Origin of the sequence: Burkholderia sp. Ax-1720, assembly GCF_011753035.1 — a bacterium.
Classification (GTDB): domain Bacteria; phylum Pseudomonadota; class Gammaproteobacteria; order Burkholderiales; family Burkholderiaceae; genus Burkholderia; species Burkholderia gladioli.
This window is the reverse complement of the sequence record NZ_VWWK01000001.1, coordinates 54,610-155,867: the sequence shown is the minus strand read 5'-3', so window position 1 is coordinate 155,867 and position 101,258 is coordinate 54,610. Positions and strand designations below refer to the sequence as shown.

At 67.7% G+C, this 101,258-nt stretch carries 78 protein-coding genes and 1 pseudogene (1 of these 79 running past the window's edge); 47 read left to right on the top strand and 32 right to left on the bottom strand.

What is annotated here, in order from left to right:
* The 3 genes and pseudogenes from F3J18_RS00665 to F3J18_RS00655 all read left to right on the top strand — a co-directional run.
* Positions 1-254 (top strand): annotated as a pseudogene (locus F3J18_RS00665) (hypothetical protein); the annotation flags it as partial.
* Positions 255-470: 216 nt separating this feature from the next.
* A complete protein-coding gene (locus tag F3J18_RS00660; protein WP_166910698.1) occupies positions 471-2,231 on the top strand; it encodes a hypothetical protein in 1,761 nt (586 codons plus the stop codon).
* Positions 2,232-2,346: 115 nt separating this feature from the next.
* On the top strand, positions 2,347-2,934 hold the full coding sequence (locus F3J18_RS00655; protein WP_166910697.1) for a pyridoxamine 5'-phosphate oxidase family protein: 588 nt from the start codon (positions 2,347-2,349) through the stop codon (positions 2,932-2,934).
* A gap of 25 nt (positions 2,935-2,959) precedes the next feature.
* On the opposite strand, the gene F3J18_RS00650 is transcribed toward F3J18_RS00655, so the two are convergent.
* Positions 2,960-3,889 carry a LysR substrate-binding domain-containing protein gene (locus F3J18_RS00650; protein ID WP_036054860.1) on the bottom strand — a complete coding sequence of 310 codons (930 nt, stop codon included), beginning with the start codon at positions 3,887-3,889 and terminating at the stop codon, positions 2,960-2,962.
* 443 nt (positions 3,890-4,332) lie between these two features.
* Between F3J18_RS00650 and F3J18_RS00645 the strand changes: the two genes are divergently transcribed.
* The 4 genes from F3J18_RS00645 to F3J18_RS00630 all read left to right on the top strand — a co-directional run bounded on the left by F3J18_RS00645 (position 4,333) and on the right by F3J18_RS00630 (position 7,935).
* Entirely contained in the window at positions 4,333-5,481 is a 1,149-nt protein-coding gene (locus tag F3J18_RS00645; RefSeq protein ID WP_166910696.1) for a diguanylate cyclase, read from the top strand.
* Between the two features lie 119 nt (positions 5,482-5,600).
* A complete protein-coding gene (locus tag F3J18_RS00640) occupies positions 5,601-6,089 on the top strand; it encodes a low affinity iron permease family protein (protein ID WP_166910695.1) in 489 nt (162 codons plus the stop codon).
* Between the two features lie 136 nt (positions 6,090-6,225).
* Positions 6,226-7,026, top strand: coding sequence for an SDR family oxidoreductase (locus F3J18_RS00635; protein WP_166910694.1), 801 nt, complete (start codon positions 6,226-6,228; stop codon positions 7,024-7,026).
* A gap of 315 nt (positions 7,027-7,341) precedes the next feature.
* The gene (locus tag F3J18_RS00630; RefSeq protein ID WP_025097461.1) at positions 7,342-7,935 is read left to right on the top strand and encodes a TetR/AcrR family transcriptional regulator; all 594 of its coding nucleotides are present in this window, start codon (positions 7,342-7,344) and stop codon (positions 7,933-7,935) included.
* 93 nt (positions 7,936-8,028) lie between these two features.
* On the opposite strand, the gene F3J18_RS00625 is transcribed toward F3J18_RS00630, so the two are convergent.
* Entirely contained in the window at positions 8,029-9,150 is a 1,122-nt protein-coding gene (locus tag F3J18_RS00625; RefSeq protein WP_166910693.1) for an iron-containing redox enzyme family protein, read from the bottom strand.
* Positions 9,151-9,364: 214 nt separating this feature from the next.
* Between F3J18_RS00625 and F3J18_RS00620 the strand changes: the two genes are divergently transcribed.
* The 4 genes from F3J18_RS00620 to F3J18_RS00605 all read left to right on the top strand — a co-directional run bounded on the left by F3J18_RS00620 (position 9,365) and on the right by F3J18_RS00605 (position 12,305).
* A complete protein-coding gene (locus F3J18_RS00620) occupies positions 9,365-9,838 on the top strand; it encodes a hypothetical protein (protein ID WP_166910692.1) in 474 nt (157 codons plus the stop codon).
* 321 nt (positions 9,839-10,159) lie between these two features.
* On the top strand, positions 10,160-10,342 hold the full coding sequence (locus F3J18_RS00615) for a hypothetical protein (RefSeq protein WP_025097459.1): 183 nt from the start codon (positions 10,160-10,162) through the stop codon (positions 10,340-10,342).
* Between the two features lie 13 nt (positions 10,343-10,355).
* Complete coding sequence (gene dbpA, locus F3J18_RS00610) at positions 10,356-11,753, top strand: ATP-dependent RNA helicase DbpA (protein WP_025097458.1); 1,398 nt, start codon at positions 10,356-10,358, stop codon at positions 11,751-11,753.
* A 222-nt stretch (positions 11,754-11,975) separates the two neighbouring features.
* The gene (locus tag F3J18_RS00605) at positions 11,976-12,305 is read left to right on the top strand and encodes a hypothetical protein (RefSeq protein WP_166910691.1); all 330 of its coding nucleotides are present in this window, start codon (positions 11,976-11,978) and stop codon (positions 12,303-12,305) included.
* A 109-nt stretch (positions 12,306-12,414) separates the two neighbouring features.
* On the opposite strand, the gene F3J18_RS00600 is transcribed toward F3J18_RS00605, so the two are convergent.
* The 3 genes from F3J18_RS00600 to F3J18_RS00590 form a co-directional block, all read right to left on the bottom strand.
* Positions 12,415-13,107, bottom strand: coding sequence for an SDR family NAD(P)-dependent oxidoreductase (locus F3J18_RS00600; RefSeq protein ID WP_166910690.1), 693 nt, complete (start codon positions 13,105-13,107; stop codon positions 12,415-12,417).
* 314 nt (positions 13,108-13,421) lie between these two features.
* The gene (locus tag F3J18_RS00595) at positions 13,422-14,627 is read right to left on the bottom strand and encodes a porin (protein WP_025097456.1); all 1,206 of its coding nucleotides are present in this window, start codon (positions 14,625-14,627) and stop codon (positions 13,422-13,424) included.
* Positions 14,628-15,202: 575 nt separating this feature from the next.
* On the bottom strand, positions 15,203-16,111 hold the full coding sequence (locus F3J18_RS00590) for a LysR family transcriptional regulator (protein WP_025097455.1): 909 nt from the start codon (positions 16,109-16,111) through the stop codon (positions 15,203-15,205).
* A 215-nt stretch (positions 16,112-16,326) separates the two neighbouring features.
* On the opposite strand from F3J18_RS00590, the gene F3J18_RS00585 reads away from it, so the two are divergent.
* Both F3J18_RS00585 and F3J18_RS00580 read left to right on the top strand, forming a co-directional pair.
* Entirely contained in the window at positions 16,327-18,699 is a 2,373-nt protein-coding gene (locus F3J18_RS00585; RefSeq protein ID WP_025097454.1) for a DNA polymerase II, read from the top strand.
* 204 nt (positions 18,700-18,903) lie between these two features.
* Positions 18,904-19,599, top strand: a complete 696-nt coding sequence (locus F3J18_RS00580; RefSeq protein WP_166910688.1) for a gamma-glutamylcyclotransferase — start codon at positions 18,904-18,906, stop codon at positions 19,597-19,599.
* 404 nt (positions 19,600-20,003) lie between these two features.
* Here the strand turns inward: F3J18_RS00580 and F3J18_RS00575 are convergent, their stop codons facing one another.
* Positions 20,004-21,173, bottom strand: coding sequence for an aldose epimerase family protein (locus tag F3J18_RS00575; protein ID WP_166910686.1), 1,170 nt, complete (start codon positions 21,171-21,173; stop codon positions 20,004-20,006).
* A gap of 306 nt (positions 21,174-21,479) precedes the next feature.
* Here F3J18_RS00575 and F3J18_RS00570 point away from each other — a divergent pair, with 306 nt between their 5' ends.
* The gene (locus F3J18_RS00570) at positions 21,480-22,301 is read left to right on the top strand and encodes an isocitrate lyase/phosphoenolpyruvate mutase family protein (protein WP_166910684.1); all 822 of its coding nucleotides are present in this window, start codon (positions 21,480-21,482) and stop codon (positions 22,299-22,301) included.
* A gap of 16 nt (positions 22,302-22,317) precedes the next feature.
* On the opposite strand, the gene F3J18_RS00565 is transcribed toward F3J18_RS00570, so the two are convergent.
* Positions 22,318-23,091: an IclR family transcriptional regulator C-terminal domain-containing protein gene (locus F3J18_RS00565; protein ID WP_025097450.1), complete on the bottom strand. Its 774-nt coding sequence runs from the start codon at positions 23,089-23,091 to the stop codon at positions 22,318-22,320.
* A gap of 159 nt (positions 23,092-23,250) precedes the next feature.
* Here F3J18_RS00565 and F3J18_RS00560 point away from each other — a divergent pair, with 159 nt between their 5' ends.
* Positions 23,251-24,060 carry a shikimate dehydrogenase gene (locus F3J18_RS00560; protein ID WP_166910682.1) on the top strand — a complete coding sequence of 270 codons (810 nt, stop codon included), beginning with the start codon at positions 23,251-23,253 and terminating at the stop codon, positions 24,058-24,060.
* Between the two features lie 93 nt (positions 24,061-24,153).
* A complete protein-coding gene (locus tag F3J18_RS00555; protein ID WP_166910680.1) occupies positions 24,154-25,551 on the top strand; it encodes an MFS transporter in 1,398 nt (465 codons plus the stop codon).
* A 120-nt stretch (positions 25,552-25,671) separates the two neighbouring features.
* Here the strand turns inward: F3J18_RS00555 and F3J18_RS00550 are convergent, their stop codons facing one another.
* A complete protein-coding gene (locus F3J18_RS00550; RefSeq protein ID WP_166910678.1) occupies positions 25,672-26,661 on the bottom strand; it encodes an SDR family NAD(P)-dependent oxidoreductase in 990 nt (329 codons plus the stop codon).
* Between the two features lie 85 nt (positions 26,662-26,746).
* On the opposite strand from F3J18_RS00550, the gene F3J18_RS00545 reads away from it, so the two are divergent.
* Positions 26,747-27,718 (top strand): AraC family transcriptional regulator, encoded by a 972-nt coding sequence (locus F3J18_RS00545; protein WP_166910676.1) that lies wholly within the window; start codon positions 26,747-26,749, stop codon positions 27,716-27,718.
* A gap of 98 nt (positions 27,719-27,816) precedes the next feature.
* Here the strand turns inward: F3J18_RS00545 and F3J18_RS00540 are convergent, their stop codons facing one another.
* A complete protein-coding gene (locus F3J18_RS00540) occupies positions 27,817-28,233 on the bottom strand; it encodes a cupin domain-containing protein (RefSeq protein ID WP_166910674.1) in 417 nt (138 codons plus the stop codon).
* 90 nt (positions 28,234-28,323) lie between these two features.
* The gene (locus tag F3J18_RS00535; RefSeq protein WP_025097445.1) at positions 28,324-29,745 is read right to left on the bottom strand and encodes a PLP-dependent aminotransferase family protein; all 1,422 of its coding nucleotides are present in this window, start codon (positions 29,743-29,745) and stop codon (positions 28,324-28,326) included.
* Between the two features lie 249 nt (positions 29,746-29,994).
* Between F3J18_RS00535 and F3J18_RS00530 the strand changes: the two genes are divergently transcribed.
* From F3J18_RS00530 to F3J18_RS00510, 5 genes are all read left to right on the top strand, one after another.
* Complete coding sequence (locus tag F3J18_RS00530) at positions 29,995-30,630, top strand: nitroreductase family protein (protein ID WP_166910673.1); 636 nt, start codon at positions 29,995-29,997, stop codon at positions 30,628-30,630.
* A gap of 65 nt (positions 30,631-30,695) precedes the next feature.
* Positions 30,696-31,361 (top strand): NAD(P)H-dependent oxidoreductase, encoded by a 666-nt coding sequence (locus F3J18_RS00525; RefSeq protein ID WP_025097442.1) that lies wholly within the window; start codon positions 30,696-30,698, stop codon positions 31,359-31,361.
* Between the two features lies 1 nt (position 31,362).
* Positions 31,363-31,908: a carboxymuconolactone decarboxylase family protein gene (locus F3J18_RS00520; RefSeq protein WP_025097441.1), complete on the top strand. Its 546-nt coding sequence runs from the start codon at positions 31,363-31,365 to the stop codon at positions 31,906-31,908.
* 72 nt (positions 31,909-31,980) lie between these two features.
* Positions 31,981-32,691: an SDR family oxidoreductase gene (locus tag F3J18_RS00515; protein WP_025097440.1), complete on the top strand. Its 711-nt coding sequence runs from the start codon at positions 31,981-31,983 to the stop codon at positions 32,689-32,691.
* Between the two features lie 9 nt (positions 32,692-32,700).
* Positions 32,701-33,153 carry a DUF3788 domain-containing protein gene (locus F3J18_RS00510; RefSeq protein WP_166910671.1) on the top strand — a complete coding sequence of 151 codons (453 nt, stop codon included), beginning with the start codon at positions 32,701-32,703 and terminating at the stop codon, positions 33,151-33,153.
* A gap of 1 nt (position 33,154) precedes the next feature.
* Here F3J18_RS00510 and F3J18_RS00505 read toward each other — a convergent pair whose 3' ends face one another.
* The 6 genes from F3J18_RS00505 to F3J18_RS00480 form a co-directional block, all read right to left on the bottom strand.
* Entirely contained in the window at positions 33,155-34,294 is a 1,140-nt protein-coding gene (locus tag F3J18_RS00505; protein WP_240154665.1) for a porin, read from the bottom strand.
* A gap of 98 nt (positions 34,295-34,392) precedes the next feature.
* Entirely contained in the window at positions 34,393-35,772 is a 1,380-nt protein-coding gene (locus tag F3J18_RS00500) for an MFS transporter (RefSeq protein ID WP_345891733.1), read from the bottom strand.
* A gap of 53 nt (positions 35,773-35,825) precedes the next feature.
* Positions 35,826-36,821 carry a 2Fe-2S iron-sulfur cluster-binding protein gene (locus F3J18_RS00495; protein ID WP_166910669.1) on the bottom strand — a complete coding sequence of 332 codons (996 nt, stop codon included), beginning with the start codon at positions 36,819-36,821 and terminating at the stop codon, positions 35,826-35,828.
* Between the two features lie 27 nt (positions 36,822-36,848).
* Complete coding sequence (locus F3J18_RS00490; protein WP_166910667.1) at positions 36,849-37,841, bottom strand: 4-hydroxythreonine-4-phosphate dehydrogenase PdxA; 993 nt, start codon at positions 37,839-37,841, stop codon at positions 36,849-36,851.
* The gene (locus F3J18_RS00485) at positions 37,838-38,311 is read right to left on the bottom strand and encodes an aromatic-ring-hydroxylating dioxygenase subunit beta (RefSeq protein ID WP_029949502.1); all 474 of its coding nucleotides are present in this window, start codon (positions 38,309-38,311) and stop codon (positions 37,838-37,840) included. Before F3J18_RS00485 ends, F3J18_RS00490 begins: the two co-directional genes overlap by 4 nt.
* A gap of 2 nt (positions 38,312-38,313) precedes the next feature.
* Positions 38,314-39,585, bottom strand: a complete 1,272-nt coding sequence (locus F3J18_RS00480; protein WP_345891734.1) for an aromatic ring-hydroxylating dioxygenase subunit alpha — start codon at positions 39,583-39,585, stop codon at positions 38,314-38,316.
* Between the two features lie 147 nt (positions 39,586-39,732).
* On the opposite strand from F3J18_RS00480, the gene F3J18_RS00475 reads away from it, so the two are divergent.
* The 4 genes from F3J18_RS00475 to F3J18_RS00460 all read left to right on the top strand — a co-directional run bounded on the left by F3J18_RS00475 (position 39,733) and on the right by F3J18_RS00460 (position 46,440).
* Positions 39,733-40,563 (top strand): IclR family transcriptional regulator C-terminal domain-containing protein, encoded by an 831-nt coding sequence (locus F3J18_RS00475; protein ID WP_025097432.1) that lies wholly within the window; start codon positions 39,733-39,735, stop codon positions 40,561-40,563.
* Positions 40,564-40,835: 272 nt separating this feature from the next.
* Positions 40,836-42,131, top strand: coding sequence for an MFS transporter (locus F3J18_RS00470; protein WP_166910663.1), 1,296 nt, complete (start codon positions 40,836-40,838; stop codon positions 42,129-42,131).
* A 276-nt stretch (positions 42,132-42,407) separates the two neighbouring features.
* Positions 42,408-45,164 carry a DUF4157 domain-containing protein gene (locus tag F3J18_RS00465; protein WP_240154794.1) on the top strand — a complete coding sequence of 919 codons (2,757 nt, stop codon included), beginning with the start codon at positions 42,408-42,410 and terminating at the stop codon, positions 45,162-45,164.
* Positions 45,165-45,231: 67 nt separating this feature from the next.
* Positions 45,232-46,440 (top strand): LysR family transcriptional regulator, encoded by a 1,209-nt coding sequence (locus F3J18_RS00460; RefSeq protein ID WP_166910661.1) that lies wholly within the window; start codon positions 45,232-45,234, stop codon positions 46,438-46,440.
* A 19-nt stretch (positions 46,441-46,459) separates the two neighbouring features.
* Here F3J18_RS00460 and F3J18_RS00455 read toward each other — a convergent pair whose 3' ends face one another.
* From F3J18_RS00455 to F3J18_RS00440, 4 genes are all read right to left on the bottom strand, one after another.
* Complete coding sequence (locus tag F3J18_RS00455; RefSeq protein ID WP_166910659.1) at positions 46,460-47,155, bottom strand: substrate-binding domain-containing protein; 696 nt, start codon at positions 47,153-47,155, stop codon at positions 46,460-46,462.
* Positions 47,145-47,828: a 4-carboxy-4-hydroxy-2-oxoadipate aldolase/oxaloacetate decarboxylase gene (gene ligK / locus F3J18_RS00450; RefSeq protein ID WP_025097427.1), complete on the bottom strand. Its 684-nt coding sequence runs from the start codon at positions 47,826-47,828 to the stop codon at positions 47,145-47,147. Before ligK ends, F3J18_RS00455 begins: the two co-directional genes overlap by 11 nt.
* A gap of 2 nt (positions 47,829-47,830) precedes the next feature.
* Complete coding sequence (locus tag F3J18_RS00445; protein ID WP_025097426.1) at positions 47,831-48,856, bottom strand: amidohydrolase family protein; 1,026 nt, start codon at positions 48,854-48,856, stop codon at positions 47,831-47,833.
* A 75-nt stretch (positions 48,857-48,931) separates the two neighbouring features.
* A complete protein-coding gene (locus F3J18_RS00440) occupies positions 48,932-50,272 on the bottom strand; it encodes a gallate dioxygenase (RefSeq protein WP_166910657.1) in 1,341 nt (446 codons plus the stop codon).
* A 588-nt stretch (positions 50,273-50,860) separates the two neighbouring features.
* On the opposite strand from F3J18_RS00440, the gene F3J18_RS00430 reads away from it, so the two are divergent.
* The 3 genes from F3J18_RS00430 (at position 50,861) to F3J18_RS00420 (ending at position 52,790) form a co-directional block, all read left to right on the top strand.
* Positions 50,861-51,187: a thioredoxin family protein gene (locus tag F3J18_RS00430; RefSeq protein WP_013688977.1), complete on the top strand. Its 327-nt coding sequence runs from the start codon at positions 50,861-50,863 to the stop codon at positions 51,185-51,187.
* Between the two features lie 23 nt (positions 51,188-51,210).
* The gene (locus F3J18_RS00425; RefSeq protein ID WP_025097424.1) at positions 51,211-51,630 is read left to right on the top strand and encodes a secondary thiamine-phosphate synthase enzyme YjbQ; all 420 of its coding nucleotides are present in this window, start codon (positions 51,211-51,213) and stop codon (positions 51,628-51,630) included.
* Between the two features lie 209 nt (positions 51,631-51,839).
* Positions 51,840-52,790 carry a DUF3800 domain-containing protein gene (locus F3J18_RS00420; protein WP_166910655.1) on the top strand — a complete coding sequence of 317 codons (951 nt, stop codon included), beginning with the start codon at positions 51,840-51,842 and terminating at the stop codon, positions 52,788-52,790.
* A 13-nt stretch (positions 52,791-52,803) separates the two neighbouring features.
* Here the strand turns inward: F3J18_RS00420 and F3J18_RS00415 are convergent, their stop codons facing one another.
* The 3 genes from F3J18_RS00415 to F3J18_RS00405 are packed head-to-tail and all read right to left on the bottom strand — an operon-like array spanning position 52,804 to position 55,876.
* Positions 52,804-53,835 (bottom strand): Zn-dependent oxidoreductase, encoded by a 1,032-nt coding sequence (locus tag F3J18_RS00415; RefSeq protein ID WP_166910653.1) that lies wholly within the window; start codon positions 53,833-53,835, stop codon positions 52,804-52,806.
* 58 nt (positions 53,836-53,893) lie between these two features.
* The gene (manD, locus tag F3J18_RS00410) at positions 53,894-55,102 is read right to left on the bottom strand and encodes a D-mannonate dehydratase ManD (RefSeq protein ID WP_025097421.1); all 1,209 of its coding nucleotides are present in this window, start codon (positions 55,100-55,102) and stop codon (positions 53,894-53,896) included.
* Between the two features lie 42 nt (positions 55,103-55,144).
* Entirely contained in the window at positions 55,145-55,876 is a 732-nt protein-coding gene (locus F3J18_RS00405; protein ID WP_025097420.1) for a GntR family transcriptional regulator, read from the bottom strand.
* A 143-nt stretch (positions 55,877-56,019) separates the two neighbouring features.
* Between F3J18_RS00405 and F3J18_RS00400 the strand changes: the two genes are divergently transcribed.
* Entirely contained in the window at positions 56,020-57,492 is a 1,473-nt protein-coding gene (locus F3J18_RS00400; RefSeq protein ID WP_166910651.1) for a mannitol dehydrogenase family protein, read from the top strand.
* A gap of 56 nt (positions 57,493-57,548) precedes the next feature.
* Positions 57,549-58,856 carry an MFS transporter gene (locus F3J18_RS00395; RefSeq protein WP_166910649.1) on the top strand — a complete coding sequence of 436 codons (1,308 nt, stop codon included), beginning with the start codon at positions 57,549-57,551 and terminating at the stop codon, positions 58,854-58,856.
* A 103-nt stretch (positions 58,857-58,959) separates the two neighbouring features.
* Here F3J18_RS00395 and F3J18_RS00390 read toward each other — a convergent pair whose 3' ends face one another.
* Positions 58,960-59,202 (bottom strand): hypothetical protein, encoded by a 243-nt coding sequence (locus tag F3J18_RS00390; protein WP_166910647.1) that lies wholly within the window; start codon positions 59,200-59,202, stop codon positions 58,960-58,962.
* A gap of 253 nt (positions 59,203-59,455) precedes the next feature.
* On the opposite strand from F3J18_RS00390, the gene F3J18_RS00385 reads away from it, so the two are divergent.
* Both F3J18_RS00385 and F3J18_RS00380 read left to right on the top strand, forming a co-directional pair.
* On the top strand, positions 59,456-60,994 hold the full coding sequence (locus F3J18_RS00385) for a S8 family peptidase (RefSeq protein ID WP_025097417.1): 1,539 nt from the start codon (positions 59,456-59,458) through the stop codon (positions 60,992-60,994).
* A 118-nt stretch (positions 60,995-61,112) separates the two neighbouring features.
* Positions 61,113-63,062 carry a Xaa-Pro dipeptidyl-peptidase gene (locus F3J18_RS00380; protein WP_166910645.1) on the top strand — a complete coding sequence of 650 codons (1,950 nt, stop codon included), beginning with the start codon at positions 61,113-61,115 and terminating at the stop codon, positions 63,060-63,062.
* Positions 63,063-63,138: 76 nt separating this feature from the next.
* Here the strand turns inward: F3J18_RS00380 and F3J18_RS00375 are convergent, their stop codons facing one another.
* Together F3J18_RS00375 and F3J18_RS00370 are read right to left on the bottom strand one after the other, a co-directional pair.
* Entirely contained in the window at positions 63,139-78,168 is a 15,030-nt protein-coding gene (locus F3J18_RS00375; protein WP_166910643.1) for a non-ribosomal peptide synthetase, read from the bottom strand.
* Positions 78,169-78,475: 307 nt separating this feature from the next.
* Entirely contained in the window at positions 78,476-78,664 is a 189-nt protein-coding gene (locus F3J18_RS00370) for a hypothetical protein (protein WP_166910641.1), read from the bottom strand.
* A 141-nt stretch (positions 78,665-78,805) separates the two neighbouring features.
* On the opposite strand from F3J18_RS00370, the gene F3J18_RS00365 reads away from it, so the two are divergent.
* Positions 78,806-79,957 (top strand): GGDEF domain-containing protein, encoded by a 1,152-nt coding sequence (locus F3J18_RS00365; protein WP_166910639.1) that lies wholly within the window; start codon positions 78,806-78,808, stop codon positions 79,955-79,957.
* Positions 79,958-79,993: 36 nt separating this feature from the next.
* Here the strand turns inward: F3J18_RS00365 and F3J18_RS00360 are convergent, their stop codons facing one another.
* The gene (locus F3J18_RS00360; RefSeq protein WP_205195231.1) at positions 79,994-80,713 is read right to left on the bottom strand and encodes a helix-turn-helix domain-containing protein; all 720 of its coding nucleotides are present in this window, start codon (positions 80,711-80,713) and stop codon (positions 79,994-79,996) included.
* A gap of 162 nt (positions 80,714-80,875) precedes the next feature.
* On the opposite strand from F3J18_RS00360, the gene F3J18_RS00355 reads away from it, so the two are divergent.
* Complete coding sequence (locus tag F3J18_RS00355) at positions 80,876-81,631, top strand: SDR family oxidoreductase (RefSeq protein ID WP_025101879.1); 756 nt, start codon at positions 80,876-80,878, stop codon at positions 81,629-81,631.
* On the opposite strand, the gene F3J18_RS00350 is transcribed toward F3J18_RS00355, so the two are convergent.
* Positions 81,622-82,548, bottom strand: a complete 927-nt coding sequence (locus F3J18_RS00350) for a LysR family transcriptional regulator (protein ID WP_166910637.1) — start codon at positions 82,546-82,548, stop codon at positions 81,622-81,624. The genes F3J18_RS00355 and F3J18_RS00350 overlap by 10 nt on opposite strands.
* 104 nt (positions 82,549-82,652) lie before the next feature.
* Here F3J18_RS00350 and F3J18_RS00345 point away from each other — a divergent pair, with 104 nt between their 5' ends.
* The 9 genes from F3J18_RS00345 to F3J18_RS00305 all read left to right on the top strand — a co-directional run bounded on the left by F3J18_RS00345 (position 82,653) and on the right by F3J18_RS00305 (position 91,974).
* Positions 82,653-83,216 carry a heme-binding protein gene (locus F3J18_RS00345; RefSeq protein WP_166910635.1) on the top strand — a complete coding sequence of 188 codons (564 nt, stop codon included), beginning with the start codon at positions 82,653-82,655 and terminating at the stop codon, positions 83,214-83,216.
* 174 nt (positions 83,217-83,390) lie between these two features.
* Complete coding sequence (locus F3J18_RS00340) at positions 83,391-83,795, top strand: Fur family transcriptional regulator (RefSeq protein WP_013688971.1); 405 nt, start codon at positions 83,391-83,393, stop codon at positions 83,793-83,795.
* 47 nt (positions 83,796-83,842) lie between these two features.
* Entirely contained in the window at positions 83,843-85,060 is a 1,218-nt protein-coding gene (zigA, locus tag F3J18_RS00335; protein WP_166910633.1) for a zinc metallochaperone GTPase ZigA, read from the top strand.
* 59 nt (positions 85,061-85,119) lie between these two features.
* Positions 85,120-86,037: a GTP cyclohydrolase FolE2 gene (gene folE2, locus F3J18_RS00330; RefSeq protein ID WP_166910631.1), complete on the top strand. Its 918-nt coding sequence runs from the start codon at positions 85,120-85,122 to the stop codon at positions 86,035-86,037.
* Complete coding sequence (gene cysS / locus F3J18_RS00325) at positions 86,034-87,464, top strand: cysteine--tRNA ligase (RefSeq protein WP_166910629.1); 1,431 nt, start codon at positions 86,034-86,036, stop codon at positions 87,462-87,464. Before folE2 ends, cysS begins: the two co-directional genes overlap by 4 nt.
* Before the next feature lie 29 nt (positions 87,465-87,493).
* Positions 87,494-89,509 carry a threonine--tRNA ligase gene (thrS, locus tag F3J18_RS00320; protein WP_205195234.1) on the top strand — a complete coding sequence of 672 codons (2,016 nt, stop codon included), beginning with the start codon at positions 87,494-87,496 and terminating at the stop codon, positions 89,507-89,509.
* On the top strand, positions 89,506-90,012 hold the full coding sequence (gene hisI / locus F3J18_RS00315; protein ID WP_166910625.1) for a phosphoribosyl-AMP cyclohydrolase: 507 nt from the start codon (positions 89,506-89,508) through the stop codon (positions 90,010-90,012). Before thrS ends, hisI begins: the two co-directional genes overlap by 4 nt.
* 25 nt (positions 90,013-90,037) lie before the next feature.
* A complete protein-coding gene (locus F3J18_RS00310; RefSeq protein WP_160294510.1) occupies positions 90,038-91,099 on the top strand; it encodes a homocysteine S-methyltransferase family protein in 1,062 nt (353 codons plus the stop codon).
* Positions 91,096-91,974 (top strand): PIG-L family deacetylase, encoded by an 879-nt coding sequence (locus tag F3J18_RS00305; RefSeq protein ID WP_166910623.1) that lies wholly within the window; start codon positions 91,096-91,098, stop codon positions 91,972-91,974. The genes F3J18_RS00310 and F3J18_RS00305 overlap by 4 nt, the downstream gene beginning before the upstream one ends.
* A 22-nt stretch (positions 91,975-91,996) precedes the next feature.
* On the opposite strand, the gene F3J18_RS00300 is transcribed toward F3J18_RS00305, so the two are convergent.
* Positions 91,997-92,995 (bottom strand): helix-turn-helix domain-containing protein, encoded by a 999-nt coding sequence (locus tag F3J18_RS00300; protein ID WP_166910622.1) that lies wholly within the window; start codon positions 92,993-92,995, stop codon positions 91,997-91,999.
* A 173-nt stretch (positions 92,996-93,168) separates the two neighbouring features.
* Between F3J18_RS00300 and F3J18_RS00295 the strand changes: the two genes are divergently transcribed.
* Entirely contained in the window at positions 93,169-94,689 is a 1,521-nt protein-coding gene (locus tag F3J18_RS00295) for an aldehyde dehydrogenase family protein (protein ID WP_166910620.1), read from the top strand.
* A 66-nt stretch (positions 94,690-94,755) separates the two neighbouring features.
* Here the strand turns inward: F3J18_RS00295 and F3J18_RS00290 are convergent, their stop codons facing one another.
* Positions 94,756-96,258 carry an MFS transporter gene (locus F3J18_RS00290; RefSeq protein ID WP_166910618.1) on the bottom strand — a complete coding sequence of 501 codons (1,503 nt, stop codon included), beginning with the start codon at positions 96,256-96,258 and terminating at the stop codon, positions 94,756-94,758.
* 139 nt (positions 96,259-96,397) lie between these two features.
* Complete coding sequence (locus F3J18_RS00285) at positions 96,398-97,144, bottom strand: helix-turn-helix transcriptional regulator (protein ID WP_166910616.1); 747 nt, start codon at positions 97,142-97,144, stop codon at positions 96,398-96,400.
* Positions 97,145-97,261: 117 nt separating this feature from the next.
* Here F3J18_RS00285 and F3J18_RS00280 point away from each other — a divergent pair, with 117 nt between their 5' ends.
* A complete protein-coding gene (locus F3J18_RS00280; protein ID WP_166910614.1) occupies positions 97,262-99,460 on the top strand; it encodes an FAD-binding protein in 2,199 nt (732 codons plus the stop codon).
* Positions 99,457-100,536 carry a hypothetical protein gene (locus F3J18_RS00275; RefSeq protein ID WP_240154603.1) on the top strand — a complete coding sequence of 360 codons (1,080 nt, stop codon included), beginning with the start codon at positions 99,457-99,459 and terminating at the stop codon, positions 100,534-100,536. Before F3J18_RS00280 ends, F3J18_RS00275 begins: the two co-directional genes overlap by 4 nt.
* 13 nt (positions 100,537-100,549) lie before the next feature.
* Here F3J18_RS00275 and F3J18_RS00270 read toward each other — a convergent pair whose 3' ends face one another.
* On the bottom strand, positions 100,550-101,258 hold the 3' portion of the coding sequence (locus tag F3J18_RS00270; protein WP_226285292.1) for a cellulase family glycosylhydrolase. 467 nt of this gene lie beyond the right edge of the window; only the last 709 of its 1,176 coding nucleotides appear in the window; the start codon falls outside the window, past its right edge — the gene reads right to left on this strand; the stop codon is at positions 100,550-100,552.

Sequence of the window (101,258 nt, the reverse complement as noted above, 5' to 3'; positions counted from 1 at the left end):
CGCCCGCGCGCCCTCCCGCGCCGCCGCCTCGCGAAACGGCGCTCGATCCGATCCCGGCGGCGGACACGCGCGTGGCGTTCCAGTCATTCGGCGCGCTGGCCGAGGCCGCCCCCCCGACGCCGACGCGCGACACGGCCGCGCCGGTGCCGGCCCCCCAGACCGAAACGCCCTATATCGACGAGGACGGCGACGAATTCTTCGACGCGCGCGATACCTTCGAGGAACAGGCCCCGCCCGCCACCGGGCGCGCCTGACGCCGGCATCGGCCATCTTGCCGGCGTGTGACAACGGCCGGTGCGCGGCGTCATGGCTTCGCCGCGCGCAACTCGGTTTCGCATTTGATTTCCTGCTCGGCTCGCGCACTCGCTACCGTTGGCTGAAACAAGGCCGGTGGCTGCGCAGGAGCGCGTCGAACGGCCCATCGCAACGAGAGGGCCAACATGCCGCCAGGAATCAAATCGAACAGCCCGGTGCTCGCACCAACGACCACCGCGACCACCGAAACGCCCAACCCGGCATCGACTTCGCATGTACCGCCGCCGCCCTCCCCGACCCGGCAAGCCTCGAACCAGGCGCTGAAGGGGCTGCAGGGCCAGGAGGACACGCGCGGCTCGGAAGGCGAGGGTTCGCGCCAGACGCCCAGGTTCAGCACCTCCACCCGTTCCGCCACCTCGCACCCGCCGCCGGTCGCGCCCAAGCCGGTGGCCTCGAGCTCGCGGCTCGCGCCGCCATCGTCGAAAATGCAGGCGCGCCGCCTGCCGGCGCAGCGCGCGCCGCAGCACCTGCATCGCGAGGCCGCGCAGACGCTGGCCTCGAGCAGCCAGCACGAGCCGAGCACGGCCACGCTGGCGATGCAGCAGATGATGCCGAGCATTCCCGAGGACGCCGAGCTGGGCCCGCTGACGCCGGCCGAGCAGGACCTGCTGACCCGCATGCGCGAGGTAGCCTCGGGCAACGAAAGCACCGAGATCGGCGGCGCCGACATGGCGCTGGCGATGCGGCACATGATGCCGCGCGTGCCGCCCGATGCGGTCCTGCACGGGCAGCACGGCGCGATGAGCCCGGCGGAGCGGCAACTGGTGGGCCGCATGCGCGAGATGGCACGGATGGTCGACCAGATGGAGATCGAACCGCTCAGCGAGGCGCAGCTCGACCGCCTCGAGGCGGGCCTGATGAACACGCCGGTCAAGCAGCCGACCACCGAGGGCGAGAAGCAAATCCACCAGGCGGTGACCCAGTTCATCACGGACGTCGCCGAGAACAATTTCGACAATCGCGCCGGCCGCCTGGCCACCTCCTTCGCGCACTCCCTGCTCGCGCGCATCCCGTCCGTGGCGGTCACCACGCTGTTCCGCCAGATGGCCGGGCAGGGTTTCGGCAAGGAAATGGAGCACCTGCCCGAGGGCGTCAAGACCATGATCTCTGTGCTGCTCACGGCGGTGCCGCTGGCCATGATCTTCGCGGGCAAGATGCGCGACGACAAGAAGGGGATCGCGACCGACCGCAGCAACTATTCACGTCTCGCGCTGATTGCGATCGGCGGCACGCTCGGCCTGGCCGCGCTGGCCACCCAGAGCATGGGCAAGTCGGCCCCGGCGCTCGCGCAGTTCGTGCTGTATTGCCTGCTGCGCGACGGCGTGCAGCGGTTCGTCTCGGTCGGACCGAAGGACAAGGAGCAGCCCGCGCCGTCGCCCGTGCGCTCGTTCGGCGCCGGCGCGGTCTACGCGGGCGACCAGATGGCGGCCGGCACCGGCATGAGCGAGCTGGCCCCGCACTCCGGCGCGGGCGCGGCCGACCTGCCGCCGCAATGGGCCAACTCGGCCACGCGTGCCGGCCTCAACCTGGGCGGGGAAGTGGTCGACGACCTGGTCTCGAACGGCATCGCGAGCGGCGACATACCGCGCCTGGTGGCCGAGCTGAAGAAACCGACCATGGAGGACGTCAAGGACACCGCGGTGGGCGCCTTCCCGGCACGCACCACTTTGTTCACCAGCAGCGCGCTGCTCTCGCAGATCCTCTCGGACACGGTGCTGGCCGGCAAGAGCGATTCGGTGGCCAACAACTGGGGCAATGCCGCGGTCGGCCTGCTGCTCGGCCTGGTGATGTACATGCCGTTCGCGCAGATGGGCGCCACCAAGAAGCCCGACGAGCCGAGCACGGCGAGCATCGAGGAGCTGCCCGATACGCCCGAACCCGAGCTGCCGCGTCCGCCGCAAGCCCACCTGGCCTGAGCCTGGGCACCACCCGGGCAGGGTCGGCGCGCCGGCCGCGCCCGGTTGACCGCCACGGCGCGGCTCGCTATCGTGCTCGGCACCTCGCCAGCCGGCGCGCCGCCCGCCTCCCGCCATGACCGACCTGCTCCCCCGTATCTGGACCCTGCTCGCCGAAGGCGCGAACGCGGGCCGCGAGCGCTCGCCGTTCACCATGCTGCAACTGGCCACGCTCGGGCTCGACGGCGCGCCCAGGGTGCGCACGGTGGTGCTGCGCGGCGTCGATACCGGGCAGGGTTCGCTGCTGTTCCATACCGATGCCCGCTCGGCCAAGCTGGCCGAACTGCGGCATGACGGCCGCGCCGCGCTGGTCGGCTGCGATCTCGCCGGCGGGCTGCAGATTCGCGTCGAAGGCACGGCGAGCGTGCTGGCCGACCAGGCCCGGCGCTTGGCGATCTGGCAGGCGAGCCGGCCGCGCACGCTGATCCTCTATCGCGCGCCGCTGCCGCCGGGCACGCCCGTCGCCGCGCCGGCCGATGCGCATCCTGCTTCCGCCGCTTCCGCCGACGCAGCCGACGACGCGCTCGACGGCTTCGCGAACTTCGCCGTGATCGAGCTGCGCGCCGAGACGATCGACTGGCTCGACCTGGCCGCCGACGGCCATCGCCGCGCGCGCTTCGTGCGCGAGCCGGCAGGCTGGCAAGGCAACTGGATCGCGCCCTGAGGCCGAGGCCGACGCCCCGGGCACGTCAGATCCGCAGCGCGTCGCTGCCCTGGCTGGCGCGCTCGTGGTCGCGCTGCGAGAACAGCCAGTCGCGCAGGTCCCGCAGCGGCCCGCTGTCGGCCGCGCCCTGCGGATGCACGACATAAAAACCGAGCGACAGGGGAAACGAGAAATCGAGCACGCGCCGCAAGCGGCCGGCGGCGATGTCGCGCTCGACCAGCGGCTCGCTGGTCAGCGCGATGCCCTGGCCGTCGATCGCCGCGTCGATGGCGAGCGAGGACTGGTTGAAGCGCGGCCCCTTGGCCGGATCGACGGCCGGCCCGGCGCGCAGCGCCTCCAGGAACTCGGGCCACAGATCGTGCGCGTCGTGCAGCAGCACCTGGCCGGCCAGCTCGTCGACGCGGCGCACGGGCCGCGCCGCCAGCAGCGAGGGCGCGGCCACCGCGAACACCTCGAGCGGAAACAGCAGCTCGGCCGCCAGCCCCTTGCCGAACGGCGGCTTGCCGAGCCGGATCGCGATGTCGACGCCGTCGCCGCGAAAGCTCGCCAGCTTCTCGTCGGCGATCACGCGCACCTCCAGCGCCGGCTGCGATTCACGCAACTGGGCGAGCCGCGGGATCAGCCATTTCGAGGCGAACGAGGGCGCGGTGCTGATGCTCAGCGTGGACGGGCGCCGGCTCAGCGTATCGGTTGCGTCCGCAACGATCGCGAAGGCGCGCTGGACCGCCGGGAAATAGGCGCGGCCGTCGGCCGTCAAGGCCAGCCCGCGCGGCAGCCGGTCGAACAGCGGGCGCTGCAGCACATCCTCGAGGTGCCGCACCTGCTGCGCGACCGCGCCCTGCGTCACGCCGATCTCCTCGGCGGCGAGCCGGAAATTGAGGTGGCGCGCGGCCGCCTCGAAGGCGCGCAGGGCGTTGAGCGGCGGCAGGCGGCGATGTTTCGGGATGCGGGTCATACGGGAAGCGCCGGGCCCGGCGGGCGGCGGCGATCTGCGGGACGAAGCGGGCATTCTAGCGCCGCGTGCGCGATCGGCGCCGACGCCTCGCGGCGGGCACGCCGCTGCGATCGCACCGCCGGGCCGCCGCGCTCACGCGCTTCGCCGTCCTGAGCGTCGGCGCGGACACGCTTTCGCCACGATCGCGCGCTAAAACAGGCGCTTTTCGTCTGCCCAGGGCTGGTAGACTTGCAGGCGGCGCCCAGTGCGCCACCACGCAGGCTTGGCGCGTCGCGCCGGCGCGCGCGTCGGAACCGTCCAGCACCCGCGGACGGCGGGGCCCGACGGCATGACCGCACGCGAAGCGTTCGGCCGGTCACGCAGTTCGCCGCAGTCGCCTGCCCGATCCCAATAGCGCCGCCCGCCGTCCACAAGCTGGCCGCGACTCGACGAAGGACCGTCACGTGCAGAGCAGGACCGAAGTTTACTCGTTGCCCCGCGGCCGGCTGGCAACTTGGCTGGCCGAGCCTGGCCGGGACACGCCGCACGAGATCCGCGTCGCGCTGGTCGGCACCCTGTTCGGCACGCTGCCGATCTTCTTCGGCGGCGTCTTCAACACCATCGCCGTGGCCTGGGCCCTGGAGGCCCGTCATCCCACCACGCTGTTCCGCATCTGGCTGTTCGGCGAGATCCTGATCTGCGCGATCCGCTTCGTGGTGCTGATCGTCTCGCGCCGGCGCGCGCTGCAGCACCGCCCGACGCCCACCGATTTCTACCTGAGCCTGGCACCGCTATGGGGCGCCTCGGTGGGCTATGGCGCCTTCATCAGCGCGATCAGCGGCGACTGGGTGGCGGCCACGCTGTCCTTCCTGTCGGCCGCCGCGATGGTGGGCGGCATCTGCTTTCGCAACTTCGCGGCGCCGCGCCTGGTGGCGGTGATGATCGTGCTCTCGCTCGGCCCCTGCGCGCTGGGCGCGCTGATCTCGGGCGAGAAGGTGCTGCTGCTCACCCTGGTGCAGATCCCCTTCTACCTGTTCGCGATGAGCGGGGCCGCGCGCCGCCTCAACGCGCTGCTGATCTCGACCATGAAGGCCGAGCGCGAGAACAGCCATCGCGCGCGCCACGACATGCTGACCGGCCTGCTCAACCGGGCCGGCCTGTTCAATGCCGCCAACGGCAACGCGCGGGCCCGGATCCACGCCGGCATGACCCTGCTCTATCTCGACCTGGACGGCTTCAAGCCGGTCAACGACGCGCACGGCCACGAGACCGGCGACACCCTGCTGGTGCAGGTGGCCGAGCGGCTGATGCGGCTGGCCGGCCCGGAGGCGCTGGTGGCGCGCATCGGCGGCGACGAGTTCGTGATCGTCGACACCTGCCGCGACTACGACACGCCGCGCGACTTCGCCCACGCCATCGCCCGCGAGATCGCCCGGCCCTTCGAGTTGGCGCCCGGCATCACGGCCAGCGTCGGCGCGAGCGTGGGGATCGCCTCCGTGTCGGGCGAGGGCACCGATATCGATTCGCTGCTGCGCATCGCCGACGCGGCGATGTACGACGCCAAGCGCAACAAGAAGGGCGACGCGCCCGAGGGCGTCCAGGCGAACGGCTGAGCGCCGCGCCACCGGCGATTTGCCCGGCCGTTGCGCCGCGAACCCGCCGCGGGCCGGCGGCCAGGCGATCGGCCGCGCTGTGCCATCATCGACACTCCCGATCCGGAACGGAGGCGACGATGCGCACGCAATGGTTCTCGCGGTTCTCCAGCTTTCTCTCCACCACCACCGGCCGCCCGGCCACCTTCATCCTGGCGGTCGCGCTGGTGCTGATCTGGGCCGTCTCCGGCCCGCTGTTCCACTTCAGCGACACCTGGCAGCTGGTGATCAACACCTCCACCACCATCGTCACCTTCCTGATGGTGTTCCTGATCCAGAACACCCAGAACCGCGATACCGCGGCCATGCAGATCAAGCTCGACGAGCTGATACGCGCGTTCGACGGCGCCCACAACGCCCTGCTCGACCTGGAGGAACTCGACGAGCACGACCTCGACCGCTTCCGCCGGCACTACGAGCGGCTGGCCGAGCAGGCACGCAAGGCGCTACGCGAGGGCCGGCCGGACACGGATTCGCCCTTCGTCGAGACCGACCGGAACGACAAGGACAACAAGGACGACAGCGACAAGAACGACAAAAACGATCGGGACGGCCCGCGACGAAGCTGAGGAAAAGCCGCGCCGGGGCATGGCACGAATCATGTCCATCTACGTCATTTGAGACAAAACGGAAGCTTGCCAGAATGCGTACACCGGTTCGACGACGAACCTCCCCCGAAACGCAGCAAGCTCCTGGAGAATGACCATGACCTCATCCCGCCCCGGCACCGCCCTCGTCACCGGCGCCTCGTCCGGCATCGGCGCCCTCTACGCGGAACGCCTCGCGCGCCGCGGCTACGACCTGGTGCTGGTGGCCCGCCAGCGCGACCGGCTCGACGCGCTGGCCAAGCGCCTGGGCAACGAGACGCAGGTCGGCGTCGAAGTGATGGCGGCCGATCTCAACGACCGCGCCGAACTCGCGCGGGTCGAGGCGCGGCTGCGCGAGGATGCCGGCCTGAGCCTGCTGGTCAACAACGCCGGCGTCGGCACCCACACGCCGCTGCTCGACAGCGACGTCGAGCGCATGACGAGCATGATCGAGCTGAACGTGACGGCGCTCACGCGCCTGACCTACGCTGCCGTGCCCGGCTTCGTGGCGCGCGGCGGCGGCGCCGTGATCAATATCGCCTCGATCGTCGGGATCGCGCCGGAAGTGCTGAACGGCGTGTATGGCGGCACCAAGGCCTTCGTGCTCGCCTTCAGCCAGTCGCTGCATCACGAGCTGGCCGCCAAGGGCGTGCGCGTGCAGGCCGTGCTGCCCGGCGCGACCGCCACCGATTTCTGGGCTACTGGCGGCTTGCCGATCGAGCATCTGGACCCGGGCATCGTGATGCCGGCCGCCGAGATGGTGGACGCGGCCCTGGTCGGCTTCGATCGCGGCGAGCTGGTGACGATTCCGCCGCTGCATGACGAGGGTGCCTGGCTGGCCTACGAAAGCGCGCGCCGCACGATGTCGGGCCAGTTGTCGACGAACTCGGCCGCGCCGCGTTACCGGAACGCTGCCTGAAAACAAACGGGGCGCGATCTGTCGAAGGATCGTGCCCCGTCGTCATGCCCGAACCGGCGGTCCAATCTCGCACCCTGGCGGTGCATCCGCGGCCGCCCGGCACGAAACATACGCTCGCAACGCGAAACAACACGCCGTAACGCGCGACGCGGCGTCGCGAACGCGCCACGGCAAGCGAAACCTGGCCGGTTCAAGGTAATCTATGCGTCACACCCGATTCCCCGTTCCGGCCCCGCCGAGCGGTGCGACGGCGGCATGCGGCTCCCGATTTCCGGGAGGGTCCGCCACTCCGGGTGGCCTAAGGAAGTCGGACGCATGAGCACCAAGAAGCAGAGCATCGTCGATACCGCTACCCGCCTGTTCGCCGAAAACGGCTATCACGCGGTGGGGATCGATCGCATCATCAAGGAATCGGGCGTCGCCAAAATGACCCTGTTCCGCCATTTCGCCACCAAGAACGACCTCATCTCCGAGGTGCTGTCGCAGCGGGCCCGCTCGGCCCTGCAGTCGATGGCCGACTCGATCGCCACGCGGCAGTCGTCCGAGGAGCAGTTGCACGAGCTGTTCGACTGGCACCACCGCTGGTTCACCTCGCACGACTTCTCGGGCTGCATGTTCGTGGGCGCGCTGTCGGAGTTCCACGAGGATTCGGGCGACATCGTGCGCATCTCGGTCTCGCAGAAACAGGGCCTGCGCAGCTTCGTGCAGGGGCTGCTGCAGGACCTGGTGCCGTCGGCGCTGGTCGAGCCGCTGGCGCGGCAGATCGTGATGATCCTCGATGGCGCGATCATCGCCGCCACCAGCGGCGATCGCGATCACGCCGCCGGCGAAGCCTGGGAAGCGGCCGAGCGGCTGATCGCCGCCTACCGGCTGACGCCCCAGCACCGGGAAACCGCCACGCTCAACTGAGCAAGGTCGCGCCGCCGCGCGCCGGGCCAGGCCGACGCGCGGGCGCGGTTCTCTCAGGCTCCATTTATTCTGCTTGCCGCCCACAGGCCTGCCTCAGGCGAGCGCGGCGGGTTCGAGCGCGGCCAGCCTGGCATGCAGCGCGTCGTAATAGGCCTCGCAGCTCGCCAGGCGCAGCGCGGCGCCAAAGACGATGTCGTCGCCGACCGCCGGCGTCTGCTCGACCACCGGCACGATCACGTCCGCCAGCCAGCCTTCCGCGTGGACGATGTCGATCGTCACATGTTCCTCGTAATACCCCAGCTCCCCGGCGCCGCCGAAACCGACGCGCCGGCAGCCGCGCACCAGCTTTTCGTAGTGGGACGGATCGAGCAGCTCGGTCATCGCCATCACGCCGAGCAGCTTGAAGTAATGGGCGCGGTTCAGGCTGGTCAGCATGAACAGGTTGTAGCCGGCATGGCCCTCCACCTGGAGCTGGCTGGCATGGTTGTCCTCGGCCTGGCCGACGCCGACCACGTCGAGCAACTGGCGGAACAGGCTGACATGGCTCAGCGTGGGGTTGCCGCGGCCCGATTCGTCCCACAGGTTCTGCACCAGCTCCTTGCGCACCTCGACACGCGAACCGATCAGCGAATACAGCAGCAGGTCGAAGAAGCGGATGTTCAGCGCGCTGTCGCTGCGGAAGAAGGCGACGATCTGCTCGCGGCTCGCTTCGGTCTCGAGGAAATCGAACAGCGGATGCGCGGCCGCGCGATGGCCGGACCACAGGGCCTTCAGGGCGCTGACCACCTCGGCGCTCGCGGTGGGCGCCGTGCCCAGGCCGAGCCGCTCGCGCTCGCTGCGCAGCCAGGCCCGCTCGATCAGGGCCCGCGCCTGCGTCAGCAGCGGATTGAACTGGTGACGCGCGCGCGGATCGGTGCCGTCGGCCACGTGCAGGTCGTAGAGCTGGAACAGCGCCTGGTGCGCCTCGGCGAGCGCCTCGGGGTCGCGCGCGCCGAAGGCTCGCGACAGCGTGGCGCGCACCGCGGCGAGAAAGCGCTCGCCGCTCTCGGGGGTGGCGTCGGGCCAGTCGTCGAACGCATCCGAGTCGCACAGCAGCGCCACGGCGGCGGGCAGGCTCAGCATCGACGCTTCGTCCAGCACCGCGTCAATCCGCGTTGAGTCGGCCGTCTCGCGCTCGAACGCGCGGAACGGGAGGTCCTGAGCCGTCGCTGCCATTTCGTGTCGCATGCTGTCCTGATGATTCGTTGTGCCTTATGTCCCTCGACGCCTGTCGTCGAAAAAGTAAACATACGCGCGAGCATTCTACATAAACGAAATGACAGTGAGTGATACACACGGGTTTATCCCGTGAGATTAAGAAATCCGCTTGCGATCGAGCCCGCTTTCCAGTACGCCAGGGCCGCCGGACAACGATACCGCCGGTATCATCATGAGATTCGAATCAATCGCGGCACTGCCGCTCGCGATGGAAAAACGATACCGTCGGTATCATTTTTTATTCAATGACGCTCAATGGCGCGATTGCCGGGATTCAGGAAAATCGGAATACCTCGCGGCATTGGACGATGGAAAAAAGAAAAGCCGCAATTGCGGCTTTGATGAAAAGCGCGAGCGCGTGTCCACGATCGCTTTGCCTTTGCTCGGTGGTATGCGCGCCGCAGCGCGCCGGCCGGGCCACCTGCCGAGCCGGGATCCGCCGCGTTCGTCGTCCGTCGCGGCGAGAATCCGGCTCTTGCCCCAGCGCCGTTTCTTTCTCTCAGGTTCTCTCGTTGTTCTGCCAGCCCCCTGGCGCCATGCGCCTGGAGTTCGGGTCCTGCATCCTGCTCGCTTTCGATTGCCTGCCGAAAGATTCGATATGCCGACGGCGGGAATCGATTCCATATCAGTTGAAGCCACCGATTAAGCAAGACAGGTCGGTATCGGCGCAGAGAATACCTTGAGAATGTTCGCCATACAAGAGGGTGGCCGGTATCACCCCGGGCCGGCAAAAACGGCTTGACCAGCGCGAGGCTTTCGGAATCGAAAGCCTCGCGGCCGCGCATCCGTTAAAATCGCGGCACGCGCGATCCGCCGATCGCCCTCAATCTCACCCGCGCATCGACGCCCCGTCCTCGCCACGGCCGCCCGCATCCGCGCCGTCGCCCGGATGCCGCAGGCCGCCGTCGCGCGGCGCCCGGCCGGCCCCGCTGGTCCGGAGCGCCATCGCATCCCGTTGGAGAAGACCTTGTTCACTTGCAGAAACCAGAGCTGCGGCACGCCGTGGGAGCTCGCCGACGTCGTCATCAAGGACGAAGGACAGGGCGACCTGTTCCGCTGCCCGCTGTGCGGCGCGCGCAATTACCTCTATCGCTACGAGGACGAGAACGGCAATCCCGTCTACGAGCAGATCGAAGGCCGTCCCTTCTGAACCCGGAGCCACGATGACCCAAGCCACGCCCAACCGGCCGTTCAGCGAGCTCGCGCTCTCGCCGGCGATGCTCGCCAATCTCGAGCAGCTCGGCTACACCGAGATGACGCCGATCCAGGCCGCCAGCCTGCCGCTGGCGCTGGCCGGCCAGGACCTGATCGCGCAGGCCAAGACCGGCAGCGGCAAGACCGCCGCCTTCTCGCTGGCGCTGCTCTCGCGCCTGGACACGCGCCGCTTCGACGTGCAGGCGATGATCCTGTGCCCGACGCGCGAGCTGGCCGACCAGGTCGCGCAGGAAATCCGCCGCCTCGCGCGCGCCGAGGAGAACATCAAGGTGCTGACGCTGTGCGGCGGTACGCCGATGCGTCCTCAGGCCGCCAGCCTGGAGCACGGCGCGCATATCGTGGTCGGCACGCCGGGCCGCATCATGGACCACCTCGAACGCGGCACGCTCGCGCTCGGCGCGCTGAACACGCTGGTGCTCGACGAAGCGGATCGCATGCTCGACATGGGCTTCTTCGACGATATCGCGACCGTCGCGCGGCAATGCCCGACCGAGCGGCTCACCCTGCTGTTCTCGGCCACCTATCCCGAAGGCATCACCAAGCTGAGCCGGCAGTTTCTTCGCAATCCGAAGGAGATCAAGCTGGCCGAGCAGCACGACGCGCGCAAGATCCGCCAGCGCTTCTACGAGGTGACCGAGGACGAGCGCCTGCACGCGGTGGGCCAGTTGCTGAATCATTACCGGCCGGCCAGCACCATCGCGTTCTGCAATACCAAGCAGCAGTGCCGCGACCTGCTCGACGTGCTGAGCGCGCAGGGCTTTCATGCGCTCGCGCTGCATGGCGAGCTGGAACAGCGAGAGCGCGACCAGGTGCTGATCCAGTTCGCGAACCGCAGCTGCTCGGTGCTGGTCGCCACCGACGTGGCCGCGCGCGGGCTCGACATCGCCCAGCTCGAGGCGGTGATCAACGTGGACGTGACGCCCGACCCCGAGGTGCACGTGCACCGGATCGGCCGCACCGGCCGCGCCGACCAGGAAGGCTGGGCGCTGAGCCTGGCCAGCATGAACGAGATGGGGCGCGTGGGCGGCATCGAGCAGGCCCAGGGGCGCGAGGTGGAATGGCAGCCGCTGGCCTCGCTCACGCCTGCCAGCAACGAGCCGCTGCTGCCGCCGATGGAGACGCTGCAGATCCTCGGCGGGCGCAAGGAGAAGATCCGGCCCGGCGACGTGCTCGGCGCGCTGACCGGCGATGCGGGCTTCCAAGGCTCGCAGATCGGCAAGATCAACGTGACCGAGTTCTCGACCTACGTGGCGGTGGAGCGCAGCGTGGCGCACGAGGCGCTGCGCAAGCTCAATGGCGGCAAGATCAAGGGGAAGAAGGTCAAGGTGCGGTTGATGGACGAGTGAGGCAGTAATGGGGTGCCGCGGTGGAAGCTGCGGCATCTGGCTATTAGCGACGAAGGTCAAGCCCGTGGCAGGAGCGATGAGATAGACGCGTCGCATTGCCTCCTATCTCACCGATTCATCACGTAATCAACCAGGCCTTGATAAATATCCAGATAAGTTAAGACTGCGAACGACATACTCCGATCTCGCCGGCGCGAAGCAAATCCTGTTTTGGGAAATCAAGTGAAACGACTTACGGTGTCACTGGGTGGTTTGCTGTTCGGGCTGCTCGTCACATGGGCTTTCTTCTACGCATTCAGCCGTCTCCACTGGCATGGCGAATCCAGGCACGTCGCGACCGGCTGCAGCGAATTGGGAAAGTGCCCTATTCCGTGGTGGAGCGTGCCGCTGGTGATTGGCTACCTCTGCGGCCCGGCAATCGCGTTTTGCCTGCTCAACGCGGTCGCCTGGCGACGTTGGTCAGCCCGGAAATGGGTTGGTGGAGGAGCGGTCATTCTCGCCTTCACGGCAGCTTTGTACGTCACCGACAGCTTAATGAAGCAATCCACCTGAATCGTGCATCCGCTCGAGTTCGCTGCGCGGCGAGCAAGGAACGACAAAGTAATCCAGCGCTCGCCCCGAGCCTCGCCGCAACGATCGGAGCGTTCACTCCACACTCACCTCACCAAGGCAGCGTCTCTCCAAACCGATCGACGAAACGCAAGCCCGCCTTGCCGCGATTGCGCTCGACCATCTCCACCACCTTCGGGATGCTCTCCTCGATCGACAGGCTCGCCTCCTCCCCGCCCATCTCCGTGCGCACCCAGCCCGGCGCCACCAGCAGCACCGCGCGCCGATTGCCGGGACGATGCGCGAGATGGCACTTGACCAGCATGTTCAGCGCCGCCTTGCTCGCGCTGTAGAGATCCCAGCCGCCCGGATTGTTGGCGATGCTGGCGAGTTCGGAGGACATGATCGCGATCGTGCCGTCGGGCTCGACGCCATCCTCCAACCCCTCGATCAGCCGCACCGGGCTGAACGCATTGACACGCATCATCTCCAGGAAATCGGCCTCGGGCGCATTGCCCGGCGTCAGCCCGATCGAGCGCGCGATCCCCGCATTGACGAACAGGATGTCGAGCCGGCGCGTGCCCAGCCGTTCGCGCAGCAGGCGCGCGCTGTCGGCATCGGCGATATCGATGCCGGTCTCGATCGCGAGCGTATCGGGATGACGCGCGCGCAGCGCGTCGAGCGCCGGCGACGGGCCGCGCACGGTCGCGATCACGCGCGCGCCGCTCCGGCAGTATTCCTCGGCCAGCGCGAGCCCGAGCCCGCGCGATGCGCCGACGATCAGGACGGTGGATGCCTTGCTCATGTGATGTCCTCCCAGGCGGAACGACGGTTGCGGGCGCAACCGTCCCGGCATGGCCGGAATCACGATTGTGCGACGGCACGCGCGGGCCGGCCATGCCGCGCAAGTCATCGCCGTCATGACGGATCGTCAGGCAAGGCGCCGCGCCTCACGCACGACACACGCAGGAAGCAAAAACCAGGCACCAAGAAAAATGCCGTCGCCACGCACGAGGCGCGACGACGGCCGAAGGACGGCCCGCTTGGACGGGCCATCGAGGATGTGAAGCTCGGAGAACTGCGCGGGGCGGCAGCTCACGCCGCCCCGTGATACATCGCTCAGAAGCGCGTGATGATGCCCGCGCCGACGGCGACCTGGCTGCGCGACGAGGACGGCGCGCTGTTCTGGCCGTCGCCGATGTCGGCGGTCGCGTTGATGATGCTGCCGCCCAGGGCCAGCGTCTGGCCGCCTGCGCGCTGATACGCTTCCAGCAGGTAGAGGCCGGTGCGCTTGGACAGGTTGTAGTACTGCGACAGGTTGAACTGGTGGTAGTACGCTGCGTGCTGCACGCCGTTGGCGAGCGTGGCGCGCGTGTAGCTATAACCCGCCGCGAGGTCGAGTGCCGGGGTCGGCTTGAAGTGCAGCACCGCGCCGGCCGTGTTGAAGATCGCCGTGTTCGCGAACTTCGAGCCCGAGCCCGGGATGTATTGCACGTTCGAGTACGAAGCCGTCACGTCCCACTGCGAGTTGAAGGTCCAGCCACCGGTCACGGCCAGGCGCTGCTGCGCGGCAGCCAGCTGGTAGCCGTTGTTGATGCCCGAGACGCTCGGCTCGGCGCCGCCGTTCGATGCCGTCGAGTTCGCACCCCAGGCGCCGCCGTTCACCGTCGAGTTGTTCAGGCGCATGAAGCCGACCGCGATGCCTGCGGGGCCGACCGCGTAACGCGCGCCCACGCTCCAGGTCGAGCCGTTGTTGACGCTGCCCGGCGTGCCGCCGAACGCGTACGAACCGCCGAACGTGAAGCCGTAGTACGTCGGCGACATGTAGACCAGCGAATTGTTGACGCGGTAGGTCGTATCCAGGGAGTCGATATCACCCGGGTGCGCGCCGTATGCGCCCGTCAGCCAGGTGGTCGGGCTGTACGGCGAGAGCAGCGTGTAGTACGCGGTGTACTGGCGGCCGGCCGTGAACGCGCCCAGGCGTGCGTCCTGCAGACCGACATAAGCCTGGCGGTTGAACATCAGGCCCGAGACCGATTGCGCGCCGGTGGCGCTGTTGAAGCCTTCTTCCAACTGGAAGATCGCCTTCAGGCCGCCGCCCAGGTCCTCGGAACCCTTCAGGCCGAAACGGCTGCCGGCCCAGATGCCGTTGACCATCTTGACGACCGACTTGCCGCCTGCCGTCGCGCCCAGCGCGGCCTGGCTGCTCTGCCAGCCGATGCCCGTGTCGACGATACCGTACAGCGTCACGCTGCTTTGCGCGTGCGCGACGCCCGCGGTCAGGCCGGTGAGCGTAGCTGCCGCCACCATGATGCGTTTGTTCATTGCGTCCCCTCTGTTTCCAAAGCCTGCACCCCGCAGGCAGATACGATCGCTTGTCAGTCGCGCCGCGAGTCGACGGCGACTGGTCTCCAAATGAAGAGCCTTGTCCGCGTACTTGTGGAGCCCCTCATCTAGTCAGACATCCTATAACGATCGCAATAAATTCAACAATGCAGAATTTCAAATTCCTAGGGAAATCTCTGTGTCATTTATGTTGAAACCTGCACTTGACAGTGTGGACTCATTTACCAACTCATTGATTATTATGAGTATTTTATTTCTTTCACTTTGACTTCAATAGCTTTCCGGAATATTCCGCGTAATGTTGCCGTGCTCGGACGACTCGCGCCATTTTTTGGGGTTAGGCAGACGAAAGGTGAGATGTATGACCAGTTAAGCACCAGCCCCGCCGGTCGGGGCCGGGCGGCGCGATCCTGCCCTCACGGACCAGACGATATCGGGCGCCGGCCGTGCATCATTTCGTTCTCGATTCGACAGCTTTCGATTATTACGAAAGGAATTTGCAATCCGCCGGAGAAAGGAACCGGTTCCTTCCCGAGCCGACGGAATCGCCGCGATCAGCGTTGGTCGGCCGTCTCGGCCATCAGCATCTCGAGGAAGGCGGCCGGCGCGGGATCGAGCCCTTCGGTGACGTCGCCCGCCGCGGCCGCCGCGTGCGTGACCACCAGTTCCCAGCACAGCTCGGCGCGTTCGAGCCGCACGCAGGCCAGCATCTCGGGGCGGCGCACCACGATGTCCTCGGGCAGCAGGGCGATGCCCAGGCCCTGGCAGACCAGGTCGAGCAGCGTGTCCAGGTCGCCGATCTCGAAGGCCACGCGCCGCTGCAGCCCGGCTTCGGCGAAGCCGCGATCGACCAGCCGGCGCGTGCCCTGCCCCGGCACGAAATCGACGAAGGCCTCGCGCGTCAGCCGCGCGAGCGGCACCGAGCCGGCCGAGGCGAGCGGGTGGTCGCGCCCGCAGGCCAGCACCATGTCGTCGCAGGCGATGATGTGCGATTCGAGCCGTTCGTTGCGCTCCTCGATCGGCAGGATCGCCAGGTCGAGCTCGCGCGCGCCCACCTTCTCGTTCAACTCCAGCGCGCCGCCCTGCACCAGCCGCACCTCCACGCCCGGATGCGCCTGGTAGAAGCGCGACAGCAGGCCCGGCAGCTCGAGGAACTGCGGCAGGCTCTGCACCGTGCCGATCGAGAGCTTGCCGCGCCGCACCGAGGTGATGTCGGCCACTTCCAGGCCGGCCCGATCGAGGATGTCGAGCGCGCGGCGCGCGCTGTCGAGGAACACCGCGCCGGCCGCCGACAGGCTCACGCGGCGCGTGGTGCGCACCAGCAGCTTGGCGCCCAGTTCCTCTTCCAGCAGACGAATCGAGGTCGACAGCGCCGACTGGACGATATGGCAGCGTTCGGCGGCGCGCGTGAAGTTCGCCTCCTCGGCGACGGCTACGAAATGGCGAAGTTGTCTCAGTTCCACGGCGTTCCTTGGTGTTCCGGCACGGGCCGCGCGGCGAGCGGCCCGTCATGCATCGATCGACGTGAATTATGGCAAACATTCGGGCCGGCGATCGGCCCTGCCGCCGGCCGGGACGTCGAGGCCAGACCGTTAGTTGCCCTGCACGCCAGGCTAAGCGCCCCCAGCGCGCAGGCGCTACAATCCCGCGCCTGAGCACTCCAAGACGAGCCCCGGTTTTGACTGACTTCGAGCAGGGTTTCATCCTGACCCGTCACTGGCGGGACACGGCCGCCGGCGTCGAGATCGAATTCTGGCTCGCCACCGGCCAGGGTCCGCGCCGGGTGCGCCTGCGTCCGCAGGAATCGGTCGCGTTCCTGCCCGTCGAGCAACGCGAGGCGGCCGAGCGCCTGCTGGCCGGCGAGAGCGGCGTGGAATTGCGCCCGCTCGCGCTGCACGACTTCCGCCGGCGCCCGGTGCTGGGCCTCTACTGCAAGCGCCACCGGCATCTCGGCGCCCTGCAGAAACGGCTCGCGCGCGAAGGCGTCGATCTCTACGAAGCCGACATCACGCCGCCCGATCGTTACGCGATGGAGCGCTTCATCACCGCGCCGGTCCGCTTTCGCGGCACGCCGGCGGGCGAGGCGCTGCTGGTCGACGCCGAGCTGAAGAGCGAGAGCGACTACCGCCCGGCGCTGCGCTGCGTCTCGCTCGACATCGAGACCAGCGCGCGCGGCGAACTCTATTCGATCGCGCTGGAAGGCTGCGGGCAGCGCGACGTGTTCATGCTCGGCCCGGCCAACGGCGACGCGGCCGGACTGGCGCTGAACCTGGTCTATTGCGAAACGCGCCCCGCGCTGCTCGAACGGCTCAACGCCTGGTTCGCCGAACACGATCCCGATGCGATCATCGGCTGGAACCTGATCCAGTTCGACCTGCGCGTGCTGCACGCGCACTCGCAGGAATTCGGCGTGCCGCTGCGCCTGGGCCGCGACGGCAGCGTGCTCGACTGGCGCGCCCACGGCCAGCAGCCCGACCACTTCTTCGCGGGCGCGGCCGGGCGGCTGATCATCGACGGCATCGACGCGCTGAAGTCGGCCACCTGGACCTTCCCCTCGTTCAGCCTCGAATACGTCTCGCGCACGCTGCTCGGCGAGGGCAAGGCGGTCGACAACCCCTATGCACGCATGGACGAGATCCAGCGCCGCTTCGACGAGGACAAGCCCGCGCTCGCGCACTACAACCTCAAGGACTGCGAACTCGTCACGCGCATCTTCGCCAAGGCCGACCTGCTGTCCTTCATGCTGGAGCGCGCCACCGTCACGGGGCTCGCGGCCGATCGCACCGGCGGCTCGGTGGCGGCCTTCACGCACCTGTACCTGCCGCGCATGCACCGGCTCGGCTACGTGGCACCGAACCTCGGCGACGTGACCGGCCAGAACAGCCCCGGCGGCTTCGTGATGGATTCGCGGCCCGGCCTCTACGATTCGGTGCTGGTGCTCGACTACAAGAGCCTCTATCCCTCGATCATCCGCACCTTCCTGATCGACCCGGTCGGGCTGGTGGAAGGCCTGGCCCAGCCCGACGACGCGCATTCGGTGCCCGGCTTCCTGGGCGCGCGCTTCTCGCGCAGCCGGCACTGCCTGCCCGACATCGTGCGGCGCGTCTCGGAAGGCCGCGACCTGGCCAAGCGCCAGCGCAACGCGCCGCTCTCGCAGGCGCTCAAGATCATCATGAACGCCTTCTACGGCGTGCTCGGCTCCTGGGGCTGCCGCTTCTTCGACCCGCGCCTGGCCTCCTCGATCACCATGCGCGGCCACGAGATCATGCATCGCACGCGCGAGCTGATCGAGGCGCAAGGCTACGAGGTGATCTACGGCGACACCGATTCCACCTTCGTGTGGCTGCGCGAGGCGCACCAGGACGGCGAGGCCGAGCGCAAGGGCCGCGCGATCGTCGCGCACGTGAACGACTGGTGGCGCACGCACCTGCGCGAGCGCTTCGGACTCGAGAGCGCGCTGGAGCTGCAATACGAGCGCCACTACCTGCGCTTCCTGATGCCCACCGTGCGCGGCGCCGAGGAAGGCAGCAAGAAGCGCTACGCGGGCCTCGCGCTCGGCGCCGACGGCGGCGAGGACGTGGTGTTCAAGGGCCTGGAGACGGTGCGCACCGACTGGACGCCGCTCGCGCAGCAGTTCCAGCGCGAGCTCTACACGCTGGTGTTCCGCCGCGAGCCCTACCAGGACTTCATCCGCGAAACAGTGCGCCGCGTGCTGGCCGGCGAGCTCGATGCCGAGCTGGTCTATCGCAAGCGCGTGCGCCGGCCGCTGGCCGAGTATCAGCGCAACGTGCCGCCCCACGTGCGCGCCGCGCGCACCGCCGACGAGTACAACCGCGAGCTGGGCCGGCCGCTGCAGTACCAGCGCGGCGGCTGGATCAGCTACGTGATGACCACCGCCGGCCCGGAGCCGCTGGAGACCATGCGCTCGCCGATCGACTACGCGTTCTACCTGAGCCGGCAACTGCAGCCCGTCGCCGACGGGATCCTGCCGTTCCTGAAGGACGACTTCGAAACGGTGATCTCGGGGCAGGGGCAGCTCTTTTCGTTCTGAGGACGGCGGGCCGCGCCCGTCGATGTCCGTCGATAGCGACATTGCCGGATTGTCGCCACCGGCAGGCCAATCTGTTTCCCCCGCAACGGTTTATCCGCGCTGCCGCAATCGCGATACTGTCGAACATCCGCCGTGCCGCGACGGCGCGCGCCATCGACCGCGCCAACCGTCCCGCCCCGGCCTTCCCTCACGACAGGTCATGCCATGCTGACGAGACACGCGATCGAAACCGGCGCCTACCGCCAACAGTTCGAGGCGATACCGGGGCTCTGGACGCCCGAGCGCATCGACGCTTCATTGGATGCCACGCTGCGCGAGCGGCCGGCCGGCGCCGACGAAGTCTGGGTGTTCGGCTATGGATCGCTGATCTGGAATCCCGCCATCGAGTTCGCCGCGCATCGCGTGGCCCGGCTGGAAGGCTGGCATCGCAGCTTCTGCCTGCGGATGCTGGCCGGCCGCGCCGGTTGCGAGCGCCCGGGGCGCATGCTCGCGCTGGAGCCCGGCGGAGAAACCACCGGCATCGCGCTGCGCCTGCATGCCGAGCGCCTGGTCGACGAGCTGCGGCTGGTGTGGATCCGCGAGATGGTGCTCGGTTCGTATCGGCCGACCTGGGCCAGAGTCCGGCTCGACGACGGCAGCGACGCGCATGCGATCGCCTTCGTCGCCGACCCGAGCCGCGAGCAATACGAGCGCGACGCCTCGGTGGCCACGGCCGCGCCGCTGATCGCGCAGGCAGCCGGGCCGATCGGCAGCAATGCCGATTACCTGTTCCGCCTGCAGGCGGCGCTACGCGAGCACGGCATCGGCGATGCCTATGTCGATGCGCTGGCCGAGGCGGTGGCGCGCGCGCAGCGCGGCGCCGGGCAGCGCGACGCGATGAGCGTGCCGGGCGGGCGTTGATATCCGACCGTCATGCCATCGCGCCGATACGAAGCCGCGGATCGATACACGAAATTCCGCGTCTCAATGCTCTGCACCGCTAATCGATTCGCCATCGTTTTTATCCGGGTAATACATCACGAGAAAATCGCAATCGCGTGGAGCATTGATGAGCTTGCGCACGCAACCGTTGAATCGGCCGCGCAATAAGCTCCGGGTGATATCGCAAGGAAACGCGCCAGGAACCGACGCTGCGAAAAAGAGTCGGGACGCCGCCACGACGTGGCTGGCATCCCTGGCCCCCTGGGTGACATCGGGAGGAGATGATGAGGGTTAGCCACACATTACCGGCTCGCGCCTGGCCTGAACAGCAGCCCGTCACGAAATCTCAATTCGGCTGCGGCGAACAACGCGCCACCACCACCCTATCGCTTCCGCCCCGCCACCGAGAAACGCAGCACGGTTTCCTCGTGCAGCGTCTGCCCCGGCTTCAGCTCCGTGGTCGGGAACGCCGGATGATTCGGCGAATCGGGGAAATGCTCGGCCTCGAGCGCGAACGCATCGGTCTGCCGGTAGGCATGGCCCGAGGCGCCCACCGCGCTGCCGTCCAGCGAATTCGCCGAGTAGAACTGCAGCCCCGGCTGCGTGGTATCCACGCTCAGCACGCGGCCGCTGCGCGGATCGCGCACGCTGGCGGCAAAGGCCGGCGTGCTCGGGCCGCCCGCGTCGAGCACCCAGTTGTGGTCGTAGCCGCGCGCATACACCATCTGCTCGAAATCGGAACGCAGGTACTTGCCGATCGGCGTGGGCTTGCGCAGGTCCAGCGGCGTGCCTTCCACCGAGGCCAGTTCGCCGGTGGGGATCGAGGTCCGATCGGTCGGCGTGTAGCGCGAGGCCGCGATGCGGATCTCCTGGTCCTCCACGCTGCCGCTGCCCTCGCCGGCCAGGTTGAAGTAGGTGTGGTTGGTCAGGTTGACCACCGTGTCCTTGTCGGTGCTCGCCTCGTAGACGATATGCAGCGCGTTGTCGTCGGTGAGCCGGTAGGTGACGTGAACCGTCAGCGTGCCGGGAAAGCCGTTCTCGCCGTCGGGGCTCACGTAGCTCAGCTCGACGCCCGCGCCATCCTTGCCGCCGTCGAGCGGCTTCGCGCTCCAGACCTTCGAATCGAAACTGTCGGGCCCGCCGTGCAGCGTGTTGGGCGCGTTGTTGATCGGCAGCTTGTAGGTCTGGCCGTCGAGCTGGAACTGGCCGCCGGCGATGCGGTTCGCGTAGCGGCCGATCAGGGCGCCGAAATGGATGTTGCCGTTATAGGCCTCGTAATCCTTCAGCGAGGCGAAGCCGAGCACGATATTGGCGGACTTGCCATGCCGGTCCGGCACCTCGATCGCGGTGATCACGCCGCCGTAGTTGATCAGCTTGACGGTGGTGCCGCGCGCGTTCTTCAGCGTGTACTCGGTGACGGGCTTGCCGTCCTTGGTGGTGCCGTAAGGCGCCTGGCTCAGCGTGGCGGCCGGCGCGAGCGAGGCGGCCAGCAGGCCTGCCGCGAACAGCGCGCAGGCTGCCAGGCGCGGCGGATGCAGGGGAGACGATCTCATCGGGGTACCTGTTCCTCTCGGATAGGGTGGGAAGGATCGTCGGCCGGCGCGGCATGCAACATGGCTTGCCGCGGGTGCTTCACAGGCCGACGCGATGGCGCTACGTTCTGCATGCGGCTCGGGAGTGTCGACGATTGTAATCGTATGAGGGTTGCAGCGACAATCGAGGCGCGTCGTGCCGGCCGCCTCCGCGAGCGCTGATCCGCGCGACGCGCCAGGACGCAATTCCGATGCCCGACCCGCCGCGCGCGCCGCCTTGCGTGCGCGGCCCACCACGCGGCCCCGCGCCGCAAAGGACAGCGAGCCATGCCCCGCACCATCGCCGAAAAACGCGCCGCGTTCCGCCAACTCCACGAAAACGGCTGTTTCCTGCTGCCCAATCCCTGGGACGCCGGCACCGCGCGCTACCTGGAGGCCGCCGGCTTCCAGGCGCTGGCCACCACCAGCTCCGGTTTCGCCTGGTCGCAAGCGCATGCCGACAACACGCTGTCGCGCGAGGCCGTGCTCGCCCACCTGCGCGCGATCGTGCAGGCCACCGACTTGCCGGTGAATGCCGACTTCGAGAACGGCTTCGGCGCCACGCCCGAGGAGGTCGCGCAAAGCGTCGGGCTGGCGGTGGAGACCGGCGTGGCGGGCCTGTCGATCGAGGATTCGACGGGCGACGCGAGCGGCTCGCTGTTTCCGATCGAGGTGGCGGTGGAGCGCGTGGCCGCCGCGCGGCGCGCGATCGATGCCAGGGGCGGAGATACGCTGCTGGTGGCGCGCGCCGAGAACTTCTTCGCCGGCCCGCCCGACCTGGACGACGCGATCGCGCGGCTGCGCGCCTATTCGGCGGCCGGCGCCGATTGCCTCTACGCGCCCGGCATTCGCACGCGCGGGCAGATCGAGGCGGTGGTGATGGCGGTGGCGCCCAAACCCGTCAACGTGCTGGTCGGCACGCCGCTCGAATTCACGCTGGCCGACCTGGCCGCGCTCGGCGTGCGGCGCGTGAGCGTCGGCGGGGCGCTGGCGCGCGCGGCCTGGGGCGGCTTCATGGCCGCCACGCAGGCGCTGGTGGAGGGACGCTTCGATGGTTTCGCGGGGATTCCGGCGGGCGGGAAGCTCAATGAGGTGTTCGAGCGGAAGTAAGCCCGGCCCCCCCGCTTCAGGTATCCATGATCGGCCGCAGCAGCGCCTGCCCTTCATAGAGAAATCGCAGGTAACGCTCGCGGATCTCCGCGAGCGACAGCGAGGACACCTGCGTGGTGATGGTCAGGCTCGCGCGCATCTGTCCATGGCGGTCCGTCAGCGGCACGCCGAGGATGCGCATGCCGACCTCGTATTCCTGGTCCAGCTCCGCGTAACCCTGCTCGCGGATCGCCGCGATCACGGCCTTGATCTCGGCGATACCGGTGCGCGTGTAGGGCGTCAACGCCTGCCGCTCGACGCGCGCCAGGTAGGCATCCACCTCCTCGTCGCTCAGCGAGGCCAGCCACAGCCGGCCGCTGCCGGTGCAGTACATCGGCAGCCGCCAACCCTGCCGCATCGACAGCGAGGACACGTTCATCACGCGGCTGCGCACGATATGCACCACCTCGTCGCCGTCGCGCACGGCCACCGATACATGCTCGCGCGTCTCCGCCGCCACCTTCTCGACGATCGGCCGCATCATGCGCGGCAGCCGCGCCGATTCCACATAGGCCTGGCCGATCCGCAGGTTCTTGGCGGTCAGCCAGTAGTAGCGGCCATCGGTTTCCGCGTAGCCGTCATGCACCAGGGTCAGCAGGAAGCGCCGCGCCGCGCTGGTGCTCAGGCCGGCGCGGGCGGCCGCCTCGGGCACCGTCAGCCGCGGTGTCTGGTCGTTGAACAGCAGGATCAGGGCGAGCCCTTTCTGCAATCCCGCGATCAGGTCGCGTTCATGGATGAGGGGTTGTTTCATCAGAGGATTATTCCGGCCAGGCATGAAGTCGCTACGACAATGCGATTATCGCAATGCCGATTCGCTTATCGCAATATTTTCGATTCTTCGCCGTTGCTGCCGCCAGGGCGCCGGTCGCACCATAAGCGCCATGTTCCTCATGGATTCCGGTGCGCCTCAATGATTCGCGGTACGACCGAACTGGTGGCCATCGTCGGCTCCCCCATCGCCCAGGTGAAATCGCCGCAGAACTTCAACCGCTGGTTCGAGCGGCACGGCAAGGATGCCTCGATGATCCCGATCGACCTCGACGGCGGCTCGCTCGATCACTTCATCGACGCGATGCGCGCCTGGCGCAACCTGCGCGGCTGCGTGGTCACGGTGCCCTACAAGCAGCAGGTGGCGCCGCGCCTGGACGCGCTGAGCCTGCGCGCCGAGGCGCTGGCCTGTGTCAACGTGATCCGTCGCGAGGCGGACGGCAGGCTGGTGGGCGACAACGTCGACGGCGACGGCTTCCTCAACGCCGCGCGCGGCCACGGCTTCGAGCCGGCCGGCGCGCGGGCGCTGGTGATCGGCGCGGGCGGGGTGGGCAGCGCGATCGCCTGGGCGCTCTGCGAGCAGGGCGCGGCATCGGTGACGGTGGTCGACATCGACGCGCCGCGCGCGCGCCGCCTGCGCGAGCTGCTGGCCCGGCATCATCCCGGCACCGAGATCGAGCCGCACTTCGATACGCTGGCGCCGTTCGAGCTGGTGGCGAACGCCTCGCCGGCCGGCATGGAAGGTTACGCGCCGCTGCCGCTGGAAGCGATCACGCTCGCCACGCTGCGCCCCGCCACGCTGGTGGCCGACGTGGTCACCGCGCCCGAGGTCACGCCCTTTCTCGAACTGGCGCGCCGCGCCGGCTGCCCGATCCAGACCGGCGCCGAGATGGCGCTGGCGCAGTTCGGCAACCTGGGCGCGTTCATGAACGTCACGCCGCTGGAGGTCTGAGCGGCACAGGCTGCGAACCCGGCCGCCCAAGGCGAGCCGGGACGCTTTCATCCACCAGGATGACATTCCAATATTAATCAGGAGACCGGATCGATGAACGACCGACACATCACATCCACACCCAGCGCCGGGCAGACCCGGCGCGCCACGGCGAGCGGCTGGATCGGCTCGGCGCTGGAATACTACGACTTCTTCATCTACGCGCAGGCCGCGGCGATGGTGTTCCCGCAACTGTTCTTCCCGCACGGCAACCCCAAGCTGGCGATCGTCGCCTCGCTGGCCACCTACGGCGTGGGCTACGTGGCGCGTCCGATCGGCGGCTTCCTGCTGGGCAGGCGCGGCGACACGCACGGCCGCAAGCACCTGCTGCTGCTCTGCATGTTCTTGATGGGCGCCTCGACCTTCGCGGTGGGCCTGCTGCCCACCTACGGGCAGATCGGCATCGCCGCGCCGATCCTGCTGGTGCTGCTGCGCCTGGTGCAGGGTTTCGCGGTGGCCGGCGAAATCTCGGGCGCGAGCTCGATGATCCTGGAGCAGGCGCCGTTCGGCAAACGCGGTTATTACGCGAGCTTCGCGCTGCAGGGCACCCAGGCGGGCCAGATCTTCGCGGCCGCGATCTTCATGCCGCTGGCTTATTGGATGTCGCACGACACCTTCGTCGCCTGGGGCTGGCGCATTCCCTTCCTGCTCAGCGCGCTGGTGCTGGCGGCCGGTTTCGTGATCCGCCGCAACGTGTCGGAGTCGCCCGCCTTCGTCAACGAGGACAACCAAGGCGGCATCCCGGCCTCGCCGATCGCGGTGGCGTTCCGCGAAAGCTGGCGCGACATGATCCGCATCGCGGTGATGGCCACCGCGGCCGTGATCGCGATGGTCGCTACCATCTTCGGCGCGGCCTACGCGGTGCAGCCCGCCTACGGCATCGGCTTCGCGCCCGACATCTATCTCGCGATCCCGTTGATCGGCAACATCGTCGCCGTGATCGTGATTCCCTATGTCGGCAGGCTGTCGGACCGGATCGGCCGGCGCATTCCGGTGGTGGTCGGCTCGCTCGGCGCGGGGCTGCTGTCCTATGTCTATCTCTACGCGATCAGCGCGCACAACGCGCCGCTGGCGATCGTCACCTCGGTGCTGATGTGGGGCGTGATCTACCAGGGCTTCAATGCCGTGTTCCCGAGCTTCATGCCGGAGCTGTTCCCGACCCGCACGCGCGTCTCGGCGATGTCGATCGGCCAGAACATCGGCATGGCGCTGACCGCGCTGCTGCCCTCGCTGTTCGCCGCGATCGCGCCGCCGGGCACGCAGAACATCCCCATGCTGATCGGCACCACCACGCTGGTGATCACGGCGCTGGCCGCGCTGGCAGCCTGGACCGCGCGCGAGACCTATCGCACGCCGCTCAACGAGCTGGGCGGCAAGCCGGCCATGGCGACCGCGCGAAGCCGCGCCGGCGCGGGCGATTCGGCCGCGGCCGCCGGCGCGCGATCGAGCTGAGCGCGCTTCAAAGGCAAGCCGCGCCGCCGGGTTGCGGCGACGCGGCTTGCCATAGCCCGGGTGGCTCGGCCTCGACGATCATCGACATGCCGCCCCGGCTCCTCACCTCCCTTCCCTGTTTCAGCGCGCCAGCAACTGCTCGCTGAGCGTCCACAGCGCCCCGGCCTGCACCGGGTCGACCGCGTAAGGCGAGACGCCCCGGATCCGCATCGCGTCGGCCATCTCGATCTCGCGCGGTGACTCGTCGCGCAGCGGCGCGACATCGACGTTCTCGCAATAGAGCCCGCCCAGGCCGTCGAGCTTCGGGCTGGTCGCGCACCAGACCTGGGTGGCCGCGCCCTGCCCGACCGTCTTCAACTGTCGCGACGGATCGCGGATCGGCTGCCCCTGTGCATCGAGCACGCCGGCCTCGATCAGTTGCTCGCGCGTGACGTGCTTGCCCAGCCCCGTCTCGACGATGCTGCCCGGATGCAGCGAGAAGGCGCGCACGCCATGCTCGCGCTCGCGCCGGTCGAGCTCGACCGCGAACAGGATATTGGCCGTCTTCGACTGTCCATAGGCCGAGAACGGGTGATAGTCGCGCCGCTCGAAGTTCGGATCGTCGAGCGAGACATCGGCGTAGCGATGGCCGAGCGAGGACACCGAAACCACGCGCGCGCCGCCCGCCGCGCGCAGCAGCGGCAACAGCGCGGTGGTCAGCTGGAAATGACCGAGATGGTTGGTGGCGAACTGGATCTCGTAGCCGCGCGCGTCGCGCCGCAACTCGGGCACGGCCATGATGCCGGCGCTGTTGACGAGGATCCGCAGCGCGGGCGTGTCGGCCGCCACCGAGGCGGCGAAGGCCGCGATCGAAGCGGGATCGAGCAGGTCCATCGCGCGCACCTGCGCGTCGATGCCGGCCAGCGCCGAGCGCGCGCGTTCGACGTCGCGCGCCGGCACGATCACCCGGGCGCCGGCCTCGCGCAGCACGCGCACGGTCTCGAGGCCGAGCCCCGAATAACCGCCGGTCACCACCGCGGTGGCGCCCGACAGGTCGATGCCGGCGATCACCTCGTCGGCCGTGGAAGCGGCTCCGAATCCGGAGCCGATGGGCTGTTGCTGGTTCGACATGGCAAAACCTCATGAAGGACAGGTGGGCCCAGTGTAGGCGGCAAATCCTGTACGATGAATAGCCGAAAGTTCAGGAAACCATCGCATGCGTTCAGGAATCACCGAGGATCTGCTGTCGGACATGCTGCGCCTGGTCAGCGCGAACCCGGTGGTGGCGGGCGGTTTCTCGGCCGGCGGCCGCTGGGCGATCCGCTTCCCGAAACCGGACAAGATCAAGTTCTTCGCGCTGGTGAAGGGCGGCTGCTGGCTGCTGATCGACGGCTGGGCCGAGCCGCTGCGCGTCGAATCCGGCGACATCTTCCTGCTCTCGGGCCAACATGGCTTCGTGCTCGCGAGCGAGCCCGCCGCGCCGCCGGTGGACGCGCTGCAACTGTTCCCCGGCAGCGCCGCGACGCGCTCGGCCACCATCGGCGACGGGCTCGACTGCCGGCAGATCGGCGGCCACGTGCGGCTCGATCCCGTCAACGGCTCGCTGCTGCTGGAGGTGCTGCCGCCGCTGATCCACATCGACGGCCGCTCCGAGCAGGCGGCCGTGCTGCAGTGGCTGCTGGCGCGCCTGGTGCGCGAGCTGGAGGCCGGCGCGCCGGGCAGCAGCCTGGCCTGCACCCATCTCTCGCAGATGATGTTCATCGAGATCCTGCGCGCCCACCTGGCGCGCGACACCGAGCTCTCGCCCGGCTGGCTGCGCGCGATCGGCGACGCGCGGCTGGCGCCGGCGCTGCGGCTGATGCACGGCGAGCCGGCGCGGGCCTGGCGCCTCGAGGAGCTGGCCGCGGCCGCCGCCATGTCGCGCACCGCGTTCGCGGTTCACTTTCGCGAGGTGGCCGGCATCCCGCCGCTGGCCTGGCTCACGCAATGGCGCATGCGCCTGGCCAAGCGCGCGCTGGCCGACGAGCAGGCGAGCGTGGCGGTGCTCGCCGAGCGGCTCGGTTATGCCTCGGAAAGTGCCTTCAGCAGCGCGTTCAAGCGCGTGACCGGCGTGGCGCCCAGCGCCTACCGGCGCGAAGCCGGCAAGCAGGGCGAAGATGTGAGATCGGAATCGGTCGAACTCGCGTAGCGCGATGCGAGGTCGCGCAAACGAAAGGAAGAATCAGCGTGCCGCGAAAGCGGATCGACGCTGTCGGCTGCGCCCGCAGCCAGGAAGCGCCCGGCCGATCACTTGACCACGGTGGTCAACGGCTTGTCGTCGGTATCCACCACGATCACCGCCAGCAGCCGGGCCGGCTTCGCCGCGCTGGCATTGCGACTGACGCGGTGAATCGAACCGGGATCCTCGGCAAAGCTTTCCCCGGCCTGATAGACCCGCTTCGGGCCGTCGTCCACCTGTGATTCGATCTCACCCGACACGACATAGGCATAGATGAAGGCCGACTTCGCATGCGCGTACGCCGGCGATGCCCCGCCGGGCGCATAGTCGATGGTCACGGCGATCAGGGACTTGCCGGGCATGTTCGGGATGACGCGATCGAAGTTCGGCTTGATGGTTTCGCCGCCTCCTTGCGCCGTGGCCGGCAGCGCCACGGCGACGGCAAGCGCGGCCAAGGCCACGCCGATGATGGATCGATTCTTCACGAGCCTGTCCCTCCCTTAGGTCTGCAAAGCGTAGTTTTCCACCGAACCGAAGAAAAGGACCAAGAACGCACAGCTTCGGTGTACCAAGATTCACCGACAGCCCTGGCAGTATCGATCGATGACGTCGAACAAGCGACGGCACGATTGCGCGACGTGCTGCTCGGGCGCGGTCGCGACCCCGAGCAACAGCCCGGGCAAGGCCCAGGATGGATTCCCGAACCACACGGACAGCGGCGACGGCGCCATGCCCAAAGTCTTCGCTTCCCTGACGATCTGCGTATCGGGCGCGCCTTCGGGCAGCCTGAGCAGCACGGCCAGGCCGGCGTTGACCCACTCGGCACGGCGCAGCCGCAATTGCTCGCACAGCGCATCGCGTTGCGCCGAATACAGGCGCTTGAGGCGACGCACGCGCCGCACGTAATGGCCATCGTGCATGAACTGCGCCATGGCGAGCTGGATCACCGGCGACGGCGCGGGGGCGAGCGTCGCGGCCACCTCCGAGAAGGCATTGGCCAGCTCGAGCGGCGCCACCACGAAGCCGAGCCGCAGCGCCGGGCTGACGGTCTTGCTGAAGGAGCCGATATGGATCACCCGCTTGCCCTCGTCCAGCGAAGCCAGCGCGGGTGCCGACCTGCCCTCCAGCTGCAGTTCGCCGAGGTAGTCGTCCTCGACGATCCAGGCCTGCCGCGAGACCGCCCAATCGAGCAGTTGAAGGCGACGCCGCAAGGACAGGGTCGAGCCCAGCGGGGCCTGCTGGCCCGGCGTCACCACCGCCAGGGCCGCATCCGCGGCGTGCTCCACGCCATAAGCCACGTTGATGCCTTCCGAATCCACCGGCACCGGCACGACGTTCATGCGAGCCAATTCCAGGCCTTTCCGGGTGACCATGAAGCCGGGCTCCTCCATCCAGACCTGCCTGCCGTCCAGGCCCAGCACCCTCAATGCCAGGCCCAGGCCCGATATGTATCCCGAGGTGACGAACACCTGCTCGGGATAGCAGTGGACGTTTCTCGCGATGGAGAGGTGGCCCGCGATCTCCACGCGCAGCTCGTACTCCCCTTTCGGATCGGGATAGAGCAGCGAGGACAGGCCGCCCGTCTTCAGCAGGTTGGAGGAACGCGCGCGCGAGAACAGTTTTTCCGGCAGGCCTTCGAAGGCGGGAATGCCGAGCTGGAAGATCGCCGGGCCCGCGTTCATCTCCTCATAGGCCCGCATGAAGCTGCCGAGCCGAGGCGCTTCGGGACGCGCCACCGCGGCACGAGGCCGGGGCGCCACGCGGGTGCCGCCGGCGCGGAATGTTTCGATCATCTGAGCATCGGACAGCCGTTCATAGGCGGCCTGGACGGTGCCCCTGGCCACGCCGAGCTGCGCGGCGAGATCCTGCCACGAGGGCAGCCGGGTGCCGGGCGCGAGCCGACCCGACTCGATGGCCTCGCTGATGCTGGTTCGAATCTGCTCCGACAGCGACAGCTTCGCTGTGCGATCGAGGCGAATCCGCAGGTCTGAATTCATATCTTGGTACACACGAAAGAGAGGAGTCTTGGTACTTCAGTTCGTACCATCGGCGGTACAGAATTCGGGCGTCCATCCGGAATAGAAGTCTGACCTCGACCCTGGCGACATCGTGCAACGGAAGTTTGAACAAACGATTCGGAATCTTCCAGAAAAATCGTTCGTCCCGGTCGAGATCGGGCATCCGCCACCTCGGTCGGGCAGGCACGCGCTCCGCCCACGACTCGCCCTTCATTCACAGGAATCGCCATGCCCAACGGAACCACCGGGACCAATCCCGTCATCGACTGCATCCTGAGCCGCAGCGCGGCCAAGTATTACGACCCTTCGGCCAGCCTCAGCGACGAGCAGATCTACGAGCTGGTGCGAATCGGCACCAGCGCGCCCACCTCGTTCCATCTGCAGAATTGGCGCTTCATTGCGGTTCGTTCTCCTGAAGCCAAGGCGCGACTGAGCCCGATCGCCTGGAACCAGCCCGCGGTCAGCGATGCGGCCGTCACCTTCATCGTCTGCGGCCAGTTGGTCGATACCAGCGTGATCCCGGCCCGGCTGGCGCCGCTGGTGGAAGCCGGCATCATGCCGGCGAAGATGGTGCCGGAATGGGAAAACCCGGCGCGCGATCTCTACATGGCGTATCCGCAGCGACGGCGCGACGAGGCCGTGCGCACCGCCACCTTCGGCGCGGCGGCGATGATCTACGCGGCGCGCTCGCTCGGCCTCGGTTCGACGCCGATGATCGGCTTCGATGCCGATGCGGTGCATCGCGAGTTCGGGCTGACCGAGGACGAGGTGCCCGTGCTGCTGCTGGCGATCGGCACGGAGCGTTCCGGCAACTGGGCGCAGAAGCCGCGCCTGCCCGTGTCCGACGTGCTCGATTTCGTTTGACGCCCCACGCCACCGACGCGTCGCGAAGCCCTGGCCGGCTTCGCGGAGCCGCCCAACACACTCGCATGCAGATCCTTCATATCGATTGCAGCCCGCGGCCGGAGTCGCACAGCCGGCTGCTGTCGGCGGCGATCGTCGACAAGCTGCTCACGATGGCGCCCGACGCGGACATCCGTCGTCGCGACCTCGGCTACGCGCCGCTGCCCCATGCCCGGCCCGACTACGCCACCGTCCTCGCCACGCCCGCCTCGCTGCAGGCGGCGGGACGATCCAGCGACGCGCTGCAACTGTCGGAGCAGCTCATCGGCGAAGTCGAGGATGCGGATGTCATCGTCATCGGCACTCCGATGAACAACCTCACCATCCCGTCCGTGCTGAAGGCGTGGCTCGACCAGATCCTGCGCGTCGACCGCACGATGCAATCGACGCCGGACGGCAAGGTCGGGATGCTGCGGGACCGCCCTGTATTCGTGGCGATCGCGTCGGGCGGCGTGTTCGCCGGCGATCGCGCCAGGCAGCCGGATTTCCTCACGCCCTACCTGTCCGCAGCACTGGCATGCATCGGCATCCATACCGTGCTCTACCTGCCCTTGCAGGCCACCGCCTTTCTCGACGAGGCCGGCGCCGCGCAAGCGCGACGCTGGCTCGTCGAGACCATCGAGCCGGCCATGCTCAGGCTCGCGCAAGGCGCCCATCCACGCATCGTCAAACCCGCCACTCACGGAGATTGAAATGGCACGCACCGCAATCCTGAAGCCGGAACAGGTACCGGCCGAATCCAGGCCGACGCTCGACACCTTCACCAGGAACATCGGCTTCACCCCCAACATGATGGCGGCCTTCGCGCAAAGCCCGATCGCCTTCAACGCCTGGGCCAACCTGCTCGGTTCCCTCAGCAAGGCGCTCGACGTGAAGACGCGCGACGGCATCGGCCTCGCGGTGTCCGAAGTGAACGCCTGCAACTACTGCCTGACGGTCCACAGCTTCACCGCCGAGCACATGGCCAAGCTGCCGGCCGACGACATCCTGCTCGCGCGCAAGGGCCACGCCACGGATCCGAAACGCGATGCCGCCCTGCAGTTCGCGCGCAAGGTCATCGAAACCCGCGGCCGGGTCGGCGATGCCGATCTGAAAGCGGTTCGCGACGCGGGTTACACCGAGGCGAACCTCATCGAGATCGTCACCCTGGTGGCGATGTATTCGATGACGAACTTCTTCAACAACGTGTTCGATCCCGAGAAGGATTTCCCGGCGGTGGCGCCGGCCGGCTCGATCTGAGCATCCCCTCTCGCATCCCTCCCCGCGAGGGATGCCGGATTGCATGACCTGCTGCTGTCCTGGAGATGGAAAGTGAACAAGTCAAGGAAGGTGGTCGTCGTCACCGGCGCGTCGCAAGGCATCGGCGCGGCGGTCGTGGCGGCGTTTCGGAAGCTCGGCCATTGCGTGGTCGCCACGTCTCGATCGATCCAGCCCTGCGATGACGAGCAGGTCCTGAGCATCGCGGGCGACATCGGCGATCGCGACACCGCGCGACGCGTCATCTCGGCGGGCGTCGCCCGATTCGGCCGGATCGATACGCTGGTGAACAACGCCGGCATCTATATCGGCAAGCCCTTCACCGAACACACGGCCGACGACTACGCCGCCGTGATGAACGTGAACATGGCGGGCTTCTATCACATCACCCAGCTGGCCATCGCCGAAATGGAAAAGCAAGCGAGCGGCCACGTGGTGAGCGTCACGGCCAGCATCGACCAGGTCGCGATCGGCGGGGTCCACACGGTCCTCGCCGCCTTGACGAAGGGCGGCATCAATGCCGCCACGAAATCGCTGGCGATCGAGTACGCGAGGAAGGGCATTCGCGTCAACGCCGTCGCGCCGGGCAACATCGATACGCCCATGCACGCGCCGGCAATCCACGAGCTGCTGGGCTCCTTCAATCCGATCGGGCGCCTGGGCAAGACCGGCGATATCGCCGATGCCATCCTGTTTCTCGACTCCGCGCCGTTCATCACCGGCGAGATCCTCCACGTCGACGGCGGACAGAGCGCCGGCCACTGAGCTCGACATATGGACACGCTACCTCGAATCGGCGACCGGATCGCCGACAAGTCCGCGCCGCCCGACGACGACATGCTTCGCCACTGGCTCGGGTCGCGAGCGCACGAGCATTGGGTGGCCGTGCGCGAGTGGATCGACGCCGCCTATCCCGGCGTATTCGAGCCGGAATGGCTCCATGGCGGCAGGAAGCGGGGATGGGCGCTGCGCTACCGGAAAACCCGCGCGCTCTGCGCCTTGCTGCCGGCTTATGGCCGACTCGAGGCCGAGGTGGTGCTCGGCAGGGCGGAGCGCGCGATGTTCGAGGAGCGCCGTTATACCTGGCGCCCACAATTGGTCGAGCGCTACGACGAGGCGCCGAGCTATCCCGACGGCAAGTGGCTGACGGTTCCTGTCTCGTCGGCGGACGAACGACAGGACCTGATCGACCTGCTCGCCATGAAGCGCCCGCCGCGGGCGCCATGACTCAGAAGCGGTGCCTCAGGGACAGGCGCACGGCCACCTGGGTCGGTGTCGACGACTGCCCCAGCGTGCTGATCGCCGCCACCGCGCGATGCCCCGTCGAGTCGATTCCCGATGCGTGCTGCCAGACCCCGACCAGGTTGATGTCGGTGCGCTTGGACAGCGCGTAGTCCGGGCCGAAGTCGAATTGCAGGTAGTGGGCGTCGCGCCCCTTGGTGTAGTCGGCCGATGCGCCGACCATCCATGCCGGCGTGATCTGGTAGCTCGCGTTCGCTTCGTAGCTGTTGAAGGCGGCCGTGCCCACGTTCGGCGTCGATGCCGTGCGCCGGATGTCCTGGAAGCGCGCATTGGTATAGACGAAGGCGAGCTGGGCCGCGCCGATCCGATACGACAGCGCCGCGCCGAAGATCTGCCAGACATTGGCCGACGCGTAGCCGCTGTACACCGGGCTCTTCGCCGGCGTGACGAAGCCGGTTTGCCCGGCCGCCACCGCGCTGTCGAGCACCGAGACGGCCGGGTTGTTGATGTTGTCGTAGCCGAGCGCGGCCGACAGCGGGCCATTGGCATACGACAGGCCGAGCGTATAGACGCGGCCGGAAGCGAAATCGCCCGCCACGCCGCCGGGCGCGAACATGCCGCTGGCCTGCAGGCCCCCGATGCGCGGCGTGGTGAACTTCACGCCGTTGTTGACGCGAAACGAGGAGTTCAAATCGTCGATATCGCCCGGATGCGTGCCCAGCCAGGCCCACATCCGCGTCGCCGCGATCTGGCCGATCAGCTCGGTCATCGGATCGTATTGCCGCCCCAGCGTGAGCGCGCCCCAACGCGCGTCCTGCAGGCCGACGAAGGCCTGCCGGCCGAATTCGCGTCCCCCTTGCAGGAGCTTGCCGTTCGAGGAATCGAAGCCGTTCTCGAGCGTGAACACGGCCTGCAGGCCGCCGCCGAGATCCTCCTTGCCGCGTACGCCCCAGCGGCTGCCGTTGGTCTGTCCGGTGATCGACTCGAGGTTCGAGTGACCGGACTGGTTGTTCAGGTAGACGAAGCCCGAATCGATGAAACCATACAGCGTCACGGAACTCTGGGCATGGGCGGCACCGGCGGCGGCCAGCAGGCCGGCGCAGGCAATCAGTTTTCTGGTCATCATGAAATTTCCGGCAAGACGAAGCCCCGCGGTTCCGTCCGGGACGGCGCCGCATCGGGCTGCATCGTATTGATCGAGGTGGGAAGGCTTGCGTGAGGGATTCAGGCCGCGTTGCCGCGTCGCTCGGATGCGTCGCGGCGCACGCCGGCCGGTGTTCGCCCGAGGCGGTCGAGGCGCCCCATCGCGAACACGCCGGCCGCGGCGACCAGCACCGGCAAGGCCGCGAAACGGAAGATCTCCGCGGGGCTCCAGTGCGCCGAATAGAGCATGCCGGCAAGCAGCGGCCCGGAGATGCCGCCCAGGCGACCGATGCCCAGCGCCCAGCCCACGCCGGTGGAGCGCAGCTCGAGCGGGTAGTAGACGGCGGCCAGCGCGATCACGCTCTTCTGGCCGCCGCTGATGCAGAAGCCCGCGCAGAACACGCTGACCATCAACCACGCGACGCTGCCGGAAAACGCGCCGCCGACCAGCCAGAGAAACACGCTGCCGGCCAGGTACATGACGGTTAACGTCGCGTAGGCGCCGATCCGGTCCATCGCGAGGCCGAGCGGCACGGCCGACAGCACGCCGGCGATGGTCGGCAGCGCGGTGATCCACACCACCGTGGCCGGCGCATGGTGCAGGCCGGTCAGCATGGTCGGCAACCAGCTCTGGATGAAATAGAACTCCGCGAGATTCAGGAAGAAGATCAGCCAGAGCAGCACGGTGCCGATCGAGGTCCGGCCGCGCACCAGCGCCGCGACGCCCGCCCTCGATTCCGCCGGCGCCTCGAAGCGGAAGCGCGCGTCGGCGGGCACCGCCAGGCGCGGAAACAGCCGCACGAACACTTTGCGCATCCTCGCGTCCGCATCGGCGCGGCGCTGCAGGAACACCGGCGATTCGGGCAGCAGCCAGGCGAGCAGCACGCTCAGCACGAGCGGCGCGATGGCGCCGACCTCCATCATCGATTGCCAGCCGAACACCGGCATCAGCACGCCGGCGGCCAGGCCCGCGACCACGAAACCGAGCGAGAAGCCGCAATAGACCAGCAGTACGAAGGTCGAACGCAGGCGCTTCGGCGCGAACTCGCAGGTCAGCGCAACCGCGCTGGGCGCTGCCGCGCCCAGGCCGATGCCGGTCAGGAAGCGCAGGCCGATCAGCTCGCTCACGCTGGTCGCGAACACGGTCAGCATGGTGAAGGCGGCGAACATCAGCGTGCTCGCGATCATCATCCGCTTGTGCCCGAAGCGCGACGACAGCGGCGCGACGGCCAGGTAGCCGACCATCAGGCCGACCAGCGCCGCCGAGAAGATGGAGCCGAGGATCTCCCTCGGCAGATGCCAGTCATGCGAGAGGGCGGGAACGATATAGCTGATCGCCTGGGTATCGAATCCGTCGAGGAACATCAGCAGTGCGCACAGCAATACCACCATGCACTGTCCACTGCCGACCTTCTGACGTTCGATGATGTCGGCGACATCGATCGGGGGGGCCGTTGTCACGGTTGTTGTCTCCTTGGGGTTTGTTATGGTGATGAGTCGAATGCGTCGTATCGCTAATCGATTGGCGCGGTCTGGACGAAGGCGTCGCTGAAGAAATCCGCCTCGTCGAGCCCGGCCTTGGTAAAGGCTTCCTGCGCGGCTTGCACCATGGCGGGGTTTCCGCAGGCGTAAGCTTCATGGCCGCCGAGCGAGCCGAAATCCTCGAGCACGGCCTGGTGCACCAGGCCGCGCCGCCCGGCCCAGCCTTCGTGCGGCGCGGACAGCACCGGCACGAAGCGCAGCCGGCCGCTGTCGTGCCACTTACGCGCGAGCGAGGCCAGGTACAGGTCGGCTTCGGTGCGAGCGCCCCAGTAGAGCGTCATCGGCCGATCGATCCTGCGTCGCAGCGCATCCTCGACGATCGATTTCACCGGCGCGAAACCGGTACCGGTCGCGATCAGGATCGCGGGCTTGCCGGCATCCTCGCGCAGTGTGAATTCGCCGAACGGCAGCTCGATCCGCAGCTTGTCGCCTTTCTCCAGCCTGCCCAGCACCTCGCCGGAGAAGCGGCCGCCGGGGACATGGCGCACGTGCAGTTGCACGGCATCGCTCTCGTGAGGCGGATTGGCCATCGAATAATTGCGGCGCGTGCCGTCGTCGAGCTCGACCTGCAGGTACTGGCCGGCGGCGAACTTCGCGCGCACGCCGGTCGGCAGGCGCAACTGCAGGATGCTGACGTCGTCGGCCGCCCGCGTGATGCGATAGACCGATACGTCGAGCGTCTTGCGTGCCACCGGATCACGCTTGTCGATACGACGCGGCGCGATCCTCAGGTCCGAAGCCGGGCGCAGGCAGCAGAGCAGCACACGCTCGGCAGGCCCCGACACGGCGCCCTGCACCTGCGAGCGCCCGCTGCCGGCGGCCAGCCCGCCCTCGCAGGTCGAACACACGCCCTTGCGGCACGAATACGGCACCGCATAGCCGGCGCGTTCGGCGGCATCGAGCACGGTCTCGCCCTCGGCGCACGGAAAGGCAATATCGCTGCCTTCGATTGAAATACAGTAGTCCAAAACAAGTCCTCGAAAATTTTTCCCGCCTCAGGCCTCGGGCGACGCGACCATGCCCGTCGTGACCAGCCGGATCGCGCCCGCCAGCGGCGCCGGATCGGCGCGCAGACGCCCGGCGATGTCGAAGCCGCTGCCGTGCCCGACGCTCGAAAACACCACGCCGGCGCCCAGCGAGAGCGCGGCGCAATGGCGGCCGGCGCGCAGCTTGACCGGAATGTGCCCCTGGTCGTGATACATCGCCACGAATACATCGACGCGCGCATCGCCGAGCAGCAGGTCGGCGCCCTGCGGGCCGACCACCTCGATGCCGTCCTCGCGCAGGGCGAGCGCCACCGGCTCGGTGATCTCGATGTCCTCGCGCCCGAACAGCCCGCCCTCGCCCGCATGCGGATTGATGCCCATCAGCCCGACCACCGGACGCGCGACGCCCATCCGCTGCAGCGCGGCCACCGCCGCGCGGGCGGCCCGCTCGACGTGGTGGCGGCTGAGCCGGGCCAGCGCCGGCACGATGCCTTCATGCAGCGTGGCATGGACGATGCGCAGCCCGCCGCCGACCAGCATCAGGTAGACGTCGTCGGCCGGCAGGCCGGCCCGCCCGGCCAGGAAGCCGGGATATCCCGCGAACTTCACGCCGGACGCATGGATCGCCGTCTCCGAATGCGGGCAGGCGATCACCGCGTCGGCATGCGCGTCGCGGGCGGCGTCGATCGCGGCCGCGGCATAGGCGAGCGTCGCCGTGCCGGCTTGTGCGGCGATCGTGCCCGGCGAAAACGCGTCGCGCGGCAAGGACGGCACGTCGACGACGTCGATCACACCAGGCTTGGCCGGCGGCAAGGCGTCGATCGCGACCATGCGCACCTGCGCCTGCGGATCGCAGGCTCGCGCATACCAGTCGATCACATGACGATCGCCGAACAGCGCGAGCCGGGCCGGGCTCGGCGCAAGCGCGGCACGCACCGCGATTTCCGGGCCGATGCCGTTCGGGTCGCCGATCGCGAGCGCGACGGTGGAGACGCGCGTCATAGCGGCAGCGCCAGCAAGGTATCGATGCGGGAGCTGTCGCAAACGACGATCCGTTCGCGCAGCTTCACGCCCGAGTCGGTGACGGCGTAGATATCGCAATAACGCCCCGTCGCGAACAGGTCCGTGCTGCCGTCGCGCATCACGCGCGCCACCATGAACGAGGTTTCGCTGCGCGCCTCGCCGCCGTCGGCCGAGACGACATAGGGCTGGCCGAGCAGATGCCGATAAGCGTGGCGCTCGTAGATATTGGCGTCGCGCAGGGACGCGACGCGATCGGCCAGCATGCCGCGCGAGGCCGCGTAGATCATCGCGCCCGGCATGCCGCGCCGATGATTGTCGGCGGTGGTGACCTTGTAGGTGCACTCGGCGGTGAAGAAGTCGGGCCATTGCGCGAGATCGCCGTCGTCGATGCAGCGCACGTATTCGGCCTGTGCCCGGGCGATGGCCTGATGGATGTCCAGTGCTGCCATGCTCAATATCCCATTGCGTTGCGATAGGCTTTCCAGAAGCCCCGGATCGATGCCTCGGTAACGCGGCTCGAGCTGCTTTCGGCATCGTCGCCGCCCATTTCGAGCACCGAGCGGCTCTCGCTGGCACCCTCGATGCCGCGCTGCACGAAGCCGCCGACGCAGCCGTCCTCCATCGAGACATAACCGGCCGGCCCCACGAGGTTCGACTGGCGCAGCCGCATTTCCCGCAGCTCGGGCGTGTCGTCCTCGAAGCCGAGGTAGGTCCAGTTCAGCTCGGTCTGGCGCGTGCCGCGCGGCAGGATCTGGCGCACCGCGATCGCGTTCTGGATCTGCTGCAGCACGAAACCGGGGAATACCGAGAGAATCTGCAGGGTCACGCCGTCGCCGAATTCGTCGACGCCCTGGAGCACCGAGGTGTCCTCCAGCCGATGCTCGCTTTCCGAGCGGATGTTTTGTTCGGCGTAGTCGTTGCCTGCCGGCTGCGCTTGCGCGGCCTCGGCGGCCGCGGCGTGGTCGACGGCCGAATAGCTGACGTGATGGCCACCGCTCGGGTCGACGATGATGCCGCCGCGCTGCGACAAGCGGTTCAACTGGAACGTGGTGAAGAACAGATGCAGGATGCTGGCATGGTAGGAATCCTTAACGTTCTCGAAATAAAGCTTCCAGTTGTTCGGCAGCATCTGCGTGAAGCGGCCGAGCACCACCGGCGAGCGATTGTCCAGCACGCGCGCGATCCGTTCGACGATCTCCTCGCCGAGATACTCGTCGAGCGGCGCCACGTCGTCGGAAAAGCTGCCGAACACCAGCCCGTGCAGGGTCGCCACGCGCAGCTTGCGCAGGCCGTGGTCGCCGGTGCAGAAGTCCGGCTTCATGCCGCCCTTGCCGTCGATGCCGTCCTTGAAGGCGACGCCCACCAGGTCGCCTTGCAGGTTGTAGGTCCAGGCGTGATAGACGCAGCTGAAATCCCTGGCGTTGCCCTGGTACTCCAGGCAGACCAGCGCCCCGCGGTGCGCGCAGCGGTTCTCGAATGCATAGAGTTCGCCGTCGGTATCGCGCGTCACCACCACCGGCGCGTCGCCGACGAAGGTGCTGCGGAAGTCGCCCGGGTTCGGCACCTCGGTCTCGAGGCAGAGAAAGCTCCAGTTCGGGCCGCGGAAAATCGCTTCCTGCTCGTCCGCGTAAACGGCTTCGTCCTGGAACACCTGGTAAGGCACGCGGGTGAGGCCCTCCTCGGGCCACGCGACGCTGGCGCGGCGCGCCAGCTTGATGGGGATGACGTTCAAGTGCTTCGCTCCATGTATTGCGGGAACTGCCGGCGGGGTTCGACGGACGTCGACACCTCGCATGGCGCCGATCGATTCCGTTGACAGCTCCGATTCGATGTGTTCGAATACCGTACGTTGTTCGATATTTGATTCAATATGACATCCACCACAGAAGCTGTCAACGGTCGGGAAGGGGCCTTGTCGTCCTCGGAGGACGACAACGCGAACGGCGGCGCCCGCGCCAAGGAGGGGATGGGCGGGCTCGCGAAGGGCCTCGCGATCATCGAGGCCTTCAACGCGTCCACCACGCGCATGACGGTTTCGGACGCGGCGCATCTCGCGGAATTGAGCCGGCCGGCCGCGCGACGCTGCCTGCTGACGCTGGTCGATCTCGGCTATCTCGCGCACGACGGCAAGTTCTTCACGCCCTTGCCGCGCATGCTGCGGCTCGGCGGCGCCTACCTGAGCACCTCCTCGCTGCCGCAGATCGCCCAGCCGCTGCTCGCCGACGCGCGCGACAGCCTGCAGGAGTCGATCTCGCTGGCGGTGCTCGACGAGGGCTATTCGGTGTTCGTGGCGCGTGCCGAGGCAGTGCGCATCGTCTCGACGGGCGTGAAGCTCGGCGGGCGGCTGCCCGCCTATTGCTCGGCCACCGGGCGCGTGCTGCTCTCGGGCATGTCGGACGAGGCGATCCGCGCCTCGCTCGACAGCGTGCCGATGAAGCGCCTCACCAGCCGCACGCTCGTCAGTCCCGAGGCGGTGCTGAAGGCGATCCACCGCGCCGCCGAACAGGGTTATGCGGTCAGCGACCAGGAGCTCGAGTTCGGCATGTCGGCGCTGGCGGTGCCGGTGAAGAACCGCGCCGGCGTGGTGGAGGCGGCGATCAGCGTGAGCGTGTTCTCGGGCCGCGTCGACATGGCGACGCTCGAAGGCAGCTTCCTGCCCGCGCTGCAGGCCACCGCGAAGCGACTCGAACGCTCGCTCTGATCGAGCCGTCGCGTGCAGGGCGCTGGCCGGCCGGCCCGTCAAGCAGGTCGATGGGCCGGCGCCTTGCCCGTGCCGCCAGACAGGCTCACGGGGGCTCATTGAGGGCTCGCGGCCTCGCACGCCGGGCCGCAACGGCCCGATGCCGCCCGATAGCGGCCGATGAACAGGTTCGGAATCCCGTTCATCGGCCGCTCTTTCGTGGAGAGTCCCGACGGCAATGAATGCTAAGGTCCGGTTTCAACGCAGCCCGACATGTCCTTCACCGATCCGTCATGAAACCGACACGCGCGCTCGAAGCCCTCAATTTCTTCATGGCCGACGTCCAGGCCGGCATCGGGCCGTTCATCGGGGTGTTCCTGCTGGCGCGCGGCTGGGGCGCCGACGCGATCGGCTCGGTGATGACCCTGGCGGGGCTCGCCGCGATGGCCGCCACGCCGTTCGCCGGCGCGCTGGTCGACAGCATGCGCGCCAAGCGCGCGCTGGTGGTGGCCGCCACCTTGCTCACCACCCTCGCCTCGCTCGCGCTGCTGCCGGCGCGGGGCTGGGCGGCAGTGGCCGCCTCGCAGGTGCTGGCCGCCGTGAGCGGCGCCGTGCTGGCGCCGACCCTCGCCGGCATCACGCTGGGGGTGGTTCGCTCGCGCGGCTTCGACCTGCAGTTCGGGCGCAACCAGATGGCCAACCATGCCGGCAACGTGGTCGGCGCGGCGCTGGCCGGGTGGCTCGGCTGGCGTTTCGGTTTCGGCGCCGTGTTCGCGTTGTCGGCCGGTTTCGCCGTGCTCGCGATCGGCTGCGTGCTGGCGATTCCGGCGCGGGCGATCGATTACGCGAGCGCACGCGGGCTGGAGGCGGAGCAGGCGCCACGGCAGGACGCGGCTCGGCGCGAGCCGGCCTCGACGACGGCACCGGACCCGGCGCCGCCTCATGCGAGCGGCCTGCGCGTGCTGCTCCACAACCGCCCGCTGGCCCTGCTGGGCGGTTCGCTGGCGCTGTTCCACCTCGGCAATGCCGCCATGCTGCCGCTCTACGGCATGGGCGTGGTGGCCGCGCACCAGGGCAATCCGAGCGCATTCACCGCGCAGACCATCGTGATCGCCCAGTTGGTGATGGTCGGCGCGGCCTGGCTCGCGCCGCGCCTGATCCGCTCGCACGGCTACTGGTGGGTATTGCTGGTCTCCTATCTCGCGTTGCCGGTGCGCGGCGCGATCGCCGCGCTGCTGATGAACGGCGCCGGCGTCTGGCCGGTGCAGATCCTCGACGGCATCGGCGCCGGCCTGCAGAGCGTCGCGGTGCCGGCGCTGATCGTGCGGCTGCTGCAAGGCACCGGGCGCGTCAATGTCGGGCAGGGGGCGGTGGCCACCGCGCAGGGCGTGGGCGCGGCGCTGAGCCCCGTGCTGGGCGGGGTGCTCGCGCAGCACTTCGGTTATGCCAGCGCGTTCGTGGTGCTGGGCGCCGTGTCGCTGGGCTCGCTCGCGCTGTGGCTGTGGCATGGCGGGGCCTTGAGGGAGGCTTGCGGCACGCCGCCGGCGGACGACGACGCCGAGCGCGGCATGACGACGACCGATTCGTAGCGCGACGCAGCTCCATAGGCAGGTAAGCGTTGCCGGCCTGGACGATTCGGTATACAAAGCAATCCATCACACCCACGCTGCCAGATCGAAGCCGAGAATCGCATGCGCCCCGACCGCCGGTGCCGTTCCGTTTCGTCGCGTTCCGCCCCACGTTCTTCTCGCTTGCCGGAAGACGGCACGCTATCTGCCTGCGCTCCGGATGCAAGTGCCCGCTATGCGGCATTTGCCGATTTCCCGGGGCGCGACGGCGCGCTTCATCTCGCCCGGGGCTGAGCGATGAGCTTCGCTCCGAAACGCGGCGCCCCGACGTCGCCCGCCCATGCGCCGCGTCGAACCCTCGGCACGGCCCTCCCGGTCACGGCACTCGCCGGCAGCGATTCCGCGCCGATTTCCGACGCATCCAACCACGCGTCCACGGCGATGGAGCCATACCATTACGGCGGCGGGATCGCGCCGCCGCGCGGAGCCGCCGCGATGTCGCCCGCCACGACGCCAGCGGAATCGATCTCACGAACCTCCCTCGCCTCGGCCGCACCGCCACGACCCGCCGGCGGCCATGCCCTGCCCGCGCCGCTCAGGCACGGCATCGAGCGCCTGTCGGGTCTCGCCATGGACGATGTCGGCGTCCACTACGATTCGCCCGAGCCGGCGCGGCTCGGCGCGCTGGCCTACGCGCGGGGCGCCGAGATCCACCTCGCGCCAGGCCAGGCACGACATCTGCCGCACGAGGCCTGGCACGTGGTGCAGCAGAAGCAGGGGCGAGTCGCGGCCACCACGCAACTGAAGGACGCGACCTCGCTGAACGACGACTCGGCGCTCGAGCGCGAGGCCGACACGATGGGGCGGCGGGCCGCGGCGCTGGGCGCGGACGGCCATCCCTCGGGTCCGGCCGAGGCCAGGCCCGTGCCACGCCCACCCGGCCCCCCCGTGGTCCAGCGTTTCGTGGATGCCCAGACAGCCTGGACGATCGCCGTGACCGCGATCACCTCGATCGGCCTCCTGGCCTATGGCTATCGCCAGTGGAACGCCGGACGATCCGGCAGGCCGGCGAACAAAGAGCCGCGGCAGGACGCAGGGGCAAGCTCGAAGCCGACACCGAAGAAAACGGCAGCGCCTCCCAAAGCCAGTGCGGAAATCAAGGCACCCCCATCGTTCGATCAGCTTGGCAGTTGGAGCGCCGACAACCGCGCAGCGCTGCAGTCGGCATTCGACCGCAATGCCAACGGCCTGAAGATCGAGAACTGGATCAAGATCGCCGACAAGCTCGGCCCAGTCCCTCCCGCCGAGGTGGAAATTTTCTGCCAGATCGAGGGCTGGACATGGAACGGCATCAATGAGCTGGTCTCCAAATTCAAGAACGAGGACCAGAATCCGAACCACCTCAGCGCCGCCCAATGGTCCGCGGTGGCCGCGCGGGTCGAACGCGACAAGGCGGCCCAGGTGAGCGCGCTGTGCGGAATCCAGGGCTGGAGCTGGGCGGAGATCGACGCGCTGGCCACGGCCTGTCACGCCAATCAGAAAAGCCTGCGCCCGGCGGAGCTGGCGCGGGTGGCCGAAGCCACACCGGCGGGCGCCCGCGCACAGTTGGTGCCGTTCATGCTGGCGGCGCAACAGCACCGCCCGCAAGACAAGGGAAAGCAGGCCACCACGCCCGAGCGGATCCTGGCGCTGGCCGCTGCCGGCGGCTGCCGGTTCGTCCCGCTGGTCGCGGTGCTGAATGCCGGTGAGCGCTATCCGATGGAGGATCTGACGCGTATCGTCACGACCGCGGCCCCGCAGGACGATCAATCCGTCTCCGACATCGCAGCCGTGCTGACGACGGTCAAGCAGCATCATCCAGACGCGACCGCCACGAGCATCGTCGATCTGCTTCTGCCGATCGGCGCCGGATGGGGCGTGGTGGCCGATGCCGGCCGACTCGTCACCGCCCTGGCCGGGCGCGGGTCCCTGACGGACCTGAGCAGCCTCGCCGCCTACGCTCGGCAGCACTACGCAGGATCTAGCGCCGCGGACCTGACGGCCTTGATCACGCAAACCCAGACCAACTACGCCGACACGCAGATGCAACTGATCCGGCAGTTGCTGACGGAAGCGCGCACACTGGGTAGCCTCGCGGAAATCACGACCCTGCTGCAACGCGTGCATGCCCACCGGCCCGGCACGAGTCTCGCCAACGCGCGCCTGCTGGTATTGCGCACCAGCGAGAACGGCGCGGGAGGCACCCTGGCCCAGTTGACCACCCTGGTCGACACGGTCGGGGCGCGCGACACGATCGAGCAACTGGCCGGTCTCGTCCGGATCGCCAGGTCGGCTCCGCTTGCCGCCTCGATCACGGACATCACCGCACTCGTCGCCCTGCTGCCCGGTCTGCTCACCGTCAGCAACGACCTGCGCTCGCTGCTGACGGCGATCAACGGCCGGGGCACGGTCCAGGAGATCAATGACCTGATCACGGCGGGCGTCAACAAGCTCGGCGTCGCGCACATCATGGAGCTGCGGCCCCTGATCCTGCGCTCCCCCGCCCACAACACGCCGGCCAATGTGCGAGGCCTGCTCAATGCCATCCAGCCCGCGAATTCACTGGCGCGTTTCCGCGATATCTTCGGATGGCTGCCCTTGTTCCGCCGCGAAGCCGCCCCCGATTCGCCGCGCATCGACTACTCCGCCACGGGCCACCCTATTGCCGGCGTTGGAGGCGGCGTCTTCCATTGCGACGCCTGGCGGTATTTCCGCCGTCGCCACACCTTCAGGTATTTCGACTTCACGATCGCTGACAACCTGAACAGCATCTGGCCGGACAACGTCAATCTCCAGGATCAGCTCGCCTATACCTTGCCGCTCGCGATTCCCTTGGGCCTGCAACCGAACCACAACAACGCGGCTTTCGATCATGCCCAGCCGAACAACGCCCACAACCACGTGGCGGTCAACGCGCCGCCCAACGGCATGATCGTGCACTTGCGGCCGGCGGCGGCCACCGCCGTGGCCGAACTCTCCCTCGCCGAAGCCACCGCCATCGGCCACCTGCGCTGAGCCCGCCGCCGCGCTCGTGTAGCATGTGCCCATGCTCGCCATCTCCGGCGGACATCCGCCAGCCTCCATGCCCCCCAACCTCGGCCACCTCCGCACCTTCCTCGCCGTGATCGACACCGGCAGCCTGGCCGGCGCCTCGCGCCAGCTGTTTCGCGTGCAGTCGGCGATCACGCGCGCGATCCATGAACTCGAAGGCAGCCTCGACACGACGCTGTTCCAGCGCACGCCGGCCGGCGTGGTGCTCACGCCCGCGGCCGAGGCGATCCTGCCGCGCGTGCGCTCGGTGATGCGCGACCTGTCGATATGGGGGCGCAGGAAGAGCGCCGAGGCGCAGGCCGACGATCTCTACCGCACCGTGCCGGCCGCCGTGCTCAACAACAAGCGGCTGGATATCTTCTGCCGGCTGCTGCGCTCGCGCCACATGCCGACCGTGGCCAGCCAGGTGGGCGTGAGCCAGCCGGCGGTGAGCGCCGCGATCTCGCTGCTGGAGGAATGCGCGCAGGACAAGCTGTTCCTGCGCACCGCGCGCGGCCTCACGCCCACGCCGCGCGCGGTCGCGCTGGGGCAGACCACGCGCCACGCGCTGAACGACCTGGCGCGGCTCGCCAGCGACATCGCGGCGGCCCACGGCACGCTGGCCGGCGAGGTGGCGGTGGGCGCGCTGCCGCTGTCGCGCTCCTCGCTGCTGCCCGAGGCGATCGCGCAACTGGTGGCGGCCGAACCGGGCGTACAGGTCAGCACGGTCGAGAGCCCCTTCGACGATCTCTGCGCGGCGCTGCGCGCGGGCAGCCTCGATTTCATCGTCGGCGCGCTGCGCGATGCGCGTTATGCCACCGACCTGGAAGTCCACGAGCTGTTCGCCGAGCCGCTGGCGATCATCGTCGGCAGCCATCATCCGCTGGCCGCCAAGCGGCGCGTCTCGCTGGCCGCGCTGGCCGGCCACCAATGGATCCTGCCGCGCCGCGACACGCCCTCGCGCGCGCTGCTCGCCGCCGCCTTCGCGACGGCGGGCCAGGCCGAGCCGGTGCCCAGCGTCGAGACCGGCGATTCGATGATCGTGCGCGGACTGCTGGCGCGCTCGGCGATGCTGGCGGTGGTCTCGCAAGGCCAGATGACGCGCGAGCTGCGCAGCGGCGAGGTGAAGGCGCTGCCGATCGAACTGGCCGGCACCGCGCGGCCGATCGGCATCATCCGGCGCGCCGGCGTGCTGGCCTCGCCGCCGGCCGCGGCCCTGTTCGAGACAATCCGCGCGATCGCGAGCTGGCCGCGCGACTGAGAGCGAGATCGAGCCCGGCTCAGGCCGGCGACATCCCGCAGGCGAGCTTGGCGGCCGCGGCTTGGGGCGAGGCGAGGAAGGCCAGGAAGGCCGCGGCGGCCTCGCGCCGCGTGCAAAGGCTGCCGACAGCACCGGCGAACACGGTCACGGCCTGCACCTCGTCGGGCAGCGCCCCGACGATCGCGATGCCGGGCTGGTCGAGCAGTTCGCTGCGCTGCTGGAAACCCAGCTCGACCTCGCCCGCCGCGATCAGCGCAGCCACCGGCACGCCCGGCCGGGCGCGCACGATGCGCGAGGCGATCGTCTCGGCGATGCCCCATTGCGCGAACAACGCCTCCAGGTGCGTGCCGCTCGGCCCGGTCGAATAGCCGATCGAGCGCGCCCGCAGCACCGCCTCGCGCACGGCCGCGCCGCTGTCGATGGCCGGATGCGGTGCATCCTCGCGCACCGCCACCGCCACTTCCGAACGCGCGATCGCCACGCGGCCGGCGCCGTCGAGATGGCCGCCCGCGGCCAGCTTCGCCAGCGCCGCGTCGGCCAGCACCACCAGATCGAAGGCTTCGCCGTCGGCCACGCGCCGCGCCGCGTCGACGCCGCCCACCGACTCGATCGTCACGGCCTGCCCCGTCGCGGCCCGGTAGTCCTCGGCCAGCCGCGCCAGCAACTGCCGCGTCGCCATCGACGAGATCAGGCCCAGCCCATCCTCAGTCGACATAACGCAGCCCGGCCTTGGCGAGCGGTTCGCGCATCGCGTACATGTCGAGGCCGAGCACGCCCGAGGCGAGTTTCTCGCGCTTGGCGGCCTCGTTGGCCTCGCGCGCCAGCGCCTTGTCGAGCACCTCGGCGGCGATCGCGCGCGGCACGCAGACCACGCCGTCGGCATCGGCCACCACCACGTCGCCCGGCGTCACATAGGCGCCCGCGCAAACCACCGGCACGTTGACCGAGCCGAGCGTGGCCTTGATGGTGCCCTTCGCCGAGATCGCCTTGCTCCAGACCGGGAAGCCCATTTCCTCGAGCGTCGCCACGTCGCGCACGCCGGCATCGATCACCAGGCCGGTGGCGCCGCGCGCGCAGAAGCTGGTGGCCAGCAGGTCGCCGAAATAACCGTCGGTGCATTCGGCCGTCACGGCCGCGATCACGATGTCGCCCGGGCGGATCTGCTCGGCCACCACGTGCATCATCCAGTTGTCGCCGGGATGCAGCAGCACCGTCACGGCGGTGCCGGACGCGCGCGCATGCGGATAGACCGGCCGCATCACCGGATTGAACAGGCCGACGCGCCCCATGGCCTCGTGCACGGTGGCCGTGCCGAGTTCGCCGAGCCGTTCCGCGACGCTCGCATCCGCGCGTTCGATGTTGCGATATACCACGCCGAGTTCGTACATGATCAGAGCCCCTTTTGCTCGAGTGCCGCGCCGAGCCGCGCATAGACGCGCCGCGCGTTGCCTTCGTAGATGTTGTAGCGGTCCTCGGCGCTGATCGCCGCCGCCTCGATATAGCGCTTGGTATCGTCGAAGGCATGGCCCGTTTCCGGATCGATGCCGCGCACCGCGCCGATCATCTCGCTGGCGAACAGGATGTTGGCCACCGGGATCACGTTGGTCAACAGGTCGATGCCGGGCTGGTGATAGACGCAGGTGTCGAAGAACACGTTGTTGAGCAGGTGCTCGCCGAGCAGCGGCTTCTTCAGCTCCTGTGCGAGCCCGCGGAAACGGCCCCAGTGATAGGGCACCGCGCCGCCGCCGTGCGGAATCACGAACTTCAGCGTCGGGAAATCGCGGAACAGGTCCGAGGTCAGGCACTGCATGAAGGCCGTGGTATCGGCGTTCAGGTAGTGCGCGCCGGTGGTATGGAAGCAGGCGTTGCAACTGGTGCTGACGTGGATCATCGCCGGGATGTCGTACTCGACCATCTTCTCGTAGATCGGGTACCAGTAGCGATCGGACAGCGGCGGGCTGGTCCAGTGGCCGCCCGAGGGATCCGGGTTGAGGTTGATCGCCACGTTGCCGTATTGCTCGACGCACTTCACCAGCTCGTCCACGCAGGTCGAGACGTCGACGCCGGGGCTTTGCGGCAGCATCGCGGCCGGCACGAAGTTCTCGGGGAACAACTGGCTGACGCGATAACAGAGCTCGTTGCAGATCGCGGCCCAGGTGCTGGACACCGCGAGATCGCCGATGTGATGCGCCATGAAGCTGGCGCGCGGGCTGAAGATCGTCAGATCGATGCCGCGCTCGCGCATCTTCTTGAGCTGGTTGGTCTCGATCGACTCGCGCAGCTCGTCGTCGCTGATCCGCAGCTCCGAGACGGCCGGCATCGCGCCGCCCTCGTTGAACGCGGCCACCTGGCGGTTGCGCCAGGTTTCGAGCGCCTTCGGCGCGGTGGTGTAATGCCCGTGGATATCGATGATCATTTGCAATCCTGATGGATGGTTCGGGTTTCGCCGCGATCCGGCACGACGTCATGCCGGACCGCGGCGATCAAGCATTCAGTTGTCGCCGCGGCTCGTCCTGTCCTGCTGCGCGTCCGCTTGCGCGTCGCCGGCCTGCCGGTCCCAGGCCAGCGCGCCGGCGCCCTTGCCGGCCACCGAGTACAGCGCGCCCGGCGCGTTGCGGGTGCGCTGGAACGCGTCGAGCGTCTCGCCGCGCATGGCCGCGTAGATATGCAGGTTCGAGATGCCGCTTACCGCGCCGAGCTTCTCCAGCATGAAGAAGATCACGCCGTAATGGAGCAGGCCGCGCCAGTCGCGCCGCCGGACCAGGTCGCGCTCCTCGTCGCTGAGGCCGGCGGCCTCGAAGCTGCGCTCGGGATCGGCCAGGAAGGCCTCGCGATGCGCGGGCTCGATCATGCGGTGCAGGAAGTCGTTGATGCGCCAGGCGCGTACCGCCGTCTCGACCGAGAACGGATAGGTGCCCTCCAACTGCTCGATGCCGTCCAGCTCGGCCGCCATGCGGGCGCGATGGCGCGCGGCCTGCACCGCATCCGGCTCGTCCTCGGCGCCTTCGTAGATCGCCGTGGCGATGCCGGCCATCGAGGGCAGGTAGTAGCCGCGCTGGCGGCACTGCACCTGGGCCGGCAGCGCGCCGCGCATGGTCAGCCACATCACCACCTCGGCGCCTTCGTAGCCGCCCAGCCGCGCGTAGTCGGCCAGCGTCATGTTCGCCAGTTGTTCGGGATCGTGCTCGAACAGGTCGAGGAAGCGCTGGTCCCAGGCGGTGTTGTTGAAGCCGGCGCGCTCGCCGTGAACCTGGTGAGACAGCCCGCCGGTCGCCACGATCGCCACCCGCAGGTCTTCCGGGTAGCTCTCGACGGCGCGGCGCAGCGCCTGCCCGAGCTTGTAGAAGCGCCGCGCGCTCGGCATCGGCAACTGCAGCACGCCCATCTGCAGCGGCACCAGCTGCACCGGCCAGCTCGGCTGGTTCGGGCACAGCATCGACAGCGGCGAGAAGCAGCCATGGTCGAGCGGCTTGTTCTGGAAGAACGACATGTCGAACTCGTCGGCCATCAGCGAACGGCCGATATGCGCGGCCAGCGCCGGGTGCCCCTCGATCGGCGGCAGGGCACGCGCGCCGCCGCCCTCGTCGGCCACTTCCCATCGCGGGCCGACGCCGAGCGCGAACGCCGAGTAATGATCGAAGAAGAACGAGGTGGCGTGATCGTTGTAGATCATCAGCAGCACGTCGGGCCGCTTCTCCTCGATCCAGGCCGAAAGCGGCGCGAAGTTCTCGAAGATCGGCGCCCAGACGGGATCGTCGCGCTTGTTCTTGTCGAAGGCGAAACCGATCGTCGGAGTGTGGGAGGCGGCGATGCCGCCAATGATTCGGGCCATACGCGTTTCCGGTAAGGAGCGCGCGGCCGATGGCGGGCCGCGGCGCGGATGGGCGTATGTAATCGGATGGAGGCGCGGGCGTCAATCAGCGTGGATTGACATCAATCCGCATTTTCGAATCTCGTTTACCGCTTTATTCCTTACCTGTATTGACTCAAGCGCATTGGCTCCGTTTTTATCCAATAACTTTATTCGAATCCACCCCCACCAAAAAGCAAAGCGGCGGCGGCAACGGCTCGTTTGCGATGGGCGCGATGCTGGAGGCGATGGCGATCGGCATCGACGTGCCGAGCTGCCGATCCCGATCACCACCGTGCGCGTGCCGAGCGCCGAGATCGGCAAGCAGGCCGCGCGCCTGATCCTGGCCCAGCTCGACGGGCAGGCGGAGGTGGCCAGCATCGGCTAGTCGGCCGAGTTGATGGTGCGGGCTTCCTGCGCCCCGCCGCGCAAGGGCGACTGAGCCCCGCCGCCGCGCGTCGGCAGGCGATTTCGCTGCTCCGCAAGCTCCGCGCTTTTCCGCTAGAGTAGGACATCGATCGGGCACACTGCCCGATCCTTCCCGATGCCTGCCCTGCCCCCGGAGCCGCGATGAATTCTCCCCAAGCCTATACGCCCGACGCGCCCACGCGCGAAGCCGTCGATGCGCTGACCGGCGCCACCGTGATCGAATTCGGCACCAACTGGTGCGGGATCTGCGCCGGCGCGCAGCCGTCGATCCGCGAAGCCTTCGCGGCCCATGACGGGATCCGTCACCTGAAGATCGAGGACGGCCCCGGCCGCCCGCTCGGCCGCTCGTTCCGCGTCAAGCTGTGGCCCACCCTGGTATTCCTGCGCGACGGCGTGGAAGTCGCGCGCGTGGTGCGCCCGACCAGCACCGCGCAGATCGAGGCCGAAGGCTTCGCCGCGCTCGGCTGAACACGGCGGCGGAGATCATGAGCATGAAACAGGCGATCCAGCATATCGGCGTGGCCACGCGCGGGCGCGGCCTGGTCGAATTCACGCGGCAGGTGCGCGCCTTCGTCGAGCAGCAGCCGATCCGCAACGGCCTGCTCACGCTGTTCTGCCGCCACACCTCGGCTTCGCTGCTGATCCAGGAGAATGCCGATCCGTCGGTGCGGCGCGACCTGGAGCGCTACTTCGAGGAGATCGCGCCCGAGGACGCCTCGCGCTACGAGCACGACGACGAAGGCCTCGACGACATGCCCGCGCACCTGCGCACGGCGCTCACCCAGGTGCAGTTGTCGATCCCGGTCGAGCAGGGCCGCATGGTGCTCGGCACCTGGCAGGGGATCTACCTGTTCGAGCATCGCCGCGCCGCGCACCAGCGCGACGTGGTCGTACATTTGATCGGAGAATGAGGGGCGGTGAGGGAAACGCCCTGGATGTCGCGCGAGGTTTGATGGTCGATTTGTCGCAAGATCTCGGCTTGCGCGGTACGGCTCCCATCACTTAAGATCGATTCCGTAGTCGGGAGTGCTGAGACATCGGTGCGCTGGACACTTGCTCCACCCGGCTTCCCTGATTCAGACGGACCGCAACGCGGTCCGTTTTCAATTCACGGGCGAAAATGCATCTGCTTTACCTCGACGAATCGGGACATCCGTGTGATCCGAGCTCCGACTTTTTTGTCTTGGCAGGCTTCAGCATTTTCGAGCGCCAGACCTATTGGCTGGAAAGCCAGCTTAATCGCATCGCCCAGCGTGTACACCCTGCGAATCCTGAAGACATCGAGTTTCACGGTAGCGTGATGTACGGAGGACGAGAAGCGTGGAAAGGCATGGATCCCAAGGAACGTGCGCAAGTCGTTGCCGATGTGCTTGCTCTTCTTTCCGATCATCAACTGAAGCTGAAGGTGTTTGCTTCGGTCATACAAAAATCGACGACGGATCCGAAAGCTATCGTCCGACAAAGCTTTGAGAATATTGCAATCGCCTTCGATAGCTACCTTCACTCCCTGTATCAGAGCCAAAGAGATCCCCAGCGAGGGCTTGTCATATTTGACAAGAGTCACGACGAACAGCAACTGCAGGATCTGTCGCGTCTGTTCACACGCGTAGGGCATCGTAGCGGCCGACTCAGAAATTTCGCCGAAATCCCGCTGTTCCTCGACTCGAAGGCATCGAGACTCATCCAAATGGCGGACATCATCGCCTACTGGATTTTTCGATACTTCCATGCAGGCGACAGCCGAGGATACGATCTGATCCAGCCCTGGTTCTGCCATCACGACAACCACCCTCGTGGGCTGACCTCTCAAGTCACTCCCGACACACACAAACGACTTGAAAATCTGGAGGCCCATCGCTATCCGTTGCCACCGCCATGGCGAGATACCTTCGAGGCATGGACCACGCCGAAGATACCGGTCGACATATCGGCCAGCCTCTCGCGCCGAATCAGAATATTCGTTGGTGATCCGCTATCCAACGAGTGGTCGCCACTGATCACTCCGCGAATCAAAAACAGGTCACGAGAAAAACCGCAATCCACCGCCAGGCCATATCGTTCAGACGGGTAAATCGCCCCTTCACTCACCCCCCGAAATCCAGCAGCACCTTGCAAGCCTCCTTCGGATTCCCTTCCGCCAGCTCGAACGCGCTGCCCACCTCGCGAAAATCCACCTTGTGCGTGACGATCGACGCCGGCGTCACCAGCCCGCGTTCGAGCCAGTCGATCACGGTCGGGAACATCGCGCAATTGAGCCGCGACGCGCACAGCGTCAGTTCCTTCTTGGTCAGTTCCTGTTGTGCGATCGCCGAGGGCGTCGACGAGAAGCCGAGCAGGCCGATGCGCGCCGCCGGCGCGGCGAGCCGCACGGCTTCCTCGAGGATCGCGGGATGGCCGGCCGCATCGAAGATCAGGGTCGGGCCGCCCGCCACTCCGCGCCGCGCCAGCGCCTCGGCCAGGTCCGCCTCGCGGCCGGTGTTGATGGTCTCGTCGTCGGCCGCGCCGTTGAGGCGCGCCAGCGCGAGCCGCTCGTCCAGGCGGTCGGTGATGAAGGCGCGAATTCCATGCACGCGCTTGAGCACCTGCAGGATGGTCAGCCCGACCGTGCCGGCGCCGTAGATCAGCGCGACATCCTCGGGCAGCACGCCGGTGCGCGCCGTTACGTTGGCGGCCACCGCGAAGGGCTCGACGATCGCGGCGCAACTGTCGGCGATGCCCTCGGGAATCCGGTAGGCGTTGCGCGCCGGCGCGCAGACATACTCGCTGAAGCCGCCGTCGCGATGCACGCCAAGTACCACCAGCTTGCTGCAGACGTTCTGTCGCCCGATCCGGCAGGCATGGCATTGCCCGCAACTGATCACCGGATCGACCGCCACCAGCTCGCCGATGCGCGCGGCATCGACGCCCGTGCCCAACGACTCGACGCGGCCCACGAACTCGTGGCCGATGACGCGCGGATAGGACACGAAGGGATTGTGTCCGCGATAGATATGCAGGTCCGACCCGCAGATGCCCGCGTAGCGCACGCGCACGCGCACCTCGCCGGCGGCCGGTTCGGGCAGCGGCATCTCGCGCAGGTTCAGGCTGTTGGGACGGTCGACCACGACGCTCAGCATCTCGTCACTCCTCTCGATTCTCTCGGTTCTTGCCATCGGGCACGGCAGCGCGCCGCGCTCACCAGTTCCACATCGCGCCGTCGCGCAGGCGCGCCACCGGCAGGTAGGCCCGTTCATAGGGATACTTCGCGGCCAGCGTCTCGTCGATCTCGACGCCCAGCCCCGGCGCGTCGTCCATCACCAGGAAGCCGTTCTCGAAGCGGTAGCGATGCGGGAACACCTCGTTGGTCAGCGCGTTGTGCGGCATCAGCTCCTGGATGCCGAAGTTCGGCGCCCACAGCCCGAAGTTGACGGCGGCCGCCATGCAGACCGGCGAGAGATCGGTAGCACCGTGGAAGCCGGTGCGCACCTGGTACATCGCCGCGTAATCGGCGATGCGCCGCGCATGCGTGATGCCGCCCGCGTGCACGATGGTCGCGCGGATGTAGTCGATCAACTGCTCGCGAATCAGGTCCTTGCAATCCCAGATCGAGTTGAACACCTCGCCCACCGCCAGCGGCGTGGTGGTGTGGCTGCGGATCAGGCGGAAGCTTTCCTGGTTCTCGGCCGGCGTGGCATCCTCCAGCCAGAACATCCGATAGGGCTCGAGATCGCGGCCGAGCCGCGCCGCCTCGATCGGCGTGAGCCGGTGATGCGCGTCGTGCAGCAGATGCGGCTCGAAACCGACCGCCTCGCGCACCTTGCGGAACAGCTCCGGCGTGTGGCGCAGATAGAGCGCCGTATCCCAGGGCTCCTCGGGCGGCAGGCCCTTCTGCGCCGGCTCGTATTCGCCGGCTGTCTTGCCTACCCCATACACCTTGTCGAGCCCCGGCACGCCCGATTGCACGCGGATCGCCAGGTAGCCTTCCTCGATGTGCCTGCGCACCGCGTCGACCGCTTCCTCGTGATCGCGCCCGTTCGCGTGGCCATACACCATCAACCCATCGCGGCTCTTGCCGCCCAGCAACTGGTACACGGGCATGCCCGCCAGCTTGCCCAGGATGTCCCACAGCGCCATGTCGATCGCGGCGATCGCCGTCATGGTGACGGGCCCGCGCCGCCAGTAGGCGCCGCGATAGAGGTATTGCCAGATGTCCTCGATACGGCGCGGATCGCGCCCGACCAGGCAGGGAAACACATGCTCTTCCAGATACGCGACCACGGCCTGCTCGCGGCCGTTGAGCGTGGCGTCGCCCAGGCCGTGCACGCCCTCGTCCGTGACGATCTTCACCGTCACGAAATTCCTGCCGGGGCAGGTCACGATGGTCTGCAAGCGTTCAATCTTCAATCGTCGTCTCCATGCGCGGGACGGCCGGCGGCCCGCTGCCGCTCAGCCGGTGAAATAGTCGGGGGCGCGCTCGCGCACCGCGGGCAGGTGCGAGCCGACCCGGTCGATATGGCTGGCCACCGTCGCGCCGAGCTGGGCGACGTTGCGCGAGGCCATCTGCGCGAGGATCAGCTCGTGTTCGTGCAGGGCGCGCAGCGCGTGATCGGCGACGCGGTCGAGCAGCAGCCAGCGAACCCGGTCGAACTGGCGCTTCATCGGCTGCAGCATCTCCCAGACATGCGCGCGGCCCGCGAATTCGAACAGGCGCCGGTGCATCAGCTCGTCGAGTTCGAAGAAGCGCTCGACCTCGCCGGCGGCGACAGCTTCGCGCTGCGCCTCGACGATCGCGCCGAATTCGGTGAGCTGCCCGGGCGTGATGGTCTGCGCGAGCTGGACGTGGTTCGCGCATTCGAGCGTGCTGCGCGCGAAGCGCCCTTCCTCGAGCTGCGAGACCGAGATCGGCGCGACGATGGTGCCGACCTTGCGATAGATATTGACGAGATGCTCGTCGGCGAGCTGGGCCAGCGCCTCGCGCACCGGCGTGCGGCTCACTTCGAGCGCCTCGGAGATGGCCGCCTCGGACAGGCTGGTATGCGGCGGCAGCGCGCCGCGCACGATCGCGTCGCGCAGGAAACGGTGCACCTGCGGGCGATAGGGCAAGTCGGCATTCGCCTTGAAGCCGCGCAGCGCGGCGAGCGTGCTGTCTTCCTGTGGATCGGGAGCCATCTGGGTCATGTTCGGTGACGGTGCCATTGTTCGTACCATGGTAGCACTGAGGTGTTTTCGGGATCGTCTAGCGTTTACACCGATAAAATCCCCAACAAGTGCCGATTAAGCTTCGTTCGACGCGAACTCTACCATGGTACAAAGAGCACACGATGGCGACACTGCTGAGCCAGGCATCCCTGGGCGCGCTCCCCGCCGATACGCGGCGACCCGCTTACGCACGCGACCGCCTGCAGCCGGGCATCGTCCATCTCGGGCTGGGTGCCTTCCACCGCGCGCATCAGGCGCTCTATACCGAGGCGCTGCTCGAGGCGGGCGACCTGCGCTGGGGAATCGTCGGCGTGCATCTGCGCGAGCGGCGCATGGCCGAGCTGATCCGCCAGCAGGACCTGCTCTACTCCGTCACCGAGAGCGACGGCGAAACCACGCGCAGCCGCGTGGCCGGCGCGCTGGTCGGTGCGCTGCACGCGCCTAGCGCGTTGCCGGCCGTGCTCGACGCGATCGCCGATCCGCGCGTGTCGATCGTCAGCCTGACCGTGACCGAGAAGGGCTACAGCATCGCGCCGGCCAGCGGCGATCTCGATCTCGACGATGCCGACATCCGCCACGACCTGCTCGCGCCCGACACGCCCCGCACCACGCTCGGCGTGCTGGCCGCCGGCATTCGCCGGCGCGCCGCCGATGCGCCGCTGAGCGTGGTCTGTTGCGACAACATGGCCGGCAACGGCGACAGGCTGCGCAAGCTGCTGATGCAGTACGCGCGCGGCTTCGATGCCTCGCTCGCGAGTCGCATCGGCGACACGATCGCCTTCCCGAACACCATGGTCGACCGTATCGTGCCGGCCGCCACGCCGGCCTCGCTGGCCGCCGCCGAAGCGCGGCTGGGCCTGCGCGACGAGGCGGCGATCGCCTGCGAGCACTTCACGCAATGGGTGATCGAGGATCGCTTCAGCGGCCCGCGACCCGCCTGGGAGGAAGCCGGCGCGCTGCTCACCGGCGACGTGCGGCCCTACGAGGCGATGAAGCTGCGTCTGCTCAACGGCTCGCATTCGGCCATCGCCTATCTCGGCCAGTTGCGCGGGCGGGCGACGGTGGCCGAGGCGATGGCCGATCCGGCCATCGGCACCTTCGTGCAGGCGCTGATGCGCGAGGACCTGCTGGCCACCGTGACGGTGCCGCGCGGCTTCGACGTGCAGGCTTATTGCGACGAACTGCTGGCGCGTTTTCGCAATCCGACGCTCGCCCACCAGACCCGCCAGATCGCCATGGACGGCACGCAGAAGGTGCCGGTGCGCTGGCTGCCGGCGCTGCGCGAGAGCCTGGCGGCCGGCATCGAGCGGCCGCATCTCGAACGCGCGCTGGCGGCCTGGCTGCACTACCTCGCCACGGCACGCGGCGAGACGGGCGAAACGCTCGCGATCAGCGACCCCGGCGCGGCGGCGCTGACGGGCTGGCTACGCGCCGCCGACACGCCGCTCGACGCCGCCCAGGCCGCGCTCGGCCATCAAGGCGTGTTCGGCGCCGCGCCTTGGCCGGCGGATTTCGTCGCGCGGCTCGCGCGGCATCTCGCCGGCTTGCGCGAGCGCGGCACCGAAGCCTTGCTGGCGACATCCGCCGAACGCTAGCACCGCCGCCCGCCGCCTCGCGACACCGACAAAACCGGCAGAACAGGAGACAGAGCATGAAGCAACGCACGATGGGCTGGATCACGGTATTCCTGCTGTTCCTCGTCTACGGCATCAACTATCTCGACCGCATCGCGCTGTCGCTGACGGCGCCGCTGATCCAGAAGGATCTCGGCATCGACGCCGCGCAGATGGGCATCGTGTTCAGCAGCTTCTTCGTCGGTTACGCGCTGTTCAACTTCGTCGGCGGGCTGGCGAGCGACCGGCTCGGGCCGAAGCTCGTCTATGTGCTGGCGGTCGGCTTCTGGTCGCTGTTCTGCGGGCTGACCGCGGAGACGGTCGGCTTCGCCAGCCTGCTGGTGGTGCGCGTGCTGTTCGGCATGGCCGAAGGGCCGCTGTGCGCCGCCGCCAACAAGATGGTCAACAACTGGATGCCGCATCGGCGTGCCGCCACCGCGATGGGCCTGCTCAGCGCGGGCTCGCCGCTCGGCGGCGCGATCGCGGGGCCGGTGGTGGGCCTGCTCGCGTTGAACTTCGGCTGGCGCCTGGCGTTCTGGATCATCTGCGCGATCGGGCTGGTGTGGGTGGTGGCCTGGGTCGCCATGACGGCCGACACGCCGGCGAGCAGCCGCCTGGTCCGCTCGCTCGACGACGAAGCCACCGCCGGCGGCCGGGCAAGCGCGCATGGCGGCGGCGCCGTCGCGCCGATCGATCCGGCCAGCGCGAACCTGCCGCTCTCGCATTGGTTGCGCCAGCCGCTGATCCTGGCCGCCGCGTTCGCCTTCTTCAGCTACAACTACGTGCTGTTCTTCTTCCTGAGCTGGTTCCCCAGCTACCTGGTGGACGCGCATCATCTCAACATCCGCGAGATGAGCCTGGCCACCGTGGTGCCCTGGCTGGTGGGCACGGTGGGGCTCGCCGCCGGCGGCGCGATCTCCGACGCGATCTTCCGCTGGACCGGCAAGCTGATGCTGTCGCGCAAGATCGTGCTGGTGGTCTCGCTGCTCGCCACCGGCATCTGCGTGGCGGTGGCCGGCACCGTGCATACCGCCGCCAACGCGGTGGCGCTGATGTCGGTCGCGCTGTTCCTGCTCTACGTGACGGGCGCGCTCTACTGGGCGGTGGTGCAGGATGTCGTGCATCCCGCCAGGGTCGGCAGCGTGAGCGGCTGCATGCACTGCATCGGCAGCCTGTCCGGCGTGATCGGGCCGGCCGTCACGGGCCTGCTGGTGCAGCGCAGCGGTTCCTACGCGAGCGCCTTCCTGCTCGCGGGCGGCATCGCGCTGGCCGGTGCGCTGCTGTCGGGTGTGTTCATCCGCGATTCGCGCCCACGCGAGGCGGTGAGCGCCAAGGCCTATTCCTGAGGCTCGTCCCGCGCCGGATCGAACGGCGAAGGCCGCGTGCCCAACAAGGCACGCGGCCTTCGTCATTTTGTGCGCGCGCCTCGCGCCGCGCGCGGCTGCCCCCTCACATCCGGCACTTATCTAACTTTTTTAGATTTCGATTAAATTTATTTGACAGCCGCCATACGGCGAGATAATTTTGCGAAAGCCCGAGGAAAGCTTCCTCTATTTCGACGGGCTCGATGCGCCGCCACCCGGCAAGCGCGCCGCGCAGCACCGAATACGGCATCGCTTCCTCGCCGTCCATTTCAGTCGTACTAAATGAATTCTCGAGCTTGCGCGACAACGCCCAGCGTTTGCCGCGCAAGCTCGTGGCGGTATCCGAACCACAACAAAAGAACCTGAGAGAGGCACACGGCCGGCCCGCGCCCTGCGGCCCGGCCGGCTCGACAGCGCGCTTCCCGCAGCAGCCGCGCCAGTAGTCCGTGCTCTTGTTCGGCAGCAGGTGCCGCCCCTGGCCAGGGCGTCGCGCCCGCCTTCGTGCCGGGATGCAAACCCGCAGTTTCGCAACGGTAACACTCCAACAACGCAATCCGTTCTCTCCTTCTGGGGGTACTGGCATGAAGCAATTAGTTCGCACTACTTCTATTTCTTCCGCAATCGCCCTGGTGCTCGCCGCCGGCGCCACGCTCGCCCACGCCGAGACGCAGGCGCCCAGCGTGCCGAACGCCGGCAGCGGCGGCGAAAGCGTCAACCAGCTGATCGTCAAGCTGAAGCCGGCGGCCTCGCCGTCCGCGCGCGCCACCGCCTCGATCGCCTCGTCGAGCGCGCAGCCCGGCATCCAGGGCGTGATCGATCGCGTGCTGGCCGCGCGTGGGCAACGCGTCACCACGCGCTCGTTCGGTGCCGCGGCTGCCTCGGCGCCCGGCAATGCGGGCGATCCGGCCGCCGGGCTGCACGTGAAGCGCGAGATGGCCGACGGCGCCACCGTGCTGCGCCTGGGCCGCAACATCTCGGCGGCCGACGCGGCCTCGCTGGCCAGGGACTTCGCCGCCGACGGCGCGGTCGACTACGCCGAACCCGATGCGCGCATGCACGCCTTCCTGGTGCCGAACGACACGCGTTATTCCGAGCAATGGGGTTATGCCAGCGGCGTGGGCGGCGCGAACCTGCCGAAGGCCTGGGACATCACCACGGGCTCGGACAAGGTGGTGGTGGCGGTGGTGGATACCGGCTACCGCCCGCATGCGGACCTCGCCGCGAACATCCTGCCGGGCTACGACTTCATCAGCGATCCCGACAGCGCCAACGACGGCAACGGTCGCGACAACAACGCAGCCGATCCGGGCGACTGGGTCACGCAGCAGGAAGTCGACGATCCGAACGGTCCGTTCTACCGCTGCCAGCTCGACCAGTTCGGCAACACCTTCGCCAGTAACAGTTCCTGGCACGGCACCCACGTGGCCGGCACGATCGGCGCGGTGTCGAACAACGGCACCGGCGTGGCCGGCATCTCGTGGAAGGGCAAGATCCTGCCGGTGCGCGTGCTCGGCAAGTGCGGCGGCACGCTGTCCGACATCGCGGACGGGATGCGCTGGGCCGCCGGTCTCTCGGTGCCGGGCGCTCCGGCCAACCCGAACCCGGCCAGCGTGCTGAACTTCAGCCTCGGCGGCGGCGGTAGTTGCAGCCGCACCTACCAGAACGCGATCAACGCGGTAGTGGCGAAGGGCGCAACGGTGGTGGTGGCGGCCGGCAACGAGGCCTCCCCGGTGTCGAGCTCGCAACCGGCGAACTGCCAGAACGTGATCGCGGTGGCCGCCACCGACATCAACGGCCGGCGCGCCAGCTTCACCAACACCGGCTCGCTGGTGAAGATCGCCGCTCCCGGCGTGAACATCCTGTCCACGCTGAACAGCGGCACGAAATCGCCGGCCGCCGACAGCTATGCCTCCTACAACGGCACCAGCATGGCCACGCCGCACGTGGCCGGCACCGTGGCGCTAATGCTGGCAGCCAACGGCTCGCTCACGCCCAGCCAGATCCTGCAGAAGCTGCAAGCCTCGGCACGGCCGTTCCCGAGCGGCTCGGGCTGCTCGACCAGCACCTGCGGCGCGGGCCTGCTCGACGCCGGCGCGGCCGTCAACGCGGCACGTCAGTAACGGCAGGCACCACGCGCGCCGGATGGCCTGGTCCATCCGGCGCGAGCGGGCGGCGGCGCGGCAACGCCCGCCGCTCGTTGCGCTTGACGACTCCCGACACAACTACAGCGAGACAAGCATGACCCACTCCTCCCTGCCCGCCGCCAAGGCGTGGCTCGCCGCGATCGCGGCCGTGTTCGCGCTCGGCGCGTGCGGCGGCGACGACGGCGGCAGCCCCGGCGCTTCCGTGTTTTCCTCCTCCGCTTCCTCCGCCGAGCAAGCCTCGGCCGATGCGGCCTCGCGCGCGCATCGTTCGCCTTCGGGCGTGCCCTATGCCGATGCCTCGCGCGGCAAATATCCGCCGCTCGTCAAGGACGGCCAGGTCCAGCCCTCGCTGTCGGGCGCGACGCGCACCAGCGAGGCCTGGGTCGACACTCCCATCGATTCCGACGGCGACGGCCAGAAGGACCGCATCCACGTGCGCGTGGTGCGCCCGGCCGAGACCGACGACGGCGCGGTAACGCCGGTGATCGTGCTGGCCAGTCCCTACTACAACGACCTGGCCGACAGCCCGAACCACGATGTCGACGTCGAGCTGGACGGCTCGCCCAGCCCTGCCGCCGCCACCGCTTCGCGGGCTGCCGACGCCGGCAGCGGCGCGCGCGTGATGGCAGCGCGGCCGGTGTCGCTGCTACGCCAGCAGGCCGAGGTGGCCGCGGCCGCGCGCTCGTGGATCGAGGGCTACTTCGTGCAGCGCGGCTTCAGCATCGTCTATGCCGATTCGCTGGGCACCGCCGGCTCCGACGGCTGCCCGACCATCCTCACCCACGACGAATCGGTGGCGATGGCCCAGGTGATCCGCTGGCTCGGCCGCGAGGCAACGGCACGCGACGCGGCCGGCAAGCCGGTGGTCGCGAACTGGTCGACGGGCCATGTCGGCATGTATGGCGTGTCGTACGACGGCACCCTGCCGAAGATGGTCGCGAGCCTGCGCACGCGCGGACTCGACGCGATCGTGCCGATCGCCGGCCTGACCGACATGTACGGCTACTACCGCGCGGGCGGCCTGGTGCGCGCACCCGAGGGCTACCAGGGCGAGGATGTCGACGTCTACATCAAGGCGCTGCTGACCAATGCGCATCCGGAACGCTGCACGCACCTGGTCGACGAGGCGCTGCGCGACGAGGATCGCGCCACCGGTGACTATTCGGCGTTCTGGGCCGCGCGCGAGATCTCGCCGCTGCGCGCGGTGGCGCCGGCGCTGGTCGCGCAGGGGCTCGCGGACGACAACGTGCGGGTCGACCAGTCGACCTCCTGGTACCTGGCGATGCGCCGCCAGGGCGTGCCCGCGCAACTGTGGCTGCACCGCGCCAAGCACATCGATCCGCGCAGCCGTCCGGCGCTGACCGATGCGTGGCCGGTGGCCGTGAACCGCTGGTTCACGCGCTACCTGCTCGGCGTCGACAACGGCGTGGAGCGCGATGCCGGTTCGGTGGTCGAGCAGGCCGACGGCACGCTGCTGAAGGAAACGCAGTGGCCGTCACGGCAGGCGCGCCCGGTCACCTACTTCGCCGGCGGCGACGGCTCGCGCGATGGTGCGCTGCTGCGTTTCCCGACGGGCGGCCCGCTGCTGACGTTCCGCGACGACGCGCGCATCGATGCGCTGACGCTGGCGAACGCGCCTGACGGCGCGCATCGTGGCCGCTTCGAGACCGCGCCGTTCACCACCGCGAGCCGCTTGTCGGGCACCGCGACGGCGCATGTGCGACTGACGTTCTCGGCTGCCGCGAACGTCACCGCGTTGCTGGTCGACCGCGCGCCGGACGGCACCGCCACCATCGTCACGCGCGCCTGGGCCGATCCGCGCAATCCGCTGTCGATCCGGCATTCGCTGCCGGTGCTGGCGGGCCTGCCCTATGAGCTGAAGCTGAGCTTCATGCCGCGCGACTACACCATCGCGGCGGGGCACCGGCTCGGGTTGGTGGTGCTGTCGAGCGACTACGAGGCGACGTTGCGGCCGGCGCCGGGTACTGAGTTGCGGCTCGACCCGGCGGGGACCGAGGTGACGGTGCCGCTCGCGAGCTTGTAAGGCAATGCGTTAGCCGTCGAGGGAGTTCAAGTCGATCTTCCTCGACGGCGCGATGCGTTCGCATCATCAGCTGCCGTCATGCATTCTCGGTAGCCATAGGCGAACCTGTCGACGCCTCTCCATTTTTCAAGCCCCGTTCGAGTGCGGCCGCAACGATCGGCCCGATCCTCGCGAGTGCCTGTGCGCTCATCATCGTTTCGTGCAGGCACTCGACTTCATGCGTCTCGATTCGGCCCTGCACATAGGGCTGCCATGCACTGACCTCGCGCTGTGGATAAGCAGCCGCCTGACTGAGCATGGCCCTCAGGAACAGCACATCGCCATGGAATATCTCCGGCACGAACATGCCGGCCAGGGCTGGTGCGATCTGGAATTGCCGCACGATCGATGCGAACGTCGGTTCGCTGATCGTCTGGAACATCGGATTGCTCCGCGCCAGGTGCGCTTTCAGCGTTGCTATCGTCAACGGTTCGGCGGTTCTCGGTTGCTGTGAATCCGAGAACGCTTGCATCAGCACCCTCATGACTTCCGCTTCCGTCGGCGAGGAAATAGCCTCGATCTCCGCCATCGGATAACCGTCGAGCATCGCGAGCAACGCTACGCTCTCGCCGGCGAGCTGTAGCTGCGTGGCAATCGCATGCGCGATATGGCAACCAAGCGACCAGCCGAGCAGATGATAAGGGCCGCTGGGCTGCACGCCGCGGATCTGCCGGACGTAATCCAGTGCCATCTCCTCGATCGACTCCACTTGTTCGTCCGCTTCCGCGAGTGCGCGCGCTTGCAGGCCATAGAGCGGACGATCCGGCAGATGGTGAGCGAGGCCCGCGTAAGGCCAGCTGAAACCGCCAGCCGGGTGGATGCAGAACAGCGGCGGTTTCGATCCCTGCGTCTGAATCGGCAGGAGCATGGCCAGCGCGTCGGACTGAACCGCCGTGTGTACTCGCGGCGCCAATTGCGAGACAGTCGGCGCCTCGAAGAGCGTGCGAATCGATACGTCGTGTCCGAATGCTTCACGCAGCCGCACGAGCATGCGGGTGGCCAGCAGCGAATGGCCGCCGAGCGCGAAGAAGTTGTCGTGCCGGCCCACGCGCTCGACGCCGAGCAGTTCGGCCCACAGCGCGGCGATGGTCTGCTCGGTTTCGCCTTGCGGCGCTTCGTATTGCGCCTGCGCGAACGCCTCGTCATCCGGCTCCGGCAACGCGCGACGGTCCACCTTGCCGTTCGGCGTCAGCGGCAAGGCGTCGAGCACGACGAACGCAGCCGGCACCATGTATTCCGGCAGCCGCGCAGCAAGGTGCTCGCGCAAGCCTCGAACAAGCTCGGTACGCGGCGCCGCGTCCTGCAGGCTCACATAAGCCAGCAAGCGAGCATTGCCCGCTGGATCCTGCCGGGCGACGACGATCGTCTCGCGCACCGCTTCGTGCGTGGCGAGCTGCGCCTCGATCTCCCCGGGTTCGACTCGGAAGCCACGGACCTTGACCTGCTCGTCGTTACGACCGAGGAACACGATGTTGCCGTCAGGTTGGTAGCGCGCGAGATCCCCCGTGCGATACATGCGCGCCTCGGCATCGCCCTCAGCACGCGCGAACGGATCCGCAAGGAAGCGTTGCGCGGTGAGATCCGGTCGATTGAGGTAGCCTCGCGCGACACCGGCACCGCCGATGTAGAGTTCGCCGACAGCGCCCAAGGGAACCAGTGCCTGGTTCTCATCGAGCAAGTAAATGCGCGTATTCGCGATCGGCTTGCCGATCGGATAAACCGAGTCGCCGGCAGACGGCTCGATCTCGCCCGAGGTCGCGACGACCGTGGTTTCGGTTGGGCCATAGTTGTTGACGATGCGCAGCGATGGCGGCAACCCAGAAGGCAGCGATGTCACACGATCGCCGCCGATCAGCAGCGATTTCAGCCCCGGCGGCAATTCAGATTGCATCGCCAGCAGCGCCAGCGGCGTGACGAGGAACGCGCAATCCATCGACTGCTGGCGCCACCAGTTCAACAACGCGGCAGCATCGGATGACAGCCCAGGCGGCGGCAGCAACAAGCTTGCGCCAGCACACAGCACGGGCCAAAGCTCCCACACGCTGGCGTCGAAGGCCAGGCTTGCGGTGGCTGGGACACGAGAGCCAGCTTTCAACTCGAAACGATCGATATGCCAGCTCACCAGGTTAGCGAGTTGGCGATGCTCGACCATGACACCCTTGGGCGTGCCAGTGGAACCTGACGTGTAGATCACATAGGCAAGATGCGATGAGTCCAGCCCGAGCGAGCGCGGCGGAAGATTGTCCGAACCCAGTTCATCCCATGGCGCGGAAGACACGCTCAAATCAACCATCACATGCTTGGCCAGACGCGCCTCGCCGAGCGCTTCACGTCCAAGCGCATCGGCCAGCATGACGGGCGGTGCCGCATCGTCGAGGATATGAGCGAGACGAGCACTCGAATAAGCCGGATCGATCGACAGATAAGCGCCGCCGGCCTTGAACACCGCGAGCAAAGCAACGACCATCGCGACGCTGCGCTGCGCGCATACGGCAACGGGAATATCCGGCCCGACGCCAAGCTCGACGAGATAGCGAGCGAGCCGATTGGCACGCGCATTAAGCTCGCCATAAGAGACATGCGCGTCACCCGCAACCAGCGCAATCGCCTCGCGCATTTGCCCTGCCCGATCCTCGACCAACTCATGGACACATCGATTCCGCGGATAATCCGCTCCCGTCGCATTCCACGTCTGCAGCAACAAGCGCCGCTCATCAGCATCGAGCAAATCGATCCGCTCGATCGGCTGCTCCTCGTCGCGCGCCATGGCGCGCAAGGCCGCAATCAAATATGCGCAATGACGCGCGATCGAGGCTTCCTCGAACAAGGCGGTGGCATAACGCAGCGCCCCGGATATCACCTGCCTATCGTCGAGCAGGTCGAGTTCGAGATCGAACTTCGCGCGATCGAACGCGCCGCCCACCGGCGTGAACGCCAGATCCGGCAATTCGATGGTTCGCATGTCGGTGTTCTGCCACGAGATCATCACCTGGAATATCGAGGTGTGAGCAAGCCGCCGTTGCGGCTTCACGATCTCCACGACCTGCTCGAACGGAAGATCCTGATGGTCCTGCGCGGCGACGACCGTCGATTGAACGCGGTCGAGCAGTTGCGCGACGGACGGCATGCCCGACAAATCGATGCGCAGTGCCAGGGTGTTTACGAACAGACCAACGACAGCCTCGAGCTCGGGTTTGGAGCGATTCGCGACCGGCGTGCCGATGACGACATCCTCCTGGCCCGCGAGGCGCCCCAGCACTGCCGCCCACGCCGCGGTGACGACCGCGAAGACAGTCGTGCCGCGTCGTGCAGCGAGTCGTCTCAAGTCCTGCGTGAGCATCGGGTCGAGCTCGAGCGGCAGGCGTGCCGCATCGAACTGCTGCTGCGCGGGACGAGGATGATCCGTCGGCAGATCCAACAGCGTCGGAATACCCGCCAGCGTTGTTTTCCAATAAACGGCTTCCCGTTCGCGACGCTCGGCGCCGAACCATTGGCGCTGCCAACTCACATAGTCGGGATACTGGATCGTCAGTGCGCCGAGCGGATCCGGGCGCTCCTCCGTCACGGCACGATAAAGCGCGCCGAGCTCCTTGACGAGCACCGCCAGGGACCATCCATCGCAGATGATGTGATGCAGGGTGAGCATGAGCGTATACTCGTTGGCGGCCAGCCTGACGAGACGCGCGCGCACCAGCGGCCCGCGTGCGAGATCGAACGCTTGCGTGGCTTCCTCCTCGCACAGACGCAACCATTCGTCTTGCGAAGCATCGAGTCTCGAGGACAAATCGTCCTCCCGCCAGGGCATGCCATCGTCGGCTGGGAGCAGTTCCGCGTCAGCGCCCTCGCCAGTTCCAGACGTGTCAAGAAATACCGTCCGCAACGCTTCGTGACGCGCCCATAACATGTCGAGGGCAAGACGCAATGCATTTATGTCCAACTTGCCGTCGATACGCAACACGAGTGGGACATGATAGATCGTGCTTGCACCATCGAAACCGCTTAGGAACATCATCCGCTGCTGGGCGAACGACAGAGGAAGGCGCGCGTCGCGAGCCACGCGAACGATCGAAGGCGCGACGCTTCGGCTTCCGGAGCCGATCGCCTGTGCAACCGCGCTCACGGTTGGATGATCGAACAATGAGGAAAGCGATAGATCCACCGCTTGCATCGCCCGCAAGCGATTCAACATCCTCACGGCAAGCAGCGAATGGCCGCCGAGCGCAAAGAAGTTGTCGTGTCGGCCAATGCGTTCGATGCCTAGCAGCTCGGACCAAAGCGCGGCGATGGTCTGCTCGGTTTCGCCTTGCGGTGCTTCGTATCTGGACTGGACGAAAGCGTCGTCGGCCGGCTCCGGCAGCGCGCGGCGGTCCAGCTTGCCGTTCGGCGTCAGCGGCAGCGTTTCAAGAACCACGAACGCGGCAGGCACCATGTATTCGGGTAGCCGAGCCGTCAAATGCTCGCGCAGGCTTCGGGCCAGTTCCTCGCGCGATGCCGATTCCTGAGGTGTCACGTAAGCCAACAATCGGGCATTGCCCGTCGGATCCTGCCGAGCGATGACGATCGCCTCGCGCACCGCTTCGTGCTTGGCGAGCTGCACCTCGATTTCGCCGAGCTCGATACGGAAGCCACGAATTTTGACCTGGTCGTCGTTGCGGCCGAGGAAGACGATATTGCCATCCGGCAGGTAGCGAGCCAGATCGCCCGTGCGGTACATCCTCGCTTCAGGATGACCGGCGGCACGCGCGAACGGATCGCCAAGGAATCGCTGCGCGGTGAGATCAGCGCGATTCAGGTAACCACGCGCGACGCCAACTCCGCCGATGTAAAGCTCGCCTATCGCACCCAACGGCACAGGTTCCTGATGCTCATCGAGCAGATAGATACGTGTGTTGGCGATGGGTTTGCCGATCGGAACGGCCTGCGCGTCAAAACCCGGGGGACAAGTAAACGCAGTGACGTCGATGGCCGCTTCGGTCGGGCCATAGAGATTGTGCAACTGCGCATGAGGCAGCCGCTCCAGGCATCGTCGCGCGATCGGAGCCGGCAAGGCCTCGCCGCTGCAGATGATTCGCGAGAGCGTCTTGCAGCGCGTCAGATCCTGCGCCTCCAGGAAGCCAGCGAGCATCGAGGGGACGAAGTGCAAGGTAGTGACGCCGTGCTTCGCGATGATCTCGGTCAGATAGTCGGCATCGCGATGCGCGCCGGGCTCGGCCATGACCAGCGTCGCGCCATTGGCCAGCGTCCAGAAGAACTCCCAAACCGATACGTCGAAGCTGAACGGGGTCTTCTGCAGCACGACATCTTGCCCACCGAGCCGATAAGCCTCCTGCATCCAGGTCAAACGATTGACCAACGCATCATGCTCGTTCTGCACGCCCTTGGGCATGCCGGTAGAGCCTGAGGTGTAGATCACATAGGCGAGATGGCGTGGATTCAATCCAAGCGCGCTCGGCGAGAGCGGATCGGAAGAGAGCTTATTCCAAGGCGCAGATGCGGCACTCACATCGATCAATCCCTGCTCGACCAGCTTCTCATCGCCGAGCGCATCGACAAGAGCCTCGCGCCCCGTCGCATCAACCAGCACGACAGCAGGCGCGGAATCGGAAACGATATGCGCGATGCGCGGGCCCGGATAAGCAGGATCGATCGGCACATAAGCCCCGCCCGCCTTGAGGATGCCAATCAGCGAAACAACCATCGCCGTGCTGCGTTCGAGACAAACGGCAACAAGCGCATCGGGACCAACGCCCAGATCGACCAGATACCGAGCAAACCGATTCGCACGCGCATCGAGTTCGGCATAAGACAGCCGCTCATCACCGGCAATCAACGCGGTAGCCTTGGGCGTGCGCCGAACCTGCGCCTCGAAAAGCCCATGCAGATACTGATTCCGATCGTAAGGCGAATCCGTCGCGTTCAGCGTATCGATCAGCAAGGCCCGTTCGTCACTCGACACGAGTTCGATCCCCCGAGCCGACACGCTATCGTCCTCGCACGCGTGCTCGATAAAATCAAGCAAACGTCCCGCATGCCGCTCGACAGATTCCGAATCGAATGCATTGCCGTTGTATCGGAGCTCGATATCGATCGGCGCGCTCCTGCCGAACTGGGTAAACAGGAACGAGAGGCCATGCTCGGGCCCGGACAACCACTGAACATGCGCGGGCTGGCCGCCCACTTCAACGGGATGGCGCAGGAACAGGGTATTGACGCTGATCTCGATATGCCGGGGATCGAACCCGTAACGCCTAACCATCTCGCCGAACGGAAATCGTCCGTGCTGCATCACGTCCTTGAATGCATCGCGAATTCCGTTCAACGTCGCCGAAAGGGGAATATCGCCCTGCCCGATCGATACCGGAAGCGGAATGACCTTGGCGAACTGCCCCGGAATATCGAGCGCTTCCCGAGTTCGGTTCAGGAACGACACGCCGAGTACCGTGCTCCTTTCACCCGTGACCCGCATCAGATACAGAGCGGTCAACGCGGTCAGGCATTCCGCTGGCGACAACGAGAGCTTCCGCGCAGCGTTCAGGACCCGCTCTTGCAGCGTCCGCGGAAACACCTTGCGCAAGGATCGAACCACGCCGCGTGCATCCACGGGGTGAGCATGGTCGGCCACGAGCGTTACCAATGGCTGCCCGTCGATTCGCGCGCATGCCGATTGCCAGAACGCGGCGTCGCGCTCGTAGGTCGGCGAGCAGAGATAACGTTCGTCGAGCGACAAGGTATCGAGAAAGATCCGATCCATGTCGAACGTGCGGGCCGGGTCGCTCTCGAGCGCGGCGTAGTTCCTGCCGATGCGCTCGAAGTATCGAATCGCAGACCATCCGTCGTTCTGCACATGAGGCGAGCGCAACGCCACCAGCACGCTACCAGGAGAGTCGAACACGGCGACGGCACCGGACTTGTCGCGCGGATCCTCGTTGAGCTTCTCATGCCACTCGATCACCGCCCGTCGCATCGCTTCGTCGGTCATCGTCGTTGGTTCGACGAAATGCTGGAAGCGTGTCGTCGGCATGGGCGACTCGCATTGCAGGCCAGCGTCGGAGACTTGAAGCCAGAACGCCTGGTTTTGAGCGATCAAAGCGCGCGAGGCAGCAACCAGACGCATTCGATCGACCTCCGGCGCGCAGCGCATGGCCGCGACCGAGAAGAACGACGTCCCCGGCCGGGCCGCCTGCTCCTGCAGCCAGACTGCCTGCTGCGCCGGCGAGAGCGCGTACCAGGTTCCCGCCGGGCTGCCCGGGCGGTCGATCAGACGCGAGACATCCGGGCCCGACGCCGCGGCCCTCGCACTGGCGACGCCGGCATCCCAAAGCTCGTCCACCACCGCATCGGGCCGCTGTACGCTTTTCGCCAGGAAGCGCAGGAACAGTTCGATCAGCGCATCGATGCTCTCGGCGTCGAACAGATCGGCGCTGTATGAGACGTCCGCACTGAGATACTCACCCGCGTCCAGGAACACGACGGCTAGATCGGCACCTCGCGCCATGCGCGTGCGCGGAATGGCTTCGATCGTCACGTCGGCGATCGTCTCGCGAGTCTTTCCAGGGCCTTGCTGGAACTGGCAAAACACCTGAAAGATCGGATCGTGGGAGGACGCGCGCGGTGGATTGACGGCAGCCACCACGTCGGCGAACGGCAGTTCGCTCGCCTCGAGTGCGGAAAGAAGTTCACGCGAGGTCGCGAGCAAATGACTCGCGACGGAGGCGGTTCGATCCAGCCGATGGCGCAGCGGCAGTGTGTTGACGAACAGGCCGACCATATCCTCGGTGGCGGCATGCGTTCTCCCTTCGGCCACCGTGCCTATCACGATGTCGCGGCTGCGCGCGAGTTGCGCGCAAGCGATCGCGAGCGTGGTCTCCAGCACGATAAAGGGCGTGACCTTGTATGCCGTGGCGATCCGTCGGATCCCTTGCACCAGATCCGGCGCGAGCATGCGTTCGATCCGTCCCGCGCGGTCCGACAATTTGTCCGGCCTTGGCCGGTCAGCGGGTAGATCCAGGTAGACAGCCGCACCAGCGAGACGCTCCCGCCAGGTCTGCCGCAATTGAGCGAGACGCTCGACATCGACCTGTCTTGTCGTCCAGGCTGCATAGTCCCGGTACTGCAGCGCCAACGGGGCCAGCGCTGGCGGTTCGTCGGCGGCCAGCGCGGCATACGCCTGCCGGAAATCGCGCCAGACGATGTTCCAGGACGCGGCGTCCATCGCGATGTGATGAATCGCGATCATCAGGATCGCGCGCTGCGGTGACTCGACAAACAGCGTCGCGCCGAAGACCGGCCCTCGGAAGCAGTCGAGATGCCTGGCGGCTTCCGATTGCGCGATCGGCATCGCGTCGTCCCCGGCCACTTCGCGGCGCTCGAGGCGGAAGAGTGCCGAGCGCCCGATGACCGGCACGAACGACCCGGTGGCCTCGTCGTCCGCATAATGCGTGCGCAGGATCTCGTGACGCTCGACCACCGCGCGCAAGGCACGATCCAGCACATCCTCGCGCACGCGCCCCGACAGGATGAAAAGACGCGATGAGTTGAGCATCGCGCCACGCGTGCCACCCGCTTCGATCGCGAGCACCCGTTCCTCGGCCAAGGACAGCGGCATCGTCACATTGCGGTCGATGCGAACGAGATCATGAGCGCGTTCTGACGACGTCACATCCGCGAGTGCGAGAGCCAGTTCCGCGAGCGTCGGTGCTTCGAACACCTTTCGCAGCGGCAGGGACTTTCCGGTTGCATTGACGATGCGCGAAATCATTCGGATCGCGACGAGCGAATGGCCGCCGAGCGCGAAAAAATTGTCGTATCGGCCGATGCGTTCGATGCCTAGCAGGTCTGACCAAAGCGCGGCGATGGTCTGCTCGGTTTCGCCTTGCGGTGCTTCGTATCGAGACTGGACGAAGGCGTCGTCGGCGGGCTCCGGCAGCGCGCGGCGGTCCAGCTTGCCGTTCGGCGTCAGCGGCAGCGTTTCAAGAACCACGAACGCGGCAGGCACCATGTATTCGGGTAGCCGAGCCGTCAAATGCTCGCGCAGGCTTCGGGCCAGTTCCTCGCGCGATGCCGATTCCTGAGGTGTCACGTAAGCCAACAATCGGGCATTGCCCGTCGGATCCTGCCGAGCGATGACGATCGCCTCGCGCACCGCTTCGTGCTTGGCGAGCTGCACCTCGATTTCGCCGAGCTCGATACGGAAGCCACGAATTTTGACCTGGTCGTCGTTGCGGCCGAGGAAGACGATATTGCCATCCGGCAGGTAGCGAGCCAGATCGCCCGTGCGGTACATCCTCGCTTCAGGATGACCGGCGGCACGCGCGAACGGATCGCCAAGGAATCGCTGCGCGGTGAGATCAGCGCGATTCAGGTAGCCACGCGCGACTCCAACCCCGCCGATGTAAAGCTCGCCTATCGCACCCATGGGCACAGGTGCCTGACGCTCATCGAGCAGATAGATACGCGTGTTGGCGATGGGTTTGCCGATCGGAACGGCCTGCGCATCGAAATCCGGAGGACAAGTAAACGCAGTGACATCGATGGCCGCTTCGGTCGGGCCATAGAGATTGTGCAACTGCGCATGAGGCAGCCGCTCCAGGCATCGTCGGGCGATCGGAGCCGGCAAGGCCTCGCCGCTGCAGATGATTCGCGAGAGCGTCTTGCAGCGTGTCAGATCCTGCGCCTCCAGGAAGCCAGCGAGCATCGAGGGGACGAAGTGCAACGTGGTAACACCGTGCTTCGCGATGATCTCGGTCAGATAGTCGGCATCGCGATGCGCGCCGGGCTCGGCCATGACCAGTGTGGCGCCATTGGCCAGCGTCCAGAAGAACTCCCAAACCGATACGTCGAAGCTGAATGGGGTCTTCTGCAGCACGACATCTTGCCCACCGAGCCGATAAGCCTCCTGCATCCAGGTCAGGCGATTGACCAACGCATCATGCTCGTTCTGCACGCCCTTGGGCATGCCGGTGGAGCCTGAGGTGTAGATCACATAGGCGAGATGGCGTGGATTCAATCCAAGCGCGCTCGGCGAGAGCGGATCGGAAGAGAGCTTATTCCAAGGCGCAGATGCGGCACTCACATCGATCAATCCCTGCTCGGCCAGCTTTTCATCGCCGAGCGCATCGACAAGAGCCTCGCGCCCCGTCGCATCAACCAGCACGACAGCAGGCACGGAATCGGAAACGATATGCGTGATGCGCGGCCCCGGATAAGCAGGATCGATCGGCACATACGCCCCGCCTGCCTTGAGGATGCCAATCAGCGAAACAACCATCGCCGTGCTGCGTTCGAGACAAACGGCAACAAGCGCATCGGGACCAACGCCCAGATCGACCAGGTACCGAGCAAACCGATTCGCGCGCGCATCGAGTTCGGCATAAGACAGCCGCTCATCACCGGCAATCAACGCGGTAGCCTCGGGCGTGCGCCGAACCTGCGCCTCGAAAAGCCCGTGCAGATACTGATTCCGATCGTAAGGCGCATCCGTCGCGTTCAGCGTATCGATCAGCAGCGCTCGCTCATCCTCGGGCACCACCTGCAGATGATCGAGCGAGCCGGATCCCGCATCGAGTGCATCCGCCAATTGCTCCAACGCATGCTGCATGTACGCGCATATCCTGTCGGGCAGTTCCGGCACGATGACCTGCGCGGCAAACTCCAGCGCATCGCCGTAATCCTCGACGGACAGCGTCAACGGATAGTTCGTCCGCTCATGCGCCTCCAGCAGTTCGACATCGCGCGGCCATTGCGAAGGAGCATCGAGACGCACGTTATGGCGGTAATTCAGCAGCGCGCTGAAAAGCGGCGCGTTCGCGCCGATCCCGCTGCATCGCTGCGCCAGCGCCAGCGATGCGTGCTCGTGTGCCAGCAGGCCGGCGAGCCGTATCTGTGTATCGCGAACCGCCGCTCGCACATCGGTCGCGTCGATATCGATGCGCAGCGGCAGCGTATTGATGTACAGGCCCATGGTGCGATCGCTGCCGGCACCAGCCGCCATGCGCCCGAACAACACCGTTCCGAACACGACCTGCTTCTGCCCGCTGGTGCGTGCCAGAACCATCGCCCAAGCGAGATGACACATAGTCGCGAGGCTCACGCCGATGGTTCTCGACAGCGCGCGCAACCGTGCATCGAGCTCGGCCGCCACGATTCGACGCGCTTCGTACACCGGCGCCATGTGGTCACGTGCAAGCGCGAGGCCGAATGGAAGCGTGGGCGTATCGACGTCGCCCAGCATCTTGCTGAAGAACGCTTCGTGAGCACTGGCGGCCAACCCCAGCCTGGCGTGCGCGACCAGGTTGCGATAGGGCTGCGGTTCGGGAAGAAGATGAGCCTGCCCGTCGATCGTCGCCTGGACTTCCTCGTTCAGGATCGCGAGGGTGGAATGGTCGCCGACGAGGTGATGAAGCAGCATGATCGCCTGCCAGCGCCCTCCCGCCTCTTCGGCAACCACGAAGCGCAGCAGCGGCGCCTGCGCCAGGTCCATCCTGTAGCGCGCCGGATGGATGCGATCCTGCAACTGCTTCGCGATTGGCTCGCCGTTGCCGTCGAGGGCAAGCTCGCTCACCTCGACACTCGCCTGCCGCAGGACGACCTGCACCGGCGAGCCCAGCCCTTCCCACAGCACGGCGGTGCGCAGGATGTCGTGCCGCTCGACGAGGCCCGCTATCGCGTGGAGGTAGCGATCGAGCGCCGCGCGATCGGCAAAGGCCAGATGCGCGCTCAACAGATAGGGATCGCCGTGCGTGCTGAGAACATGGTGAAACAGGATGCCGTCCTGCAACGGCGAAAGCGAGTAGATATCCTGGATGTTCGCGATACCGCCTGGAACCTGGGCGACGATGCGATCGATATCGGCTTGTGACAGATCGGCGAGCGGCAGGAGATCGGGCGTGATGGCTCGCGTGTCGGGGCCGATCCGGTTCTCCGGAACCACGACTTCACGCGATTGACCGAGCGTGGCGGAAAGCGCGGCAAGTGCCGGTTGCTCGAACAAGTCGCGGATGGCGAGCGTCAAGCCGATCTGGCGCAGACGCTCGATAAGCTGAACGGCCAACAGAGAATGGCCGCCGAGCGCGAAGAAGTTGTCGTGCCGACCCACGCGCTCGACGCCGAGCAGTTCGGCCCACAGCGCGGCGATGGTCTGCTCGGTTTCGCCTTGCGGCGCTTCGTATTGCGCCTGCGCGAACGCCTCGTCATCCGGCTCCGGCAACGCGCGACGGTCCACCTTGCCGTTCGGCGTCAGCGGCAAGGCGTCGAGCACGACGAATGCAGCCGGCACCATGTATTCCGGCAACCGTGCTGCAAGGTGCTCGCGCAAGCCTCGAACAAGCTCGGCACGCGGCGCCGCGTCCTGCAAGCTCACGTAAGCCAGCAAGCGAGCATTGCCCGCCGGATCCTGCCGAGCGACGACGATCGCCTCGCGCACCGCCTCGTGCGTGGCGAGCTGCGCCTCGATCTCCCCGGGTTCGACTCGGAATCCGCGAATCTTGACCTGCTCGTCGTTACGACCGAGGAACACGATGTTGCCGTCTGGCTGGTAGCGCGCGAGGTCGCCGGTTCGATACATTCGCGCCTCGGCATCACCCTCAGCACGCGCGAACGGATCCGCAAGGAAGCGTTGCGCGGTGAGATCGGGGCGATTGAGGTAGCCTCGCGCGACACCGGCACCGCCGATGTAGAGTTCGCCGACAGCGCCCAAGGGAACCAGTGCCTGGTTCTCATCGAGCAAGTAAATGCGCGTATTCGCGATCGGCTTGCCGATCGGATAAACCGTATCGCCGGCAGACGGCTCGATCTCGCCCGAGGTCGCGACGACCGTGGTTTCGGTTGGGCCATAGTTGTTGACGATGCGCAACGATGGCGGCAACCCAGAAGGCAGCGACGTCACACGATCGCCGCCGATCAGCAGCGATTTCAGCCCCGGCGGCAATTCAGACTGCATCGCCAGCAGGGCCAGCGGCGTGACGAGGAATGCGCAATCCATCGACTGCTGGCGCCACCAGTTCAACAACGCGGCAGCATCGGATGACAGCCCCGGCGGCGGCAGCAACAAGCTTGCGCCAGCACACAGCACGGGCCAAAGCTCCCAAACGCTGGCGTCGAAGGCCAGGCTTGCGGTGGCTGGGACACGAGAGCCAGCGTGCAGCTCGAAGCGATCGATATGCCAAGTCACGAGATTCGAGAGTTGGCGATGCTCGACCATCACACCCTTGGGCGTGCCAGTGGAACCTGACGTGTAGATCACATAGGCAAGATGCGATGATTCCAGCCCGAGCGAGCGCGGCGGAAGATCATCTGAAGGCAAGTCATCCCACGGCGCAGAAGACACGCTCAAGTCAACCATCACATGCTTGGCCAATCGTGCCTCGCCAAGCGCGTCACGCCCAACCGCGTCGGCCAGCATGACGGGTGGTGCCGCATCATCGAGGATATGAGCGAGGCGCGCACTCGAATAAGCGGGATCGATCGACAAGTACGCGCCACCCGCCTTGAACACCGCAAGCAACGCAACAACCATCGCGACGCTTCGCTCAGCACACACGGCAACCGGAATATCCGGTCCAACGCCGAGCTTGACGAGATAGCGAGCAAGCCGATTCGCACGCGCATTGAGCTCGCCATAGGTCAACCGCTCATCGCCAGCAACCAGTGCAATCGCCTCGGGCATCTGCCCTGCCCGATCCTCGACCAACTCATGGACACATCGATTCCGCGGATAATCCGCTCCCGTCGCATTCCACGTCTGCAGCAACAAACGCCGCTCGTCGGCATCGAGCAAATCGATCCGCTCGATCGGCTGCTCCGGATCCGCCAGCGCCGCCTCGATGAAGTGCAGCAAGCGCTTCCGATGCGCCTGCACGCTGGCGTCGTCGTAAAGCTCGGCGTTCGCATCCACATGCAGCGTGCAGCAGGGATCGCGGGGATTGCCCGTCACGGTCACCGCGAAATCGTTGACCAAGCCATTGGCGAGCGCGTGCAAGGTCGCGCGACCGTCATCGAACTCCCAGCGGTTGTCGTAGGGAACGATATTGATGCGCGGGCCGAACACCGGCCCGGCGAACGCACCGCGCATCTGCCTGATCTCCTTCACGCGGAACTGCTGGTGCTTCATGTGCGCGAAGACTTCGGTGCTCACCTGGCGCGTCAGCTCCGTCAGCGTCGTGCCCGGCGTGATGCCCAGCCGCATCGGCAGGATATTGGCGAACATGCCGGGCAGCGCACGCGTCTCCTTGCTGCGCGCTGAAACCGGAAAATCGAACACGGTTACACGGCCGTTGCTCATCCGGTAGAGATAGGCCGCCACGATGGCGGTGAGCACGAGCGGCCACTTCGCGATCCGCGTCTCGATCTGGTCGAGCTGGTCGATGAATGCAGCGGGAAGCGGCGCCGATGCCCGATTGAAGGAACCGCTCGCGCGGGGCGCCGCACCGACGATCGTCTCCGTGGCAGGCAAGGCATGGACGTAGTCCTGCCAATACTGGCGGTCGCTCGCGTAGCGCGGCGAGGACCGATACGCGCGATCGCCGCTCATCATCAGATCGATCGCCCCGAAGTCCGCCTCGGGAACCGGCGCCTGCCGCATCAGCGCCGTGTAGATCGCGGCCACCCGGCGCGTCGCGAGCGGGATGCTGGCGCCATCCATCACGATATGGTGATAGCGCTGGTACCAGACATGCCGCTGGTCTCCCAGCTTGAACAGCGTTTGACTGAACAGCCTGCCGGAGAGGACATCGTAGGGACGATTCGATTCGGCCTGCATCGCGCTCCAGCAAGCCGCGAATGGATCGTCCTCGCGCGAGACGTCGATGAACGTCGGTTCGAAGGAATCTCCGCCAGCTTCGAATTGAACCGGCCCCGACGATGTTTCAAGGAAACGGAAATGCAGGATCCGGGCTTCCTCGATGAAACGGCGCACCGCCGCCTCGAAAGCCGGGTAATGGATCGCCCCCCCGATATCCACATAAGCGCGGCTGTCGAACAAGGGATTGTCGGGCTCGCGTTGCTGCGAAAACCACATTTCCAATTGCGCCGCGGTGAGTTCCAGAATTTCCTGAGGGTTTTTGGCGTTCAAAATTATCCTCGTCATTATTTAGCGCGGGCAATGCGCCACGGCAGCGCGGGAATTATTGGCGGTTGCCCATGCAATATCATCGAGCGTTTGATAAATCGAAAAACCGGGCTGATTCCCGCCGATTTCACGGCAATTCGTGGGTGGACATAGCCGATCGCCCAGGCAGGACCAACCGAGCCGGGCATGAAAGCCCGGCTCGGTTTTTCGATTTACCTGGATTGAATATTCCGTCTACGGAAAGATTTGAAACATACTGTATCACGACGATGACAAGGAAATTACCCCGTGCATACCGATACATTTGAAATCAGGCACCATCAATAACAAATGGCACCTTTGATTTGAATTTCAGTAATGGTGAAAATAATCGCCGCTCAATTTCAATTCCATCGACCAATTCGACCGTCCTGATCGCCGCGCCGCGGGCGGCCACGCGGCACGCCGCCATCGTTTCAATCCGGCCCCACGCGATACCGCGAAGCCGCCGCTCGATCACGGCACAGCCGAAACGACTGCCGCTCCCCGCGATGGATTGCGCCCCTCACGCCTGAAATTTGAACATCACGGAGTTGTCGAACGTTCAGCGTAAAATGCCGCCAGCCGCCGCGACACACCGGCGTAGGCCTTTACGTCAGTAATGCACGTCGACCTTCTTACCCTATATTTCCTCGCGATCGGAACGCTGTTCGCCAGTGCCGGACTGACGTTCTGGGAGCACCAGGCTCATCCCCATCGCAGCAAGGCATTGCGGATCCTGGCCGCCGGCTACACCACGCTCGGCGTGGGCTGCGCCGTGGTGCTGGTGCGCCGCGCCATGCCCGGCGCGTCGGGCGCCGTGCTCAGCAACCTGGTGATCCTCGGCGGCTACCTGCTGATCCTGGGCGGGGTGGCGGCGCTGAACGGCCGCCGCGCGACGCGCGTGGCGATCGGCGTGCTGGCGGTGGACGCGCTGGCCTGGGCGATCTGCTGGACGCGCTGGGCGGACTTGATGTGGTACTACATCAGCGCCCTGCCGATCGCCTTCGTGAGCGGCATGACCACCCGCGAACTGCTGCGCTGCGAGGGCATGAAGGCCCTGCAGGCGCGCCGCATCGCGATCCTCGTCACCGGCCTGCATGCGCTGTTCTATATTGCGCGGGCGCTGGTGCTGCCCTGGCTGGCGCAGCGCTACGGCATGCCGCTGGTGATGCTGGCGAGCCAGGCCACGCTCTACGAGGGCGTGCTGTATTCCGTGATCCTGCCGATGACGCTGCTGCGGCTGATCCGCGAGGAAACCCATGGCCGCCTGCTGCGCGAGGCCCAGACCGACTACCTGACGCGCCTGGGCAATCGCCGCTGGTTCTTCGAGGAAGGCACGCGGGCGATCCAGGCGGCCGGCGGCAAGCTGCCGTTCGCCGTGCTGGCGCTCGACCTCGACCAGTTCAAGCGCATCAACGACCGTTACGGCCATCACACCGGCGACGAGGTGCTGAAATCGTTTGCGGAGGTGGCGCGCACCGTGTTGGGGTCCGAAACGATCCTGGCGCGCATCGGCGGCGAGGAATTCGCGGCGCTGCTGTCGAGCTACGACGCCTCGCGCGCCGCGGAACTCGGCGAGTACGTCGCGCAGCGCTTCGCCGAGACGATCGCCGCCAAGATCGACGGCATCGACATCCAGGCCACCGTCAGCATCGGCCTGGCGCGCTACGAGGCGAACTCGGTGCCGGCCCTGGCCGAGATGCTGGCCGCCGCCGACGCCGCGCTCTACACGGCGAAATCGCTCGGCGGCAACCGGCTGGTGCAGGGCTAGGCGCACCGCCTGGAGCCGCCGCCCGCTGCCTGGGCACTAGCACTTCACCAGGTCGAACAGCTCGCGCATCGAACGCCGCGCCAGATGGCGCATCAAGGAAGGATCGAGCCGATCGGCCGGCCCGCTCGCGCCGAGCGCGGCCACCATGCGTCCCCGCAACCGCAAGGGCAGCGCGAAGCAATTGAGCCGCGCCTGCGAGGCCTGCAGGTCGAACGCGAAACCCTGCTCGCCGATCGTCGGCAACTCGCTATCGAGCGCCGCCGGCAAGGCGCCGGCCTGGCGCAGCCGTCGAGCCAGCGCCGGCGTATGCGCCAGGAATATCTTGCCGATCGCGGACGTCGTCAGCGCATCGCGCCGCTCGTTGACGGGCTGGTCCAGCGCGCGACCCTCGCCGTCGAGCGCATCGAGCGTCAGGTAGGCCCGCGTCCCGCACGGCACCGCCAGGAAGCAGTTCTCGCCGCACAAGGCGTTGAAGGCCCGCAGCGCCGGCACGAAGGCCTCGCGCAGGCGCGCGCCTTGCGGCAGCAGCGGCCGGACGGTCGCCGCCAGTCGCAGGCCCAGCGCGTAGCGATGCCGCTCGCGCGTCACGTAGCCCATCTCGACCAGCGTATCGAGCACGCCATGCGCGGTGCTCTTGCTCAGGCCCGTCGCCGCCGCGATCTCCATCAGCCGCGCCGAGCCGCCCTGCGCGCTCAGCGCCTCGAGCAGCGCCATCGCCCGCTGCACCGATTGAATTGCCTTGCCGCCACGTTCCATCCCGCTTCCTCTCTTGCATCCGCTCCGGCCTTTATACCGGGTTTGCGCACCCGCGCGTTCGGCCCTGCCGAACTTTCGCCGCTATTTGCCGCGAGGCGCCCGCCACGCGCGCGGCGTCGCTTATCGTCCTCGCCTCTGCTCCCCATCGACAAGGATATCGACATGGATCTTCAACTGACTGGCGCAAACGTCCTGATCAGCGGCGGCACGCGCGGCATCGGCCGGGCGATCGTCGAGGGCTTTCTCGCCGAGGGCGCGCGGGTGGGCTTCTGCGCGCGCGGCGCGGCCGGCGTGCAGGCCGCCCAGGCCGAACTCGGCGAACGGGCCTTCGGGCAGGTCGTCGACATCGCCGATGCCGCCCAGGTGAGCGCCTGGGTCGAGGCGGGCGCGGCGCGGCTGGGCGGGATCGACGTGATCGTGCCCAACGTCAGCGCGCTGGCCGGCGGCAACGGCCAGCTCGAAAGCTGGCGCCGCGGCTTCGACACCGACCTGCTCGGCACGGTCAGCTTCGTCAATGCCGCGCTGCCCTACCTGCGTCGCTCGCCATCGCCCGCGGTGGTGCTGATCTCGAGCGTGTCGGGACGCGAGATCGACGATTTCGCCGAACCCTACGGCGTCCTGAAGGCTGCCCTGGTCCACTACGGCAAGACGCTGTCGGCGCGCCACGCTCGCGAGGGCATCCGCGTCAACACCGTCTCGCCCGGCAACATCCATTTCGAGGACGGCGTGTGGGGCCGGCGCGAACGCGAGGATCCGGCCGGCTTCGCGCGCGCCCTGGCCGCCAACCCGATGGGCCGCATGGGCCGCCCCGAGGAAGTGGCGAAGGCCGCCGTGTTTCTCGCCAGCCGCGCCGCCGGCTTCACGACCGGCACCAACCTGCTGGTCGACGGCGGCCTCACGCGCGGCGTTCAGTTCTGAACCGGGAGGCGGGTGGCCAGGCCGCCGTCGATGTCGGCCAGCGCGGCCGCCAGCGCGTCGACGAACAGCGCCACCTTGCGCGAGCGGCTGCGGCTGACCGGGTGGATCGCATAAAACGCCACCGGCTCGGGCTCGAACGCGTCGAGCACGGTCAGCAGCCGCCCCGCATCGAGATGCCCGGCCACTTCCCACCAGGATTTCTGCGCCAGGCCGAGCCCCGCCAACGCCCAGGACACCGGCAGCTCCGAGTGGTTCGCGACCAGCGCGCCCGTCACGCGCAGCTTGCGCGCCGCCGCGCCCTGGCCGAAGCGCCAGTCGGCGTGGCGATGCGGCTCGCTGTTGAAGACCAGGCAGCGATGCGCGGCCAGCTCGTCGGGGCTGCCCGGCCGGCCGTGGCGCGCGAGATAGGCCGGGCTGGCCACCACCACGCGCCGCGTCTCGAACAGGCGGCGCCCGATCAGCGGCGTGTCGACCACCGGGCCGCCGCGCACGGCGACGTCGAAACCCTCGGCGACGATGTCGGCGAAGCGGTCGTCGAGCGTCAGGTGGATGCCGATCTCGGGATACTGGCCGGCGAAACGCTCGATGAACGGCGAGATCCACTGCCGGCCGAGCGGCGTCGGCGCCGTCACGCGCAGGATGCCGTGTGCCGAGGCGGCGCTGTCGACCACCCGGCTCTCCAGCGTCTGCCATTCGTCGAGCAGGCGGCTGGCCTCCTGGAAATAGGCCGTGCCGGCCTCGGTCAGCGCCTGGCGCCGCGTGGTGCGCAACAGCAGGGGCACGCCCAGGCGCTTCTCGAGCCCCTTCACGCGATCGGCCACCACCGAGGGCGCCAGCCCGAGGCGCCGCGCGGCCGCGGAAAAACTCCCGTGCCGCACGACTTCGACAAAGATTTCCAGCTCGGTGAAGGCATGCATCGATTTCGCGGATTCTCCGGTAAGTCTTCGCGAAATTACCTCATTTTTCGCGAACGGGTCGCATCGCAAAATCGGGCGCATCATCCATCCACGCCCGGAGGCCCATGAATCCCGCCACCCTCGCCCGCCGCGCGACATCGCTCGCCGCCGCCAGCCTGCCGCTGCTCGCGGCGCTCGCCTGCCTCGCCCCCACTGCCCGCGCCGCCCGCGTTGACGACGCGCCGCTGATCACCACCCAGAAGCTGCGCTGGCAGACCGCCCAGGCGCTCGCCGCCGAGGCCGTGCGCGTATGCGCCGCCGACGGTTATTCGGTCACCGCCACCGTGGTCGATCCTTCCGGCCACGCGCAGGCGGTGGTGAAGGGCGACACGGTTCCGCTGCAGTCGCTGTCGGTCTCGTATCGCAAGGCCTACACGGCCTTCTCCTACGGCATGACCTTCAACCTCGACACCACCAGCCAACTGATCGCCGCCAAGGTGACCGGGCCGCTCGACGGCGCGGTGCTGGCCACCGAGCCCGAGGTGCTGTTCATCCCGGGCGGCGTGACCTTGCGCCGGGCCGATCGCGGCGTGATCGGCGGCATCGGCGTGTCCGGCGCGCCGGGCGGCGACAAGGACGAAGCCTGCGCGCAGGCCGCCGTCGCCAAGTACCAGGACCGCTTCCGCTGAACGTCGCGCCGGTGCCCGACCGCGCGCACCGGCCTTCCCCTTTCCCGCCTTTGTCTCGCCCCTCCCGTCACACGGCACCCTACGCGTCGCCCCGAGATGATATAACATATCATTTTCGTATCCCGCATCGCATCCCGCCGTCGCGATGCCCGAGGCCGGCCCCGGAGGATTCCCATGCGATTGACCGTCAACCAGCAGCGCGTGCTGGCCGCCCTCAGGCAGGCGGCCGGTCCGCTCAGCGCCTACGCGCTGCTGGCGCGGCTGCGCGAGCAGGGTTTCAGCGCGCCGGCCCAGGTCTACCGGGCGCTGGAGCGGCTCACCGCGCAAGGCCTGGTGCACCGGCTCGAATCGCTGAACGCCTACCTGGCCTGCCGGCAGACGGCCGCCTGCGGGCCCGGCCTGCGCGCCTTCGCGATCTGCGACGAATGCGGGCAGGTCGACGAATTCGTCGACCCGGAAGTCGGCCGCTGCCTGGGGCACTGGATGCGCGAGCACGCATTCTCCCTGCGCCAGGCCGCCATCGAGCTTCACGGCCAGTGCGCGGCCTGCGGCGCACGTGAACAGGCCACGCACGGCTGAGTCGCCATCGAGCGAAGCCAGCGCGCGCCATTATCGAGATCCCCAAGATGAGCCAAGCAACCTCCACTTCCCCCTCTCCCGGCAGCCTGCCGGTCACGGTGCTGTCCGGCTTTCTCGGCGCGGGCAAGACCACCTTGCTGAACCACATCCTCAACAACCGCGAGGGCCGGCGCGTGGCGGTGATCGTCAACGACATGTCGGAGGTGAACATCGACGCGGCCCTGGTACGCGAGGGCGGCGCCGAGCTGTCGCGCACCGACGAGAAGCTGGTGGAGATGAGCAACGGCTGCATCTGCTGCACGCTGCGCGAGGACCTGCTGGAGGAGGTCGACCGGCTGGCGCGCGAGGGCCGCTTCGACCAGATCGTGATCGAGTCGACCGGCATCTCCGAGCCGCTGCCGGTGGCCGAGACCTTCACCTTCGAGGGCGAGGACGGCCGCAGCCTCAACGAGATCGCCCAGCTCGACACCATGGTGACGGTGGTGGACGGCTACAACTTCCTGCTCGACTACAGCTCGCGCGACAGCCTGCAATCGCGCGGCGAATCGCTGGGCGAGGAAGACCGGCGCACCGTGGTCGACCTGCTGATCGAGCAGATCGAGTTCTGCGACGTGATCGTGCTGAACAAGATCGACCTGATCAGCGACACCGAGCGCGAGCGCCTGATGGCGATCCTGCGCGGCCTGAACCCGCGCGCGCGCATCGAGCTGGCCGAATTCGGCAAGGTGCCGCTCGAGCGCGTGCTCGGCACCGGCCTGTTCGATTTCGACGAAGCCTCGAAGGCGCCGGGCTGGCTGCAGGAAATGCGCGGCACCCACACGCCCGAAACCGACGAATACGGCATCAGCAGCTTCGTCTATCGCGCGCGCCGCCCGTTCCACCCGCAGCGCTTCCACGCGCTGATCGGCAGCGAATGGCCCGGCGTGGTGCGCTCGAAGGGCTTCTTCTGGCTGGCCAGCCACCCCACCCTGGCCGGGAGCTGGTCGCAGGCGGGCGCCGTGGCGCGCCACGGCCCGGCCGGCTACTGGTGGGCCGCGGTGCCCGAGGAGCGCTGGCCGCAAGACCCGGAGGCGGTCGCCGCGATCCGTGCCAAGTGGGACGAGCGCGTCGGCGACGCGCGGCAGGAACTGGTGCTGATCGGCATGGACATGGACGAGGCGTCGATGCGCGCCCGGCTCGATGCCTGCCTGCTCAGCGACGAGGAAATGTCCCGCGGCCCGGCCGTCTGGACCACCTGGCCGAGTCCGTTTTCCGACTGGCCCTGATCGAACCAGCGTTCCTTGCTCCAGACCGGGTGGGGACGCATCTCCACCGAACCGAGAGCATGAACGCAGCCCTTCCCGACGTCTCCCTGACCGACCTCGCGCCCAGCCTGAGCCCGCTGGCCTGGGTCGGCATGCAGCAGATCGACCTTCCCGTCACGATCGACGAGCCCGGCTATCGGCGCGCCCTGCACGCGCGCGCCGACGTGCAGGTCGATCTGCCCGCCCCGCAGGTCAAGGGCATCCACATGTCGCGCCTCTATCGCCTGCTCGACACGCTCGGGCACGACGAGGCGCTGTCGCCCGCCGGCCTGGTCGCGCTGCTGCAGGCGATGGTCGACAGCCATCGCGACTGCGACAGCCGCAATGCGCGCCTGCGCCTGCGGGCCGAGCTGCTGACGCGCCGCCCGGCCCTCGTCACCGAGGGTCTGTCGGGCTGGAAAGCCTACCCGGTGCGCATCGACGCGACGCTGATCGACGGCCGCCCGAGCCTGCATGCACGCGTCACGGTCGCCTATTCGTCGACCTGCCCGTGCTCGGCCGCGCTGTCGAGGCAACTGGTGGAGCAGGCCTTCCTCAAGGACTTCGAAGCAAGCGCCGCGCTCGATCCGGCGGAAGTCGCCGCCTGGCTGAAGCGTCATGCCACCTTGGCCACGCCGCACAGCCAGCGCAGCGAGGCCGAGGTGAGTATCGGGATCGCCGCCGATGCGCGCGACTTCGGCCTGCTCTCGCTGATCGACCGCATCGAGGCGGCCGTCGCCACGCCGGTGCAGACGGCGGTCAAGCGCGCCGACGAACAGGCCTTCGCGGCGCTGAACGGCGCCAACCTGATGTTCGTCGAGGACGCCGCGCGGCGCATCCAGGCCGCGCTCGCCGGCCTCGGCGGCGCGCACGTGCATGTGCGCCACCTGGAAAGCCTGCATCCGCACGACGCGGCGGCCTGGTCCGTGCCGGTGCGAGCGGGAGGAGTCCAGCCATGAGCGACGCGATCCGCCTGCACAACACGCTCACGCGCCGCAAGGAAGTCCTTCGGACCTCCCGGCCCGATCGCGCCACCATGTACGTCTGCGGTCCCACCGTCTACAACTTCGCGCACATCGGCAACGCGCGGCCGGCGGTGGTGTTCGACGTGCTGGCGCGCCTGCTGCGCCACGACTATCGCGAGCTGGTCTACGCGCGCAACTTCACCGACGTCGACGACAAGATCAACGCGGCCGCGGCCGCCGCGGCCTTGCCGATCGGCGCGATCACCGAGCGCTACATCGCGGCCTATCACGAGGACATGCAGGCGCTGGGCGTGCTCGCGCCCGACCTCGAACCGCGCGTCACCGAGCACATCCCCGAGATCGTCGCCCTGATCGAAACCTTGATCGCGCGCGGCCATGCCTATGTCGCGGAAGGCCACGTGCTGTTCCATGTGCCCTCCTACGCCGACTACGGCCAGCTCTCGGGCCGCCGCACCGAGGACATGATCGCCGGCGCGCGCGTGGAGGTGGCGCCCTACAAGCGCGATCCGCTCGACTTCGTGCTGTGGAAGCCCTCGACGCCCGAGCTGCCCGGCTGGGACAGCCCTTGGGGCCGCGGTCGCCCCGGCTGGCACGTCGAATGCACGGCGATGATCGGCCGCCACCTCGGCCATACCATCGACATCCACGGCGGCGGCCAGGACCTGATCTTCCCGCATCACGAGAACGAGATCGCGCAAGGCAGTTGCGCCCACGACGCGCTGTATTGCCGGACCTGGGTACACAACAGCTTCGTCACCGTCGACGGCCAGAAGATGTCGAAGTCGCTCGGCAACGTGCTGCTGGTGCGCGAGCTGCTGGCCGAGGCACCCGGCGAGGCGATCCGTTTCGCGCTGCTGGCCACGCATTACCGCAATCCGCTGCACTGGAACGCGCGGCGCCTGGCTCAGGCCCGGCAGACGCTGACGCGCTGGTACGGCGCGCTGGCGTGTGTGGAGGCGCACGACGGCGGGCCTGCTCCGGCCCAGACCGTCGAGCCCGATGCCCTGGTGCTGGCCGCGCTGCGCGACGACCTCAACGTGCCGCTCGCGATCAGCCGCCTGCACGAGCTCGTATCGCAGCTCGCCCACGCCACCGATCCCGACGAGCAGCGCGAGGCCGCGGCGCGGCTGCGTGCCTCCGCGGCGCTGCTCGGGCTGCTGCAGCAGCACGCCCGAAGCGCCCTCGCCGCGCTGCGCCACCAGTCCCGCGATCCGCGCCATGCGCCGCTGACGCCCGAGCGCGCCGAGGCGCTGGTGGCCGAGCGCGATGCCGCGCGCCAGCGTCGCGACTTCGCCCGCGCCGACGCGCTGCGCCAGGAACTCGACCGGGGCGGCGTGCTGCTCGAGGACACGCCGCAAGGCACGCAATGGCGTTTCGCCGATCACGAGGTGCAGTCATGACGCCTCCCCTCTCCACCTTTCCCGAAGCCATGATTCCTTCCGCCCTGGCCGAATCCATCGACCTCACCCTGCCCGACGGCTCGCATCGCGGCGTCGCGACAGGCACCACGGTGGCCGAGGTGGCCGCCGCGATCGGCCCCGGCCTGGCCAGGCGCGCCGTCGCCGGCGAACTCGACGGCCGGCTGGTCGATCTCGGCGACGCCATCGAGCACGATGCACGGCTTCGCATCATCACGCCCGCCGACGAGGAAGGGCTCGCGATCATCCGCCACTCCTGCGCCCACCTGCTCGGCCACGCGGTCAAGCAGCTCTACCCGGACGCGAACATGGTGATCGGCCCGGTGATCGAGGACGGTTTCTACTACGACATCGCCTATTCGCGCCCCTTCACGCCCGAGGACCTGGCGGCCATCGAGCAGCGCATGCGCGAGCTGATCGACCTCGACTACGCGGTGATCAAGCGCGTGCTGCCGCGCGAGGAAGCGATCCGCCTGTTCCGCGAGCGCGGCGAGGCCTACAAGCTGCGCCTGATCGAGGCGATGCCCGAGGTCGCGGCGATGAACCTCTATTTCCACCAGGAATATGTCGACATGTGCCGCGGCCCGCACGTGCCGAACACGCGTTTCCTCAAGGCCTTCAAGCTCACGCGCCTGGCCGGCGCCTACTGGCGCGGCGACGCGCGCAACCCCCAGCTGCAACGCATCTACGGCACCGCCTGGGCCGACGCGCGCCAGCTCGCGGCCCATCTCGAACGGCTGGAGGAAGCCGAGCGGCGCGACCATCGCCGGCTCGGCCGCGAGCTCGACCTGTTCCACTTCCAGGAGGACGCGCCCGGCGCGGTGTTCTGGCATCCGCGCGGCTGGGCCGTGTTCCGCGAGCTGATCGCCTACATGCGCCGCCGCCAGGAGGAAGCCGGCTACGTCGAGGTCAACTCGCCCGACGTGATGGACCGCAGCCTGTGGGAAATCTCGGGCCACTGGCTCAACTATCGCGACCACATGTTCACCACCGCCACCGAGGACGGCCGCTCGCTCGCGCTCAAGCCGATGAACTGCCCCGGCAGCGTGCTGCTGTACCGCCACGGCCTGAAGAGCTATCGCGACCTGCCGATCCGCATGGGCGAATTCGGCAAGGTGCATCGCTACGAGCCTTCGGGCGCGCTGCATGGGCTGCTGCGCGTGCGCCACTTCACGCAGGACGACGCCCACATCTATTGCACGCCCGCGCAGATGGACCAGGAATGCCGCGCCGTGGTGGCGCTGGTGCTCGACATCTACCGGCAATTCGGCTTCGAGGACGTGCGCATCAAGCTCTCCACGCGGCCCGCCAACCGGATGGGCGACGAGGCCACCTGGGATCGCCTGGAAGGCGCGCTGGTGAACGCGCTCGACGCAATGGGCCTGGATTACCGGCTCAATCCCGGCGAAGGCGCGTTCTACGGCCCCAAGCTCGAATTCGTGCTGCGCGACGCGATCGGCCGCGACTGGCAATGCGGCACCCTGCAGGTCGACATGAACCTGCCCGAGCGCTTCGGCATCGAGTACGTCGACGAGGATGGCCAGCGCAAGCGGCCCGTGATGCTGCATCGCGCGCTGTTCGGCTCGCTGGAGCGTTTCATCGGCATCCTGATCGAGCATCACGCCGGCAAGCTGCCGCCCTGGCTCGCGCCGGTGCAGGCGATGGTGCTGTCGATCACGGAGGAACATGCCGATTACGCGCGCGACGTGACGCAGCTGCTGGCCGCCTCCGGTCTGCGCGCCGAGGCGGACGTTCGCCGCGAGAAGATCGGCTACAAGATCCGCGAGCAGACCCTGCAGCGGATTCCGTTCCTGCTGGTGGCCGGCGCCCGGGAACGCGAGACCGGCAGCATCGCGATCCGCTCGCACGGCGGGCTCGACCTCGGCACTCTGCCGCTCGCGCAGGCCGTCGCGCTGCTGGTCGACGCATGCCAGGCACCCGACCAGGCCGCGCGCATCGCGGCGCGGCAGGCGCTGTTCGCGCGCGTCGGACTGCATACCCCCAACACCACAGGAGCATTGCAATGAGCCAGGTACCCAAGGACACGGCGAGCGAGGGCGTGACGCTGGCCTCGCGCGATTCGGTCGAGCAGGTCGAGGAGGGCCACGCCCTCGCGCCGCGCTTCGACCGCGACGGCCTGATCGCCTGCATCACCACCGAGGCCGCCAGCGGCGAGGTGCTGATGCTCGGCTACATGAACCGCGAGGCGCTGGCGCTGACCATCCGCAGCGGCGAGGCGCACTACTGGAGCCGCTCGCGGCAGGCGCTGTGGCGCAAGGGCGCCACCAGCGGCCTGGTGCAGCGCGTCGAGGAGATGCGCATCGACGACGACCAGGACGCCGTCTGGCTGCGCGTGAGCGTGGCCGGTTCCGGGGCGAGCTGCCATGTCGGCTACCGCTCCTGCTTCTATCGGCGCGTGCCGGTCGGCGCGCAACACGAGCAGGACCCGGCGCTGGTCTTCACCGAGGCGCGGAAGACCTTCGATCCGCTGCAGATGTACGGCGACGCGCCCAATCCGACGATCCTGTAACCATCGAACCCGCACGAGGACCATCATGGCCCGGCATCCCGCCATCGACATCGACTACACACGCGGCGCCGGGCTGGCGCGGCTGCTGCAGGCGCGCATCGCGATCCTCGACGGCGCGATGGGCACCATGATCCAGCGCGAGCGCCTGGGCGAGGCCGAGTTCCGCGGCGACCGCTTTCGCGACTACCCGCGCGACCTGAAGGGCAACAACGAGCTGCTGTCGCTGACGCGGCCGCAGCTGATCCGCGAGATCCACGACGCCTATTTCGCGGCCGGCGCCGATATCGCCGAGACCAATACCTTCGGCGCGACCTCGATCGCGCAGGCCGACTACGGCCTCGAAGCGCTGGTGCGCGAGATGAACCTCGAATCGGCGCGGCTCGCGCGCGCCTCGGCCGACCGCCATGCCACGCCCGGGCAGCCGCGTTACGTGGCCGGCGCGATGGGGCCCACGCCGCGCACGGCCAGCATCTCGCCCGACGTGAACGATCCCGGCGCGCGCAACGTCAGCTTCGACGAGCTGCGCGAGGCCTATCACCAGCAGGCGGCGGCGCTGCTCGAAGGCGGCGTGGACCTGTTCCTGGTCGAGACCGTGTTCGACACGCTCAATGCCAAGGCAGCGCTGTTCGCGCTCGACGAGCTGTTCGAGCAAACCGGCGAGCGGCTGCCGATCATGATTTCCGGCACGGTCACCGATGCCTCGGGGCGCGTGCTGTCGGGGCAGACCGTGGAAGCGTTCTGGAATTCGCTGCGCCATGCGCGCCCGCTCACCTTCGGCCTGAACTGCGCGATGGGCGCCGCGCTGATGCGGCCTTACCTGGCCGAGCTGGCCAAGCATTGCGAGACCTATATCTCCTGCTACCCGAACGCGGGGCTGCCCAACCCGATGAGCGAGACCGGCTTCGACGAAACGCCCGACGTCACCTCCAGCCTGCTCGGCGAATTCGCCGAGGCCGGCCTGCTCAATATCGCCGGCGGCTGCTGCGGGACCACGCCCGAGCACATCGCCGCGATCGCGCGGGTGATGCGCAGCAAGGCGCCGCGCGCGCTGCCCGGCCGGCCCGTCGCGGCGGAGCCCGAGGCATGAGCCGAACGCGGCCGGCCGACGGCGTGATCGACTACCTGGATGCCTTCGATCGCCTGCTGCAAGCGCGGCTGCCGATGCCCGAGCCGGCCGGCCCGCTGCCCTCGATCGAACTCGATCATGATCGCCCGCTGGCGATGCTGGTCTCGCCGCATCCCGACGACGAGTGCCTGGTGGGCGGCCTCGCGCTGCGCCTGCGTCGCGAGGCCGGTTACGCGGTGCTGAACCTGGCGGCCACGCTCGGCAGCCGCGTCGAGCGCCGCGAGGCGCGCTGGTGCGAGCTGAGCCAGGCCTGCGGGCGGCTCGGCTTCGCGCTGGCCGATGCCGGCTTCACGGGCCGCGAGCCGATCAGCGAGGCGCGCCGCCACGCGGACCCGGCCAGTTGGGAACGCGACGTCGCGCTGCTGGCCGCGCTGCTCGACCGGTATCGTCCGCGCCTGCTGGTGTTCCCGCATGCGCGCGACGGCTCGGCCACCCATATCGGCGTGCACCGGCTGGTGCTCGACGCCCTGCAGCGATACGAACGACCGCTGTGGCTGGCGCAGACCGAGTTCTGGGGCACGCTGGACGATCCCAACCTGCTGCTGGAACTGCGCAAGGCCGAGGTCGCCACCCTGCTCGACGCCCTGCTCTGCCATCGCGGCGAAATCGCACGCAATCCCTATCACCTGCGCCTGGCTTCCTGGCTGTCCGACTCGGTGCGGCGCGGCGGCGAGAACGTGCCCGGCGCCGGCGCGCAGCCGCCGTCCTTCCCGTTCGGCGCGCTGTATCGCGTGGATCGATGGAGCGGGTGCGCGATCGAAACCGTCGAACGGCGCGCCATCCTCGACGGCGGCGCCGACCTGCGCGAGCTGTTTCCGCCGCTCGACGCGCGCTGAGCGCCCTTCGCCTCAGCCCACCTCAGCCTCCCTCGCTCCGGCGCGCGGCGAGCCGCTCCCGGTACTCGCTCGGCGTGGTCGCCAGGTACTTGTGGAAGGCGCTGCGCAGCCGCGCATCGGAAGCGAAGCCGCTGCGGAACGCCAGCGACTTCATCGGCAGGCGCGTATCGGCCAGCAGGCGCTTGGCCTTCTCGAGCCGCGCCATCTCGATGAACACGGCCGGGCTCGAACCGGTCTCGCGCTGGAACATCCGCGAGAAATGCCGCGAACTCATCGCGAAGCGCGCCGCCAGCGCCTCCACCGACAGCCGCTCGCCGAGGTGATCGAGGATCCAGGCCTGCATCTCGCGCACGGTCGGCGATTGCGTCAGCTGGCTCTGCAGGCTGGTGCTGACCTGCGCCTGCCCGCCGGGCCGCTTCAGGTAGATCACCATGTCGCGCGCGATCGCGAGTGCCAGCTCGCGGCCATGATCGTGCTCGACGAAGGCCAGCGCCAGGTCGATCGCCGCGCTCACGCCGGCCGAGGTCCAGACCCGCCCCTCCTGCACGAAGATCGCGTCGGTATCGAGCCGCACGCGCGGATAACGCTCGGCCAGCAGGGCCGCCACGCTCCAGTGCGTGGTGGCCTGCTTGCCGTCGAGAAAGCCGCTCGCGGCCAGGAACAGCGTGGCCGAGCACAGCGCGGCCAGCCGCTCGACGCGATGCGCGACGCGCTCCAGCCAGTCGACGATGGCGCGCGATTCGTCGAGCGCCGCTTCGATGTCGCGCGTGCCGACCACGATCACGGTGGAGGCAAAGTGCCGGGTGTCGAGCGGTTCGGTGGCCTCCAGCGGCACCGGCGTGTCCGAGCGCACGGGGCCCGGCACGGGCGCGGCGATCCGCACCTCGTAGCCGGGCGCGCGCCCGCTCTCGCGCAGATGGTGGTTCGCATAGCTGAACACCGTCAGCGCGCTGATGGCCTCGAGCATCTTGAAGCCCGGGTAGACGACGATGTCGATGCGATGGGGGGCAGGCTGTGGCATGAGGGATTTCCGGCGGAATGCGTCAGGTGAGCATGATCGCGAAAAAACGCGCGGCGTGCCGGCCGATGTCCGGATTCGTCGCCAGTGTGTCCGGATCCGGTCGGGATCGGCGGCCCGCCGCGCCGCCGTGCTTCGTAGACTGGCCTCACCTCCACCCCGATGGGAATCCTGTCATGCAATACGCCAAACCCGGCCAACCCGGCTCGCTGCTCTCGGTCGCCTCGCGCTACGGCAACTTCATCGGCGGCGAATTCCGCGCGCCCGTGAAGGGCCAGTACTTCCTGAACCGCTCGCCCGTCACCGGCGAGACCATCGCCGAATTCCCGCGCTCCAGCGCCGAGGATATCGAGCTCGCGCTCGACGCGGCGCATGCCGCGGCCGACGCCTGGGGCCGCACCTCGGTGGCGCAGCGCAGCCTGGTGCTGCTGCGCATCGCCGATCGCATCGAGCAGCACCAGGAGCGGCTCGCGATCGCCGAGACCTGGGACAACGGCAAGCCGATCCGCGAGACGCTGGCGGCCGACCTGCCGCTCGCGATCGACCATTTCCGCTATTACGCCGGCGTGATCCGCGCGCAGGAAGGCGCGACCGCCGAGATCGACGAGCATACCGCCGCCTATCACTTCCACGAGCCGCTCGGCGTGGTGGGCCAGATCATCCCCTGGAACTTCCCGCTGCTGATGGCGGCGTGGAAGGTCGCGCCGGCGCTGGCCGCCGGCAACGCGGTGGTGCTCAAGCCGGCCGAGCAGACGCCGCTGTCGATCACCCTGCTGCTGGAGATCGTCGGCGACCTGCTGCCGCCCGGCGTGCTCAACGTGGTGCATGGCTTCGGCAAGGAAGCCGGCGAGGCGCTGGCCTCCAGCCGGCGCATCGCCAAGATCGCCTTCACCGGCTCGACGCCGGTGGGCCGGCAGATCCTCCACCACGCGGCCGAGAACATCATCCCCTCCACCGTCGAGCTGGGCGGCAAGTCGCCGAACCTGTTCTTCGAGGACATCATGCAAGCCGAGCCCGAGTTCATCGACAAGGCCGCCGAAGGGCTGGTGCTCGGCTTCCTGAACCAGGGCGAGATCTGCACCTGCCCGTCGCGCGCGCTGGTGCAGGAATCGATCTACGAGCCCTTCATGGAGCGCGTGATCGAACGCGTGAAGCGGATCCGCCAGGGCGACCCCTTCGATACCGAGACCACCATCGGCGCGCAGGTTTCCGAGCAGCAATACGACAAGATCCTCGGCTACCTGACGATCGCGCGCGAGGAAGGCGCGCAGTTCCTGGCCGGCGGCGCGCCGGGCAGGCTGGCGGGCGAGCTGGCCGGCGGCTACTACGTCGAGCCGACCCTGGTGAAGGGGCACAACCGCATGCGCGTGTTCCAGGAGGAGATCTTCGGGCCGGTGATCGCCGTCACCACCTTCCGCGACGAGGCCGAGGCGCTGGCGATCGCCAACGACAGCATCTTCGGCCTGGGCGCCGGGCTGTGGACGCGCGACGCGAACCGCGCCTATCGCGTGGGGCGCGGCATCAAGGCCGGCCGCGTGTGGACCAACTGCTATCACCTGTATCCGGCGCACGCGGCCTTCGGCGGCTACAAGCAATCGGGGATCGGGCGCGAGACCCACAAGATGATGCTCGACCATTACCAGCAGACCAAGAACCTGCTGGTGAGCTACGACGCGCGGCCGGTCGGGCTGTTCTGATCGGGCAAGGCGGCAAGAGGACAGCGGCGCGCCGCGGGCATCGGGCCCGCGGCGCGCCGTTCTCGTTCAGGCAGCCTGTTTCGCGAGTGCGGCGGCCGGCTCGGCGTCGCGATAGTCTTCCGCGTCGATGTCGTAGCCGGAAGGCTCCCAGCGCAGCAGCAGGAGCGCCGTCAGCGAGGCCAGCGGCGCCAGCGCGATCAGCCAGAACACCCGCGTGCCGAACGTGGCGGCCAACACCGGGAACAGGAACAGCGACACGGTGGACAGGCCGCGCGCGACGGTCTGCGAGAAGCCGACGCCGACGCCGCGCAGCGAGGTGGGATAGCTGAGCGTGGCGTAGGTCATCGAATGCGAGCCGGGACCGAAGCCCTGCCCGAACAGGTAGGCGCCGAGCAGCAGGATCGCACCGACAACCAGGGCCGCGCCGCTCGGCTTGCCGATCAGCGCCAGGCCGATCAAGGACGCGAACTGCAGGGCCACGCCGGCCACCGTCATCTTCCAGGCGCCGATGCTGGCGGCCGTGCGCACGCCGATCAGGCCGCCCACGAAGGCGAACAGCAGGTTCAGCGCCAGCGCGGCGACGATGGTGGTGAGCGGCCCCTGCTTCAGGAAACTGGCGAGGATCACCGGCACGCCGTAGACGATCGCGTTGTAGCCGAACGAGGACGCGCCGCCGATCACCAGGGTCAGGATGGTGCGCTTGCGATAGGTGGGATTGAACAGGGCCGCGAAGCTGCGCCACGAGGCGCGCGCGGGCCGCGGCGTGCCGAGCTCGGCGCCCTCGGCCACCACCGCGTCGATGCCGTGCGAGCGCTTGAGGATGCGCGCCGCGCCCGCCAGGTCGCCCTGGTTGGCGGCCCACACCGGCGATTCGCTGATGTAGCGGCTGCGCACCGCGATGATCGCCAGCGCCGGCACCGCGCCGAAGGCCAGCACCACGCGCCACAGCCAGCCGAGCTGCGCATCGGGCAAGACGGCATAGAGCCCGAGGATCAGCAGGTAGCAGGCGCTGGTGGCCGCGTACCAGGCCGGGCACCAGGCGGCGATGCTGGACGCCTTGTTGCGCTTGCCCGAGACGCGCGAGAACTCGGCCAGGAAGGCCATCGCCACCGGCAGGTCGAGGCCGACGCCGATCCCCATCACGAAGCGCGAGATCGCCAGCACCCAGGCATTCGGCGCCAGGCCGGCGGCGATCGCCGCGACCACGAAGAACACCATGTCGGCCATGAACACGCGATAGCGGCCGATCCGGTCGGTCAGGTAGCCGCCGGCCAGGGCGCCCACCAGCGCGCCGAAGGTGATCGCCGAGGACACCAGGCCGACCTGCACCGGGCTCAGCGCGAACTCGCGCGCGATGTCCTTGATGCCGTAGGCCAGCGAGGTGAGGTCGTAGGCGTCGAGGAACACGCCGCCCAGCGCGATCGCCACCACCGCGCGCGCGTGGCCGCCGGGCGCGGCGCCGCGGTTGGCCAGGCGCGCCACGTCCTGGGCCGAGCGGATCAGCTCGGGCGCGCCGGCGGCGGAATCGGCTTGCGCCGGCGCGGCGCGATCGAAAGCGAGGGTCGACATGGTTCGGCTCGTCAGCGAGAAGAAAACGAGTTGCGACTATATCGACCGGAAATACGCGCTCAAATGCCGATTTCGGGGATCCTTATCGCGCGCGCTGCGTAGGCGGCGCGCGGGGATTCGGCTGGGGAAAGGGGCGTCGTCACGGTCCGCGGCGCGGGCGGCGCTGCGCCGTGAACACCTCGGGCTCCCATTCGCGCAGGGCCAGCAGCAGGCCCATGCCGTGTTTCTGCTCCAACGGCGTTCCGGTCGCCTCGGCATGCAACGCGTCCATGCGCGCACGCAAGCGGCGCATCTCCAGCTTCAACTGCGCCGCGCCCTGCGCCGTCAGCATGCCGTGGATGAATTCGAGCGATTCGCCCTCGCCCGCGAATCGGCTCGCGAGGAAATCGTGCAGTCCCTGCGCAAGGAAGAACTGGCGAATCGGCCCGTTCGGCAACCAGTCGAAATCGCGCGCCACGCGCAGGCGAATACGATCGCCCGGCAGCAGGCTGACGATCTGCATGTGCTCCAGCGTCAGCAGGTGCCGGATGCATTGCGCGCGCGTGATGCGGTACACGCTCTCGATTTCCTCGATGGTCCAATGGTTCAGCGCACAGACCGTAATCAGCAGCAGCGTGTCGTCGGCCACCAGTTGACGCTCCTGCTTGTCGCTCAGCACCCGGATCGCGGGCGCGGAAGCCGCGGCCGCCTGCACCAGCTCGGCCATCGTCAGCCCCAGCAGGCGCGCGAAGTCGCCGAGCCGCTCGAGCGTGAAACGCCCGCTCGCGATCAGCCGCTTCACGCTCGGCTCCGAGATGCCAAGCGCCTGCGCCGCGTCGCGATAGGTCATGCCGCGCGCCTTGAGCTCGCGCTTGATCGCGGCGCAGATCTGGTCGATTTCTTCCATAAGGATCATTTCTCGATACTTTTCGTCGCATTATATGATCCAGAATCAGGAAAATCACCGAGATGTGATACCTCGTGGAAATATCCGTCCTACTTCCAAACCGGACAGGACGGCCCCATGCAGGCAATCAACGACGTAAGCGGACTCAACCGGATCCTGGTGGCCGGCGTGGCGAGCCCCACCTCGACGGACGAGGTGGCGTCCCTGCTGCGCGGCGCCACGCTGCCGGTCTCGATCGGCGGCGGCCACTTCAGCATGGGCGGCCAGACCACCAGCCACGGCACGCTGCACCTCGACCTGCGCGCCATGAACCGCGTGCTGCGATTCGACGTGGCGGCCGCGCGGATCCGCGTGCAGGCCGGCATTCGCTGGTCCGACGTGCAGCGCGCGATCGACCCGCACGAGCTGGCCGTCAAGGTGATGCAGACCTACGCGAACTTCACCGTGGGCGGCACCTTGTCGGTCAACGCGCACGGCCGCTATATCGGGCATGGGCCGATGGTGACCTCGGTGCGTTCGATCGTGCTGGTGCTGGCCGACGGCCGCGTGGTGGAAGCCTCGCGCGAGACGCATGCCGAACTGTTTCGCGCCGCGATCGGCGGTTACGGCGCGATCGGCGTCATCACCGAGGTCGAGCTCGATCTGGTGCCGAACACCCGCGTCGAACGACGCGTCGCGAAGATGCGCCTGCAGGACTACGCGGCCTGGTTCGATGCCGAGGTACGCTCGCGCGACGACGTTGTGTTCCACAACTTCGACCTCTACCCACCGCATTACAGCCGCGGCCTGGCCGTGAGCTGGATCGAGACGGAACTGCTGGCCAGTTCGCCGCGCCTGCGCGATGGGCAACGGCAACACGGCCTGAACCGCTACCTGCTCTGGGCGATCACCGAAACGCCGGCGGGCAGGCTGCGTCGCGAGTTCCTCTACGATCCGCTGATCCATGCACGCCGCGCCGTGCACTGGCGAAACTACGAAGCCGGCTACGACGTGGCCGAACTCGAGCCCGCCAATCGCGCGCGCAGCACCTACGTGCTGCAGGAATACTTCGTGCCGGTACGACAGCTCGAACGCTTCGCCGCCGCGATGGGCGAGGTGCTGCGCCGCCATCGCGTCAATGCGGTCAACGTCTCGATCCGCCACGCCCGCGCCGACGAGGAAACCCTGATGTCCTGGACGCGCGGCGAGACCTTCGCCTTCGTCCTCTACTACAAGCAGCGCACCGACCGGGCCGCCTGCGAGCACGTGGCGAACTGGACCCGCGAACTGATCGACGTCGCGCTGGAGGCCGGCGGCACCTACTACCTCCCCTACCAGCCGCACGCAACCGAGGCCCAGTTTCATCGCGCCTATCCGCGTGCGCGCATGCTGTTCGCGCTCAAGCGCGAACTCGACCCGCACTATCGCCTGCGCGGCGCCCTGTGGGATCGCTACTATGCAGCGGCATCGCGGGCCGTGGGCGAACGCGAGTCGCTGTTCCGCGCGGTGTACGGCGACGAAGCGGCGCGCACGCGTTTCCATGGCTTCCTGAGCAGGATCTTCGCGATCGTCCCGCCTGACGGCCTGCACGCGCTGATCGAGCGGAGCACCGCGGGCAGCACCGACGACGAAACCATCTATCGCGCCATCCAGGCCGGCTTGCCGGCCATCACGCCGCGCCTGGCGATGTTCACGCATGCCTTGCCCTCCCTGGCCCGCCAGAAAACCGTGATGGGGGAGCAGGCCGCGCGGCTCGTCGGAGCGCGCAAGCTGCGCGACTACGTGGAGATCGGCACCACCGGGCGCTACGCCGCCACGCTGCGCCGGCACCTGGCCTTGTCCGGCCGAACGACGCTGGTGAATGAGCTCGAGCCCACGTATTCGCCGGTCGATATCGTCGAGCGCGGCTCGATCCGCCAGCGCGCCGCCTTCGTGCCGCTCGACGGTTATGCGCCGATCGCCATGAAGCCGTCCAGCGCCGACCTGGTGTCCTGCTTCATCGGCCTGCATCACGCCGCGCCGGATCGCCTCGACGCCTTCCTCGTCTCGATCGTTAGCGTGCTGCGGCCCGGCGGCTTGTTCCTGCTGCGCGAGCATGACGTGCGCGACCCGGCGATGGGCCGTTTCGTCTCGCTGGCGCATGCGGTGTTCAATGCCGGGCTCGGCGAAAGCTGGGAAACCAACGCGGCAGAGGCGCGTCACTTCCGGAGCGCGAAGGATTGGGTCGCGCGACTCGAAGCGGCGGGGCTTCGTGCGATCGGGCCGCGCCTGCGCCAGGACGGCGACCCGACCGACAATCTCCTGATGGCCTTCGTGAAGCCGGAGGCGACGGCATGAGCGCCATCCTCGCCAGATCGATCCTCGCGCTGGCGCTGGCGAGCCCGCTGGTCGCCGCCGAGGCCGCTGCGGCCCCGTCGGCACCGGCTGCCGGCGTCGCCATCGCATCCGACAGCCTGGTACCTCCCGCGGATCGCCGCGGCGCCGAGCAGACCTTGCTGACCTACCCGGAATGGTTCCTGGTGCACAGCCCGGCCGAATATGCGCGCCTGGTGCAGACACGGCCGCCGCACGAATTTCCGTTCTTGCGCCATATCGGCCAGCTCTGGTCCGGATATGCCGAGGTCGGCTACGAGCAATGGCGGCTCGGTTATCCGCTCAATCCCGGCTATCACCTCATGATCGGCGTGATCGCGGGCAGCACCACGCTCGAATACGGCATACGCGCCGTCTACGGCAACACCATCGGACGCTTGAGCTGGGTGCTGGGCGGTAGCCGGCTGACGGACGAGGATCGTTTCGATGCACTGGCCGCGGAGCAGTATGTCGACTTCATCCGCCAGCAGCCCTGGTACCTGTTCGATTTCGGCTCGCGCCTGGAGCAGCTCTGGACCGAGGTGCCGATGCACGGCCCCGGCACGATCCGGAAATGGGAGCGGCGCTTCGCACTGAGTTGCGAATACGGCATCAAGGCCGCCTACGGCAAGCTCATCAAGGTGGCGACGCATGCCGCCTACGACGCGCCGCGGATGAACACCGACGTGGTGGTGGAAAGCCTTCCCGCGGACTGGACGCCGCCGCCCGAAGTCAGCCTGCTCTCGCGCTTTCCGGATGGCCGGGCACTGCTCTCGCTGCCGCGCTACTACGACTTCCGCATCGCGGCCACGGCGTTGGCGAAGCAGGGCGTGCGGATCGTCGACGTGGCCGGCAACCGCTCGACCATCCTGGTTTCGGCCTGGGCACACGCGGGCGCGAGCATCGACGCCCACGGCGGCCGCGTACTGTTTACACAAGCGATCGAGACGCCGGCCGACACGCAGCGCGCCGTGATGCTGGTACCGGTCGGCGAATTGTCGAGCGTGCTCGCGCAGGCCGATTCGCACGGCCTGACCATCGAGCACGTCTACGACTACTGAGGCCTCGCCGCCATCAATACGAAGGCTTGATATTGAGCGCCGAGTTCTTCGCGAAGGTCGCGCTGGTCGACCACAGCCGCCACTTGCGCTCGATCTCGGAAGCCGAATCGGTAGACACGTTCGGGCGCGCCGGCCAGAAGGTCGGGTCGTACCAGCCCCAGTAGTTCGGCGCGGTGCCGTTGACGGCCTTGTAGGCCCATTGCGTCCAGCTCAGCCCGGCGTTGTTGTAGGCCGTGATGCAGTACTGCCAGACGCTCGGGTCGGTCGAGAAGGCATTGAACTCGCCGACGTAACCCGGCACGTTCCAGGAAGCGTGATTGGCGAAATCGCGCGCCTGGTTGTCGGCGCCGTTCTTGATCACCGAGGCGTTGCCGTTCGCCCCCCACTGGTACTCGTGCATCTCGTAGACCACGTTGGTCCAGCCGTATTGCGAGGGCGGCGGCAGCATGTCCCAGTTCCAGTTGCCCCAGGTGCCTTCGATGAAGATCATGTGATCGGGATCGATGCTGCGGATGCTGTTGTAGAAGCGCGAATAGGCGCTCCACACGGCGTTGTTGTTCGGCGCGCCGGTCGGCTCGTTGATCAGGTCATAGCCGGCCACGGTGGTATTGCCCTTGAAGTGATTCGCGATCTGCCACCACAGCCAGGCCGTATCCGACTGGAACTCGGTATTGCTCCAGAACGCATTGCGATTGCCCTGGCCGGTATCCACGTCGGTGCCC

Bases quoted from the DNA above. Each gene is read 5' to 3' on its own strand.
- F3J18_RS00505 (WP_240154665.1), bottom strand. From the start codon at position 34,294: ATGATGACCAGAAAACTGATTGCCTGCGCCGGCCTGCTGGCCGCCGCC.
- F3J18_RS00560 (WP_166910682.1), top strand. From the start codon at position 23,251: ATGATTCGCGGTACGACCGAACTGGTGGCCATCGTCGGCTCCCCCATC.
- F3J18_RS00405 (WP_025097420.1), bottom strand. From the start codon at position 55,876: ATGACCCAGATGGCTCCCGATCCACAGGAAGACAGCACGCTCGCCGCG.
- F3J18_RS00300 (WP_166910622.1), bottom strand. From the start codon at position 92,995: ATGCCACAGCCTGCCCCCCATCGCATCGACATCGTCGTCTACCCGGGC.
- F3J18_RS00600 (WP_166910690.1), bottom strand. From the start codon at position 13,107: ATGAGCAAGGCATCCACCGTCCTGATCGTCGGCGCATCGCGCGGGCTC.
- F3J18_RS00415 (WP_166910653.1), bottom strand. From the start codon at position 53,835: ATGCTGAGCGTCGTGGTCGACCGTCCCAACAGCCTGAACCTGCGCGAG.
- F3J18_RS00570 (WP_166910684.1), top strand. From the start codon at position 21,480: ATGCCCCGCACCATCGCCGAAAAACGCGCCGCGTTCCGCCAACTCCAC.
- F3J18_RS00345 (WP_166910635.1), top strand. From the start codon at position 82,653: ATGAATCCCGCCACCCTCGCCCGCCGCGCGACATCGCTCGCCGCCGCC.
- zigA (WP_166910633.1), top strand. From the start codon at position 83,843: ATGAGCCAAGCAACCTCCACTTCCCCCTCTCCCGGCAGCCTGCCGGTC.
- hisI (WP_166910625.1), top strand. From the start codon at position 89,506: ATGAGCCAGGTACCCAAGGACACGGCGAGCGAGGGCGTGACGCTGGCC.
- F3J18_RS00655 (WP_166910697.1), top strand. From the start codon at position 2,347: ATGACCGACCTGCTCCCCCGTATCTGGACCCTGCTCGCCGAAGGCGCG.
- F3J18_RS00595 (WP_025097456.1), bottom strand. From the start codon at position 14,627: ATGAACAAACGCATCATGGTGGCGGCAGCTACGCTCACCGGCCTGACC.
- F3J18_RS00470 (WP_166910663.1), top strand. From the start codon at position 40,836: ATGAAACCGACACGCGCGCTCGAAGCCCTCAATTTCTTCATGGCCGAC.
- F3J18_RS00380 (WP_166910645.1), top strand. From the start codon at position 61,113: ATGACCCACTCCTCCCTGCCCGCCGCCAAGGCGTGGCTCGCCGCGATC.
- F3J18_RS00360 (WP_205195231.1), bottom strand. From the start codon at position 80,713: ATGGAACGTGGCGGCAAGGCAATTCAATCGGTGCAGCGGGCGATGGCG.
- F3J18_RS00355 (WP_025101879.1), top strand. From the start codon at position 80,876: ATGGATCTTCAACTGACTGGCGCAAACGTCCTGATCAGCGGCGGCACG.
- F3J18_RS00425 (WP_025097424.1), top strand. From the start codon at position 51,211: ATGAAACAGGCGATCCAGCATATCGGCGTGGCCACGCGCGGGCGCGGC.
- F3J18_RS00285 (WP_166910616.1), bottom strand. From the start codon at position 97,144: ATGGAAGAAATCGACCAGATCTGCGCCGCGATCAAGCGCGAGCTCAAG.
- ligK (WP_025097427.1), bottom strand. From the start codon at position 47,828: ATGTACGAACTCGGCGTGGTATATCGCAACATCGAACGCGCGGATGCG.
- F3J18_RS00550 (WP_166910678.1), bottom strand. From the start codon at position 26,661: ATGTCGAACCAGCAACAGCCCATCGGCTCCGGATTCGGAGCCGCTTCC.
- F3J18_RS00485 (WP_029949502.1), bottom strand. From the start codon at position 38,311: ATGGCAGCACTGGACATCCATCAGGCCATCGCCCGGGCACAGGCCGAA.
- F3J18_RS00295 (WP_166910620.1), top strand. From the start codon at position 93,169: ATGCAATACGCCAAACCCGGCCAACCCGGCTCGCTGCTCTCGGTCGCC.
- F3J18_RS00630 (WP_025097461.1), top strand. From the start codon at position 7,342: ATGAGCACCAAGAAGCAGAGCATCGTCGATACCGCTACCCGCCTGTTC.
- F3J18_RS00340 (WP_013688971.1), top strand. From the start codon at position 83,391: ATGCGATTGACCGTCAACCAGCAGCGCGTGCTGGCCGCCCTCAGGCAG.
- F3J18_RS00580 (WP_166910688.1), top strand. From the start codon at position 18,904: ATGCTGACGAGACACGCGATCGAAACCGGCGCCTACCGCCAACAGTTC.
- F3J18_RS00620 (WP_166910692.1), top strand. From the start codon at position 9,365: ATGAGATTCGAATCAATCGCGGCACTGCCGCTCGCGATGGAAAAACGA.
- F3J18_RS00640 (WP_166910695.1), top strand. From the start codon at position 5,601: ATGCGCACGCAATGGTTCTCGCGGTTCTCCAGCTTTCTCTCCACCACC.
- F3J18_RS00275 (WP_240154603.1), top strand. From the start codon at position 99,457: ATGAGCGCCATCCTCGCCAGATCGATCCTCGCGCTGGCGCTGGCGAGC.
- F3J18_RS00650 (WP_036054860.1), bottom strand. From the start codon at position 3,889: ATGACCCGCATCCCGAAACATCGCCGCCTGCCGCCGCTCAACGCCCTG.
- F3J18_RS00565 (WP_025097450.1), bottom strand. From the start codon at position 23,091: ATGAAACAACCCCTCATCCATGAACGCGACCTGATCGCGGGATTGCAG.
- folE2 (WP_166910631.1), top strand. From the start codon at position 85,120: ATGAACGCAGCCCTTCCCGACGTCTCCCTGACCGACCTCGCGCCCAGC.
- F3J18_RS00350 (WP_166910637.1), bottom strand. From the start codon at position 82,548: ATGCATGCCTTCACCGAGCTGGAAATCTTTGTCGAAGTCGTGCGGCAC.
- F3J18_RS00395 (WP_166910649.1), top strand. From the start codon at position 57,549: ATGAAGCAACGCACGATGGGCTGGATCACGGTATTCCTGCTGTTCCTC.
- F3J18_RS00310 (WP_160294510.1), top strand. From the start codon at position 90,038: ATGGCCCGGCATCCCGCCATCGACATCGACTACACACGCGGCGCCGGG.
- thrS (WP_205195234.1), top strand. From the start codon at position 87,494: ATGATTCCTTCCGCCCTGGCCGAATCCATCGACCTCACCCTGCCCGAC.
- F3J18_RS00465 (WP_240154794.1), top strand. From the start codon at position 42,408: ATGAGCTTCGCTCCGAAACGCGGCGCCCCGACGTCGCCCGCCCATGCG.
- F3J18_RS00510 (WP_166910671.1), top strand. From the start codon at position 32,701: ATGGACACGCTACCTCGAATCGGCGACCGGATCGCCGACAAGTCCGCG.
- F3J18_RS00305 (WP_166910623.1), top strand. From the start codon at position 91,096: ATGAGCCGAACGCGGCCGGCCGACGGCGTGATCGACTACCTGGATGCC.
- F3J18_RS00575 (WP_166910686.1), bottom strand. From the start codon at position 21,173: ATGAGATCGTCTCCCCTGCATCCGCCGCGCCTGGCAGCCTGCGCGCTG.
- F3J18_RS00430 (WP_013688977.1), top strand. From the start codon at position 50,861: ATGAATTCTCCCCAAGCCTATACGCCCGACGCGCCCACGCGCGAAGCC.
- F3J18_RS00555 (WP_166910680.1), top strand. From the start codon at position 24,154: ATGAACGACCGACACATCACATCCACACCCAGCGCCGGGCAGACCCGG.
- F3J18_RS00520 (WP_025097441.1), top strand. From the start codon at position 31,363: ATGGCACGCACCGCAATCCTGAAGCCGGAACAGGTACCGGCCGAATCC.
- F3J18_RS00460 (WP_166910661.1), top strand. From the start codon at position 45,232: ATGCCCCCCAACCTCGGCCACCTCCGCACCTTCCTCGCCGTGATCGAC.
- F3J18_RS00445 (WP_025097426.1), bottom strand. From the start codon at position 48,856: ATGATCATCGATATCCACGGGCATTACACCACCGCGCCGAAGGCGCTC.
- F3J18_RS00545 (WP_166910676.1), top strand. From the start codon at position 26,747: ATGCGTTCAGGAATCACCGAGGATCTGCTGTCGGACATGCTGCGCCTG.
- F3J18_RS00635 (WP_166910694.1), top strand. From the start codon at position 6,226: ATGACCTCATCCCGCCCCGGCACCGCCCTCGTCACCGGCGCCTCGTCC.
- F3J18_RS00280 (WP_166910614.1), top strand. From the start codon at position 97,262: ATGCAGGCAATCAACGACGTAAGCGGACTCAACCGGATCCTGGTGGCC.
- F3J18_RS00455 (WP_166910659.1), bottom strand. From the start codon at position 47,155: ATGTCGACTGAGGATGGGCTGGGCCTGATCTCGTCGATGGCGACGCGG.
- F3J18_RS00440 (WP_166910657.1), bottom strand. From the start codon at position 50,272: ATGGCCCGAATCATTGGCGGCATCGCCGCCTCCCACACTCCGACGATC.
- F3J18_RS00400 (WP_166910651.1), top strand. From the start codon at position 56,020: ATGGCGACACTGCTGAGCCAGGCATCCCTGGGCGCGCTCCCCGCCGAT.
- F3J18_RS00490 (WP_166910667.1), bottom strand. From the start codon at position 37,841: ATGACGCGCGTCTCCACCGTCGCGCTCGCGATCGGCGACCCGAACGGC.
- F3J18_RS00385 (WP_025097417.1), top strand. From the start codon at position 59,456: ATGAAGCAATTAGTTCGCACTACTTCTATTTCTTCCGCAATCGCCCTG.
- F3J18_RS00530 (WP_166910673.1), top strand. From the start codon at position 29,995: ATGCCCAACGGAACCACCGGGACCAATCCCGTCATCGACTGCATCCTG.
- dbpA (WP_025097458.1), top strand. From the start codon at position 10,356: ATGACCCAAGCCACGCCCAACCGGCCGTTCAGCGAGCTCGCGCTCTCG.
- cysS (WP_166910629.1), top strand. From the start codon at position 86,034: ATGAGCGACGCGATCCGCCTGCACAACACGCTCACGCGCCGCAAGGAA.
- F3J18_RS00475 (WP_025097432.1), top strand. From the start codon at position 39,733: ATGACATCCACCACAGAAGCTGTCAACGGTCGGGAAGGGGCCTTGTCG.
- F3J18_RS00420 (WP_166910655.1), top strand. From the start codon at position 51,840: ATGCATCTGCTTTACCTCGACGAATCGGGACATCCGTGTGATCCGAGC.
- F3J18_RS00365 (WP_166910639.1), top strand. From the start codon at position 78,806: ATGCACGTCGACCTTCTTACCCTATATTTCCTCGCGATCGGAACGCTG.
- F3J18_RS00625 (WP_166910693.1), bottom strand. From the start codon at position 9,150: ATGGCAGCGACGGCTCAGGACCTCCCGTTCCGCGCGTTCGAGCGCGAG.
- F3J18_RS00290 (WP_166910618.1), bottom strand. From the start codon at position 96,258: ATGTCGACCCTCGCTTTCGATCGCGCCGCGCCGGCGCAAGCCGATTCC.
- F3J18_RS00535 (WP_025097445.1), bottom strand. From the start codon at position 29,745: ATGAATTCAGACCTGCGGATTCGCCTCGATCGCACAGCGAAGCTGTCG.
- F3J18_RS00525 (WP_025097442.1), top strand. From the start codon at position 30,696: ATGCAGATCCTTCATATCGATTGCAGCCCGCGGCCGGAGTCGCACAGC.